Source organism: Pseudomonas sp. yb_2, assembly GCF_043103905.1.
In the GTDB taxonomy this organism is placed as follows: domain Bacteria; phylum Pseudomonadota; class Gammaproteobacteria; order Pseudomonadales; family Pseudomonadaceae; genus Aquipseudomonas; species Aquipseudomonas alloputida.
The window spans coordinates 1-112,153 of the sequence record NZ_JBICKH010000017.1 but is presented as its reverse complement, the minus strand read 5'-3'; the positions used below and the strand labels follow the sequence as shown (position 1 = coordinate 112,153).

The 112,153-nt window shown below is 62.6% G+C and carries 104 protein-coding genes, 1 tRNA gene and 1 pseudogene (1 of these 106 cut by a window edge); 53 read left to right on the top strand and 53 right to left on the bottom strand.

All coding sequences use genetic code 11. The features are described from left to right. Both ACF8FB_RS04055 and ACF8FB_RS04050 read left to right on the top strand, forming a co-directional pair. On the top strand, positions 1–194 hold the 3' portion of the coding sequence (locus tag ACF8FB_RS04055) for a putative quinol monooxygenase (RefSeq protein ID WP_010952504.1). The gene continues 100 nt to the left of window position 1, outside the view; 194 of the gene's 294 nt are visible here — the last part of the coding sequence; its start codon lies beyond the left edge, outside the window; its stop codon occupies positions 192–194. 16 nt (positions 195–210) lie between these two features. Beyond that, positions 211–477 (top strand): hypothetical protein, encoded by a 267-nt coding sequence (locus ACF8FB_RS04050; RefSeq protein ID WP_010952505.1) that lies wholly within the window; start codon positions 211–213, stop codon positions 475–477. Here ACF8FB_RS04050 and ACF8FB_RS04045 read toward each other — a convergent pair whose 3' ends face one another. The 6 genes from ACF8FB_RS04045 to bglX all read right to left on the bottom strand — a co-directional run bounded on the left by ACF8FB_RS04045 (position 478) and on the right by bglX (position 8,988). Further along, positions 478–1,083, bottom strand: coding sequence for a flavin reductase family protein (locus ACF8FB_RS04045; RefSeq protein WP_010952506.1), 606 nt, complete (start codon positions 1,081–1,083; stop codon positions 478–480). Positions 1,084–1,202: 119 nt separating this feature from the next. Next, positions 1,203–1,607, bottom strand: a complete 405-nt coding sequence (locus ACF8FB_RS04040) for a hypothetical protein (protein ID WP_049587354.1) — start codon at positions 1,605–1,607, stop codon at positions 1,203–1,205. A 300-nt stretch (positions 1,608–1,907) separates the two neighbouring features. After that, positions 1,908–3,227 (bottom strand): MFS transporter, encoded by a 1,320-nt coding sequence (locus ACF8FB_RS04035; RefSeq protein WP_003251986.1) that lies wholly within the window; start codon positions 3,225–3,227, stop codon positions 1,908–1,910. A 253-nt stretch (positions 3,228–3,480) separates the two neighbouring features. Continuing rightward, entirely contained in the window at positions 3,481–4,815 is a 1,335-nt protein-coding gene (locus ACF8FB_RS04030; RefSeq protein WP_392509400.1) for a sigma-54-dependent transcriptional regulator, read from the bottom strand. Next, positions 4,809–6,566: an ATP-binding protein gene (locus ACF8FB_RS04025; RefSeq protein ID WP_064491128.1), complete on the bottom strand. Its 1,758-nt coding sequence runs from the start codon at positions 6,564–6,566 to the stop codon at positions 4,809–4,811. The genes ACF8FB_RS04030 and ACF8FB_RS04025 overlap by 7 nt, the downstream gene beginning before the upstream one ends. 130 nt (positions 6,567–6,696) lie before the next feature. After that, positions 6,697–8,988: a beta-glucosidase BglX gene (gene bglX / locus ACF8FB_RS04020; protein WP_104962487.1), complete on the bottom strand. Its 2,292-nt coding sequence runs from the start codon at positions 8,986–8,988 to the stop codon at positions 6,697–6,699. 186 nt (positions 8,989–9,174) lie between these two features. Here bglX and ACF8FB_RS04015 point away from each other — a divergent pair, with 186 nt between their 5' ends. Both ACF8FB_RS04015 and ACF8FB_RS04010 read left to right on the top strand, forming a co-directional pair. Continuing rightward, the gene (locus ACF8FB_RS04015; RefSeq protein ID WP_010952512.1) at positions 9,175–9,792 is read left to right on the top strand and encodes a TPM domain-containing protein; all 618 of its coding nucleotides are present in this window, start codon (positions 9,175–9,177) and stop codon (positions 9,790–9,792) included. Between the two features lie 166 nt (positions 9,793–9,958). After that, positions 9,959–11,173, top strand: coding sequence for an SAM-dependent methyltransferase (locus ACF8FB_RS04010; protein WP_190870017.1), 1,215 nt, complete (start codon positions 9,959–9,961; stop codon positions 11,171–11,173). A gap of 32 nt (positions 11,174–11,205) precedes the next feature. Here ACF8FB_RS04010 and ACF8FB_RS04005 read toward each other — a convergent pair whose 3' ends face one another. The 7 genes from ACF8FB_RS04005 to ACF8FB_RS03975 form a co-directional block, all read right to left on the bottom strand. Continuing rightward, positions 11,206–12,216: a DUF4917 family protein gene (locus tag ACF8FB_RS04005; protein ID WP_392511053.1), complete on the bottom strand. Its 1,011-nt coding sequence runs from the start codon at positions 12,214–12,216 to the stop codon at positions 11,206–11,208. Positions 12,217–12,420: 204 nt separating this feature from the next. Then, on the bottom strand, positions 12,421–14,127 hold the full coding sequence (locus tag ACF8FB_RS04000; protein WP_392511052.1) for a SulP family inorganic anion transporter: 1,707 nt from the start codon (positions 14,125–14,127) through the stop codon (positions 12,421–12,423). A 210-nt stretch (positions 14,128–14,337) separates the two neighbouring features. Beyond that, positions 14,338–14,411: transfer RNA gene (locus ACF8FB_RS03995), tRNA-Gly, on the bottom strand. Between the two features lie 111 nt (positions 14,412–14,522). Next, entirely contained in the window at positions 14,523–15,410 is an 888-nt protein-coding gene (gene phaG / locus ACF8FB_RS03990; protein WP_392511051.1) for a (R)-3-hydroxydecanoyl-ACP:CoA transacylase, read from the bottom strand. Between the two features lie 343 nt (positions 15,411–15,753). Further along, positions 15,754–16,446 carry a pseudouridine synthase gene (locus ACF8FB_RS03985; RefSeq protein ID WP_350298628.1) on the bottom strand — a complete coding sequence of 231 codons (693 nt, stop codon included), beginning with the start codon at positions 16,444–16,446 and terminating at the stop codon, positions 15,754–15,756. Positions 16,447–16,454: 8 nt separating this feature from the next. Then, positions 16,455–16,667: a cysteine-rich CWC family protein gene (locus ACF8FB_RS03980; RefSeq protein ID WP_049587360.1), complete on the bottom strand. Its 213-nt coding sequence runs from the start codon at positions 16,665–16,667 to the stop codon at positions 16,455–16,457. Continuing rightward, entirely contained in the window at positions 16,660–18,141 is a 1,482-nt protein-coding gene (locus ACF8FB_RS03975) for a diguanylate cyclase (RefSeq protein WP_392511050.1), read from the bottom strand. Before ACF8FB_RS03975 ends, ACF8FB_RS03980 begins: the two co-directional genes overlap by 8 nt. Positions 18,142–18,353: 212 nt before the next feature. Between ACF8FB_RS03975 and ACF8FB_RS03970 the strand changes: the two genes are divergently transcribed. Beyond that, positions 18,354–18,803: a hypothetical protein gene (locus ACF8FB_RS03970; protein WP_392511049.1), complete on the top strand. Its 450-nt coding sequence runs from the start codon at positions 18,354–18,356 to the stop codon at positions 18,801–18,803. Positions 18,804–18,847: 44 nt separating this feature from the next. Here ACF8FB_RS03970 and ACF8FB_RS03965 read toward each other — a convergent pair whose 3' ends face one another. Beyond that, entirely contained in the window at positions 18,848–19,954 is a 1,107-nt protein-coding gene (locus ACF8FB_RS03965) for an enoyl-CoA hydratase/isomerase family protein (protein ID WP_274141189.1), read from the bottom strand. A 126-nt stretch (positions 19,955–20,080) separates the two neighbouring features. Here ACF8FB_RS03965 and ung point away from each other — a divergent pair, with 126 nt between their 5' ends. Further along, positions 20,081–20,773, top strand: coding sequence for a uracil-DNA glycosylase (gene ung / locus ACF8FB_RS03960; RefSeq protein ID WP_010952520.1), 693 nt, complete (start codon positions 20,081–20,083; stop codon positions 20,771–20,773). Positions 20,774–20,799: 26 nt separating this feature from the next. Here ung and ACF8FB_RS03955 read toward each other — a convergent pair whose 3' ends face one another. The 6 genes from ACF8FB_RS03955 to ACF8FB_RS03930 form a co-directional block, all read right to left on the bottom strand. Then, positions 20,800–22,482: a bifunctional metallophosphatase/5'-nucleotidase gene (locus ACF8FB_RS03955; protein WP_010952521.1), complete on the bottom strand. Its 1,683-nt coding sequence runs from the start codon at positions 22,480–22,482 to the stop codon at positions 20,800–20,802. 90 nt (positions 22,483–22,572) lie between these two features. Next, positions 22,573–23,628, bottom strand: a complete 1,056-nt coding sequence (locus ACF8FB_RS03950; RefSeq protein WP_010952522.1) for an AbrB family transcriptional regulator — start codon at positions 23,626–23,628, stop codon at positions 22,573–22,575. Next, entirely contained in the window at positions 23,621–25,135 is a 1,515-nt protein-coding gene (locus tag ACF8FB_RS03945) for a tripartite tricarboxylate transporter permease (protein WP_010952523.1), read from the bottom strand. The genes ACF8FB_RS03950 and ACF8FB_RS03945 overlap by 8 nt, the downstream gene beginning before the upstream one ends. A gap of 1 nt (position 25,136) precedes the next feature. Then, on the bottom strand, positions 25,137–25,595 hold the full coding sequence (locus ACF8FB_RS03940) for a tripartite tricarboxylate transporter TctB family protein (protein WP_049587364.1): 459 nt from the start codon (positions 25,593–25,595) through the stop codon (positions 25,137–25,139). A 199-nt stretch (positions 25,596–25,794) separates the two neighbouring features. Next, positions 25,795–26,775 carry a tripartite tricarboxylate transporter substrate binding protein gene (locus ACF8FB_RS03935; protein WP_010952525.1) on the bottom strand — a complete coding sequence of 327 codons (981 nt, stop codon included), beginning with the start codon at positions 26,773–26,775 and terminating at the stop codon, positions 25,795–25,797. Positions 26,776–26,821: 46 nt separating this feature from the next. Continuing rightward, complete coding sequence (locus tag ACF8FB_RS03930) at positions 26,822–28,111, bottom strand: OprD family porin (protein ID WP_104962478.1); 1,290 nt, start codon at positions 28,109–28,111, stop codon at positions 26,822–26,824. 200 nt (positions 28,112–28,311) lie between these two features. Between ACF8FB_RS03930 and ACF8FB_RS03925 the strand changes: the two genes are divergently transcribed. Both ACF8FB_RS03925 and ACF8FB_RS03920 read left to right on the top strand, forming a co-directional pair. After that, positions 28,312–28,983, top strand: a complete 672-nt coding sequence (locus ACF8FB_RS03925) for a response regulator (protein WP_392509394.1) — start codon at positions 28,312–28,314, stop codon at positions 28,981–28,983. Beyond that, on the top strand, positions 28,976–30,355 hold the full coding sequence (locus ACF8FB_RS03920; RefSeq protein WP_392511048.1) for a sensor histidine kinase: 1,380 nt from the start codon (positions 28,976–28,978) through the stop codon (positions 30,353–30,355). Before ACF8FB_RS03925 ends, ACF8FB_RS03920 begins: the two co-directional genes overlap by 8 nt. Before the next feature lie 64 nt (positions 30,356–30,419). Here the strand turns inward: ACF8FB_RS03920 and ACF8FB_RS03915 are convergent, their stop codons facing one another. Beyond that, positions 30,420–31,226, bottom strand: a complete 807-nt coding sequence (locus ACF8FB_RS03915) for an HDOD domain-containing protein (protein ID WP_028698136.1) — start codon at positions 31,224–31,226, stop codon at positions 30,420–30,422. A 55-nt stretch (positions 31,227–31,281) separates the two neighbouring features. Then, on the bottom strand, positions 31,282–32,223 hold the full coding sequence (locus ACF8FB_RS03910) for a YgfZ/GcvT domain-containing protein (RefSeq protein ID WP_392509392.1): 942 nt from the start codon (positions 32,221–32,223) through the stop codon (positions 31,282–31,284). 133 nt (positions 32,224–32,356) lie between these two features. Here ACF8FB_RS03910 and ACF8FB_RS03905 point away from each other — a divergent pair, with 133 nt between their 5' ends. Together ACF8FB_RS03905 and ACF8FB_RS03900 are read left to right on the top strand one after the other, a co-directional pair. Then, on the top strand, positions 32,357–32,611 hold the full coding sequence (locus ACF8FB_RS03905; protein WP_003252043.1) for a succinate dehydrogenase assembly factor 2: 255 nt from the start codon (positions 32,357–32,359) through the stop codon (positions 32,609–32,611). Continuing rightward, the gene (locus ACF8FB_RS03900; protein ID WP_392509391.1) at positions 32,595–33,053 is read left to right on the top strand and encodes a protein YgfX; all 459 of its coding nucleotides are present in this window, start codon (positions 32,595–32,597) and stop codon (positions 33,051–33,053) included. The genes ACF8FB_RS03905 and ACF8FB_RS03900 overlap by 17 nt, the downstream gene beginning before the upstream one ends. Before the next feature lie 56 nt (positions 33,054–33,109). On the opposite strand, the gene nadB is transcribed toward ACF8FB_RS03900, so the two are convergent. Continuing rightward, a complete protein-coding gene (nadB, locus tag ACF8FB_RS03895) occupies positions 33,110–34,714 on the bottom strand; it encodes an L-aspartate oxidase (RefSeq protein ID WP_010952532.1) in 1,605 nt (534 codons plus the stop codon). 434 nt (positions 34,715–35,148) lie between these two features. Here nadB and rpoE point away from each other — a divergent pair, with 434 nt between their 5' ends. The 10 genes from rpoE (at position 35,149) to pdxJ (ending at position 45,119) form a co-directional block, all read left to right on the top strand. Further along, positions 35,149–35,730 (top strand): RNA polymerase sigma factor RpoE, encoded by a 582-nt coding sequence (gene rpoE / locus ACF8FB_RS03890; RefSeq protein ID WP_003252049.1) that lies wholly within the window; start codon positions 35,149–35,151, stop codon positions 35,728–35,730. A 33-nt stretch (positions 35,731–35,763) separates the two neighbouring features. Then, positions 35,764–36,354 carry a sigma-E factor negative regulatory protein gene (locus tag ACF8FB_RS03885; RefSeq protein ID WP_003252050.1) on the top strand — a complete coding sequence of 197 codons (591 nt, stop codon included), beginning with the start codon at positions 35,764–35,766 and terminating at the stop codon, positions 36,352–36,354. Positions 36,355–36,366: 12 nt separating this feature from the next. Then, positions 36,367–37,332 (top strand): MucB/RseB C-terminal domain-containing protein, encoded by a 966-nt coding sequence (locus tag ACF8FB_RS03880; RefSeq protein WP_010952533.1) that lies wholly within the window; start codon positions 36,367–36,369, stop codon positions 37,330–37,332. 206 nt (positions 37,333–37,538) lie between these two features. Next, positions 37,539–38,942, top strand: coding sequence for a DegQ family serine endoprotease (locus tag ACF8FB_RS03875; RefSeq protein WP_370688748.1), 1,404 nt, complete (start codon positions 37,539–37,541; stop codon positions 38,940–38,942). Positions 38,943–39,122: 180 nt separating this feature from the next. Continuing rightward, complete coding sequence (gene lepA / locus ACF8FB_RS03870; RefSeq protein WP_010952535.1) at positions 39,123–40,922, top strand: translation elongation factor 4; 1,800 nt, start codon at positions 39,123–39,125, stop codon at positions 40,920–40,922. Between the two features lie 5 nt (positions 40,923–40,927). Beyond that, positions 40,928–41,782, top strand: coding sequence for a signal peptidase I (lepB, locus tag ACF8FB_RS03865; RefSeq protein WP_003252057.1), 855 nt, complete (start codon positions 40,928–40,930; stop codon positions 41,780–41,782). A 163-nt stretch (positions 41,783–41,945) separates the two neighbouring features. Then, positions 41,946–42,635, top strand: coding sequence for a ribonuclease III (gene rnc, locus ACF8FB_RS03860; protein WP_003252059.1), 690 nt, complete (start codon positions 41,946–41,948; stop codon positions 42,633–42,635). After that, positions 42,628–43,530: a GTPase Era gene (gene era / locus ACF8FB_RS03855; RefSeq protein ID WP_003252061.1), complete on the top strand. Its 903-nt coding sequence runs from the start codon at positions 42,628–42,630 to the stop codon at positions 43,528–43,530. The genes rnc and era overlap by 8 nt, the downstream gene beginning before the upstream one ends. Before the next feature lie 121 nt (positions 43,531–43,651). Beyond that, a complete protein-coding gene (recO, locus tag ACF8FB_RS03850; RefSeq protein ID WP_392509390.1) occupies positions 43,652–44,335 on the top strand; it encodes a DNA repair protein RecO in 684 nt (227 codons plus the stop codon). A 61-nt stretch (positions 44,336–44,396) separates the two neighbouring features. Beyond that, a complete protein-coding gene (gene pdxJ, locus ACF8FB_RS03845; protein WP_392509408.1) occupies positions 44,397–45,119 on the top strand; it encodes a pyridoxine 5'-phosphate synthase in 723 nt (240 codons plus the stop codon). A gap of 125 nt (positions 45,120–45,244) precedes the next feature. Here the strand turns inward: pdxJ and ACF8FB_RS03840 are convergent, their stop codons facing one another. Continuing rightward, a complete protein-coding gene (locus tag ACF8FB_RS03840) occupies positions 45,245–46,627 on the bottom strand; it encodes a heavy metal sensor histidine kinase (protein WP_012053600.1) in 1,383 nt (460 codons plus the stop codon). Continuing rightward, positions 46,624–47,298: a heavy metal response regulator transcription factor gene (locus tag ACF8FB_RS03835; protein ID WP_392509389.1), complete on the bottom strand. Its 675-nt coding sequence runs from the start codon at positions 47,296–47,298 to the stop codon at positions 46,624–46,626. Before ACF8FB_RS03835 ends, ACF8FB_RS03840 begins: the two co-directional genes overlap by 4 nt. A gap of 310 nt (positions 47,299–47,608) precedes the next feature. On the opposite strand from ACF8FB_RS03835, the gene ACF8FB_RS03830 reads away from it, so the two are divergent. Continuing rightward, entirely contained in the window at positions 47,609–47,812 is a 204-nt protein-coding gene (locus ACF8FB_RS03830) for a hypothetical protein (RefSeq protein WP_003252072.1), read from the top strand. A gap of 69 nt (positions 47,813–47,881) precedes the next feature. Here the strand turns inward: ACF8FB_RS03830 and cmoB are convergent, their stop codons facing one another. From cmoB to ACF8FB_RS03795, 7 genes are all read right to left on the bottom strand, one after another. Next, on the bottom strand, positions 47,882–48,838 hold the full coding sequence (gene cmoB, locus ACF8FB_RS03825) for a tRNA 5-methoxyuridine(34)/uridine 5-oxyacetic acid(34) synthase CmoB (protein ID WP_392511047.1): 957 nt from the start codon (positions 48,836–48,838) through the stop codon (positions 47,882–47,884). Beyond that, positions 48,835–49,578 carry a carboxy-S-adenosyl-L-methionine synthase CmoA gene (gene cmoA, locus ACF8FB_RS03820; RefSeq protein WP_004575434.1) on the bottom strand — a complete coding sequence of 248 codons (744 nt, stop codon included), beginning with the start codon at positions 49,576–49,578 and terminating at the stop codon, positions 48,835–48,837. Before cmoA ends, cmoB begins: the two co-directional genes overlap by 4 nt. A gap of 89 nt (positions 49,579–49,667) precedes the next feature. Further along, positions 49,668–50,060 (bottom strand): protease inhibitor I42 family protein, encoded by a 393-nt coding sequence (locus ACF8FB_RS03815; RefSeq protein ID WP_392511046.1) that lies wholly within the window; start codon positions 50,058–50,060, stop codon positions 49,668–49,670. Between the two features lie 151 nt (positions 50,061–50,211). Further along, positions 50,212–52,629, bottom strand: coding sequence for an endopeptidase La (lon, locus tag ACF8FB_RS03810; protein ID WP_010952543.1), 2,418 nt, complete (start codon positions 52,627–52,629; stop codon positions 50,212–50,214). A 203-nt stretch (positions 52,630–52,832) separates the two neighbouring features. Continuing rightward, the gene (locus ACF8FB_RS03805; protein WP_010952544.1) at positions 52,833–55,244 is read right to left on the bottom strand and encodes a glucose/quinate/shikimate family membrane-bound PQQ-dependent dehydrogenase; all 2,412 of its coding nucleotides are present in this window, start codon (positions 55,242–55,244) and stop codon (positions 52,833–52,835) included. 30 nt (positions 55,245–55,274) lie between these two features. Then, the gene (locus ACF8FB_RS03800; RefSeq protein WP_010952545.1) at positions 55,275–56,609 is read right to left on the bottom strand and encodes a carbohydrate porin; all 1,335 of its coding nucleotides are present in this window, start codon (positions 56,607–56,609) and stop codon (positions 55,275–55,277) included. Between the two features lie 296 nt (positions 56,610–56,905). After that, on the bottom strand, positions 56,906–58,948 hold the full coding sequence (locus ACF8FB_RS03795) for a TonB-dependent receptor (protein WP_010952546.1): 2,043 nt from the start codon (positions 58,946–58,948) through the stop codon (positions 56,906–56,908). A 163-nt stretch (positions 58,949–59,111) separates the two neighbouring features. Between ACF8FB_RS03795 and ACF8FB_RS03790 the strand changes: the two genes are divergently transcribed. Together ACF8FB_RS03790 and ACF8FB_RS03785 are read left to right on the top strand one after the other, a co-directional pair. Further along, a complete protein-coding gene (locus ACF8FB_RS03790) occupies positions 59,112–59,333 on the top strand; it encodes a VF530 family DNA-binding protein (RefSeq protein ID WP_012053596.1) in 222 nt (73 codons plus the stop codon). 1 nt (position 59,334) lies between these two features. After that, on the top strand, positions 59,335–59,970 hold the full coding sequence (locus ACF8FB_RS03785; RefSeq protein WP_010952548.1) for a Pr6Pr family membrane protein: 636 nt from the start codon (positions 59,335–59,337) through the stop codon (positions 59,968–59,970). A 160-nt stretch (positions 59,971–60,130) separates the two neighbouring features. Here ACF8FB_RS03785 and ACF8FB_RS03780 read toward each other — a convergent pair. The 4 genes and pseudogenes from ACF8FB_RS03780 to ACF8FB_RS03765 form a co-directional block, all read right to left on the bottom strand. Beyond that, positions 60,131–62,335: pseudogene (locus ACF8FB_RS03780) on the bottom strand (hemagglutinin repeat-containing protein); the annotation flags it as partial. Positions 62,336–62,597: 262 nt separating this feature from the next. After that, entirely contained in the window at positions 62,598–64,280 is a 1,683-nt protein-coding gene (locus ACF8FB_RS03775; RefSeq protein ID WP_392511045.1) for a ShlB/FhaC/HecB family hemolysin secretion/activation protein, read from the bottom strand. Positions 64,281–64,440: 160 nt separating this feature from the next. After that, entirely contained in the window at positions 64,441–64,995 is a 555-nt protein-coding gene (locus ACF8FB_RS03770) for a murein L,D-transpeptidase family protein (protein ID WP_010952551.1), read from the bottom strand. A gap of 22 nt (positions 64,996–65,017) precedes the next feature. Next, a complete protein-coding gene (locus ACF8FB_RS03765) occupies positions 65,018–65,569 on the bottom strand; it encodes an NUDIX hydrolase (RefSeq protein ID WP_010952552.1) in 552 nt (183 codons plus the stop codon). A gap of 123 nt (positions 65,570–65,692) precedes the next feature. Here ACF8FB_RS03765 and ACF8FB_RS03760 point away from each other — a divergent pair, with 123 nt between their 5' ends. The 5 genes from ACF8FB_RS03760 to purT all read left to right on the top strand — a co-directional run bounded on the left by ACF8FB_RS03760 (position 65,693) and on the right by purT (position 68,975). After that, a complete protein-coding gene (locus tag ACF8FB_RS03760) occupies positions 65,693–66,292 on the top strand; it encodes a CoA pyrophosphatase (protein WP_010952553.1) in 600 nt (199 codons plus the stop codon). 43 nt (positions 66,293–66,335) lie between these two features. Beyond that, on the top strand, positions 66,336–66,860 hold the full coding sequence (locus ACF8FB_RS03755) for a gamma carbonic anhydrase family protein (protein ID WP_010952554.1): 525 nt from the start codon (positions 66,336–66,338) through the stop codon (positions 66,858–66,860). Between the two features lies 1 nt (position 66,861). Then, on the top strand, positions 66,862–67,053 hold the full coding sequence (locus ACF8FB_RS03750; RefSeq protein ID WP_162490565.1) for a DUF1289 domain-containing protein: 192 nt from the start codon (positions 66,862–66,864) through the stop codon (positions 67,051–67,053). A 196-nt stretch (positions 67,054–67,249) separates the two neighbouring features. Beyond that, on the top strand, positions 67,250–67,717 hold the full coding sequence (locus ACF8FB_RS03745) for a VUT family protein (protein ID WP_010952556.1): 468 nt from the start codon (positions 67,250–67,252) through the stop codon (positions 67,715–67,717). A 76-nt stretch (positions 67,718–67,793) separates the two neighbouring features. Then, positions 67,794–68,975: a formate-dependent phosphoribosylglycinamide formyltransferase gene (gene purT, locus ACF8FB_RS03740; RefSeq protein ID WP_010952557.1), complete on the top strand. Its 1,182-nt coding sequence runs from the start codon at positions 67,794–67,796 to the stop codon at positions 68,973–68,975. A 37-nt stretch (positions 68,976–69,012) separates the two neighbouring features. On the opposite strand, the gene ACF8FB_RS03735 is transcribed toward purT, so the two are convergent. From ACF8FB_RS03735 to ACF8FB_RS03725, 3 genes are all read right to left on the bottom strand, one after another. After that, the gene (locus tag ACF8FB_RS03735) at positions 69,013–70,311 is read right to left on the bottom strand and encodes an MFS transporter (protein ID WP_010952558.1); all 1,299 of its coding nucleotides are present in this window, start codon (positions 70,309–70,311) and stop codon (positions 69,013–69,015) included. Between the two features lie 271 nt (positions 70,312–70,582). Continuing rightward, complete coding sequence (locus ACF8FB_RS03730; RefSeq protein WP_010952559.1) at positions 70,583–71,788, bottom strand: transporter associated domain-containing protein; 1,206 nt, start codon at positions 71,786–71,788, stop codon at positions 70,583–70,585. Between the two features lie 9 nt (positions 71,789–71,797). Continuing rightward, complete coding sequence (locus ACF8FB_RS03725) at positions 71,798–72,607, bottom strand: inner membrane protein YpjD (RefSeq protein WP_064490840.1); 810 nt, start codon at positions 72,605–72,607, stop codon at positions 71,798–71,800. 312 nt (positions 72,608–72,919) lie between these two features. Between ACF8FB_RS03725 and ffh the strand changes: the two genes are divergently transcribed. The 6 genes from ffh to ACF8FB_RS03695 all read left to right on the top strand — a co-directional run bounded on the left by ffh (position 72,920) and on the right by ACF8FB_RS03695 (position 77,000). Continuing rightward, on the top strand, positions 72,920–74,296 hold the full coding sequence (ffh, locus tag ACF8FB_RS03720) for a signal recognition particle protein (RefSeq protein WP_003252139.1): 1,377 nt from the start codon (positions 72,920–72,922) through the stop codon (positions 74,294–74,296). Between the two features lie 259 nt (positions 74,297–74,555). Continuing rightward, on the top strand, positions 74,556–74,807 hold the full coding sequence (gene rpsP / locus ACF8FB_RS03715) for a 30S ribosomal protein S16 (protein ID WP_003252142.1): 252 nt from the start codon (positions 74,556–74,558) through the stop codon (positions 74,805–74,807). A gap of 5 nt (positions 74,808–74,812) precedes the next feature. Then, the gene (rimM, locus tag ACF8FB_RS03710) at positions 74,813–75,349 is read left to right on the top strand and encodes a ribosome maturation factor RimM (protein ID WP_003252144.1); all 537 of its coding nucleotides are present in this window, start codon (positions 74,813–74,815) and stop codon (positions 75,347–75,349) included. A gap of 3 nt (positions 75,350–75,352) precedes the next feature. Next, positions 75,353–76,105 carry a tRNA (guanosine(37)-N1)-methyltransferase TrmD gene (gene trmD, locus ACF8FB_RS03705; RefSeq protein WP_003252146.1) on the top strand — a complete coding sequence of 251 codons (753 nt, stop codon included), beginning with the start codon at positions 75,353–75,355 and terminating at the stop codon, positions 76,103–76,105. Between the two features lie 42 nt (positions 76,106–76,147). After that, positions 76,148–76,498, top strand: a complete 351-nt coding sequence (gene rplS / locus ACF8FB_RS03700; RefSeq protein WP_003252148.1) for a 50S ribosomal protein L19 — start codon at positions 76,148–76,150, stop codon at positions 76,496–76,498. Between the two features lie 94 nt (positions 76,499–76,592). Further along, positions 76,593–77,000, top strand: coding sequence for an acyl-CoA thioesterase (locus tag ACF8FB_RS03695; protein WP_004575447.1), 408 nt, complete (start codon positions 76,593–76,595; stop codon positions 76,998–77,000). Positions 77,001–77,003: 3 nt separating this feature from the next. On the opposite strand, the gene ACF8FB_RS03690 is transcribed toward ACF8FB_RS03695, so the two are convergent. Then, positions 77,004–78,809, bottom strand: a complete 1,806-nt coding sequence (locus ACF8FB_RS03690; protein WP_392511044.1) for a cation:proton antiporter — start codon at positions 78,807–78,809, stop codon at positions 77,004–77,006. A 68-nt stretch (positions 78,810–78,877) separates the two neighbouring features. On the opposite strand from ACF8FB_RS03690, the gene xerD reads away from it, so the two are divergent. The 6 genes from xerD (at position 78,878) to ACF8FB_RS03660 (ending at position 84,439) form a co-directional block, all read left to right on the top strand. Next, the gene (xerD, locus tag ACF8FB_RS03685; RefSeq protein WP_003252154.1) at positions 78,878–79,774 is read left to right on the top strand and encodes a site-specific tyrosine recombinase XerD; all 897 of its coding nucleotides are present in this window, start codon (positions 78,878–78,880) and stop codon (positions 79,772–79,774) included. Between the two features lie 153 nt (positions 79,775–79,927). Continuing rightward, positions 79,928–80,671, top strand: a complete 744-nt coding sequence (locus ACF8FB_RS03680; RefSeq protein ID WP_049587384.1) for a thioredoxin fold domain-containing protein — start codon at positions 79,928–79,930, stop codon at positions 80,669–80,671. A gap of 83 nt (positions 80,672–80,754) precedes the next feature. After that, positions 80,755–82,059 (top strand): homoserine dehydrogenase, encoded by a 1,305-nt coding sequence (locus ACF8FB_RS03675; RefSeq protein WP_003252157.1) that lies wholly within the window; start codon positions 80,755–80,757, stop codon positions 82,057–82,059. 59 nt (positions 82,060–82,118) lie between these two features. Then, positions 82,119–83,528: a threonine synthase gene (gene thrC / locus ACF8FB_RS03670; RefSeq protein ID WP_392509381.1), complete on the top strand. Its 1,410-nt coding sequence runs from the start codon at positions 82,119–82,121 to the stop codon at positions 83,526–83,528. A 130-nt stretch (positions 83,529–83,658) separates the two neighbouring features. Next, positions 83,659–84,078 carry a response regulator gene (locus ACF8FB_RS03665; protein ID WP_049587386.1) on the top strand — a complete coding sequence of 140 codons (420 nt, stop codon included), beginning with the start codon at positions 83,659–83,661 and terminating at the stop codon, positions 84,076–84,078. Positions 84,079–84,157: 79 nt separating this feature from the next. After that, the gene (locus tag ACF8FB_RS03660) at positions 84,158–84,439 is read left to right on the top strand and encodes a DUF3509 domain-containing protein (protein WP_061405586.1); all 282 of its coding nucleotides are present in this window, start codon (positions 84,158–84,160) and stop codon (positions 84,437–84,439) included. Between the two features lie 186 nt (positions 84,440–84,625). Here the strand turns inward: ACF8FB_RS03660 and ACF8FB_RS03655 are convergent, their stop codons facing one another. Continuing rightward, entirely contained in the window at positions 84,626–85,501 is an 876-nt protein-coding gene (locus tag ACF8FB_RS03655; RefSeq protein WP_010952568.1) for a TIGR02285 family protein, read from the bottom strand. A gap of 20 nt (positions 85,502–85,521) precedes the next feature. Continuing rightward, positions 85,522–86,721, bottom strand: a complete 1,200-nt coding sequence (locus tag ACF8FB_RS03650; RefSeq protein WP_010952569.1) for a CaiB/BaiF CoA-transferase family protein — start codon at positions 86,719–86,721, stop codon at positions 85,522–85,524. Positions 86,722–86,851: 130 nt separating this feature from the next. Here ACF8FB_RS03650 and ACF8FB_RS03645 point away from each other — a divergent pair, with 130 nt between their 5' ends. Continuing rightward, positions 86,852–87,394: a YaeQ family protein gene (locus tag ACF8FB_RS03645; protein WP_003252169.1), complete on the top strand. Its 543-nt coding sequence runs from the start codon at positions 86,852–86,854 to the stop codon at positions 87,392–87,394. Between the two features lie 8 nt (positions 87,395–87,402). Next, positions 87,403–89,112 (top strand): single-stranded-DNA-specific exonuclease RecJ, encoded by a 1,710-nt coding sequence (recJ, locus tag ACF8FB_RS03640; RefSeq protein WP_010952570.1) that lies wholly within the window; start codon positions 87,403–87,405, stop codon positions 89,110–89,112. Between the two features lie 92 nt (positions 89,113–89,204). On the opposite strand, the gene ACF8FB_RS03635 is transcribed toward recJ, so the two are convergent. The 4 genes from ACF8FB_RS03635 to ACF8FB_RS03620 all read right to left on the bottom strand — a co-directional run bounded on the left by ACF8FB_RS03635 (position 89,205) and on the right by ACF8FB_RS03620 (position 91,873). Continuing rightward, positions 89,205–89,747, bottom strand: coding sequence for a hypothetical protein (locus tag ACF8FB_RS03635; RefSeq protein ID WP_350298643.1), 543 nt, complete (start codon positions 89,745–89,747; stop codon positions 89,205–89,207). 37 nt (positions 89,748–89,784) lie between these two features. Beyond that, positions 89,785–90,708 carry a hypothetical protein gene (locus ACF8FB_RS03630; protein WP_392509378.1) on the bottom strand — a complete coding sequence of 308 codons (924 nt, stop codon included), beginning with the start codon at positions 90,706–90,708 and terminating at the stop codon, positions 89,785–89,787. Beyond that, on the bottom strand, positions 90,705–91,298 hold the full coding sequence (locus tag ACF8FB_RS03625; RefSeq protein WP_252459449.1) for a 2OG-Fe(II) oxygenase: 594 nt from the start codon (positions 91,296–91,298) through the stop codon (positions 90,705–90,707). The genes ACF8FB_RS03630 and ACF8FB_RS03625 overlap by 4 nt, the downstream gene beginning before the upstream one ends. A 296-nt stretch (positions 91,299–91,594) precedes the next feature. Further along, positions 91,595–91,873, bottom strand: coding sequence for a DUF3077 domain-containing protein (locus tag ACF8FB_RS03620; protein WP_252459448.1), 279 nt, complete (start codon positions 91,871–91,873; stop codon positions 91,595–91,597). 349 nt (positions 91,874–92,222) lie between these two features. Here ACF8FB_RS03620 and ACF8FB_RS03615 point away from each other — a divergent pair, with 349 nt between their 5' ends. Beyond that, entirely contained in the window at positions 92,223–93,329 is a 1,107-nt protein-coding gene (locus tag ACF8FB_RS03615; RefSeq protein WP_350298645.1) for an NADH:flavin oxidoreductase/NADH oxidase, read from the top strand. A gap of 68 nt (positions 93,330–93,397) precedes the next feature. Here ACF8FB_RS03615 and ACF8FB_RS03610 read toward each other — a convergent pair whose 3' ends face one another. The 7 genes from ACF8FB_RS03610 to ydcS form a co-directional block, all read right to left on the bottom strand. Beyond that, a complete protein-coding gene (locus tag ACF8FB_RS03610; RefSeq protein WP_350298646.1) occupies positions 93,398–93,730 on the bottom strand; it encodes a type II toxin-antitoxin system HicB family antitoxin in 333 nt (110 codons plus the stop codon). Continuing rightward, on the bottom strand, positions 93,727–93,981 hold the full coding sequence (locus ACF8FB_RS03605; RefSeq protein WP_350298647.1) for a type II toxin-antitoxin system HicA family toxin: 255 nt from the start codon (positions 93,979–93,981) through the stop codon (positions 93,727–93,729). The genes ACF8FB_RS03610 and ACF8FB_RS03605 overlap by 4 nt, the downstream gene beginning before the upstream one ends. Before the next feature lie 128 nt (positions 93,982–94,109). Beyond that, positions 94,110–95,534 (bottom strand): gamma-aminobutyraldehyde dehydrogenase, encoded by a 1,425-nt coding sequence (locus ACF8FB_RS03600; protein WP_010952574.1) that lies wholly within the window; start codon positions 95,532–95,534, stop codon positions 94,110–94,112. Positions 95,535–95,551: 17 nt separating this feature from the next. After that, on the bottom strand, positions 95,552–96,358 hold the full coding sequence (locus ACF8FB_RS03595) for an ABC transporter permease (protein ID WP_010952575.1): 807 nt from the start codon (positions 96,356–96,358) through the stop codon (positions 95,552–95,554). After that, positions 96,348–97,259 carry an ABC transporter permease gene (locus tag ACF8FB_RS03590; protein ID WP_010952576.1) on the bottom strand — a complete coding sequence of 304 codons (912 nt, stop codon included), beginning with the start codon at positions 97,257–97,259 and terminating at the stop codon, positions 96,348–96,350. Before ACF8FB_RS03590 ends, ACF8FB_RS03595 begins: the two co-directional genes overlap by 11 nt. Position 97,260: 1 nt before the next feature. After that, on the bottom strand, positions 97,261–98,292 hold the full coding sequence (locus ACF8FB_RS03585) for an ABC transporter ATP-binding protein (RefSeq protein ID WP_010952577.1): 1,032 nt from the start codon (positions 98,290–98,292) through the stop codon (positions 97,261–97,263). 148 nt (positions 98,293–98,440) lie between these two features. Then, complete coding sequence (gene ydcS / locus ACF8FB_RS03580) at positions 98,441–99,592, bottom strand: putative ABC transporter substrate-binding protein YdcS (RefSeq protein ID WP_392511043.1); 1,152 nt, start codon at positions 99,590–99,592, stop codon at positions 98,441–98,443. Between the two features lie 216 nt (positions 99,593–99,808). On the opposite strand from ydcS, the gene ACF8FB_RS03575 reads away from it, so the two are divergent. From ACF8FB_RS03575 to lysS, 10 genes are all read left to right on the top strand, one after another. Next, positions 99,809–100,489 (top strand): tellurite resistance TerB family protein, encoded by a 681-nt coding sequence (locus ACF8FB_RS03575; protein WP_392511042.1) that lies wholly within the window; start codon positions 99,809–99,811, stop codon positions 100,487–100,489. Between the two features lie 359 nt (positions 100,490–100,848). Next, positions 100,849–102,471 (top strand): methyl-accepting chemotaxis protein, encoded by a 1,623-nt coding sequence (locus ACF8FB_RS03570; RefSeq protein WP_392509375.1) that lies wholly within the window; start codon positions 100,849–100,851, stop codon positions 102,469–102,471. Positions 102,472–102,476: 5 nt separating this feature from the next. Then, entirely contained in the window at positions 102,477–102,983 is a 507-nt protein-coding gene (locus tag ACF8FB_RS03565; RefSeq protein WP_010952582.1) for a chemotaxis protein CheW, read from the top strand. Then, complete coding sequence (locus tag ACF8FB_RS03560; protein WP_392509374.1) at positions 102,980–104,254, top strand: CheR family methyltransferase; 1,275 nt, start codon at positions 102,980–102,982, stop codon at positions 104,252–104,254. Before ACF8FB_RS03565 ends, ACF8FB_RS03560 begins: the two co-directional genes overlap by 4 nt. Beyond that, entirely contained in the window at positions 104,251–104,916 is a 666-nt protein-coding gene (locus tag ACF8FB_RS03555) for a chemotaxis protein CheW (RefSeq protein ID WP_392509373.1), read from the top strand. Before ACF8FB_RS03560 ends, ACF8FB_RS03555 begins: the two co-directional genes overlap by 4 nt. Then, entirely contained in the window at positions 104,913–107,201 is a 2,289-nt protein-coding gene (locus ACF8FB_RS03550) for a hybrid sensor histidine kinase/response regulator (RefSeq protein ID WP_350298651.1), read from the top strand. The genes ACF8FB_RS03555 and ACF8FB_RS03550 overlap by 4 nt, the downstream gene beginning before the upstream one ends. Beyond that, a complete protein-coding gene (gene wspF, locus ACF8FB_RS03545) occupies positions 107,198–108,211 on the top strand; it encodes a Wsp signal transduction system protein-glutamate methylesterase WspF (RefSeq protein ID WP_010952586.1) in 1,014 nt (337 codons plus the stop codon). The genes ACF8FB_RS03550 and wspF overlap by 4 nt, the downstream gene beginning before the upstream one ends. 51 nt (positions 108,212–108,262) lie before the next feature. Continuing rightward, positions 108,263–109,267: a Wsp signal transduction system regulator diguanylate cyclase WspR gene (wspR, locus tag ACF8FB_RS03540; protein WP_029615556.1), complete on the top strand. Its 1,005-nt coding sequence runs from the start codon at positions 108,263–108,265 to the stop codon at positions 109,265–109,267. 137 nt (positions 109,268–109,404) lie between these two features. Then, positions 109,405–110,500, top strand: a protein-coding gene (prfB, locus tag ACF8FB_RS03535) for a peptide chain release factor 2 (protein ID WP_061405587.1) whose coding sequence is annotated in 2 segments (ribosomal slippage) — positions 109,405–109,476 and positions 109,478–110,500 — 1,095 coding nt in all. Because the reading frame shifts where the segments join, the coding sequence is not laid out codon by codon here. A gap of 93 nt (positions 110,501–110,593) precedes the next feature. Continuing rightward, positions 110,594–112,096: a lysine--tRNA ligase gene (gene lysS / locus ACF8FB_RS03530; protein WP_010952588.1), complete on the top strand. Its 1,503-nt coding sequence runs from the start codon at positions 110,594–110,596 to the stop codon at positions 112,094–112,096. Positions 112,097–112,153 lie beyond the last annotated feature (57 nt).

Here is a 112,153-nt window from a genome sequence, read left to right as displayed (position 1 = left end):
CGCTGCGTACACCGGGTTGCCTGAGTTTTACCGTGCAGCGTTCTCAGGCTGATGCTGACCTGTGGTTGCTCAGCGGAAGCTGGCAGGACCAGCAGGCGATGAGTGGTTACTTTGCTTCGCCGACACTGGAGGTGTTCGGTGAGCTGGTGCAGGCTCAGGTGGTCAGCAGCCTGGACTTGCATACCTTCGACTGAGCGTGGATGAGGTAAAGTGACGCTCTTGTTCAACAACCCGGACAGCAACATGGCACGTAGGGAATTCACTCATTTCGAAGCGGTATCGGCGATGGTGCCGGTGGAAGGTGGCGGCTATCACGCGGCCATCGCGGTCAAAGCCTTGGGCATGGGCGGCGCGCCGCGCTTTCACAAGGTTCTCGACGGGCAGGTGTTCAAGGGCGCCGTGGCCGCCGACGAGGCGGCCACCGCCGAGCTGCAACGCCTGCAGGGCGTCAGCGAAGAGGGTGAGCTGGTCTGGTGATCAGGCCGGCGGCCGGGCCATCTTGAACAGGTTGCCCAGCTCGAAATAATCCGCCGGGCCACCCCCACGCAGGATCGGCTCGGCGGCAGCGGTATCGTAGATGCCGTTGTTCAACAGGTGCTCGGCAATGTGCACCGCCACCACTTCTCCAAGGATCAGCCAGCTGGGCACCTGTTCCTGGTCGGCCCGCTTGAGCTGGACGATCTGGCTGACCTTGCACTCGAAGGCTACCGGCGTTTCACCCACGCGCGGCACCTTGACGATGCTAGACGGTGCGGCAGTGAGGCCGCTCAATTCGAATTCGTTCACTTCGGCAGCGACCGGTGCGCAGCTCAGGTTCATTTGCTCGGCCAGTGGGCGGGTGGCCAGGTTCCAGACGAACTCACCGGTCTGCTCGATGTTGTTCAGGCTGTCTTTGCGCCCGACGCTGCAGAAACCGATGATCGGCGGGATGTAGTTGAACGCATTGAAGAAGCTGTAAGGCGCCAGGTTCAGGCGGCCTTCGCGGTCCTGAGAGGAGATCCAGCCGATCGGGCGGGGACCGACGATGGCATTGAACGGGTCGTGCGGCAGGCCGTGGCCTTTGGCGGGTTCGTAGTAATACATCTGTGCTGGGCTTGTTGGCCCTACCTCCTGGTGGACAAGGTGCCTAGTGTGCCAAGCCTGAGCTCGCCTGCAAATGATCAAGCCCGGCCGAAGCCGGGCTGGGTGCTCGCAATCAGGTATCAGCTGATGCGGTGCGCGTTGGTGCGGTCGAAGCCGTCTTCAGCGAAGCGTTGGCCACCGGTGCGGTCGAAGCCGTCTTCAGCGAAGCGTTGGCCACCGGTGCGGTCGAAGCCGTCTTCAGCGAAGCGTTGGCCACCGGTGCGGTCGAAGCCGTCTTCGGCGAAGCGCTGGCCGCCGGTGCGGTCGAAGCCGTCTTCAGCGAAGCGTTGGCCACCGGTGCGGTCGAAGCCGTCTTCGGCGAAGCGTTGGCCGCCGGTGCGGTCGAAGCCGTCTTCAGCGTAGCGGGGCGACTGGGTTTGAACTGCGGCAAAGGTGTGAGCGTCGGTCCGGTCGAAGCCATCTTCGGCGAAGGCGCCAGCTGCGAAAACCGAGAGGGCCAGGGTAAGGATCAGTTTGTTTTTCATGGTCGTTGCTCCAGGGGTTTGTGAGTTGTTTGTTTCTATGGGTTTAATCCTACGCCGAATAATTTGATTAAAAAGCGCAAAAAATAGTGCTAAATAATCCATTTATTCGATGTATTTGGGCGCGTATGTCGTGCTTCAGGCCGCAAGGCTGGCTTGGGAGCGTTCGCGCGGGCGCCAACGTTCTGCCAGCCATTGCAGCTTGATAAGGTGGAATTAATAGGGCGTTAAGAAGGAAAAGTCTGAATAGAAAAGGGGCGCTCCATGCAATGGAGCGCCCCTTTTAGTACTGCCAGGCCAGCGTTACTCAGTGGTAATCCGCGAGTGCTGCTTGGTGTCTTTCATGGTCGCGTAAACCAGCAGCGAGCAGGCGATACAGGCGGTGACGTACCAGTAGAAGCCGCTCTCCATCCCGGCGCTCTTGAACCACAGGGCCACGTATTCGGCGGTGCCCCCGAAGATCGACACCGTCAGGGCATACGGCAGGCCAACGCCCAGGGCGCGAATCTCGGTAGGGAACAGCTCGGCTTTGACCACGGCGTTGATCGAGGTATAGCCGCTTACGATGATCAGTGCGGCCATGATCAGGAAGAACGCACCCCACCAGGTCTGGATGGTGTGCAGGGTGCTGAGGATGGGGACGGTGAACAGGGTGCCGAGCACACCGAAAGCGATCAGGATCGGACGGCGGCCAATCTTGTCGGACAGACCACCGATCACCGGCTGCAGGCACATGAACAGGAACAGCGTGGCGGCCGAGATGGTGGTCGAGTCACTGATGCTCATGCCCACGGTGTTGACCAGGTATTTCTGCATGTAGGTGGTGTAGGTGTAGAAGGCCAGGGTGCCGCCCATGGTCAGACCGACGACGGTCATCAGCTCCTTGGGGTGACGCAGCAGGGTGCGCATCAGGCTTTCCTTGGCCTTTTCCTTCTTGGTGAACGAGGCGGTTTCTTCCATGCCGCGACGCAGGTACAGGGCCACCACGGCGCACAGCGCACCGATCACGAACGGCACGCGCCAGCCCCAGGCGTACAGCTGCTCGGTGGTCAGGGTCTGTTGCAGGACGATCAGTACCGCCAGGGCGATGAGCTGGCCGGAGATCAGGGTCACGTACTGGAAGCTGGAGAAGAAACCACGGCGCTCCTTGCTGGCCATTTCGCTGAGGTAGGTGGCCGAGGTGCCGTATTCACCACCCACCGACAGGCCCTGCAGCAGGCGCGCGATGACCAGCAGGACAGGTGCGGCGACGCCGATGGTTTCGTAACCCGGGGTCAGGGCGATGACCAGCGAGCCTGCGCACATGAGCAGGACCGACGCCATCAGCGCGGCCTTGCGGCCCTTGCGGTCGGCGTACAGGCCCATCAGCCAGCCACCGATCGGGCGCATCAGGAAGCCCACGGCGAAGATCGCGGCGGTATTGAGCAGTTGTGCGGTGGAGTCGCCGGCGGGGAAGAAGGCCTTGGCGAAGTACAGCGAGAATGCGGCGTAGACGTACCAGTCGTACCATTCGACCATGTTGCCGATGGACCCGCTGAAAATCGACTTCAGGCGGCTGGCGGTGGTTTTTTCTGCGGCAGGCGCGGTGGCCGCCCCGGCAGGCAGGGAGGTGGCGTTATCCATCAGGGATACCTTCTCGTTGTTTTTGTGGAGCGCGCCGTGGCGCAGCTTGCCAAGGCAATTGCAGAAGGTGTGCCAAATGGGTGCGGGCTGATTCATTTGAGGGCATCAAATAGCCCGAGCCGGCACAGCGGTGGGTGTTGCGCCGCCCTTTGCAGGAGCGGTCCTGACCGCGAAGGGCTGCAAAGCAGTCCAAAACCTTGAGGTTATGAGCGGTTTTTTGCCTATCAGGTGCAGATCATAAGCGGATTTCCGCTCATGGCTGCCCAATAAAATCCTCGCGCACCAGCCCATGCCGTTGCATCTTCTCGTTAAGCGTGCGCCGCGGCAGTTGCAAGGCCTCCATCACCGACTTGATCTCGCCCCCATGCTGACGCAAGGCCGCACGCAGGCATTGCGCCTCGAATGCTTCCATCTGCTCGCCCAGCGACTGCCCGGCAGGTGCCACCTCGATATTTGGCGAACCCAGCCCCAACGCATGCCGCTCCGCCGCATTGGCCAGTTCACGCACGTTGCCAGGCCAGTCATGTGACAGCAGCTGCGCCAGCTGTGCACCCGATAGCGGCGGGGCCGCGCGACCAAGCTTTTCACCGGCAGCACGGGCAAAGTGCTCAAACAGCAGCAGAATGTCCTCCCGCCGCTCGCGCAGCGGTGCCAGGCGCAATTCGGCGACGTTCAGGCGGTAGGCCAGGTCTTCGCGGAAGCGCCCGGCACGAGCCTCCTCGAGCAGGTCAGGCTTGGTCGCAGCAATGATGCGCAGGTCGACGCTGATGCTCTGGTTTGCCCCCAGGCGCTCCAACTTCTGCTCCTGTATCACCCGCAACAGCTTGGCCTGTTGGGCCAGGGGCATGCTCTCGATTTCGTCGAGGAACACGGTGCCACCGTTGGCATACTCCAGCTTGCCGATGCGTTTACCCTGGGCGCCCGTGAAGGCGCCACTCTCATGGCCGAACAGTTCGGCCTCGAACAGCGACTCGGGGATGGCCGCGCAGTTAAGGGCTACAAAGGGCTTGGCGGCACGGGGGCCGAAGTCGTGCAGGCAGCGGGCCACCCGCTCCTTGCCACTGCCGGTTTCACCGCGGATCAACACGTTCACCGGCAGGCCGGCCAGGTCCAGCACTTGCCGGCGCAGCTGTTGCAGGCCCTGGGACATGCCCAGCAGCGTGCCTTCCAGGCGTGACTTGAGGTCGGCCTGCTCGTGGAGCCGGCGGTTCTCAAGCACCAGCTGGCGTTTTTCAAGGGCGCGGCGCAGGCTGCCCAGCAAATCTTGCGGCGTGAAGGGTTTTTCCAGGAAGTCATAGGCCCCGCTGCGCATGGCTTCTACCGCCATCGGTACATCACCGTGACCGGTCAGCAGAATTACGGGCAGGTCGGGGTCGTTCGCCTGCAGGCGTTCGAGCAATTGCAGGCCATCCATGCCCGGCATGCGCACATCGCTGATGATCACCCCAGGGAAGTGCTGCGGCAGGTGTGCCAGGCACGCTTCGGCGCGAGCGAACAACTCCACGCTGAAGCCAGACAGGCTCAGCCATTGCTCGACAGCAGTGCGGATACTGGCTTCATCATCGACGACGATCACCGAATTCAACATACAGGCTCCAGGTCACGGGGCAGGGTAAGGCTCAGGCGCGCGCCGCCAGGCAGGTTTTCGGCCCGCAGCTGGCCGCCGGCCTCGTGGACGATGCCGTAGGAAATGGCCAGGCCCAGCCCTAGCCCTTCCCCCACCGGTTTGGTGGTGAAGAACGGGTCGAAGACCTTGGCCAGGTCGGCTTCGGCAATGCCGCCACCCGAGTCGAGCACACTCAGGCGCCATAGGTCCCCGTCGGGTTCGATGCGGATCTCCAGGCGTTTGTAACGCTTGTCGAGCATGGCGTCGAGTGCATTGTGCAGGAGGTTTATCAGCACCTGCTCCAGGCGGATGGCATCGCCGCGTACCCAGGCCGGGCGTGCCAGGTACAGAGCCACTTCCACTTCCTCGTTGCGAAGGCGCGCTTCCAGCAGATGCAAGGCCTGGTCGACCACGGTTGCCAGGTCAAGGCGTTCGCGCAGGCCCATCGGGCTGTTGCGGGCAAAGGTTTTCAGGTGGCTGGTAAGTGCTGCCATGCGCGTGAGCATCTGTTCCAGTGGCTCCAGCGCTTGCCGCGCTTCGTCATGGCGACCATGGTCAAGCAGCAGGCGCAGGGTTTCCAGCTGCATACGTTGGGTGGTCAGCGGTTGGTTGATTTCGTGGGCCATGGCCGCCGACATCTGCCCGAGTGCGGCCAGCTTGGCTGATTGCACCAGGCCTTCCTGGGCAGTGCGCAGCTCGCGGGTGCGCTCCTCGACCTGGCGTTCGAGTTCTTGCCGGCTGCGCTGGCGCAGGCGTGCCAGGCGCAGGCGTTGGCTGACGAAAAGGGCGGCGAACACCAGACTCAGCCAGACGGCGGCGGCGCCAAGCGCGGCATTACGGCCGTCGGCAGCGACCTGCGGTTTGCGCAGCAGGTGCAAGGTCCAGTTTTCGCCTTCCAACGGCAGGCTTTCCCACAGGTACTCGGTACTACCCTCGGGGCCTTGCACGCGGCTAAGGGTGCTGTAGGGGGCAAACCGCGTCAGCACCTGATGGTGTAGCGGCACCAGCGGTTGCTTGTCGTACTGGCGGGTTTCGGCCAGCTCGGCACGGTCGGCGCCACTGAGCGGCTGAAGTTCGCGGTAGCGCCAGCCATCCTGGTTTGCGATGAAAGTGATGCCGCGGGCGTCGCTGACCAACAGGATATCGTTGCCCTGTCGCCATTCGCGTTCCAGCTCGGGGAACTCCAGCTTCACCACCATGGCGCCAAGGAATCGGCCGTGCTCGTCGTTCACCGCGCTGGCGAGGAAGTAGCCCGGCACGCCACTGGTCACGCCCACGGCATAGAAGCGGCCACTGCCCTGGCTGCGGGTTTGCTTGAAGTAGGGGCGGAAACCGTAGTTGGAGCCGACGTAGCTGCTGGGCAGCCGCCAATTGCTGGCGGCAATGGCCAGCCCGGTGCGGTCGAGCAGCTCGAGGGTGGAGGAATTGGCGGCGCCATTGATGCGTTCGAGCTTGAGGTTCAGGGCGTTCTGAACCTTTTCGTCGACCGGGCCGCGCAAGGCTGCGATCAGCTCCGGGTCCAGCGCCAGCACGGCGGGGAGGGCACGGTAGCGATCGATCAGGGTGTGCAGTGCGTTGGCGTACAGGCCCAGTTGCTGGCTGGCACGTTTGGCGTCGTCCTCCATGGCCTGGCGCTTGGCCTGGTGCATGGCCCAGCCGGCGCTGAGTGCGGTACCCAGCACGATCAGCAGGGTGATCAGCCCCAGACGCAGGGCGCGAAAGGAAAAGGGCATCGGGGGCGGATCCGGTGGTGGGATGTCGGGGCCTGCCTCTTCGCTGGTAAACCCGCGCCTACAGGTACTCTGCAGCACCTGTAGGCGCGGTTTTACCCGCGAAAAGGCCGGAACAGGCGGCCTTTTTCAGTCAAAGCAATTCAAAGCTCTGCTGCTGCACCGCCTGGGAATCCAGCCCTACCTGGACATTGAACTCCCCTGGTTCGGCAACCCGCTGCAACTGGCCATTGTAGAACTTCAGGTCGTCCTCGCTGATGCGGAAGGTCAACGTGCGGGTTTCACCCGGTTCAAGCATCAGCTTCTGGAAGTTTTTCAGCTCTTTCACTGGGCGGCTCATCGACGCCGACACATCCTGCAGGTACAGCTGCACCACCGTCTCGCCTGCAACCTTGCCGGTGTTCTTGACCGTTACCTTGGCATCCAGCGTATCGCCGCGCTTGAGATCCTTGCTCGACAGGTTCAGGCCTGACAGCTCGAAGCTGCTGTAGCTCAAGCCATAGCCGAACGGGTAAAGCGGCCCGTTGGGTTCTTCGAAGTATTGCGAGGTGTAGTTGCCCGGCTTGCCCGGCGTGAACGGCCGGCCGATGCGGGTGTGGTTGTAGTACATCGGGATCTGCCCCACCGACCGTGGGAAGGTAATGGCCAGCTTGCCGGAGGGGTTGTAGTCGCCAAACAGCACGTCGGCGATGGCATTGCCGCCTTCGGTGCCGGCGAACCAGGTTTCCAGGATGGCGTCGGCCTGCTCGCGCTCCCAGCTGATCGACAGCGGCCGGCCGTTCATCAGCACCAGCACCAGCGGTTTGCCGGTGGCCTTGAGCGCCTTGATCAGCTCGCGCTGGCTGGCCGGGATCTCCAGGGTGGTGCGGCTCGACGACTCGTGGGACATGCCGCGGGACTCGCCGACCACTGCGACCACGACGTCGGATTGCTTCGCTGCCTTGACTGCTTCATCGATCAGCACCGCAGGCGGGCGTGGGTCGTCGACGATTTCCGGGGCATCGAAGTTGAGGAAGTTCAGGTAATCGAAGATCGCCTTGTCGCCCGTGACGTTGGAGCCTTTGGCGTAGACCAGCTTGGCCTTGCCTTCCACGGCGCGGCGCAAGCCTTCGCGCACGGTCACCGAGTGGACGGGTTTACCGTCGGCGGCCCAGCTGCCCATCATGTCGATCGGAGCATCGGCCAGCGGGCCGACCAAGGCAATGGTGCCGGCCTTTTTCAGCGGCAGGGTCTGGTTGCGGTTTTCCAGCAGCACCAGGCTGCGGCGTGCCACGTCACGCGCAGCTTCGCGGTGCAGGCGGTCGTTGCCGTAGTAGTCCTTCAGATCGGTTTCGGCCTTGCCGATGCGCACGTACGGGTCCTTGAACAGGCCCATGTCGTACTTGGCACCCAGCACTTCACGCACCGCCTGGTCCAGCTCGCGCTGGGTCACCTCGCCGGACTTCAGCAGGCCCGGCAGCTCTTCGCCGTACAGGGTATCGTTCATGCTCATGTCGATGCCGGCCTTGATCGCCAGCTTGGCGGCTTCACGGCCGTCACGGGCGACGCCGTGGCGAATCAGCTCCTGGATGGCACCGTGGTCGCTGATGGTCACGCCCTTGAAGCCCCACTCCTTGCGCAGCAGGTCGTTCATCAGCCAGGTGTTGGAGGTGGCCGGTACGCCGTTGATCGAGTTCAGCGCCACCATCACGCCACCGGCACCCGCATCGAGCGCGGCGCGATAGGGTGGCAGGTAGTCGTTGTACATTTTCGGCAGGCTCATATCGACCGTGTTGTAGTCGCGCCCGCCTTCCACGGCGCCATACAAGGCGAAATGCTTGACGATGGCCATGATGCTGTCGGGGTTGGCCGGGCTGCTGCCCTGGAACGAGCGCACCATTACCTGGCCGATTCTCGAGGTCAGGTAGGTGTCTTCGCCGAAACCTTCGCTGGTGCGGCCCCAGCGCGGGTCACGGGCGATATCCACCATTGGCGCGAACGTCATGTCCAGGGCGTCGGCCGAGGCTTCGATCGCGGCGGTGCGGCCGACCTTGGCGACGGCCTCCATGTCCCAGGTCGCGGCCATGCCCAGGCCGATCGGGAAGATGGTGCGCTCGCCGTGGACGGTGTCGTAGGCGAAGAACATCGGGATCTTCAGGCGGCTGCGCATGGCCGCGTCCTGCATCGGCCGGTTTTCGGGGGCTGTGCGTGAGTTGAAGGTGCCACCGATACGGCCGGCGGCGATTTCCTCGCGGATCTTGTCGCGGGGCATTTCCGGGCCGATGCTGATCAGGCGCAACTGGCCGATTTTTTCGGCTTCGGTCATCTGGCTGATCAGATGCTCGATAAAGGCCTGCTTGTCCTGCAGGGGCGGGGCGGTGGGGGCGGCGAGGGCCGCCTGACTGGCAAGGCCCATGGCCAGGCCCAGCAAAGACAGTTTCATCATCAATTCCGTTTTGGGGCCTCTGCCGTATCCTCGGTGATACGTGCGCGACCGAAGTTTTCAGGCGGCTATTGTTGTACGATTTGCAGGCAATTCTTCCAGCGGCGGATTATGCCTGAATATGTCGCCTGCGGATGAAGCCCCGAATGCCGGGATAACAACTATAAGAACGCTCAAGAGACCGACGGCATGACCCCCTTCGACGAATACCATCAGCGGCAGATTGCCGAAGCCATTGCCCGTGCCGAACGGCATACCGATGCCGAACTGGTGACGGTGCTTGCCCGTCGTGCCGACGATTATGCGTATTGGCCGTTGTTGTGTGCCGCCGTGCTGGCACTGACCGTGCCCGGTCTGTTGCACTGGCTGGCGGCTTGGCCCAGCGTGCGTGGCGTGCTGATGGGCAACGTGCTGCTGTTCGTCGTTTTGTGCCTGCTGCTGCGCAACCCACGCCTGGCCGACTGGCTGATCCCCCGTGCCTTGCGCCGCTGGCGTGCCTCGCGCCTGGCTCAGCAGCAGTTTCGCGAGCAGAACCTGCAGCGCACAGCAGGCGCCACGGGCGTGCTGATTTTCGTCAGCGAGGCGGAGCGGCATGTGGAGATCCTGGTCGATCGGGGTATCGAGCACTGCCTGGATGCCGAAGCCCGCGCGGCCATCGGTGCCCGCTTGGCCGAGCAGGTGCGCCAGGGCCGTACCTTGCAGGGCTTTGTCGAGTGCATCGAAGCGTGTGGCGAGCTGCTTAGCCAGCACGTGCCGCCAACCCATGCACGCAACGAGTTGCCCAACCGCTTGGTGATTCTCGACTGAAGGAGCGTCCAGCCTTGCTGGATTTTCTGTGGGCACAGGCTTGCCTTGGAAACAGGCGACAGGGTGTCTGGCACCGGCTTTGCCGGTGTTCGCGGGCAAGCCCGCTCCCACAGGGTGCTTGGGGCACGTTAGAATAGGTGTTCCGCTTCCCAAGGCCCCCTTTTTCATGTCCGCCAGTACTTCTGCCTCTTGCGCGCCGGATGCGCGCGCTCAGTTTCTCGACCTGCTGAACGCCGCCCTGCACGGCGAAACCCTGGTCAAGCTGGTGCTGGCGCGCCATGTCGGTGCCGACCAGACCTTGCAACGGATCATTGCCAAGCCGCTGCAGGTCAAGGGCCAGCCGTGCCTGTCGCTGGTCTACCGCCACCAGACCCGCGACATCACCCGCAACCTGCCGCTGGACCAGGCCCAGGTGCTGGTTGCCGAACTGCTACCGGACAGCTTCCGCAATGCTCACCTGTTCGATGCTGACGGCGAAGTGCAGTTGACCTTCAGCAAGAAGGGCAAACCGATGCTCCAGCGCCACGGTGCCCAGGCACCGCGCGTGGCCGATGCGGGCAGCGGGCATGACCGCGAGAAGAAGCGTTATCTGGAGCTGTCGCGGCCGTTTCTGCGCGACCTCGGTGTGACCGACGCACAAGGCGCACTGATCCCGTCCATGTCGCGCAAGTGGAAGCAGATCAACAAGTTCATCGAGGTTTTCGACCACGCCCTGGCCAATGCACCGGTGTCGACGGAACAGGCGCTGCGGGTGGCCGACTTCGGTTCGGGCAAGGGCTACCTGACTTTTGCCATGCATGACTACCTGCGCAACAGTTTGGGCCGCGACGCACAGGTCACCGGCGTGGAGCTGCGCCAGGACATGGTCGACCTGTGCAACGCCGCGGCCGCACGCCTCGACCACCCAGGCCTGGAGTTCCAGTGTGGTGATGTGCGCAGCGTGGTGCCTGAGGCTATCGAGGTGATGATCGCCTTGCATGCCTGTGACATCGCTACCGACTACGCAATCCACACCGGCATCCGCTGCAACGCCGCGATCATCATGTGCTCGCCGTGCTGCCACAAGCAGATCCGCCCGCAATTGCACAGCCCAGGGTTGCTGCAACCCATGCTGCAGTATGGCCTGCACCTGGGCCAGCAGGCCGAAATGCTGACCGACAGCCTGCGCGCGCTGTACCTGGAAGCCTGTGGCTATGAAACCAAGGTGTTCGAGTTCATCTCGCTGGAGCACACCAACAAGAACAAGATGATTCTTGCGGTGAAGCGGCGGCAGGCGGGAGATAACGGGGCGTTGCTGGAGAAGATTGCCCAGCTCAAGGCGTTCTATGGGGTGCAGGAGCATTGCCTGGAATCGTTGTTGCGCGCGGATGGGTTGCTCTGACGCCACCCACCGGCACGCCTCCGGGGACGCTGTCAGCGCCGAGCAGAGGGCACTTCGATAGCCAATGCTGCCTGCCCCAACGGGTGGGTGCTGGCATCGAAGAAATGCAGAGCCGTCCCCGGCAAATCCCCGAAACGATCTGCAAAATGCTGCTTCTGATTGATCACCGAAGCCTCGCCCAGCGGCCGAATGGCAATGGATAGCTGTTGCGGACGGGCTTGGCGCACAGCGTCGAGCAGGTGCCGGTCACTGCTGTCCAGATGCTGACCGAACAGGCATATCCCGTGGTTTTCCTGCGCCAGCTGCCCCAGGCACCAGCTCAGGTAGTCCGAGTTGCGGATAGCGCGCAGTTTTTCGTCGCTGCGGTCTTCGTTGACGAAAAGCGGTACTTCACCCGGGATGTTCACGGCAAACCCATCGAGCAGTTCGGCACTTTCAGCGCTGCGCTGGCGGGTGGTGCCGTCGGGCAGCTTGAGCAGGTGCAAGCCGCCATGCAGGTGCAGCACCCGGGTGCCTTCGCTGCTGGTGCGTCGCACGTCGAAATAGCCTTGGTCGTCGAACAGTTCGGCGAAGCCACTCGGGGCGTGCTGCACGGCCCATGGCAGCAGCAGGTCGTAGTTGCTGGTGTAGACGCTTCGATAGCCGCGCAGCGCCTGATTGAGGGTTGCCAGTGTGGCCTTCGGCATCAGCGGCCAGGGCAGATGCACCGTGCGCACGGCGTGAATCAACGCTTCCTTGATCGAGTAGTAGCGGTTCAGCGGCGCGGTGGAGTTGATGGCCAGGGCGGCATTGGTACGCACGGTGGTGTTGAGGGCGCTGAGCACCGGCTCGAACAGTTCCGTGGCCAAGGACTTGAACAGTGCCTGGTCGCTGACCGCCAGGCCTTTCTTGCGGCCTGCGCGTTGCGCTTGCTCGAACAGCGAGAAGTAGCCGAACGGCTTCCATACTGCGCGGCTGGCGCCGTTGCCCAGCAGCAGGGCGTCGCAGGGGTGGCGGGCGGCGAGTTCTGGCCAGGGGGTGAGGGTGGCATCGAGAGCGGGCATGCGGGGTCCGTTGGGTGGTGCGGGGAACGGGGCGACTTTAGCATGTCATGCGAGGTGTGCGAGGGTTGGTGTCAAGGCGATGGTTTTGTGCTGCCTGTGCTGGCCCTTTCGCGGGTAAACCCGCCCCTACAAGTCCATGTAGGAGCGGGTTCACCCGCGAAAGGGCCAGCACAGGCGCAGCACGTTGAACAGGATGAAAGCCGCTCAACCCTGTTCGGTCACTTGCACACTGTGGTTTCGGTTGCGCCACACGCGGTACGCACGAATCCCTGCGCGTACCGAGCCGAATAGCAGTTTTTCTTCCATGTCCCGCGCCATCCCCGAGCGCACCAGCATGCGCAGGAAAGTGCCACGGGCGCGGGCGATGGCGAAGAGGATGCCTTGAGCCGCCAGGGTGTCACGCACTTCGCGCAGGGCGGCGATGCCGCTGACATCGATGCTGGTTACCGCTTCGGCATCGAATAGCACGGCTTTAGGCTGGTCCTGGCTTTGCACGGCTTCTAGCAGGCGCATCTTGAAGTAGTCGGCATTGAAGAACAGGATGGCGTCGTCGAAGCGGTACACCACCAGGCCAGGTACGGTGCGGGCGTCTTTGAACTTGCGGATGTCCACCTGGCCTTCGGTGCCCGGCAGCCAGCCCAGTACGGCATCGGTGGGTTGGTAGATGCTGTAAAGCAGGCGCAGGATCGCCAGGGTCACGGCAAACACGATGCCGGGCAGCACGCCCAGGCTCAGTACGCCCGCCGTGGTCAGCAGGCACAGCCAGAACTCGAAGCGGCTTAGACGCCGGATATGCCCCAGCGATTTGATGTCGATCAGCCCCCAGCCCGCCATCAGCAGCACGGCGCCCAGCGCAGCCTGCGGGATCCAGGCCATGGGCGCGGTGAAGAACAGCAGGATCAGGGCAATCACCAGTGCCGCGATGATGCCTACCAGCTGGCTTTTGCCACCGACCATGTCGTTGACTGCAGTGCGCGAGTCGGCACCGCTGATGGCAAAGCCCTGGGAAACCCCGGCCGCCAGGTTGCTCACGCCCAGGGCGACGAATTCGTGGTTGGCGTTGATCGCATAGCCATGCCGGGCGGCAAAGCTGCGTGCGGTAAGCATGGCGCTGCAGAAGCTGACGGTGGCGATACCCAGGGCGTCGCGCAGCAGGCTCTTCATTTCCGCCAGGTTGCTGTGTGGCCAGGCCAGTTGCGGGATGCCTGCAGGTACCGGCCCAAGGACGGCGACGCCGAAGCGGTCAAGGCCGAACAGGCCAACCAGCAGCATGAACAACGCCACTACCGTGAGGGCTGCGGGCAGGCGCGGGTAGCGCCGTGGCAGCCAGATGAGCAGGCCCAGGGCGGCCAGGCCGATGATCAATGTGACCCAGTGAATTTCCCCCAGGCGCTGGAAGAAGTTGATCAGGCTGAGGATGAAACCGTCGCCCTCGATCTTGAAGCCCACCACCTTGGACAGCTGCCCGGCGATCAGGCTCAGGCCGATACCGTTGAGGTAGCCGATCAGGATCGGCCGCGAGAAGAAGCTGGCGATGAACCCGGCCCGCGCCAGGCCCGCGGCAATCAGCATCACGCCGACCAGCACGGTGACGATCACCGACAGTTCGACGATGCGCTGCGGGTCACCCATGGCCAGCGGTGCCACGGCACCGGCGATCATCGCGCAGGTGGCGGCGTCGGGGCCGACCATCAGCTGGCGCGAGCTACCGATCAGCGCGTAGACCATCATCGGTAGCACACAGGCGTACAGGCCATATTGCGGCGGCAGCCCGACGATCTGCGCATAGGCAATGGCAATGGGAATCTGGATCGCGGCTACCGACAGGCCCGCTTGCAGATCGGCGTGGAACCATTCACGGCGGTAGTGCAGCAGGTTGGCAAGGCCCGGTAGCCAGCGGGAGAGAAACATGCGTTGTCCTTTCGAATGGTTTCACGAATCCAGTGAGCATATCCGCCACAAGCCGTTTCGCTTGCGCACGCAAAGGCCCGATGCGCATTGAAGCGGATCGGTGGGTAAATGGCCATGGGCCAGGTCAAGGCAGGATGAAAAACGAAAAAAGGAGCCAAGGCTCCTTTTGACTGCGATGACGTTGCTGGAACGCCATGCGGGACTGCGATGTGGAGCGGGTAGAGGGAATCGAACCCTCAACTAAAGCTTGGGAAGCTTTCGTTTTGCCACTAAACTATACCCGCATCTGAGCTCGACTTTTTACCAGAACCTTCAGCGAATTAGAAGCCCAAGTTATAAAAAAGCTTGTCGGCGCCCCGTGGCCTGCGGGTATTGGCTACAAGGCGCCGAGCCGCTCAGATGGCAAATGCATGCTGCCCCTGTTGCACGGGTTGGTAACGTTGGCGGGGTTCACGCACGGTTGGCTTGAGGAAGCCCAGCATGACATCGCGGGTGTTCTCGCAGGCGGTCTTGTTCTCCATGTCCAGGAAGTGGCCCGCATCGCGGATCACGCTGAACTGGCTTCTGCCCACATGCTTGCTGAACTGCCGCGCATCCTCGACTGTGGTGTACTCGTCGCGCTCGCCGTTGATGAACAGCACCGGGATGTTGATATTGCGCGCGCCTTGCAGCGCACGTTCCAGGTCGTGCTCCAGCACCTGGTTGATGTGGAAGTGCATCTGTGCGTACTCGTGGCTGTCCAGGCTGCTCACATGGCGGTAGTTGAAGCGTTTGAACAGCGACGGCAAGTGCTTGCCGATGGTGTCATTGACCAGGTTGCCGACCTGATAACGGTCGCAGGCGGCCAGGTACTGGCAGCCACGGTCCAGATAGTCGCGCATCGGCTCGTTGATCACTGGCGAGAACGAACTCACCACTGCCTTCTTCACGTACCGCGGCTGGTGCGCCAGCGCCAGCAGCGTGCTTGCGCCACCCCACGAAAAAGACATCACGTGGTCTGCCTGGAAGTGCTCGATCAGCTCAAGGAGGATATGCGCCTCGGTCTCCTTGCTGATCAGCCGTTCCTGACGGTTGTGCGGCTTGGACTTGCCTGAATACGGCTGGTCGAACAGAACCACGTTGAACTGTGGGTGCAGGTTACGTACCGTCTGGGCGAACGAGGCCGTGGTGGCCAGCGAGCCGTTGATCAGGATGATCGTGTTTTCGGCCGCATCCGCGCGATAGAACTCCGTGTAAACCCGATACTGACCTTGGATATCAAGTACAGCGATTTCTGGCCTCATGTCATCGACTCCTGGCGCAAAAAGGGTATTCGCGTCACCTAGGGTGCACGTTCTTTATGACAGGTAGGCATTTGCCTGAAGATAATCCGGGGGCCCTGTGTCGATCCTTGGCACTTGCGTCGACGGTATTGTTTTTGGCGGGCAATTTGCCGTGCCCCAAGGCATCTAGGCTTTGGGTGGCCGGCAAAAAGTGTCATCGGCTGCAGGTGTGACTTGGTAGTCACATGCAGACTGACGATTTGGATTCAAGCAGTGGGTTGGGGATCGCGCAAGTGCCGTTCGGTAAGTAATGTGACTTTTGTCGCTGAGCGGTCGTATGACGACACGGGCTGTCTGTCACGGCCTAGACAGTGGCTATCTCATTGGCCGTCAGTTCACGATACTCCCCCGGCGCCAACCCCGGATCCAGCCGGATCTCCCCCATGCTCTCCCGATGCAGCCCGATCACCTTGTTGTTGAAATGCCCGAACATGCGCTTGACCTGGTGGTAACGCCCCTCGACGATCGCCAGCCGGGCTCGGTGGGGGCCGAGGATGTCCAGCTGGGCAGGTTGGGTGGTGAGGTCTTCGAAGGCAAAATAGAAACCCTCGCGAAACTTGGCCACATAGTGCTCGCCAATCTCGTCCTCGGTGTCCACCAGATAATGCTTGGGCAGCTTGGTGGCAGGCTGGGTCAGGCGCCGTGACCACTGGCCATCGTTGGTCAGGATCATCAGGCCGGTGGTGTTGAAATCCAGGCGCCCGGCTATGTGCAGGTCATCTCGCAATGCCGCTGGCAGCAGGTCGAGAACGGTACGGTGTTGCGGATCGTGGGTGGCGCTTACGCAGCCAGTGGGCTTGTACAGCATCAGGTAGCGGGCCGGGCGGCCGGCCTGCAGCAGTTGCTCGTCCAGCTCTACGCGGCTGAATTCACGCACGTCGGTCAGCGGGTCGCTGACTACCTGGCCATCCACTCGCACGCGGCGTTGCGCCAGCATCAGGCGAACGTTCTGGCGGTTGTAGCTGGGCAGGTTGGCGAGGAAACGGTCAAGGCGCATGGCAACGATCAGTGGGCAGCGGATGGACGGAGCTGTTCTTCAACGGCGGCGCAGCGCGGGCACAGACAGGCCTTGTTGCGCAGCTCGTCGGGCAAGGCCTGGAGCACGGCCGGGTCGATGGTCACGCTGTAGCACCAACACGCCTGGGTGGCACGGCGTGGGTCGGCCAGGCTGCAATGGTTGAGGGCACCGCAAGCGGGGCAGTGTTGCTTGTCATTCATGGCGGGTTTCACTGCAGACACGGTTGCGGCCAGCCTGCTTGGCACGATAAAGCGCGCGGTCGGCGCGGGTCAGCAGGGCGTGCAGGGTATCCCCCGGTTGCAGGCTGCTCAGGCCGATGCTGGTGGTCAGCCGCAGCGGCTGGTTGTCGTAACTGAAGGTCAGCTGCTCGGTGCGTCGGCGGATTTTTTCTGCCACCTCGATGGCCTGGCGGCCTTCAGCTTCGCGCAGCAGCACGATGAATTCCTCACCGCCCCACCGGCACAGTATATCTGACTGACGCAGGCTGCCTTGCAGCACATTGGCGAATTGGCGTAGCACTTCGTCACCTGCCAGGTGGCCGTGGTTGTCGTTCAGCGCCTTGAAGTGGTCCAGATCGATCAGCAAGGCCACCAGTGGGCTACTGTCGCGCCTGGCTTCTCGCAGCGCCTGGGCGGCGAGCAGGTCGAAGCTGCGCCGGTTGTACAAGCCGGTGAGGCTGTCGAGCGTGGCCAAGGCTTCGGTGCTGGCCTGGTGGCGGCGGACCATGGCATGCACCAGTGCCAGCACCACCAGGGTGATCATCGTACAGATCGCCAGGTTCAGGTACAGCGCGTGGCGAATGCGGTCGAGGACGCCGGTTTCGCGTTTGTCCACCAACAGGTACCAGTCCAGTTCGGGCAGGTGGCGAACGTTGAGAAAGTGGCTGTGGTTTTCGCTGTCATGGTACTCGTGGCTGCCTTCGCCCGGCACCAACTGCTCGGCCAGCATGGCCTTCAGCTCAGGGTTGTCCTTAAGTGACTGGCCGACTTGCAAGCCATGCGGGCCACCCTCGGAGCCGGTCAACAGCACCTTGCCCTTGGCATCCGTGAAGAGCACCGCGCGCTGGTAGCGGCGTTGGTACTGATCGATCAGCTTGACCACCGACGATACGCTCAGCCCTACGCCTGCCGCGCCGATGAAGCGCTGCTGGTAGTCGTGCACCTGGTAGTTGATGAACACGGTCAGGCTGTCCTGGTTGGCCATGTCCAGGTCGACGTTGATCTCATAAGGGGCCTTGAGTTCACGCAGACGGAAATACCAGGCATCACGCCAGGTGCCCGGTTGGACGTGCTTGAGCACGCCTTTGGCCTGGTAGTAGGTCCGCGTGCGATCGGACACGAAAAAGGACGTGAAGATGTCCTGTTTGCCCATGACCTCGCTCAGGTAGCGGGTCATGCGTTCGGTATGCTGCTCGCCGGACAGCACCCAGTCGCGCAGGAAGGTGTCCTGGGCCATCATCGAGGCGATCAGCACCGGGCGGATCAGGTCTTTCTGGATTTCCGAGTAGACAGTGTCGGAGGTCAGCGGCAATTCGGTATTGATGATGCCGTCGCGGATGGCGCTGCGCGAGGAGAAGTAGCTGAGCAGCGAGGTGGCCAGGAAGCCGCAGGCCAGTAACACGAGCAGGGTAACGATCAGCGAGCGTTGCGAGAACAGAGCGGAACGTAAGGGCATGATCTTCCCGTGATGTGTGCCGAGCCGCTTATTCTAGTGAGATGGCCAGCAAATGACTGCAAGTTTTTCAGGGTTATTTCAGCTGTATCAAGTTATTGCAGAAATGGCACTGCACCTGCGCGCCGCTGTCTTAGTCAATGTCGATTGACGCATCTCGTATCGACGCTCGCCAGCGCCGCTGTTCGGGCACTCCAGCGGTCCAGGAGGCCGCCATGTCCTATCGAATCCTGTTGATCGCCCTGCTGGGGCTGATGACTTCGGCCTGCGCCCCGTACTATGAACGCGGGGGCTACTACCGTTCGGACTACTACTCCACCGACCGCTATGTGGCGCCGGGGTATTACCGCTATGACCGGTACTATGTAGCGCCTGCGCCGCGCTACTACTATCAGCCTGCTCCCCGTTACTACAATCGGTCGGCCCCTTTGCCCCATTACCGGCCCTATCCGCAGCCGAGGATGAACCAGTGGCATGGCAACCCGCGCTATGACTACGGCAATCGCCAGCGGCAAGACTACCGGCAGGACCGGGATCGCCATGACTATCGCAATGACAGCCAGCGTTACCGGCAGGGCGACCGGCACTCCAATCGGCAGGTTGACCACCGCGGGCGCTGGGACGTGCGGGGCGGGCAGGGGCGAGGAGGAAACTGGCAGCGCTAGCTGAGCGGAGGCGGGGGCTGAAAAGCAGCCCCCGGACCAGCAGGCTAACCCACATCCGCCAACGGGTGCCGCCCTTCCCACGCCTTGGCAAAATGCGCCTCGACTACCGCCGCCGGCACTTGCGCCACATCAGGCCAGTGCCAGCGCGGCTGGTTGTCTTTGTCCAGCAGGCGAGCGCGCACGCCTTCACTGAATTCAGGGTGGCGGCAACAGTTCAGGCTCATGCTGTATTCCATCTGGAACACCTGCGCCAACGACAGGTACCGCGCCCGGCGAATCTGCTCCCAGACCAGATGCGCCGTCAGCGGGCAACCCTCATGCAGACGGTGGCCGGCATCTGCCAGCAATGGGTCGTCATGCTGCTTGAGCCTTTCCAGCGCGCGCCAGGCTGAAGCCGCATCCGCCACGTCGAGTAACTGATCGATCTCATGCCGTCGTGGCAGCCACTGGGCATCAGGCAGCTCGGCGCAGGCACGATGCTGCTCGGCCTTGAGCAGGCTGTTCAGTTGTATGGCGGTCTGCTCCTGCCAGTTCAGTTGCAGCAACTCCTCGATCAAGGCCTCTTGCTGGTGCTCGCCCAGAAAACGGTCAGCCAGGCCCAGGTCAAGGGCATCGCGGGCATTGATCGGCGCACCTGTCAGGCCGAAGAACAAACCGAGCTTGCCCGGCAGTCGGGCCAGGAACCAACTGGCGCCTACGTCAGGGTACAGGCCGATGCTGATTTCCGGCATGGCCAGCCGGCTGCTGGGGGTGACGATACGTACATTGGCGCCTTGCAGCAGCCCCATGCCACCACCCAGCACATGCCCATGGCCCCAGCACAACAACGGTTTGGGGTAGGTGTGCAGGGCAAAGTCCAGGCGGTATTCGGCGGCGAAGAAGGAGGCCGCCAGCGGTGGGACACTGCCGGGGTGGTCGCGGCAGGCTTGCGCCAGCGCACGGACATCGCCGCCTGCGCAAAAGGCTTTTGCCCCGTTGCCGCGCAGCAGCACGCAGACGATACCCGGGTCGCGGGCCCAGGCATGCAGTTGTTCGCCCAGCACCTCGATCATCGGCAGGTTCAGGGCATTGAGCGCCTTGGGCGCATCCAGGGTGGCGATGCCGATGCGGGCGCCATCGACGCCGGTGAGTACCTCGCAGTGAATGGTCATGGACTACCTCTCGCAAGTCATCGCTCAAGTATGGCTTGCCTGGCCGATCATGCCGGTCGTCGGTCGGATCGTTTGACAAGCGCGAAGGGCTTACCTAGTGTCGCGCCATTGTTTATGGAAGGCCCCATGACTGACGACGATCGCATCAAACTCGAACCCAGCTGGAAGGCCGCATTGCGCGGTGAATTCGACCAGCCTTACATGCACCAGCTGCGCGAGTTCCTGCGTGGCGAGTACGCTGCCGGCAAGGAGATCTACCCGCCAGGGCCGCTGATCTTCAATGCGCTCAATTCGACACCGCTGGACCAGGTGAAGGTGGTCATCCTCGGTCAGGACCCGTACCACGGGCCGGGCCAGGCACATGGATTGTGCTTCTCGGTGCAACCGGGCGTGGCCACGCCACCGTCGCTGGTCAATATCTACAAGGAGCTGCAGCGCGACCTGAACATCCCGATCCCCAGCCACGGCTACCTCCAGAGCTGGGCGGAACAAGGCGTTCTGTTGCTCAACACGACCATGACCGTCGAGCGCGCCAATGCCGCGTCGCATGCCAAGAAAGGCTGGGAATTGTTTACCGACAGGATTATCCAGGTGGTCAGTGAGCAATGCCCGAACGTGGTGTTCCTGCTATGGGGGGCGCATGCACAGAGCAAGCAGAAGCTGATCGACGGTACCAAGCATCTGGTTTTGAAGTCGGTTCATCCTTCGCCGCTGTCGGCGTATCGCGGGTTCATCGGTTGCGGGCATTTCAGCCGTGCCAACAGCTTCCTCGAGCAGCGGGGGCTCGGGCCCATCGACTGGGCACTGCCCCCGCTGTGAGAAACCGCGGTGGGGTACGCAATCGCTCAGGGCGTCATGCTCATGCGCGGCTCGCTGCGCTGGCCAATGGCAATCCCCCGCTCATGGTTCTGGCGCACGTACTCCACCAAGGCTTCAAGGTCGGTGATGCCGGTGTCCTGGCGTCGCCTTCCTTCTTTGAAAGTGGCCAAGCCACCGCCACCATCGGCCAGGAAAAGGTTGCTGACGACGCGATAATGGGTCAACGGCTCAACGGGTTTGCCGTGAAGACGCACACTCCCCTCGACGACACGGCTGCCGACAGGCCGTGAACCATCCCACTCATAATGAAAACCCTTCGATACTTGCAGCGGATTGAAACTGCCCCTGTTCCATTGAAGGTTGAGCAGTTCGGTAATCTGCTTGCCTGTCAGTTCCTGAACCACCAGTGGGTTATTGAACGGTTGTACGGCGAATAATTGTTCGTAGGTCAGGTCGCTATCGGCAGGCTGGATAAGATCACTGCGCAGCCCTCCCAGGTTGAGAAAGGCAACCTGGGTATTGAACGCCTGGGTCATGGCCAATTGTGCATCCGTGACCAGATTCCCCAAGGTTGTTTCACCGGCGGCATTTTCTTTGCGGTCAAGTTCTGCCGTCGAGATGCGTCCTATGGGTTCGAGCAATTTTTCCCCGGACCGCTGACGCACTTCCTCTAGCAAACCCGCCAACTGGGCATTGGGCAGGTAGTTCTGTGGGTCAGCAGGAATATTGCGGGCGGTGATGTTCGTGACGTGATGGGTGCCTGGCGTTACCTGCAACTTCAACTGAGTCAGGAAGTGGCCGTACTTGCCAGCCTGAGTGATGCTCAAGTCACCCACCTTGCATTGATAGCTGGCATGCGAGTGGCCGCTGATGACGGCATCTACCGCAGGATCCAGCCGCTTCGCCACGTCGACGATCGTGCCACTTAGCTGGCTGCAATCCTGCGTGTCGAACGGCTCGGCGGTATCCCCTCCCTGGTGCATGACCGCAATGATTGCATTCACACCCTTGGCCTTGAGCTCCGGAATCACGTCATTGATGGCTTGCGCTTCATCCGTGGCCTTGAGCCCTGCGAATGCTCTGGCCGAGACCACTTTTTCCATGTTGCGCGGCACTGCACCGACGAACGCTATCTTCACCCCTTTTACCTGCTCAATGTGATAGGCCGGTAGCAAGCGCTTGCCCGTAGTGGTATCGATCAGGTTGGACGCTATGTAAGGGAAGCCACTTCCTGGATAGTTGCCGCGAAACTTGCAAGCCTTTTCAGGGCGCGTCGACTCGCATCCTCCGTGGATCTGACGAAGAAACTCGGCCTTGCCTGCATCCAGTTCGTGGTTCCCGGATGCGCTGACGACCATGCCCATCGCGTTCAAGGCCTCAAGCACAGGCTCGTCAGCCCACAGCGCAGAAATGGCGGGGCTGCCCCCTATCAAGTCGCCAGCCCCGATGAACAGCAGATCGGGGTCCTGCGTTCGCAGTTCATCGAGCATGGCACCGAGTGTGGCGATGCCGCCGTAGGTCAGGCGGGTAGCGCCTTGCGCGCCAGCGTAGTCCTGGGGGTTGGGTTCCAGGTAGCCGTGGAGATCATTGATAGCCACGACGTTGATCTGGACGGGGGCAGGTGACTCTGCGGCAAGGCTGCCTGCGCTGATGGCAAGGCATGCCCAGGCAATAGCCGAGCGATAGTTGCAAGAAAGACGAACTTTCATCATTACCTCTTGAATGCCGGGAAGTGTGGGTTTGCTGGCGATCAGGGCAGCAATCCGACTCTATTCACCCGGGCATTGGGCAAGTGGTAACTATCTATCTTCAGGGTACTTGCAGCTCGAATGCCTGTTGTCCCACAACCGGAAGAGCGGTTCTGCAAGAAACAACACCAGGATCAGGCGCATCACCTGCAGCGCCGTCACCAGCGGCACTGACAATTGCAGCGTTTCGGCCGTGAGGCTCATTTCGGCGATCCCGCCAGGCATCATCCCCAGTGTCAGCGAACGCAAGTCCAGTGCAGTCATCATGCTCAGCAGCCACGCGGCACTGGCGGCAATCGCCATGCACAACGCCGTGGCCATCAAGGTGCGCCCCAGGAACGACGGTGCGCGGCGGAAGAACGCGCGGTTGAAGTGACAGGCCAGGCCGCTGCCGATGAGCCACTGGCCGATCTGGCTGGCGCCATTGGGCAGGGCGATCTGCAGGTTGCCGGCCAGGCTGACCGTAGCCGCTACCAGCAATGGCCCGAACAGCCAGGGGTTGGGCTGGCGCAAGCGCTGCCAGAGCAAGGCAACGGCAACACCCAAGGGCGCAATCAATGCCAGCCAGCCCCAGCTCACGCTACCGGTGTGGTTCAGTGGTACCCCGTCACCCAGCAGAAACTTGAACAGCGCCGGCACGCAAAGCACCACTGCCAGCACACGCAAGCTCTGCGCTGCCGCCACCTGGCTGAGCACCGCGCCATTGCGCGCCCCAAGGTTGACCATCTCTCCCGAACCGCCTGGCATGCTGGCAAAGAACGCGGTGGCGCGGTCTTCGCCGGTTCGCCGCAGCAGCCATACGCTGATCACGCTGGACAGGGTGGTGAACAACGCACCGAAGAAAATCAGCGCGAAATGGCTGGCCACCTGCTCGATCACCGCGGGGGTGAAGTGCAGGCCAATACCGATGCCGATGATCCACTGCCCGCACTTGCGGCCGTTGGGGATTTCCGAAAGCTGCCAACGCGTCAGGCAGCGCACCAGGATGATCGCCAGCAATGAACCGACCATCCATGGCAAAGGCCAGCCGACCTTGCTGGCGGCAAAACCGCCAGCAAGGCCGACCAGCCCGGTCGCGACGAACAATGGCAACGACCGATCAGGCATCGGCCAGGGCCCGGCGCTGCAGGCTGCGTTTGCGCCAGATGCGCAGCAGCGGCAGGGCGAGCATTACCACTACCAGCGCCCAGATGCCCATGCTGATCGGGCTCGACCAGAGGATGCCCAGTTCGCCGTTGGAGATCGACAGCGCCCGACGCAGGTTCTGCTCCATCAGCCCGCCGAGGATGAAGCCCAGCAGAATCGGCGACAGTGGGAAGTCCAGCTTGCGCATGATGTAGCCCATGATGCCGATGCCGACCATCAGGAACAGGTCGAAGGTAGTGGCATGCACGGCGTAAACGCCGATCGCGGTGATGATGGCGATCACCGGCACCAGCGCCCAGTTTGGCACGGCGAGGATGCGGGTGAAGATGCGGATCATCGGGATGTTGAGGATTACCAACATGATGTTGGCGACGAACAGCGAGGCGATCAGGCCCCAGACGATATCTGGCTGCTGTTCGAACAGCAGTGGGCCAGGGGTGATGTTGTACAGGGTCAGGGCGCCGATCATCACGGCCGTGGTGCCAGAGCCCGGGACACCCAGGGTCAGCATCGGCACCAGGGCGCCACAGCAGGACGCACCAATGGCAGTTTCCGGGGCTGCCAGGCCACGGGCATCGCCTTTGCCGAACTTGCCGCTTTCCCCGGCCATGCGTTTCTCGGTCATGTAGGCCACGGCGCTGGCCAGCGTTGCGCCGGCGCCGGGTAGAACACCCATGATGAAACCAAGCAGGCCGCAACGGATGTTGACCAGGAACACCGAGGCCGCTTCCTTGAAGTTGAACAGCATACGGCCGGTAGCCTTGACCGCCTGGTGGCCATGGTGGGTCTTTTCCAGCAGCAGGAGGATTTCGCTGATGGAGAACAGGCCCAGCACGAGGACCACGAACTGAATGCCGTCGGCCAGGTGCACGCTGTCACCGGTGAAGCGGTACACGCCGCTGTTGGCGTCGATGCCGACCGCCGAGAGGAACAGGCCGATGAGAGCGGCAATGAAGGTTTTCAGTGGTTTGTCACCGGCCATGCCACCCAACGCGACGATGGCGAACACCATCAGCACAAAGTACTCCGCCGGGCCGAAGGCGATGGCCCATTTCGCCAGCAGCGGGGCGAACAGCACCATGCCGCAGGTGGCGATGAAGGCGCCGATGAACGAACTCCAGGCCGACAGCGACAGGGCAACACCGGCCAGGCCCTGGCGGGCCATCGGGTAACCATCGAGGGTGGTCATGACGGTCGAGGCTTCGCCCGGGATGTTCAGCAGGATCGAGCTGATACGCCCGCCATATTCGCAGCCCAGGTACACTGCGGCCAGCAGGATCAGCGCCGATTCCGGCGGCAGGCCGAGGGCAAAGGCGATGGGGATCAGCAGGGCCACGCCGTTGATCGGGCCCAGGCCCGGCAGCAGGCCGACCACGGTGCCGATCAAGGTGCCGGAGAGGGCGGTGACCAGGTTGTAAGGGGACAGGGCAATGCCGAAGCCCTGGCCCAGGTAGCTCAAGGTATCCATGTCAGTTCTCCAGTACGCTCAGCAGGCCAAGGGGCAGGGGCACGTCCATCACGCGGTCGAACAGCCAGTAGAGGAAAATGCTCATGCCGGCCACCACAATGGCGCTTTGCAGCCAGCGGCCACCGTACAGCCGAGCCATGGGCAGGCCGACCAGGATGGCGCTGAGGATGAAGCCGAGCGCTTCGAAAGTGGCGGCGAAGACGATCAGCAGGCCGACACAGGCGGTGATCTTGATCAGGGTCTCGCGGTCCAGTTCCGGTTCGTCATCCTTGCGCACGATGGGCGTTGGGCGGAACACCAGGTACAGCAGGCCCAGCCCCATCAGGCCGAGCACCAGCAGCGGGTAAGCGCGCGGGCCCACCGGTTCATAGGAGAATGCAGCCTGATAGGGCCAGGCCATCACGGCCAGGGCGGCACACATCGCCAGCAGGGCCAAGGCGAAAATGCGTTGAAGGATCATTGGGGAATCCTCGTTGGGATTGCTCAAGTGAAATGCAAATCCTGTGGGAGCGGCCTTGCGTCGCGATCGGGCGCGAAGCGGCCGCTAAACCTGCCGATGCGATCTGTACGAAGCATCGTATCGGCTGTGCCAGGGGCCGCTTCGCGCCCGATCCCGACACAAGGCCGCTCCCACAGGAGTGGTGGTGAGTCCGACAGGCTTACTGGATCAGGCCGAATTCCTTGGCCAGCGCCTTGTAGTCAGCCACTTGCTTCTTCACATAGCCGTCCAGCTCTTCGCCGGTCATGGCGAACGGGAACAGCTCGCGCTGGTCTCGCAGCTTGGCGAAGTCCTCGGAGGCCAGCATCTTGTCGAACGAGGCCTTCCACCAGGCGTAGTCCTCGTCGCTCACTTTTGGCCCCAGGTAGAAGCCGCGCACCACCGGCCAGACGATGTCGTAGCCCTGCTCCTTGGCAGTAGGGATGTCTTTCATTTCCGGCTCGTTCAGCCGGTTTTCAGAGAACACCGCGAGGATGCGCATGTTGCCGCTCTGGATGTGCGGCATGGAGTCGGAAATGTCGGTAGAGCCGACCTGGATGTGGCCGCCCAGCAATGCCGTGGCGATTTCGCCGCCGCCCTCCAGGGCCACGTAGCGCAGGTCGCGCGGGTTGATGCCAGCGGCCTTGGCGATCAACGCGGTCTGCATCCAGTCCTGGCTGCCGACGGTGCCGCCGGAACCGATCACTACCTTGCTCGGGTCTTTCTTCAGCGCTGCGACCAGGTCATCAAGTGTCTTGTAGGGCGAGTCGCTCTTCACTGCGATGGCACCGTAGCTGGTGCCGACGGCAGCCAGCCATTTCACCGCGTTTTCGTCGAAACGGCCGAACTTGCCCTGGGCCAGGTTAAGCAGCGAGCCGCTGGACCAGGCCACCAGCGTGCCGGCGTCTGCCGGGCGCTGGGCGACCACGGCGTTGTAGGCGACCGCGCCGACCCCGCCGGGCATGTAGGTGACGCGCATCGGCTTGCTGAGGATCTTTTCTTGTACCAGTGCGCTTTGCACCAGCTTGCAGGTCAGGTCGAAGCCACCGCCGGGTGAGGCGGGAGCGATGCATTCGGGGCGTTTCGGTTCTGCAGCGAGGGCGTTGCCGGCCAACAGCAGGCAGCCGGTAGCGAGGACGAGGCGGCGCAGTGAAAAGGTCATCGTCGATCTCCGTGAGTGTTGTTGTTATCGGATTACCGCTATGGGGTTACCACAGCGCCACGCTGTAGCTGACCAACAGCCTCACTTCATCCGCGTCACGGGCGAAGTTGGAGCGGAAGGTGGCGTTGCGCAGACGCACGGCGACGTTCTTCAACGGGCCGCTTTGTACCACGTACTTCAGTTCGGTGTTGCGTTCCCACTCTTTGCCTTCGCCACCGGCAGCACGGCTGACGTTGTCACCGCTGATGTAACGGGTCATGAAGGTCAGGCCCGGCACGCCGAGCGCGGCGAAGTTGTAGTCGTAGCGCGCCTGCCAGGAGCGTTCGTCGGCCCCGGCGAAGTCATTGATCTGGACGAAGTTGACCAGGTACGGGTCGGCGCCATCCACATACGGGAAGGCACTTTCGCCAGACAACTGCTGCCAGGCGGCGCTGACCTTGTGCCCGCCCAGGGCATAGCTGAGCATGCCGTTGACGGTGGTGTTGTCGATGTTGCCGGCCTTGGCTGCACCGGCGTCGTCGCTCATGGCAAGGCGCAGGTCGGCACCCAGGGTGCCCGGGCCCCAGGGTTGGGTGGCGACCATGCCGATGAAGTGCTGGCGGTAGATATCGTCGAGCTGGGCGAAGTGGTAGCTGCCGGTGATGCGGTCGGTGAACTGGTAGTCGAGCCCCGCCAGGGCCAGGTTGTCAGCGCTGAAGGTGCCACCGAAGCGGCCGTTCTTGTTGTTCAGCGCCAGGTCTTCCCAGTTGGTGTCGTTGCGGTCCTTGGCTTTGTCTATGCGGCCACCAGTGAAGGTCAGGCCCTTGATCTCCTTGGAGGTGAGCAGGCCACCTTCGAAGGTTTGCGGCAGGATACGCCCATCGTTGGGCTGCAGGGTCGGCAGTTCGGGGATCAGGGTGCCGATCTTGAGTTCAGTCTGGGAGATCTTCACCTTGCCGGTCAGGCCCAGCTTGGAGTACTCGTCGGCAGCCTTGCCGTCATCGTGGGTCGGCAGCAGGCCGCTGTTGGCACGGTCCGGGCTGGAGTCGAGCTTGATGCCGAGCATGCCCAACGCGTCCAGGCCAAAGCCCACGGTGCCATCGGTGTAGCCAGACTCGAAATTGAGGATGAAGCCCTGGGCCCATTCATCGCGCTTGGATTGCTGCGCGCTGGTGCCGTCGCGGAAGTCGCGGTTGAAGTACATGTTGCGGGTTTCGAAGGTGGCCGTGCTGTCTTCGAAGAAGGCGGCCTGGCTCATCGGGGCGACACCGGCAAGCGCGAGGGCGCTGGCGATGGCCGAGGGGCGAGCGATAAAGGAACGGGTAGGCGCGAACGCCTGCGGCTGCGATGACAGCATCGTCGATGACTCCGTTTATTGTTCTTATTCGTTGCACCTTGCTGGTGCTTTTTTCGGCGCGAAGGGCGACCGTGGTGCGATGCTAGGCAACGAACCTTTCGCTAACCTTTCAGCGTGAAAGGTTTGTCACGAGGGGCTTCACAGGCGTGGTGACAGCGGTACACTCCGCGCCACCGTCCCACCCGAGCAGGGAGAATCCGATGCGTGTGCTACTGGTCGAAGACCACCTGCAACTGGCCGAAAGCGTGGCCCTGGCCTTGAAAAGCCATGGCCTGACCGTGGATGTGCTGCATGACGGCGTGGCTGCCGACCTGGCGCTGGCCAGTGAGGAATACGCCGTGGCCGTGCTGGATGTCGGCCTGCCGCGCATGGACGGCTTTGAGGTATTGGCGCGCTTGCGAGGTCGTGGCAAGACCTTGCCGGTGCTGATGCTGACTGCGCGCAGTGACGTCAAGGACCGGGTCCATGGCCTGAACCTGGGCGCCGACGATTATCTGGCCAAGCCGTTTGAGCTGACCGAGCTGGAGGCGCGGGTCAAGGCCTTGCTGCGCCGCAGTGTGCTCGGTGGCGAGCGCCAGCAACGCTGTGGGCCGCTGGTGTATGACCTGGACACCCGTCGCTTCACCCTCGGTGACGACAACCTGACGCTGACCTCGCGCGAGCAGAGCGTGCTGGAAGCGCTGATCGCTCGCCCGGGCCGGGTGATGAGCAAGGAGCAGCTGGCTGCCCAGGTGTTTGGCCTGGACGAAGAGGCCAGCCCTGACGCCATCGAAATCTACATTCACCGGCTGCGCAAGAAGCTCGACGGGCACGCTGTGGCCATCGTCACTTTCCGCGGTCTGGGCTATTTGCTTGAGCACCGCGATGCGTGACAACGGCAGCCTGCGCGGGCGCTTGCTGGGTAATTTGGCGCTGTTGCTGGTGGTGCTGATGCTGGCCAGCGGCCTTAGCGCCTACTGGAATGGCCGCGAGGCCGCCGACACTGCCTACGACCGCACCCTGCTGGCTTCGGCGAGAACCATCGCCGCGGGCCTGTCGCAGCGCGATGGTTCGTTGAGCGCGGATGTGCCTTACGTGGCGCTGGACACGTTCGCCTATGACAGTGCGGGGCGCATTTACTATCAGGTGCTGGATATCAAGCAAAGGCTGATTTCTGGCTACGAGAACCTGCCGCCACCGCCGCCGGGTACGCCGCGCACCGATGACTATCCGGCATTGGCACGGTTCTACAACGCCACTTACCTGGGCCAGGACGTTCGTGTGGTCAGCCTGCTGAAGCCGGTCAGCGAGCCGAACATGAACGGCATGGCAGAGATTCGCGTAGCCGAAACCGAGGAAGCGCGGGTGCGCATGGCCCGAGGGTTGATGGCCGATACCCTGCTGCGCCTGGGCATGCTGGCACTGGGGGCGTTGGTGATGGTGTGGTTTGCCGTGAGTGCCGCGTTGCGGCCGTTGGAGCGCCTGCGCACAGCGGTGGAAGAACGCCAGCCGGACGACTTGCGAGCGTTGCCGGTGGTGCAGGTACAGCGCGAGCTGGGCCCGCTGGTGCGCGCCTTGAACCACTTTACCGAGCGCTTGCGTGGCCAGTTCGAGCGCCAGGCGCAGTTCATTGCCGACGCGGCCCACGAACTGCGAACGCCGCTGGCGGCGTTGAAGGCACGGGTCGAGCTGGGCTTGCGCTCGGCCGAGCCGCAGGAGTGGCGGCAGACCTTGGAGTCGGCAGCCCAGGGCACCGACAGGCTGACCCACCTGGCCAACCAGCTGTTGTCCCTGGCGCGGGTCGAGAATGGCGCACGGGCGATTGCCGAAGGCGGTGCGCAGCGTCTGGACTTGAGTCAGTTGGCCCGCGAGCTGGGCATGGCCATGGCGCCTTTGGCGCACAAGCGCGGGGTGGCGCTGGCGCTGGAGGCCGAGGCGCCGGTGTGGCTGAAGGGGGAGCCGACATTGCTCAACGAGTTGTTGAGCAACCTGGTGGACAATGCCTTGGCGCATACGCCAGCGGGTGGCAATGTGATTTTGCGGGTAATGGCGCCGGCAGTGCTGGAAGTGGAAGACGACGGGCCAGGTATTCCCGTGGCCGAGCGCGAACGGGTGTTCGAGCGGTTCTACCGGCGAAGTGCGCAGGGCAGTGGGTTAGGGCTGGCGATCGTTGGCGAGATCTGTCGGGCGCACCTGGCGCAAGTGAGCCTGCATGATGGCGAGAAGGGCGGGTTGCGGGTGCGGGTGAGCTTTATCGCGGATTGATGGTTTGCCTGTGTCGCCCTTTCACGGGCTCACCCGCGAAAGGGGCGACACAGGCTGCTACAGCTCAGCGCAACATGCTCCGCGCCTCCAGCAGTTCATCGACCTCAAGCTCGGTGCCAAACGGCAACCCCAGATGGCGGTATGCCGGCAGCGCAGCCAATGGCCGGTGACGCCCGCGCTGACTGATGCAGCGGGCGATCTGCACGATGTCGATGTAATCGATCTTGTCAGTCTGGCGGTCCAGGTCATGAACCTGGCTCGGCAGGTGGACCAATTGCTCCGGAAACTCCCAGGCCTTGAGGATCTTGTCCCCCAGCACCGGCTGGAGTTGCTCGATCACGTAATGCAGGCAAACCGGGTCGGACAACAGTTCGTTGTGCTCTTCGGCATAGATGAGTACCGGCAGCGCGCCAATCTGGTTGACCAGCCCACCCAAAGTGGCCTGGTCGGGCTTGAGAGGTGTGAAGCGGCGGCAGATTTCGTAGCTGATGCCCGCCACTTCCAGGCTACTGGCCCAGATATCGCGCAGTTTCTGCTCCACTGCCGGCGAGCGGGCATGGAAAATCTGCTCGATCACCAAGCCGATGGCCAGGTTGCAGCTGTAGTTGATGCCTAGCCGCGTGATGGCGGTATGCAGGTCGGTCACCTCGACCGCAGCACGCAGCAATGGGCTGTTGACGACCTTGATCAGGCGCGCTGACAGGGCCGCGTCGCGGCCGATCACCTTGCTCAGGGCCGCTACGCTGATCTCGCTGTCTTCCGCTGCCTCGCGGATGCTCAAGGCAACCTCGGGCAGGGTTGGCAGGACCAGGTCATCCTTTTCGATGGCGTCGAGCAATTGTGCTTGAACCAACTCGGCCAGCTTGTTCATGGGCATGTCTACCGCAGTGGTGGTGCGGCCCCGCCACAGGGGTGGGGCAGGCTGGTCAGCGCTGGATTTCCCGGTCGCGGTCCAGTTCGTAAGGCAGGGTCAGCACCTGCAGGCGCGGGCCTTCGAGGCTGCCCAGGTGCAGGTTGCCGTCTTCCACCGCCTCGGCGCTGAGCACCGCGAGCAGTTCGCAGCCCGTGCCGTTGCCGGCAGCAATGACCACTTCACCGACCGACGACCCATGGGTGGGCGAGAAAATCTCGGCGCCCGGGGCCGGAATGGCCTGCTGGTCCAGGGCCAGGCGGTACTGGCGGCGCTTGAGTTTGCCCAGGTACTGCATGCGGGCGACGATTTCCTGGCCGGTGTAGCAGCCTTTCTTGAAGCTGACGCCGTCGACGGCCTGCAGGTTGATCATCTGCGGGATGAACAGCTCACGGGTTGGGCCCATGACCTGGCCGATACCTGCGCGAATCTGGCCCAGCAGCCAGTCGTTTAGCGTGCCTTCGGGCAGCGCTGCGGCAAGGGCTTGGCGTACAGGCTCGGCGTCAGCCGCCGGCACCCACAACTCGACCCGGCCGGCGGACACGGCGATCGCGATCAGCCCGTCATGGCGCACGGTGCTACCGGCGGCGGCGGGCACGACAAGCCCCAGCCCCTGCAGTGCAGCGTCGCCACCTTGCAGGCCGAAGCGTGCCCATGCGCTGCTTTCGTCGGTCAGCGTGGCCTTGGAGAACACAGCGTACTTTTTCAGGTCGGCCAGTTGCGCGTCGAGCAGTTCACTGGCCATGGCCAGCAAGTAGCCGTTGCCTTCGGGCACTATGCGGAAGCTCGACTGCATGCGCCCCTTGACCATGCAGCGGGCGCCGAGGCTTGCGTATTCCTGGCTGAGGTAGTTGATGTTGCAGGTCAGCTGGCCTTGCAGGAACTTGCCTGCATCGGAGCCGCGGACGGCGAGGATGCCCTCGTGGGACAGGGGGCAGAAGAAAGCGGAATCGGCCATGGGTCATCGCGGTGGCTAAAGACTGGCGGCCATCATAGAACGCCGGTAACAAAATAGGTAGGTGACTAGACCAACGCCCGGTGTCGCTTCGCGCGCCTGGCTGTATACTGGCGGCCCATTCGAGGAGGGCCCCATGGTCGAACAAACTGAACTCAACCGGCTTTTCTGGCACAGCCGCCGCGGCATGCTGGAACTGGACGTACTGCTGGTGCCTTTCACCCAGGAAGTCTACCCCACCCTCAATGAGACCGACCGTGAACTGTACGTGCGTCTCTTGAGCTGCGAGGATCAGGACATGTTCGGCTGGTTCATGGAGCGCACCGAGTCCGAAGACCCGGAACTGCAGCGCATGGTCCGCATCATTCTGGACCGTGTCCAGCCCAAGTGAGTGCTTCGAGTGCCGTTGGCAAGGCTCGCGCCTGCTGCTGACGGCCTACCTCGCTTGTCAGGTTCTGGCGTGGCTTGCCGTGTGGGCGAGCTCGCTGCCCGGGTGGTTGGCCTTTTCGGTTGTCGCCGCCTGCACGGCCCACGCTGGCTGGGCCATTCCCCGACGTATCCTGTTGACCCATGAGCATGCTGTTGTCGGCCTGCGCCGTGATGTGCGGGGCTGGCAGGTGTTCAGTCGTGCCTGTGGGTGGCAGCGGGTTCGGTTGTGCCGGGACAGTGTGGCGTTGCCACGGCTGGTGGTTTTGCGCTTTGAGCGGGTGGGGCGTTGGCTGGGGGAAAGCCAGTGTATACCTCAGGATGCGCTAGGGGCTGACGAGCATCGGCGCTTGCGGGTGCGGTTGAAGTTCAGCCGGCGGCGCTGGGCTGCGGTGAGCCGGGCATAGATCGAGACCGGGTTAGCTTCTTCGCGGGCGAGCCCGCGAAGGCCACGACGCCGATATCAGAGCGGGTTAAGGATGGTGTCCTTGGCCTCGTCCAGCATCCCTGGATAATCCAGTGTGTAATGCAACCCTCGGCTTTCCTTGCGCTGCATGGCTGACAGGATCATCAGCTCGGCCACTTGCGCCAGGTTGCGCAGCTCGATCAGGTCACGGCTGACCTTGTAGTTGCTGTAGAACTCGTCGATTTCATCCAGCAGCAGGCGAATGCGGTGCTGGGCCCGCTGCAGGCGCTTGCTGGTGCGCACGATGCCGACGTAGTCCCACATGAAGCGCCGCAGTTCGTCCCAGTTGTGCGCAATGATCACGTCCTCGTCCGAGTCGGTCACCTGGCTGGCGTCCCAGCCGGGCAAGGCCTTGGGCATGGCCACTTGCTCCAGGTGCGCCTGGATGTCGGCAGCGGCGGCGCGACCGTACACAAAACATTCCAGCAGCGAGTTGCTGGCCATGCGGTTGGCGCCGTGCAGGCCGGTGAAACTGGTTTCGCCGATGGCATACAGGCCAGGCACATCGGTGTGGCCGCAGTCGTCGACCATCACCCCGCCGCAGGTGTAATGCGCCGCCGGCACCACCGGGATCGGCTGGCGGGTGATATCGATGCCAAAGGCCAGGCAGCGCTCGTACACGGTGGGGAAGTGGCTCTTGATGAAATCTGCAGGCTTGTGAGTGATGTCCAGGTATACGCAGTCCACGCCCAGGCGCTTCATCTCGTGGTCGATGGCGCGGGCCACGATGTCCCGTGGGGCCAGCTCTTCGCGTGGGTCGAAGCGTGGCATGAAACGTTCGCCGTTGGGCAGGCGCAGCAGGGCGCCCTCGCCGCGCAGGGCTTCGGTGATCAGGAAGCTCTTGGCCTGTGGGTGATACAGGCAGGTCGGGTGGAACTGGTTGAATTCCAGGTTCGCCACTCGGCAGCCGGCCCGCCAGGCCATGGCGATACCGTCGCCGCAGGCACCATCGGGGTTGCTGGTGTAGAGATAGACCTTGGCCGCACCGCCCGTGGCCAGCACGGTGAAGCGCGCGCCGAAGGTGTCCACCTCGCCGGTGTTGCGGTCGAGCACGTAGGCGCCCAGGCAGCGTTCGCCGGGCAGGCCCAGGCGGCGTTCAGTGATCAGGTCGACCGCCACCCGCTGCTCCAGCAGCTGGATGTTCGGGCGCTGGCGAGCCTGTTCCAGCAGCGTGGTGAAGATTGCCGCGCCGGTAGCGTCGGCGGCGTGGATGATGCGCCGGTGGCTATGGCCCCCTTCACGGGTGAGGTGGAACTCGAAGCCGCCATCGTCGACGCTGTAGTGCTCATCGCGGGTGAAGGGCACGCCTTGCTCGATCAGCCATTGGATCGCTTCGCGGCTGTGCTCGACGGTAAAGCGCACTGCGTCTTCATGGCACAGCCCGCCGCCGGCATTGAGGGTGTCCTCGACATGCGACTGCACAGTATCGGTGTTGTCCAGCACTGCAGCGACGCCGCCCTGGGCCCAGAAGGTCGAGCCGTTGGACAGGTCGCCCTTGCTCAATACGGCAACGCGAAGGTGGCTGGGGAGGTTAAGTGCCAGGCTGAGACCGGCGGCACCGCTGCCGATCACCAGGACATCATGTTGGAATTGTTGGCTCATGTCGGGACACTAGTAATCTTTGGGAGGGGCACGGCACAATGGTCACGCGCGGATGGCATTGTGAAACTATCGTTAAACGTGTCGGGATGCCTTTATAGCAGCCCCGGGTGGCCAATTTCCATGCTACCTGCCAGGTTGCGACAACCTTTGTGGGAACTTTCCGACATGGCCGGAAATCCTATGAAGGCTGCCCGTACGCCACAATTTGCCGCGGCGACGCAGGGCGGCAGGCCTTTCCAGGCTTACCCCTGTGTATTTGAAACCTGATTATCGACGTAGCCGGCCGTGACCGCGCCGCGTCTTCCGTGCAAGCCGACCAAGGGCTGCAGGAAACTTGCTTGGAGGGGAGAACTTTTGCGCAAAGCCCGAGTCTATGGTTGCAAGCCTGAACGATGGCTGATGCAACGCTCCTTCGAGTTCACTGAGGAGTGTTCATGCTAACCCAGGAAGAGGATCAGCAGCTTGTCGAGCGCGTTCAGCGCGGCGACAGGCGAGCTTTCGATCTGTTGGTGCTGAAGTATCAGCACAAGATTCTCGGGTTGATCGTGCGGTTTGTCCACGATACCCACGAGGCCCAGGATGTAGCACAGGAAGCCTTCATCAAGGCCTACCGTGCGCTTGGCAACTTCCGCGGCGACAGTGCGTTCTATACGTGGCTGTACCGCATCGCCATCAACACGGCGAAGAACTACCTGGTGTCCCGTGGAAGACGGCCGCCAGACAGTGATGTGAGCTCCGAGGATGCGGAGTTTTACGACGGCGATCATGGTCTCAAGGATCTCGAGTCCCCAGAGCGCTCGTTGTTGCGGGATGAAATCGAAGGCACTGTCCATCGCACCATCCAGCAACTGCCCGAAGACCTGCGTACGGCATTGACGCTACGCGAGTTCGACGGGCTGAGTTACGAAGACATTGCCAGTGTCATGCAATGTCCGGTGGGTACCGTGCGCTCTCGAATCTTCCGCGCTCGGGAGGCCATAGATAAAGCCCTGCAGCCGTTGTTGCAGGAAACCTGAGACAGCGGCGACAGCGCCAAGAGAGGAACCGCCATGAGTCGTGAAGCTTTGCAGGAATCGCTGTCCGCGGTGATGGATAACGAAGCGGATGAACTGGAACTGCGTCGGGTGTTGAACGCCGTCGACGACGCCGAAACCCGTGCCACCTGGTCGCGTTACCAGGTTGCCCGTGCAGCCATGCACAAGGAACTGCTGCTGCCTAACCTGGATATCGCCTCGGCGGTGTCCGCGGCGCTGGCCGACGAAGCCGTGCCAGCCAAGGTCAAGAAAGGCCCTTGGCGCAGCATTGGCCGTCTGGCGGTAGCCGCCTCGGTTACCGTCGCGGTACTGGCCGGTGTGCGTATGTACAACCAGGACGAAATCACGGGTGCAGAGCTTGCTGCCCAGCAGCCTGTCCAACAGGGCCTGAGTGTGCCACAAGCGCAAGGCCCGGCCGTTTTGGCAGGCTATAGTGAAAGCAGTGAGCAACCGACCGGGCCAATGGCCAATGGCGTGCTGCAGAACCAGGCCGGCTGGGATCAGCGTCTGCCAGGCTACCTGCGCCAGCATGCCCAGGAATCTGCGCTCAAGGGCACTGAAACCGCATTGCCGTATGCCCGCGCCGCCAGCCTGGAAAACCGTTAAGTAAGGAGGATCATGCGCGCGCTACCTCTCTTGTCGCTGCTGATTGGCAGCTGCATGACGGTGCCAGCATTGGCGGCCAATTCTTCGCCTGAGGCGAGTGAGTGGCTGAACAAGCTGGCACAGGCCGAGCAAAAACAGAGCTATCAAGGGTCGTTCGTCTACGAACGCAACGGCAGTTTCTCCTCCCACGACATCTGGCACAGGGTCGACGACGGCAAGGTCAGCGAGCGGCTGTTGCAGCTTGATGGCGCCGCCCAGGAAATCGTGCGCGTGGATGGCAAGGTGGAATGTGTCAGCGGGGCCTTGGCCAGCGGTGTCACGGCGCCGCCGGATACCGCACCGCGTGTGCTTGATCCGCTGAAACTGATGGGTTGGTACGATTTGAGTGTGGCAGGCAAGTCACGGGTCGCCGGGCGCGATGCCGTGATCATTACGCTCACGCCACGCGACCAGCATCGCTATGCGTTCGAATTGCACCTGGACCGTCACTCGGGTTTGCCGCTGCGTTCGTTGATGCTCAACGACAAGGGGCAGTTGCTGGAACGCTTCCAGATGACCCGTCTCGATACCGATGAAATACCCAGCGACGCAGACTTGCGCCCAGGTGCTGCCTGCAAGCCAGTGCAGCATGTGGCAGCCGGCAGCAATGATGCCGTCGCGGGTTGGCGTTCGGACTGGCTGCCACCCGGTTTCGAGCTGGTCAACAGCTCGGTACGCCGTGATCCCAAGCACAACAGTTCGGTCAGCAGCCTGATGTATGACGACGGCCTGGCGCGTTTTTCGGTGTTCATCGAGCAAGTGAGCGATGATGGCGGCACCGACATGCGCACCCAGCTAGGCCCGACCTCGGCAGTCTCGCGTCGCCTGAATACACCCAAGGGCAAAGTGATGGTGACCGTGGTTGGCGAAATTCCGCTGGGTACGGCAGAACGCGTCGCCCTGTCGATGCGCCCCCAGGATGCCCAGGCGCGCCAGTAATGGCGCGCTTTTGCGTGCCGAGCCAAGGCAGGTGGGCATACGCCTGAAATGAAATTAAAGCATTGTCATTTGCAATCCATCGGCAAATTTTCTATAGGTCAGGCTTTGAAGAGCCTGGCCTTTTCTGCGTTGTGCAGGGGTCTTTCCAAACTACCGCTCGTTGTGACGGGAGTCGTATGTCAATACCACGCTTGAAATCCTACCTAATGATGTTCGCTGCTGTGCTGATGCTCGGCCAAGTAGTCGCCGCCCAGGCCGAGGAAGCCCTGCCGGACTTCACCACCCTGGTGGAGCAGGCTTCGCCGGCGGTGGTCAACATCAGTACCAAGCAGAAGCTGCCTGACCGCCGGATCGCCGCAAACCAGATGCCGGATCTGGAAGGCCTGCCGCCGATGTTCCGCGAGTTCTTCGAGCGCAACATGCCCCAGCAGCCCCGTTCGCCGCGCGGCGACCGCCAGCGCGAGGCGCAGTCGCTGGGCTCGGGCTTCATCATTTCCAGTGATGGCTACGTGCTCACCAATAACCATGTGGTGGCCGATGCCGACGAGATCATCGTCCGCCTGTCGGACCGTAGCGAGCTCCAGGCCAAGCTGGTCGGCACCGACCCGCGCACTGACGTGGCGCTGCTGAAGGTCGATGGCAAGAATTTGCCAACGGTGAAACTGGGTGACTCCGAGAAGCTCAAGGTGGGCGAGTGGGTACTGGCCATCGGTTCGCCGTTCGGCTTCGACCATTCGGTGACCAAAGGTATCGTCAGCGCCAAGGGCCGGACCCTGCCCAATGACACCTACGTACCGTTCATCCAGACCGACGTGGCCATCAACCCGGGTAACTCCGGCGGCCCGCTGTTCAACATGAAAGGCGAAGTGGTGGGGATCAACTCGCAGATCTTCACCCGTTCTGGCGGTTTCATGGGCCTGTCGTTCGCCATCCCGATTGATGTGGCGATCGATGTCTCCAACCAGCTGAAGAAAGACGGCAAGGTCAGCCGCGGCTGGCTGGGCGTGGTGATTCAGGAGGTCAACAAGGACCTGGCTGAATCGTTCGGCCTGGACAAGCCGGCGGGCGCCCTGGTGGCCCAGGTGCTGGAAAACGGCCCGGCAGCCAAAGGCGGCCTGCAGGTGGGCGACGTGATCCTCAGCATGAACGGCCAGCCAATCGTCATGTCGGCCGATCTGCCGCACCTGGTAGGCGGCCTCAAGGATGGCGAGAAGGCCAAGCTGGAAATCATCCGCAATGGCAAGCGCCAGAACCTGGACATCAGCGTCGGCGCGCTGCCGGATGACGACGTTGACATTGGCGCTGGCACCGAAGGCAGCGCCGAGCGCAGCAGCAACCGCCTGGGTGTATCGGTCGCCGACCTGACCGCCGAGCAGAAAAAATCCCTGGAGCTCAAAGGTGGCGTGGTCATCAAGGAAGTGCAGGATGGCCCGGCAGCCATGATCGGCTTGCGCCCTGGTGATGTCATCAGCCATCTGAACAACCAGGCCATCGGTTCGGCCAAGGAATTCACCGAAATCGCCAAGGAACTGCCGAAGAATCGTTCCGTGTCGATGCGCGTACTGCGTCAGGGCCGTGCCAGCTTCATCACTTTCAAGCTTGCTGAATAAGCAGTTTCGCAAGGCGAAAGGGCAGCTTCGGCTGCCCTTTTTCATGAATCTTCACAATTGCCGGAATGATTGCTGTGTACAGTCGGACAGAGGAATCTCCCATAACCCAGCAGCTTAAGGTACAATTCCCGGCTATTTTTCGGCGGGCGTCCGGCTCGCAGCCTTTTCGAGTGTTGACCCGTGAGTGATTTGAGTCATATCCGCAATTTCTCCATCATCGCCCACATCGACCATGGCAAGTCGACGCTGGCTGACCGTTTCATCCAGATGTGCGGTGGCCTGTCGGCGCGCGAGATGGAAGCCCAGGTGCTCGATTCCATGGACCTGGAGCGTGAGCGCGGTATCACCATCAAGGCCCACAGCGTCACGCTTCACTACAAGGCGCAGGACGGCAAGACCTACCAGCTGAACTTCATCGATACCCCCGGCCACGTCGACTTCACCTACGAAGTTTCGCGTTCGCTGGCGGCCTGTGAAGGGGCACTGCTGGTGGTTGACGCCGGTCAGGGCGTGGAGGCCCAGTCCGTAGCCAACTGCTACACCGCCATCGAGCAGGGCCTGGAGGTCATGCCGGTCCTGAACAAGATGGACCTGCCCCAGGCCGACCCGGACCGCGTCAAGGACGAGATCGAGAAGATCATCGGTATCGATGCCACCGACGCCGTGGCCTGCAGCGCCAAGAGCGGTATGGGCGTTGACGAGGTGCTCGAGCGCCTGGTGCACACCATCCCCGCGCCAGAAGGTGAGATTGATGCACCGCTGCAAGCGCTGATCATCGACTCTTGGTTCGACAATTACCTGGGTGTGGTCTCGCTGGTGCGTGTGCGCCAGGGCCGCGTCAAGAAAGGCGACAAGATCCTGGTCAAGTCCACCGGCAAGGTGCACTTGGTCGACAGCGTCGGTGTCTTCACCCCGAAGCACACCCAGACCGCTGATCTGAAAGCCGGCGAAGTAGGCTTCATCATCGCCAGCATCAAGGACATCCACGGTGCCCCGGTTGGTGACACCCTGACCCTGTCCTCGACCCCTGAGGTCGAGGTGTTGCCAGGCTTCAAGAAGATTCAGCCGCAGGTCTACGCCGGCCTGTTCCCGGTCAGCTCCGACGACTTCGAGGATTTCCGCGACGCTCTGCAGAAGCTGACCCTGAACGACTCCTCGCTGCAGTACATGCCGGAAAGCTCCGACGCGCTGGGCTTTGGCTTCCGTTGCGGTTTCCTGGGCATGTTGCACATGGAGATCATCCAGGAGCGCCTGGAGCGCGAATATGACCTGGACCTGATCACCACCGCACCCAGCGTGATCTACGAACTGGAGTTGAAAACCGGCGAAACCATCGTCGTCGACAACCCGTCCAAGCTGCCGGACGTCTCGGCTGTGGCCGACTTCCGCGAGCCGATCGTCACCGCGACCATCCTGGTTCCGCAGGAGCACCTGGGCAACGTCATCACTCTGTGCATCGAGAAGCGTGGCGTACAGCGCGACATGCAGTTCCTCGGCAGCCAGGTGCAGGTGCGTTACGACATGCCGATGAACGAAGTGGTGCTCGATTTCTTCGACCGCCTCAAATCCACCAGCCGCGGCTATGCTTCGCTGGATTATCATTTCGATCGCTACCAGTCGGCCAACCTGGTCAAGCTGGACGTGCTGATCAACGGCGACAAGGTCGATGCCCTGGCATTGATCGTGCACCGCGACAACGCGGCCTACAAAGGCCGTGCGTTGACCGAGAAGATGAAGGAACTGATCCCTCGGCAGATGTTCGACGTAGCGATCCAGGCAGCCATTGGCGGCCAGATCATTGCGCGGACAACCGTCAAGGCGCTCAGAAAGAACGTACTGGCCAAGTGCTACGGCGGTGACGTCAGCCGTAAGAAGAAGCTGCTGGAGAAGCAGAAGGCCGGTAAGAAACGCATGAAACAGGTGGGCAATGTGGAAATTCCACAAGAAGCCTTCCTCGCCGTGCTCAGGTTGGATAGCTAGGTCCTATGTCGCTAAATTTCCCGCTGTTGCTGGTCATCGCCGTCTTCATCTGCGGTCTGCTGGGCTTGATCGACCTGCTGTTCCTGGCCCCGCGCCGGCGTGCGGCAATCGCCAACTATCAGGGCAGCGTCAGCCAGCCTGAGATGGCGGTGGTCGAACGGCTGAACAAGGAGCCGTTGCTGGTCGAGTACGGTAAGTCGTTCTTCCCGGTGCTGTTCATTGTGCTGGTGCTGCGTTCATTCCTGGTCGAGCCGTTCCAGATCCCTTCGGGATCGATGAAACCGACCCTGGAAGTGGGCGACTTCATCCTGGTGAACAAATTCTCGTACGGCATTCGCCTGCCGGTGATCGACAAGAAGGTCATCGAGGTCGGTGACCCGCAACGCGGGGATGTAATGGTGTTCCGCTACCCGAGTGACCCGAATGTCAACTACATCAAGCGTGTGGTTGGCCTGCCGGGCGACGTGGTCCGCTACACCAACGACAAGCGGCTGTTTGTCAACGGCCAGCCCGTTGCCGAACAACTGGTGGGCAGCGAGCCGGGTACCCTCGGCAGTGCTCAGCTGTACAAGGAAAAACTCGGCGCGGCCGAACACCTGATCCGCAAGGAAATGAGCCGTTATCGCATGCCGCCGGACCAGCAGTGGACCGTACCTGCGGGCCATTACTTCATGATGGGCGACAACCGCGACAACTCCAACGATAGCCGTTTCTGGGATGACCCGAACATTCCCAAGGAACTGCACGGCATGGTTCCGGACCGGAACATTGTCGGCAAGGCCTTCGCGGTGTGGATGAGCTGGCCAGAGCCCAAACTCAGCCACTTGCCCAACCTGTCGCGGGTTGGCCTGATCCATTGATACCCATCGGCGCTGTCCAGCAGACAGCGCCGAATGCATTTCTGACATAGGCTGTGTTCTCAGGGATCGGGAGATTCGCCGCAAATCGATCGGCGGACCACAGCCAAACAGTCTTTCAGGATGTTGATTTGAACAACGCGTTGAACAACGATCGGGTGGCCGCATGAGTGCTTCCCTTGCCGGTCTGGAGCGAAAGCTCGGTTACACCTTCAAGAACCAGGACCAGATGCTCCTGGCACTGACCCATCGCAGTTACGCCGGGCGCAACAATGAGCGCCTGGAGTTCCTCGGTGACGCCATTCTCAACTTCGTTGCCGGCGAAGCGCTGTTCGAGCGTTTTCCGCAGGCTCGCGAAGGCCAGTTGTCGCGGCTGCGTGCGCGGTTGGTCAAGGGTGAGACCCTGGCCCGTCTGGCCCGTGGTTTTGACCTTGGCGATTACCTGCGCCTGGGTTCCGGAGAACTCAAGAGCGGCGGCTTTCGCCGCGAGTCGATCCTGGCCGACGCCCTGGAGGCACTGATTGGTGCCATCTATCTGGACGCCGACATGGACACCGCCCGGGAGCGCATCCTGGCCTGGCTGGCCGATGAGTTCGAAGGCCTGACACTGGTCGACACCAATAAAGATCCGAAAACCCGCCTGCAAGAGTTCCTGCAGTCGCGCAGCTGTGAGCTGCCGCGTTACGAAGTCGTGGATATCCAGGGTGAACCACACTGCCGGACCTTCTTCGTCGAATGCGAAGTGGTACTGCTGAACAACAAGAGCCGTGGTCAAGGCGTTAGCCGGCGTATTGCCGAGCAAGTCGCCGCCGCGTCTGCACTGATCGCCCTGGGCGTGGAGAATGGCAATGACTGATAGCAACCCGACCCGCTGCGGCTACGTAGCCATTGTCGGCCGTCCCAACGTCGGCAAGTCGACCCTGCTCAACCACATCCTGGGCCAGAAGCTGGCGATTACCTCGCGCAAGCCGCAGACCACCCGCCACAACATGCTCGGCATCAAGACCGAAGGTGATGTGCAGGCCATCTACGTCGATACCCCCGGTATGCACAAGGCCAACGACAAGGCCCTGAACCGTTACATGAACCGCAATGCCTCGGCGGCCCTCAAGGACGTCGACGTGGTTATCTTCGTGGTTGACCGTACCAAGTGGACCGACGAGGACCAACTGGTTCTGGAGCGCGTGCAGTATGTCACCGGCCCGCTGATCATCGCGGTCAACAAGACCGACCGCATGGAAGAGAAAGCCGAGCTGATCCCGCACCTGCAGTGGCTGCAAGAGCAGCTGCCGAACGCCGAGGTGATGCCGATTTCCGCACAGCAGGGGCACAATCTCGAGGCGCTGGAAGCACAGATCGCCAAGCACCTGCCCGAGAACGATCATTTCTTCCCCGAAGACCAGATCACCGACCGTAGCAGCCGCTTCCTGGCCGCCGAACTGGTGCGCGAGAAGATCATGCGCCAGCTGGGTGCGGAGTTGCCGTACCAGATCACCGTGGAGATCGAGGAATTCAAGCAACAGGGCCATGTGCTGCACATTCACGCGTTGATCCTGGTTGAACGCGATGGCCAGAAGAAAATCATCATTGGTGATAAGGGCGAGCGCATCAAGCGCATCGGTTCCGAGGCGCGCAAGGACATGGAAGTGCTGTTCGATTCCAAGGTCATGCTCAACCTGTGGGTCAAGGTAAAGGGCGGCTGGTCCGACGACGAGCGCGCCCTGCGTTCGCTGGGCTACGGCGACCTGTAATTACCTGACCGGTCGGTTATTCCTGTGGGAGCGGGCGTGCCCGCGAATGCGATAGTGGGTTCACTGACGCTTTCGCGGGCACGCCCGCTCCCACACGTACATCAGGCCCCAGAGATAGTGCATGGACCAACCCACCCCCCAGCCAGCCTATGTACTGCACAGCCGTGCCTATAAGGAAACCAGCGCGCTGGTAGACTTCTTCACCCCGCAGGGCTGCATGCGAGCCGTGTTGCGCCGCGCGCGGGGTAAGGGCGGCAGCCTGGTGCGACCATTCGTGTCGCTGGAGGTGGAGCTGCGTGGGCGCGGCGAGCTGAAGAATGTCGGCCGCATGGACAGCACCGGCATCGCCGCCTGGCTACACGGCGATGCCCTGTTCAGCGGGTTGTACCTCAATGAACTGCTGATGCGCCTGCTGCCTGCCGAAGCGCCGTTCCCGGCGCTGTTCGAGCACTACACCTTGACCTTGCAGGCACTGAGTGCCGGGCGCCCGCTGGAGCCCCTGCTGCGCTCGTTCGAATGGCGGCTGCTGGACGAACTCGGTTATGCGTTTTCCTTGCACCATGACGTCAATGAGCAGCCCATTGCCACCGATGGCCTGTACCGCTTGCGCGTTGACGCCGGCCTGGAGCGGGTAGAGCTGGCGCAGCCCGGCCTGTTCCGTGGCACCGAACTGCTGGCTATGGCCCATACCGATTGGGACGCCCCCGGCGCCTTGCTTGCCGCGAAGCGGCTGATGCGCCAGGCACTGGCAGTTCACCTGGGGGCAAAACCGCTGGTAAGCCGGGAACTGTTTCGCAAGCGCTGATCAGGACGTATGCTGTTGGGCTCAATCTTCAGGAGAGCCTTTCGTGACTCACAGCAACCGCATGCTTCTTGGCGTCAACATCGACCACGTGGCGACCCTGCGCCAGGCCCGTGGCACGCGCTACCCTGACCCGGTCAAGGCTGCCCTGGACGCCGAGGAAGCAGGCGCCGATGGTATCACCGTGCACCTGCGTGAAGACCGCCGGCACATCCAGGAGCGTGACGTTGTGCTGCTCAAGGATGTGCTGCAGACCCGCATGAACTTCGAGATGGGCGTCACCGAAGAGATGATGGCCTTTGCCGAAAAGATTCGGCCGGCGCACATCTGCCTGGTACCCGAAACCCGTCAGGAGCTGACCACCGAAGGTGGCCTGGACGTGGCAGGGCAGGAAGCGCGGATCAAGGCTGCAGTGGAACGGCTGGCGCGTACCGGTGCCGAGGTGTCGCTGTTCATCGACGCCGACGAACGGCAGATCGAGGCCTCGCGTCGGGTTGGCGCACCGGCCATCGAGCTTCACACCGGCCGTTATGCCGATGCCGAAACCCCCACCGAAGTGGCTGAAGAGCTCAAGCGGATCGTCGAGGGTGTGGCGTTTGGCGTGGGGCAGGGGCTGATCGTCAATGCGGGTCACGGGCTGCACTACCACAACGTCGAGGCGGTGGCGGCGATCAAGGGTATCAATGAGCTGAACATTGGCCATGCGCTGGTGGCGCATGCCCTGTTTGTCGGCTTCAAGGCTGCTGTGGCCGAGATGAAGGCGCTGATCGTGGCGGCTTCGCGCTGATTGTTGGCCGCCTGTACCGGTCTCTTCGCGGGCTTGCCCGCTCCCACAGGTACCCACAAGCCTTGAGGCTGTGCAGCCCCTGTGGGAGCGGGCAAGCCCGCGAAGAGGCCAGCACAGGCGGCCGATCACTCGGCAGGAAACACCAGGGTAAACCGGGTAGGCCCCAGGGGGCAGCTGCTGACCTCGACCCGCCCGCCATGCAACTGCATGATCGACTTCACGATCGCCAACCCCAACCCGGTCCCGCCCTCCAGCCGCGAACGCCCCGAACCTACCCGGTAAAACCGCTCGAACAAGCGCGACTGGTGCTCTGCAGGCACACCCGGCCCCTGGTTCTCCACGGATAGCCTGACTTCGCTGCCCGAGCGTTCGATGCGCAGCGCCACGGGTTTACCCTCGGGACTGTGCCGTATGGCGTTGCTCAACAGGTTCGACAGTGCCCGCTGAAACATCAGCCGGTCTCCCAGCGCTGTCCCCCAGCCCTGAACACGTAGCTCAATTTCTTTCAGCTCGGCACTGTAGGCAAACAGCTCGACAACCCGCGCTGCCTCGTCGGACAGCGCCAAGGGTTTCAACGCAACCTGCGTATGCGGCTGGCTGACCTGGGCAAGAAACAGCATGTCGTTGATGATGCGGTTGAGCCGGGTCAGCTCTTCGATGCTGTCTTCAAGCACTTCCCGATAGTTGGCGTTGTCCCGCTCACGGGCCAGTGTCACCTGCGCCTTGCCCATCAGGTTGCTCAACGGTGTGCGCAGTTCATGGGCCAGGTCGTCAGAGAACTGCGACAGCTGCCTGACACCTTGGTCGAGTCGATCGAGCATCACGTTGATACTGCCGGCCAGGTCTGCCAGTTCCTGCGGCAGGGAGGTAGCGGGCAGGCGATGCTGCAGGTCCTGGGCCGACACCTGCCCGGCAATGCGCCGGAAGTGCCGCAATGGTTTCAGGCCGCGCTGCATCAGCCACCATGCCCCCGCACCAATCAAAACCAGTAGCAGTGGCAAGGCGAGCAACGTCGAGTGCAGGTAGGCTTGCAGCAGGGCGTTGTCGTCGGCGCGGTTGAGCGACATCATCACCTTGACAGGGGTGTTGTCGCGCAGGCGCATCAGCCGGGTAACGGTGAGGATCTGGTTACCGCCGCTGTCACGCCAGGCGTGAAAGGCCAGGCGCGCATCGGTGTGCAGTTCACCGACCCGCGATTCCAGGGCCGGGCCGAGGCTGAGCAGGTGGGGGTGGCGGCCGTCGAGAGCCAGCACACTGAGGCTTAGGTTGTCATGCCCCATCACCAGGTCCAGCAGTGGATGGGCGCGGCTGCCCAGGTCCTCGCTGCGCAGGTCGACACGCAGGTTGTGCTCGACCTGAAGCATCTTGCGCGCCAAATCCTTGCGCGCGCGGCTGTCCAGTTCGTGATCCAGGGCAAACACGGCCAGGCAGGCCAGCAGCAGCACCAGTGCGGCGCCCATCAATGTCACGCTCAGGCCCAGGCGTAACGACAGGCTGGCGTTTTTCAAAGGCGAGCCTCAAGTACGTAGCCCACACCACGCAGGGTATGGATCAGCTTGTTGTCGAACGGGTCGTCGATCTTCGCCCGCAGGCGCCGGATCGAGACCTCGACCACGTTGGTGTCGCAGTCGAAGTTCATGTCCCACACCAGCGAGATGATCTGCGTGCGCGACAACACTTCGCCAGTCTGGCGCATTAGCAGGTGCAGCAGGGCGAACTCCTTGGCGGTCAGGTCGATGCGCTGCCCGGCGCGGTAGGCGCGGTGGCGGCCGGGGTCCAGTTCCAGGTCAGCGACGCGCAGGGTGCTGGGCTGCAGTTGCTGGTCGTTGCGGCGTAGCAGGCTGCGGATGCGCGCCAGTAGCTCAGGGAACTCAAAGGGCTTGAGCAGGTAGTCATCCGCGCCCAGGTCCAGGCCTTTTACCCGGTCGGCCAAGCGACCGTGGGCGGTCAGCATCATGATGCGTGTGGCCGATTCGGTACGTAGCCGCTGCAGCACGGTCCAGCCATCGATTTCGGGCAGGTTGACGTCGAGGATGACCAGGTCATACGCCTGTTGGCGTGCCAGGTGCAGGCCGTCGGTGCCTGTGTGGGCGCAGTCGACCACGTAACCGTTCTCGCGAAGGCCCTGTTGCAGGTAGTCGGCGGTACGCAGCTCGTCCTCGATGATCAGTAGGCGCATGGGGGGCTCGGTATGTTGAAAGGGGACGATTCTTGACCCTGTAGTGACATCAGGGTCAAGCGCCCCAATGTTACGGCATGAAAAAAGGCCTGCGGTGCAGATAACGGATTTGTAATTCTGCTGTTATCTGGCTGTCTGTTCGGGCCTCTTCGCGAGTAAACCCGCGCCTGTAGGAACGGGTTTACCCGCGAAGAGGCCCGAACAGTCCACACAAGGCCACATTGCAGGACTGTAATCCCCGCCTCACCTTGCCGTTAGCCAGCCCTCGCTAGGATGGCCGTGTCTGATCGGTTATTACGAGGCAAACACGATGAACCTGACCAAATACCTGCTGTTGGCCACCCTTGCCCTGGGCAGCGCCAGTGTTTATGCCGAGGGCGGTGCGGAGCGCTCGAAGCAGTTCTGGCAAGCCTTCCGCGAAGACCAGCAGCGTCTGCATGGCGACAAGCAACAGGCTGTTGCCGAGCGCGAGCGCAAGGCGCAAGAGAAGGCGCGTGAGGTGGCCAAGGATTGAGGTAACGACACCTGCGCCGCGACGGCTCCTCGCCGCAGGTGTATTCAGGCGCCCCTGCGGGCGCCTTTTTTATTTGCGCGCCAGCAGGGTGGCGCGGCGTGGGGCAGGCAGGCCTTCGACGGTCTTGCTGTGGTCGTTCGGGTCGAGGAAGTCGCTCAGCGACTGGTAGCGCATCCAATCGGTGCTGCGCTGCTCCTCGACGCTGGTCACGCTCACGTCGACGCAGCGCACATCGCTGAAGCCGGCACGGCGCAACCAGCGGGCCAACGCCGGTACCGACGGCAGGTACCAGACGTTGCGCATCTGTGCGTAGCGGTCCTCAGGCACCAGCACCTGGTTTTCGTCGCCCTCGATAACCAGCGTTTCCAGCACCAGCTCGCCACCTTTGACCAGGCAGTCCTTGAGCGCCAACAGGTGCTCGATGGGCGAGCGGCGGTGATAGAACACGCCCATGGAAAACACGGTATCGAAACCTTCAAGGTTGGCGGGCAGGTCTTCCAGGGCGAACGGCAGGTGCCAGGCCGGTAACGCCGGCAGGTATTGCTGCACGGCCTGGAACTGGCAGAAGAACAGCCAGTTGGGGTCGACCCCAACCACCATGTCTGCGCCGGCGCCGAGCATGCGCCATTGGTAGTAGCCATTGCCACAGCCCACGTCGAGTACGCGTTTGCCTTTGAGGTCCAGGTGCGGGCCGACCCGCGACCACTTCCAGTCCGAACGCCATTCGGTGTCAACGTGCACGCCAAACAGGTCGAATGGCCCCTTGCGCCAGGGCGACAGGCCCATCAGTGCCTGGCGCATCTGCGCGCGGGTGGCGTCGTCGCAGTCGCAATCCAGACGCAACCCGTTGACCAGGTCGACTTCACTGGGTTGCAGGGCGGGCAGGGCTTCCAGCGCCCCGCGCCAGCGGTCGAGGTCACCGTGACCCTTTTCCAGCTTGGCGTCCAGTTGCGCTTGCAGGCCTTGCGACCAGGAAGCCAGGGGCGTGCCCGCCAGGCGGCGGACGAGGGGAGACAGATCGATCATGGCAGGGCTATCAACGAGGCGAAGTTAAGGCATTGGAACCAAGGCACCACTTTCGAGAAGCCGGCTGCGCGCAGGCGTTCCTGGTGGGTTTCGAGTGTATCGGGCTTCATCACGTTTTCGATGGCACTGCGCTTCTGGGCGATCTCCAGTTCGCTGTAGCCATTGGCCCGTTTGAAATCCAGGTGCAGTTCATTGAGCAGGTCCTGCGCTTGTTCATCGGCGAAGCGCAGCTTCTCCGACAGAATCAGCGCGCCGCCGGGCAGCAGCGCCTGGCGGATTCGCCCGAGCAGTTCAAGGCGCTGGTCAGGGGCAATGAACTGCAGGGTGAAATTCATCGCCACTACCGAGGCCGGCTCGAAGGGCAGGGCCAGGATATCGGCCTCCAGCACGTGCACCGGCAGCAACTCCTGGAACATCGAATCTTGTGCAGTGAGGTACTGCCGGCAGCGCTCGACCATGGCAGCGGAGTTATCCACCGCAATTACCCTGCAGCCGTCGCTGCGCACATGGCGACGCAGCGACTGGGTAACGGCGCCCAGCGATGCGCCCAGATCGTACAGTGCGGTGCCTGGCTGGGCGAACCGGGCGGCCAGAACCCCGAGGTTCTCGACAATGGTTGGGTAACCGGGCACCGAGCGCTTGATCATGTCCGGGAACACACGTACGACGTCTTCGTTGAAGACGAAGTCGGGCACCTGCTCCAGGGGTTGGGAGAAAAGGCGGTCGGGTTGTTTGCTCACGGCGAATCCAGGCGGCTGGTGATAGGCAGGGGGCGCATTCTAGCCAAACCGCAGCCGGGATGCATGGTTGGCTGACCAGCGCTGTGCGTTCAATTGACCCGAATGGCGCAATCGAAGGTCTGCACCGGGCGCACTTCCGGGGCCCAGGGTTGCTGGTAGACCAACACCAGGTTCCCTTGGCCCGTAGCGCGGGCCTGGAAGCGCCAGGTCGATAGGCCCGAGCTGCCGACGATACCGGTGTCTTCAGGCGCGCTGTAAACCTCGGGGCCAAGGCTTTGCAATACGTTGGGTGCCGGGTTCTGTACCAGCCAGCGGTAGCCGGTGGTGGGGTTGCTGGGCAGGGTAAGCGTGAGGATCTGGCCGACCTGCAGGCGCTTGGGGCATTCGCTTTCGGCGTCCAGGTCAACGGGCTGCGAGGATTGTTGCGCGCAAGCAGAAAGCAGGGCGAAGCTCAGGGGAACGAGCAGACGAGGAGAGGTCATGGTGGCTCCGAAGGCTGGCGATGGCCTGAGGATACCCGATGATCGAGGAAATTTGTGCTGCCTGTGCCGGCCCTTTCGCGAGTAAGCCCGCGCCTGCAGGGGTAGCGTACCCTTGTAGGCGCGGGCTTGCCCGCGAAGAGGCCGGTGCAGGCTAGAACAGCACTTTCGCCACGTCGGCAAAGCGCTTGGCGAAATGCACTGTCAGGCCTTCGCGCAGGTAGTCCGGCAGTTCTTCGAAGTCGCCGCGGTTGGGCTCCGGCAGGATCAGTTCGAAAATCTTCTGCCGCCGCGCCGCAATCACCTTCTCGCGCACGCCGCCAATCGGCAGTACCTGGCCGGTGAGGGTCAGCTCGCCCGTCATGGCGACACCTTTTTTGGCAGACTGGTCGCGGGCCAGTGAAAGCAAAGCGCTGGCCATTGTGATGCCGGCACTGGGGCCGTCTTTGGGCGTGGCGCCTTCGGGTACGTGCAGGTGGATGAACGCTTCGTTGAAGAAACCTGGATCCCCGCCAAATTGCTTGAGGTTGGAGCTGATGTAGCTGTAGGCAATTTCGGCAGACTCCTTCATCACGTCACCCAGCTTGCCGGTCAGCTTGAAGCCGCGGTTGTGGGTGTGGATGCGGGTCGCCTCGATCGGCAGCGTGGCGCCGCCCATGCTGGTCCAGGCCAGGCCGGTGATGACGCCTTTGCCAGCCAGTACCTGCTCGCTGCGGAACACCGGTATGCCGAGTGCGGTCTCCAGGTCCTTGGTGCCGATCTTAAGCTTGGCGTCGGGGTTTTCCAGCAGCTTGACCACGGCCTTGCGCACCAGTTTGCCCAGTTGCTTCTCCAGCTGGCGCACGCCGGCCTCGCGGGCATAACCGTCGATCACCAGGCGCAGTGCACTGTCGCTGATGCTGAGGCTGGTCTTGGATACGCCGGCCTTCTCCAGCTGCTTGGGCCACAGGTGGCGCTTGGCGATGGTCATTTTTTCTTCGGTGATATAGCCGGACAGGCGGATCACTTCCATGCGGTCGAGCAACGGCCCGGGTATTGAATCGAGGGTGTTGGCAGTGCACACGAACAGCACCTTGGACAAGTCCAGGCGCAGGTCGAGGTAGTGGTCGAGGAAGTCGACGTTCTGCTCGGGGTCGAGGGTTTCCAGCAACGCTGAGGCCGGGTCGCCCTGGTAGCTCTGGCCCATCTTGTCGATTTCGTCGAGCATGATCACCGGGTTCATCACTTCGACGTCTTTCAGGGCCTGCACCAGCTTGCCGGGCTGGGCGCCGATATAGGTGCGGCGGTGGCCCTTGATCTCGGCTTCATCACGCATGCCGCCGACGCTGAAGCGATAGAAGGGCCGGCCGAGCGATTCGGCGATGGACTTGCCAATGCTGGTCTTGCCCACCCCGGGCGGGCCCACCAACAGCACGATCGAGCCGCTGATCTCGCCTTTCCAGGCGCCCACGGCGAGGAACTCGAGGATGCGCTCCTTGATGTCGTCGAGGCCGGAGTGGTACTGGTCGAGGACTTTGCGCGCGTGCTTGAGGTCGAGCTTGTCTTTGCCGTACACGCCCCACGGCAGGGCGGTGGCCCATTCCAGATAGTTGCGGGTGACGGCGTATTCGGGTGAGCCGGTTTCCAGGATGGCCAGTTTGCCCATCTCTTCGTCGATGCGCTTGCGTGCCTGCGGTGGCAGGGTCTTGCCTTCCAGGCGCTGTTCGAACTGTTCAAGGTCGGCGCTGCGGTCGTCCTTGGTCAGCCCCAGCTCTTGCTGGATGACCTTGAGTTGTTCCTTGAGGAAGAACTCGCGCTGGTGTTCGCCGATCTGCCGGTTGACCTCGGCCGAGATCTCGTTCTGCAAGCGCGCGACTTCCACCTCTTTGCGCAGCATTGGCAGTACCTTTTCCATGCGTTTGAGCATGGGCACGCAGTCGAGCACTTCCTGCAACTGATTGCCGGTGGCCGAGGTGAGCGCGGCGGCGAAGTCGGTGAGCGGCGAAGGGTCGTTGGGGCTGAAGCGGTTGAGGTAGTTCTTCAGCTCTTCGCTGTACAGCGGGTTGAGCGGCAGTAGCTCTTTGATCGCGTTGATCAGCGCCATGCCGTAGGCTTTGACCTCGTCGGTCGGCTCGGCGGGCTGGCGCGGGTATTCGACTTCGACCAGGTAGGGCGGGCGGTGGTGCTTGAGCCAGTTGCGGATGCGCACCCGGGACAGGCCCTGGGCGACGAACTGCAATTTGCCGTTTTCGCGGCTGGCATGGTGCACCTTGACCAGCGTGCCGTACTGCGGCAGTGCCGAGGTGTCGAAGTGGCGGTGGTCTTCTGGCGGGGTGTCCATGAAGAACAGCGCCAGGCAGTGGTCCGGTGACTTGGCTACCAGGTCGAGCGTTTCGGCCCAGGGCTCTTCATTGACGATCACCGGCAGTACCTGGGCCGGGAAGAACGGGCGGTTGTGGATCGGGATGACGTAGACCTTGTCCGGCAGCTGTTGACCGGGCAGGGCGAGGGCGTGGCTGACTTCGGCCTGGAGGGTGTGTTCGACTTCGCTGTGTTCGTCAGGGTGTTCGGGGAAATCCTGCTGGTCGCTCATGGGGCACCTGCGTGAATGACTATGGTGCTTAGATGGGGCGGGGAGGGATGGGTTTCAATGGTTCGGGAGCAGCCTTGTGTTGCGATTGGGCTGCGCAGCAGCCCCAGAATCCATCCAGCATTCTAGATCGTTGGGGCCGCTGCGCGACCGAAACGCGACACAAGGCCGCTCCCTCAGGGTTGAGCCTGCGGGAGCGGTGTCGCTTACTCGGCTAATTTGTAAGCAATGATGTAATCGCCCATCTTGGTGCCCAGCGAGCCATGGCCGCCGGCAGTCACCAGCACGTACTGCTTGCCGTCCTTGCCGGTGTAGCTCATCGGCGTAGCCTGGCCACCCGCTGGCAGGCGTGCTTTCCACAACTCCTTGCCGTTGTTCACGTCATAGGCGCGCAGGTACTGGTCGAGCGTGCCGCTGAGGAAGCCGACGCCACCGGCGGTGACGATCGAGCCACCCATGCTCGGCACGCCAACCGGCAGGCCGATCGGTAGCGGGGTGCTGTCGCGGGTGGTGCCGTTCTTGTGTTTCCACACCACCTTGTTGGTGAACAGGTCGATGGCGGCGACGTAGCCCCAGGCGGGTGCCTGGCACGGTACACCGAGCGGCGACATGAACGGGTGCATGATCACTGCATACGGTGCGCCGGTGTTCGGCTGCACGCCGCTGGTCTCGCTTTCGCGCTTGCTGCCTTCGGCAACCTGCTCACGCGGGACCATCTTCGACACGAACGCCATGTAGTTGGGCGAAGTGAACAGCAGCTGGCGCACCGGGTCGACCGACACGCTGCCCCAGTTGAATACACCGACGTTGCCGGGGTAGACCAACGAACCTTGTTCGGATGGCGGGGTGTACTGGCCTTCGTAGCGCAGTTCGCGGAACTGGATGCGGCACAGCATCTGGTCGAAAGGCGTGGCGCCCCACATGGCCTGTTCGGTCAGCTCTGGGCCGAGCAGGTTGAGGTCGGAGCGAGCCTGGGTGGGCGAGGTGTGGTCGCCTTCCACTGCGCCTTGTGGGGTGGGGATCTCGCGGATCGGCACGATTGGCGTACCGTCGCGGCGGTCGAGCACGTACAGGCTGCCTTGCTTGGTCGGTACGATGATCGCCGGTTTCACACCATCGTCGGTTTTCAGGTGTACCAGGGTCGGCTGGCTGCCGACGTCCATGTCCCACAGGTCGTGGTGGGTGAACTGATAGTTCCAGCGTGCCTTGCCGGTGGCCAGGTCAAGGGCGACCACGCCGGCGCTGTACTTCTCGGCGCCCGGGGTGCGGTCGGCGCCCCACTGGTCCGGGGTCTGGTTGCCCAGCGGCAGGTAGATCATGCCAAGGTCTTCGTCGACGCTGGCGATCGACCACATGTTGGCCGAGTTGCGGCTGTACATTTTGCCGGCAGCCAATGGCTTGGTGTCGTCCGGGTTGTTACTGTCCCAGTTCCACACCAGGTGGCCGTCGTGCACGTCGTAGGCGCGGATCACCCCGGACGGCTCATTGGTCGACTCGTTGTCGGTGACGTGGCCACCGATGATCACCAGGTCACGGGTAATCGCAGCAGGCGAGGTGGAGTAATAGCCGCCGGCGGTGAATGGGCCAATGCCGGTGGTGAGGTCGATCACGCCCTGGTTGGCGAAGCCTTCGCAGACCTTGCCGTTGTCGGCGTTGATGGCGATCAGGCGGGCATCCGCGGTAGGCAGATAGAGGCGACGCGGGCAGGCTTGGGCCACGGCCTGGCCTGCATCGGTAATTTTCGGCGCCGGGCTGCCGTCGCGGCTGACGTAGCGGTTTTCGTCATAGTACGAGACGCCACGGCAGGTCATGTGGGCAAAGCCCTTGAAGGTGCCGGTCGGGCTCTTGACCTGCGGGTCGTAGCGCCAGATTTCTGCGCCAGTGTCCGGGTCCAGCGCCAGCAGGCGACTGTGCGCGGTGCAGGCGTAAAGCATGCCGTTGACCTTCAGCGGGGTGTTCTGGTTGGTCAGCTCCACCGGGTCGTTTTCGGTTGGCAGATCACCGGTGCGAATGCGCCAGGCTTCTTCCAGACGGTAGGCGTTCTGCGGGGTGATCTGGCGCAGCGGCGAGTAGCGGTCGCCATGCTCGGTACGGCCGTAGGCCTGCCATTCGCCGTCGGGCATGGCCGGGGCGGCGCTGGCCATTTCGCTGCTGTCGCGGCCCAGTTCGCCGAACACTTCACCGGGATGGGTGAACTGGCTGGCCAGCGCGCAAGCGCCCGAAGCGACCACTGCCACGCCGAGCAGTGCAGTGTTGGCTTTGCTGGCTGGGCCGATCAGCGGGCGACGTGCCCACGGCAGCAGCAACACCACGCCGATGGCGAACCAGATAGCCAGCCGTGGCACCAGTTGCCACCAGTCCAGGCCTACTTCGAACAGGGCCCACACGGTGCTGCCCAGCAGCACCAGGCCATACAGGCCCAGGGCGATCTGGCGTTGGGCCAGCAGCAGGACGCCCGAAAGGGCAAAGCCAATACCGGCGATCAGGTAGTACAGCGATCCGCCCAGCTGGCTCAGCTTGATACCGCCGGCCAGCAGGGCCAGGCCCATCAGCAACAGCAGCGCGCCAATCAGGCGCGGTAGCCAGCGGCTTCCTTGGTTCGCACCTTCAGTGCTCATCGTAGGTTCTCCGTCAGGTCAAAAAAGGGGTTAGAAACTGCTCTGGATCTTCAGGCCGCCGATCAGGGCGCCATCGACCTGCGACACCCCGCCCGGGTGGCGGATGTACTGCAGGTTGGGGCGTACCGTGAGCCAGTCGGCCAGATGAATGCCGTAGTACAGCTCGGCGCTGTACTCGGTGTCCTGCACTGGCAGGAAGCCCGGGTTGTCGTAGTCATAGAGGCCGGCGGCCTGGTTGACCAGGCGGGCGTTCTTGCGATAGGCAGGGTTGACGTGCACGCGGGCCAGGGCGAAACCGATGTCGTCCTTGGCGCGGGCATCGAAAGGCCCTTTGAATACCAGTCCTGCCTGCACATAGTTGTCGATGGCATTGGTCTTTTTGTCATGCACCGTGGCGTTGGCGAACACGCTCAAGCCGCGCGACTGGTCGGACGCCAGCGAGGTGACCTGCTGCTGGGCGCCAATCCACAAGCCGTGCTTGCTCGAACTGCTGCGGTAGGCGGCGCCGCTGAGGGCGGCCGGCTGACCGTTGCTGTCCTTGAGAACATCTTGTGCCTTGGCATTACTGTAGTAGTAGCCGGCACGATATTCCCCTTTCAAGCCTTGGATACGTGGGGTCCATACCAGTTCGAACGGCATTACCGCACCTTGGGTGCCGCTGCCGCTGAGCTTGAAACCATTGCCGGATTCGAGGTTGGAAGGGTTCTGCTCGAAGACGCCGACCTGGGCGTACAGCTCGGGGGTAAGGTTGTAGCGCACGCGCAGGGCCCACTGGCTGACTGGCCAGTTGTACCAGATGCCACCCACCCAGTTGCCCACCTGCGAGCCGCAGAAAGCCAGGTTCTGGAAGTCGCAAGGGAAGCTGTTGAAGTCCTCGCCTTCACCGAAGCGGCCGAATTTCACATCCAGCGCACCGTCGAAGTACTTCTGCTTGATCCACATCTGCGTCAGCCGCCAGGTTTCGCCGCGGCCCCAGACTTCCTGGGCGGAGGTGAAGCCGCCGACACGCGGGTCGTTGATGCGGTCGTTGCTGATGTTGTCGCCGTGACGCTCGGTGACGGTCAGCTGGAATTCGGTGTCATGCCAGCCGAGGATCTTCTCCAGGTCCAGGTGGCTGCCGAAGGTGAACTGGTCGCTGTAGCGCGCGGTGCGGTCGTGGTCGTAGCCGCCGTGCAGGTTGCTGCCCATCTCGCCGGTGTAGCCAAGGGTGAAGTCGTAGCCCTTTTCCAGCAGTTCGCTGCGGGTTCCACCCCAGTCGCCGAGCATCCAAGGGGAGTCGCTGGCGAACATTTCGCTGGCGCCGGCGGGGGTTGCCAAGGCACTGAGGGCCAGGCCGATGTAGCAGGTTTTAGGCAGTTGGAACATGAGATAGCGCTATCTTTTGATTATTGAAAAAAACGGCAAGCGCATCGAAGGGCGGGCCCCTCAATGGATATGGCGACAAGATTGTTCGATGAAGCGTTTCAGCTTGCGGCGGGGAGGATATAGGGGAAGTTATAAGAAAAAAAGACAAATTGTCGCAGAGGATTGTTGTTGAACGGGCAACAGTCGTCATTAATCGAGGCAGGTGTAGGAGCGGGTTCACCCGCGAATGCGCCGGTTGCCCTACCATCGTATTCGCGGGTGAACACGTTCCTACACCGATCTTCGTCGCTTGTGGTTCAGAAGGTGGTACGCAACCCGACTTCCACGCTACGCCCCGGCGCCGGTGCGATATCGCGCAGGATCGAACTGGCATAGCGCACGGTCTGGTCGGTCAGGTTTTCGCCGCGCACAAACGCCAGCCACTGGCTCTGGCCAATGTCGAAGCGGTAGCCAACGCTCGCGCCCAAGGTGGTGTAGCCATCGGTGCTGGTTTCGTTGGCGGGTTTGCGGTGCTGCGACGCAGCGTGCTGCACGTCTACCCGCGCCTGCCAGCGGTCCAGCTCCCAGACCAGGCCGCTGTTCAGGCGCAGCGGGGCGATGCGGGGCAGTGGCTCGCCACTGTCGAGGTTCTTGGCTCGGGTATAGTCACCGGACAACTCCAGCGCGAAGCTGCCGTAACGGTTCTCGGCCAACTGCCAGCGGTCCTGGGCCTCGATGCCGTAGAAGCGCGCCCGCACGCCTTGGTACTGGTATTCCGGGAAGCCCTCATGATCATGATCATGATCGTGATCCTCCTCCTCATGGTCATGCTCGCCTTCGCGGGTGTTGCCGGTGCCAATCAGGCCGATGTAGTTGCGAAAGTGGCTGTAGAACAACCCAACACTGCCCTTGTGGGTGCCGTTGTCGAAGCGCAACGCCAGGTCGGCGGAAATGGCCTTTTCCTTGTTCAGGCTGGCGTCACCGACTTCAAACGCGCCGGTGGCTACGTGCGCGCCATTGGCGTACAGCTCGTAAAAGGTAGGGGCGCGCTCGGTGTAGCCGAGGTTGGCGGCCAGCGACCAGATTGGGTCGAGCTGGTACACAGCCCCCGACGACAGGCTGAAGGCGTTGAAGCTGCTGGCGCTGTCGGCGTCGACGAAGTTCTCGTTGCCTTTGGCGTCCGGGTCTACGCGGGTGTGCTCCATGCGCGCGCCCAGGCTCAGGTTCAGGCGTTCGGTGGCTTGCCACTGCTCCAGCATGAACAGCGCCAGGCTGTCGGTATCGGTGTGCGGGACGAAGGCTTCCTCGCCCAGGGCGGAGAATTCGTTGCGGCTGACCTGGGCACCGATCACCCCTTCAATCGGCCCTAGCGGCTGGTGACGGGCTTCGATGCGGGCTTCGTAGCCCTTGTTCTTGAAGGTGGTATGGACCTCGCCTTCCTCGATTTCGCTGTGTTCGTAGTCGGTGTAACCAGCATCTACCTTGACCGAGCTGAACGGGCCGTCGAGATCGCGCAGTTCGGAGGCGAAGGCGTAGTGATCCTGTTTCATGTCCAGGCGCACGCCGGACTCGGCCACCGAGCCGTAGTTGCTGTCGTAGCGGCTGTACGACAGGCCGGCGTAGCCGTGGTCCCAGTGGTAGGCACCACCGATTGCGCCGCCGTCCTGGCGACCGTCGCTGTTTTCCAGGCGGTGTTTGCTGCCGGGCTCGTCGGCATCGCGCACCTTGGCGCTGCGTGCATAGCCCGGGATGCGCAGGTCGTTGAACTGGCGGCTGTTGGCATCCAGGTGCAGGGCGAAGGCGCCGTCGCCGGCCTCCAGCTTGCCGGCGCTGCTGCGAGTGGTGTCGGCGCCGCCGTAACGCAGTTCACCGGCACCGTGGATGCCCTCGATCGGCGAGTCCGGGATGCGGTTGTCGAAGGTGTTGACCACCCCGCCAATGGCGTTGCCGCCGTAAAGCAGGGCGGCCGGGCCACGGACGATTTCGACGCGCTCGACGGTTACCGGGTCCAGCGGCACGGCATGATCGTAGGACAGCGACGAGGCATCCAGGGCACCGACGCCATTGCGCAGGATACGAATGCGGTCGCCATCCAGGCCGCGGATCACCGGGCGGCTGGCGCCAGGGCCGAACCAGGTAGAGGCGACACCGGGCTGCTTGTTAAGGGTTTCACCCAGGCTGCCGTGCTGCTGTTGCAGCAGGTTGTCGCCTTCGAGCACGGTGCTGGGGGCGGCCAGTTGGCGGTTACCCAGCGGGTTGGCGGTGATGACCTGCGGCTCAAGTTCTACGGCCTGGCTGGGGGATGCAGCCAGCCAGAGTGCGACGGCAAGGGGGGAAAGGCGAAGCGGTGTGTACAGCATGGGGATGGGGCGTTCCTTGGCAGATGCTTTTTAGTGTTACAACATAACATAACTATTCCATCACAGAGGTTTTGCCTCTGACCAGCGATTTTTCTGTCGACTCGACGGATCCCTCCCACCACTACACTCGTGTAAGGTGCGCATCTTTCCTACGGAGCACAGCATGAGCACGGCCCAACACAACGCGCTGCACGGCAAGACCCTTGAACAGATCCTCACCGAGCTGGTGGCGCATTACCAATGGCATGGCCTGGCCGAGCGCATCGATGTGCGCTGCTTCAAGAGCAACCCGACCATCAAGTCGAGCCTGACGTTCCTGCGCAAAACACCGTGGGCGCGGGAGAAGGTCGAGCAGCTGTACGTGAAGCTGCAGCGTCAGGCCTGACATGTCGCGTCGCCCTTGGCTGACCGGCATGGCGGTGCTGGGCTGGTTCGGCCTGGCCGTGCAGGTGAACCTGGTACTGCTGGCGCGTTGGCAGGAACAGGCCAGCCTGATTGGTGGCCTGATCAATGTGTTCGGCTACTTCACCGTGCTGACCAATACCCTGGTGGCGACGGTGCTCAGCTATGCCGCATTCGGTAGGGAAGGCCGTGGCAAACGCTTTTTCCTGTCGCCCTCGGTAAGCTCTGCAGTGGCCGCCAGTATCGTGCTGGTGGCGCTGGCCTACAGCGTGCTGCTGCGTCATTTGTGGCAACCACAGGGTTGGCAATGGCTGGCGGACGAGTTGCTGCACGACGTGATGCCGGTGCTGTATGCCTTGTACTGGTGGAGCGAGGTGCCCAAGGGCAGTTTGCGGCTATGGCATTTGCTGGTGTGGGCGGTGTACCCGGCGGTCTACTTTGGTTATGCGTTGTGGCGGGGGAGTGAGATTGGCGTCTATGCCTACCCGTTCATCGATGTGGCCAGCCTGGGGTATGGGCAGGTGATGCTCAACGCCCTTGGGGTGCTGGCGGGTTTCTGGGGGATAGGGCTGGTGTTGCTTGGGCTGGATCGGTGGCGGGGGCTGCACAGGCTGGCTTGACCTGTAGCGGCCTCTTCGCGGGCAAGCCCGCCCCCGCAGAGAAATCACAAGCCCAAGGGCTGTGGTATTCGCTGTGGAAGCGGGAGGCACGCGGCCCGGGTGTCAGCAGCAGGGCACAAGATTGCTGATATCCCCAAATGGCCAGGGCCGCGATGGCGTCTTAGTGCTTCTTCCCTTGCATGCTCGAAACCCATTGCTCGCTGCGACTATGCCCACTGGTTCTCAACACGCCCAGGTCCAGCGCATTTTCCCCATCCGCCGCCATTTTGCTTTTGGCTATCTCGGCGATTGCCGTGCCCAGATCCACCGGTGAGTTGGACGCATCCAACGACAGGTCTCGGCGATAGTCATTGCCGCTCAGCGTTTCCTGGGTGACCGAGTTGGCGTCGAGCCTCACGTCGCCTTTGGCCGACTGTAAGCGTGCCCCCACCAGATGAGCGTTGCCACCGACCTGCAGGTCGATGCCGTCGCTGCTTTTAAGCGTGGTCTGACGCGCCACATTGTCACGCTGTGCATGCAACACGTCGAGGCTGACGGTCGGCGAGAACCCTGGGTCTGCCTTGCTCAGGGCCGAACCAGCCTTTTTCTCGACCTTGCCTCCCAGCGGCCCTGCCACCGATTTGGCCGCATTGACATAGCCCTGCGGGTTTTTCTCCTGGCTCAGCCTGACATCGCCTTTCACGCTCAGGGTGTTGACGTTGTCCTTGAGGCTGGCGATGCGCAGGTCACCGTCGATTGTGCCGCCAATATGCCCTGCATCCAGGGTGGCACTCTCAATGCGGGTATCGCCGCGGCTTTGCAGGTCGATGCGCTCGGCGCGCAGGTCACTGGTATTCCAGGTGAGGTTGTCGCGCTTGTCGAGCTCTACCTTGAGCCGGCCATGCAGGCCGCGGGTGTCCAAGGCGCCCTTGGCCATGTTGAAACCGGCGCCGGCCGAGATGTCGAGGTTGTCGCGTCGCTCCTGGCTGGAAGAGGCTTCAACCAGCATGCCGCCATTCGAGGCGTCGAGGGTGATCTGTTCGGCCGAGGCCTGCAGGCCTTGCAGGTGCAGGGCGATGTCCTCGCGGGCGCTGCTGGTCAGGGTCAGTGTGCCGTTGCTGGCAAACTGGGCATCGACCGCCTGACGTGCATGTTCGTCCTGCTTGCCGTGGCTGAAGTGGCCGCCTATGGCTCCCCCCTGGGTCTGGCCAGCCTTGGCCGCCAGCTCCATGCCGCCACCCAGGTTGCTGCCTGCGGCTTGCTGGGTGTTGCTGGCCGCCTTGACCTGCAACTGGCCGCCACTTTGCACCTGTATGTCGCCGGCCTTGGCCTCGCGGCTACCAATGCGCGTGCCTTCGAGCAACAGGTCGCCTGTGCTGGTCAGCTTTACCTCGCCCTTGGCGTCGATTTGTGCCACTTGTGCCTTGCCCTGCGTGCTCAGCTTTTGGCCATGGTCCAGATACCCCCGGCCATCGACACCGGTGCTGCCCGGGCGGTTGCCGACTTTGGCCCAGGCATTGCCATCGAGCTGGCGTGACTGTTGTTCGGCCTGGTCGGTCGCCTGGGGTAAGGCCAGCGACCCGGCACTGTGCATGACCACGCTGCCTTCACCGCCATCGATGCGGGCCCCTTCGTAGCGGCCATCGCTGCCCAGCTGTACCTGGATACCCTGTTGCCCGTAAAGGCTGCCGGGCACGGCGGTGCTGGCGGTATCCTTTTTATCCAGCGACCCCCCTTTGCCGGCGGCGCGTACATTCAAGTCCTCGCCGGTGCTGGTGTCCAGGCGCGCATCGCCACCATAGGCCAGGCGTTGAACGGTGGTTTCCTGGGTATTTTCGGCGGCGCTCACCTGATGCTGCTGCGCCTCGATTTTCAGCGAGCCGGCATTGGCCCGCCAGGCTGTGCCCTGGTCGGCCAGTGTGTCAGCCTTGACCTCGACCTTTGCTGCGGACAACTCGCTGACCTGAGCAATTCCACGGCGCTGGTTTTCCAGGCGCTTGAGGTGTTCGACCGTCATGTCGGCCCCCACGCTGGGAGGTGCCATGGCGTCTTCAGGCGAAGCTTGCTGGAAGCGCGGGGCTTCCTCACCCAGCACCAGGCGTTCGATAGGGCGGGTCAGGTCGCGGTATTCGATACTGGCGCCCAGGCTACCCGACCAGTCGTCACGGCTTTGTTCATGTTCATGGGTATCCTGCACTGCACGGTTGTCGATGTGTTTGGCGGTCACCTGCAGGGTGTTGCCGGCCTCGACGTGCGCGGCCTCGGTGAGCAGTGCATCACTGCGCAATTTCAGATCGCCGCTGGCCTGCAACTCGCTGCGCTGCACCTTGCTTTCGCGTTCGGCTTGCACCTCGCGGTTGTGATGGCCTTCGAACAAACTGCCCAGGGGTGGCAACGTTGTAGTCGATGAACTGGTTGTGTGACAGCCCCGTGGCGTTGGGCGGTACGATGTCGATCACCGGCACCCCATGGCCATTGTGGATGACCGGGGTCCCCCCGGGGCCGCTGGCTGCTTCAAGTCCTGTCTGAGCCAGTGCGGCGCTGGGCCCGAGCACGGCGAGGAAGATTGCCCAGCGCAAGGTATCCGGGCGAACAGGCGGTAACTGCGAGAGTGTTTGCATTTTCTCGTTCTCTTTGTTGTGGGTGAATCAGATGCTCAGGGTCCAGTCCAGCACCCAGAAGCCGGGCTCCAGCCGCGGGCGGGGCAGGTCGCTGGTGTACAAGGCGCGTTGGTAGTCCAGGCGCAGGCGGCTGCCGGGCAGGCTCAGTTCCAACCCTGCGGCGGCCCCGGCCAGGCGCTGTGGCGGTTTGCCTTCGGCGGTGCGAACCCAGCCCAGGTCCAGGCCGATGTAGGGGCGTATCTCGAAAGGTGGGGCCCAGGTCCGTGGCAGCGCCTGGCTGAACGTATTGCGCCAGACGGCGCTGCTGGCACCGGAGTAAGTGTGCAGACGAAAGCCGCGGACAGCCGAATCGTCGCTGACCAGCAGCTGTTCGACGGCAGGCAGCGGGTCACGGCTGTACTGCATGGCCAGCTCGCTCTGCCAGCGCCAAGGGCTGGGTGCCGGGCCTTGACGCAGGTGCAGCAGGTTGGCGCGGTACTTGCGAAAGTCCGGGCGCAGGCGTTGAGCACCCAGGGGCGAGCGGTCGGCACCCAATGCGTCAATGCCTTGGGCAACGCCGAAGTAACCGTTCCACAGGCCACTTTCGAGCCACAGCAGGTTGATGCCGGCCTCTACCGTGGCCAGCGTCGGGCTCTGCTGGACGATAACCGCGCCAGCGCTGCGGTTGATCAGCTGCTTGCGGTCCAGACGGGCGCTGGCGCTGAGCATGCCTTGCTGGTTGCGCCACAATACCCGCTCGACACTCAGGCCCTGATAGCTGCTGCTGCCGTCGGCAGCCTTGTCGCTGTAGGGGAGGGGGGCTTGATAGCTTAGCTGGCTGGCGCTGAGGGCAAAGGTCCAGGCGCCGTAGGGGATGCTGTAGTACAACGATATCCCTTGGCTTTGGCCGGGCGTATCGAGCACCGTGCGGGTCAACGACAGGCGCAGCTCATCATTGAGGCCAAGCGGGCTGTCCAGGCCAATGCCGAGGTTGACGCGGTGGCGGCCGGTCAGCTCGCTGCCCCGGTTGTCGAAGCGGCTGTCCAGGTGCCAGCGTGAAGCAACCTTGCCCGGCTGCACGACCACGCGGGTGCCGCCCTGCAGTTCGCCGGGCAGCAAGGTGGCGCCCAGTTCATAGGCGCGAAGGCGGTTGAGTTGGTCCAGGCCTTGCTCAAGGTCGGGCAGGTACAGTGGCTGCCCAAGCAGGCCTGGGAAGGCACTGGAGAGAGACAGGGGCAGGTCGGGGCCAGCCAGTTCGATGGTTTCGACAAAGCCTTCGACAATGACGATGTCCAACGGCATGCCCTCTGCTGGGGGCTGGCGCAGGTAGGGGCGGCTGGTTGGGTAGCCGGCTTGTACATAACGTTGGGTGATGGCTTTGAGCAGCCGGTTGATGTCGGCGATGCCCATGCAGGCAGGCGTGAGGGCACGGATGGTGGGCGCCAGTGCCGAGTTCGAAAGCCGGTGCATGCCCGCCACGCGCACGCCATCGACTGCCCAGCAGCGATCATCGTGCGGGCGGTGGGAAGTGCTGTTGGTCGGTTCAGCCGGGACGGGTACACGCTGCCAGCGTTCCAGCCGCTGCTGTTGCTCCAGTTGCCGCAGCCCATGCTGTTGATCGCGCAACTGCTGGCTGGCAGGGTCGTCGGCCAGCACCTGGGGAATGGACAGCAAGCCAGAAAGGCAACCGGCCGACAGCCAATGGGCGATGCGGTGAATCAGGCACGGCATTGAAGCACCCCGCAAATGATGTACGGTTTTCGTACTCGTCTGCGTGGATGCTAGAAATTAAGCCACTCGTATGGATGCAGTACCCTGCCTAAGCACCTGTCAGGCAAGTTCGCGCTAAATGGTGAGAAGGTTCCTACAACTTTTGCCGGAAGGCTCTATATCAAGGGCGGATCTCGATCAGCGTTCCATCCCGAACCAGGTCCCACACTTCCTGCATGTCGCGGTTGCGCATGGCAATGCAACCATCCGTCCAGTCCAGGGTATGGAAGTACCATTCCGGGTATTCATCGTTGATCGGCGTGCCGTGAATCATGATCATGCTGCCGGCATTCACCCCTGCCCGGGTCGCGCGGGCGGCATCGCTGATGTTCGGGTAATTGATGTGCATGGCCAGGTTGAAGCGGTCGCTCTGCTTGCGCCAGTCCAGCCAGTACAAGCCCTCGGGGGTTTTCTTGTCGCCTTCGCGTTCCTTGGCGCCCTTGGGCTGCTTGCCCAGCGAGATGCGGTAGGTTTTCAGCGGCTCGCCGCGGCTGATCAACTGCAGGCGGCGCTCCGACTTGATCACCAGCACCTTGTCGATCAACGGTTGCATGGCTTGCTGCGAAGGCGAGGGAGTTTGCGCTGCCGGCGCGGGCTTGCGGATGATGGTTTCGGTGAAGGCCGCCTGGGACACCGAGGTAACGCAAAGGCAGAAAAGGGCAAGCAACCAGCGCATGTAACAGTATCCCTGAAGGCGTTTAGGTGTGTGGCGAAACGTTCATCGGCGGCAGGTATTCATGGCCTATGGGGTAGTGCTGGCCGATGCGGTCGCGATAGTAGCATTCTAGTGTGCGAGTGACGGTGCGGAAAGCCAGCTCGTCCCACGGTATCTCATGTTCTTCGAACAGCCGCACCTCCAGGCTTTCGACACCGACGGCAAAGTCCAGGTCCGCCAACTCGGCGCGGAAGAACACATGCACCTGGCTGATGTGCGGCAGATCGAACAGCTGGTACAGGGACGTCGGCCCGACCCGGGCGCAGGCTTCCTCGACGGTTTCGCGACGCGCGGCCTGGTCGAGGGTTTCGCCGTTTTCCATGAAACCGGCGGGCAGGGTCCAGAAACCCCGGCGCGGCTCAATGGCGCGGCGACACAGCAACACCTGGCTGCCCCAGGTCGGCAATACGCCGGCCACGATGTTGGGGTTCTGGTAGTGGATGGTCTGGCAAGAGCCACAGACGTACCGCAGGCGGCTGTCGCCCTCGGGGATCCGCTGACTGACCGGTTGGCCGCATGCGCTGCAGAATTTCATGTGTGGTTCCTTATGCTCAAGGCTATCTTGGCTCGGCCACCGTGCCGCCGCAAGCGCTGGGGCTTGGGTGCTTCGCGGCTTTGGTGCATCATGCAACACAGGACCTGGATACGAGCGTGCGCAATGCTGGACGAGCTACTTCGCCGAATGAGCAACCACCAACCCGCGTCATTGGAAACCGACAGGCGGTTCCCCGAAGCGGCGGTCCTCTTGCCCATTACCCGCAGCGAAGCGCCCGAACTGGTCTTGACCCTGCGCGCCAAGGGCCTGTCTACCCACGGTGGCGAAGTAGCCTTTCCCGGTGGCCGCCGCGACCCGGAAGACCCGGACCTGGTCTTTACTGCCCTGCGCGAGGCTGAAGAAGAAATCGGCCTGCCCCCTGGCCTGGTGGAGGTGATTGGTCCGCTCAGCCCGCTGATTTCGCTACATGGCCTGAAAGTGACGCCATTCGTCGGGCTTATCCCGGACTTCGTCGAATATCGCGCCAATGATGCCGAGATCGCGGCAGTATTCACCGTGCCGCTGGAATTCTTCCGGCAGGACCCGCGCGATCATACCCACCGTATCGATTACCAGGGGCGTAGCTGGTATGTGCCCAGTTACCGCTATGGTGAATACAAGATCTGGGGGTTGTCGGCGATCATGATCGTCGAGTTGGTCAACCTGCTGTTCGATGCCGGTATCAGCCTGCATCACCCCCCTGAGCGTCACATCGAAAATTGAGCGGGCCTACCCCGCCGTCTGCGTCGCAGCCTGAGGAACAAGCATGAAATATCGCCTGGGCGACCTGCGGGTCGAGAGCCACCCCACCAGTTGGGCCGCCCCCAACGCCACGCTCATTGGCAACGTGCGCCTGCAAGCCCATTCCAGTGTGTGGTTTGGCGCGGTGTTGCGCGGTGATAACGAGCTGATCGACATCGGTGAAGGCAGCAACGTGCAGGATGGCACGGTGATGCACACCGACATGGGCTCGCCACTGACGTTGGGCAAGGGCGTGACCGTTGGCCACAATGCCATGTTGCATGGCTGCACGGTGGGCGACTTCAGCCTGGTCGGTATCAACGCAGTGATCCTCAATGGCGCGCGCATTGGCAAGCACTGCATTATCGGCGCCAATGCACTGATCGCCGAGGGCAAGGAAATTCCGGACGGTTCGCTGGTGATGGGCTCGCCGGGCAAGGTGGTACGCGAACTGACCGAGCAGCAGAAGCGCATGCTTGAAGCGAGTGCCGCACATTACGTGCACAATGCCCAGCGTTATGCGCGGGATCTGGTGGTTGATGATGAGTGAAGTGGTCGAGCGGCCGGTGGCTTCGCCGTGCGTGAGTATTTGTGCGCTGGACGAGCAGGATATCTGCACCGGCTGCCAGCGTACCGTGGCCGAGATTGGTCGCTGGGGGCGGATGGACAACGACGAGCGTCGGGCGGTGCTCAAGCGTTGCCATGAACGGGCATTAGAAGCCGGCCTCATCATGCAGGCCTGACGCGAACCCTGTAGGAGCGGGTTTACCCGCGAATACCGGCGAAGCCGGTGCCATGCACCGCAGTGGCAGCTTCGCGGGCACGCCCGCTCCCACAGGTACAGCGTCAGCCTTGAGGGCTGCACAACATCTGTGGCGGCGGGTTTACCCGCGAACGGCCCAGCGGTAATCTGTACGGCTTGCCCACAGACAGCCCGCCATGTTCTATCTGATTGCCTACATCAGCAGCGTAGTGCTGATCAACTACGCCTTCTCCAGTGCCCCGCATCTGGACATCATCTGGTCTGCCTGGGGCGGCCTGGTGTTCATCCTGCGCGACATGGTGCAGACCCGTTTTGGTCATGGCGCCCTGGTCGCCATGCTGGTGGCACTGGTGCTGTCCTATGTCACCTCGGAGCCGGCCATCGCCCTGGCCAGCGCCACTGCGTTCTTCATTTCCGAGCTGATCGACTGGCTGGTGTTCAGCATCACCCGTCGGCCGCTGCGCGACCGCCTGTGGCTCAGTTCGGCGCTGAGCATCCCGGTGGATACCTTCATTTTCTTCGGCATGATCGGCGCGCTGACCCCGGCAGTGATCGGCACCGCGATGGCCTCGAAATTCGCCGGTGTAACCGCGGTGTGGCTGGCCATGGCATTTCGCGCCCGGCGGGCCGCCGTGGCCGGTTGATGGTGTAGAATAGCGGTCCTTTTTCAGCGGGTGGCGCCTAGCCTGGCGCGGCCCCGGATGCCTTCGAGGACCTGAAATGACCCGTATCGGAACCCCATTGTCGCCCACCGCGACCCGTGTACTGCTCTGCGGCTGTGGCGAGCTGGGCAAGGAAGTGGTAATCGAGCTGCAGCGCCTGGGCGTCGAAGTAATCGCCGTCGACCGCTACGCCAATGCTCCGGCAATGCAGGTGGCGCACCGCAGCCATGTGGTCAACATGCTCGATGGCGTTGCCCTGCGCGCGGTGATCGAAGCCGAGAAGCCGCACTACATCGTGCCGGAAATCGAAGCCATCGCCACCGCCACCCTGGTCGAGCTGGAAAACGAAGGCTTCACCGTGGTGCCCACCGCCCGCGCCACCCAGTTGACCATGAACCGCGAAGGCATCCGCCGCCTGGCTGCCGAAGAGCTGGACCTGCCAACCTCGCCGTACCACTTCGCCGACACCTATGAAGACTACGCCAAGGCCGTAGCCGACCTGGGTTACCCGTGCGTGGTCAAGCCGGTGATGAGCTCGTCGGGCAAGGGCCAGAGCCTGCTGCGCAGTGATGCTGACCTGCAGAAGTCGTGGGATTATGCCCAGGAGGGCGGCCGCGCTGGCAAGGGCCGGGTGATCGTCGAAGGTTTCATTGACTTCGAATATGAGATCACCCTGCTGACCGTGCGCCACGTGGGCGGTACCACCTTCCTTGAACCTGTCGGCCACCGTCAGGAGAAGGGCGATTACCAGGAGTCCTGGCAGCCACAGGCCATGAGCCCGAAAGCGCTGGCTGAATCGCAGCGCGTGGCCAAGGCGGTCACCGATGCCCTCGGCGGTCGTGGCCTGTTTGGTGTGGAGCTGTTCGTGAAGGGCGACCAGGTGTGGTTCAGCGAAGTGTCGCCGCGCCCGCATGACACCGGTCTGGTCACCCTGATTTCCCAGGACCTGTCGCAATTCGCCCTGCATGCTCGCGCCATTCTCGGCCTGCCGATTCCGGTGGTGCGTCAGTTCGGCCCGTCGGCTTCGGCAGTGATCTTGCCCGAAGGCCAGTCCCAACAGACCAGCTTCGCCAACCTGGGCGCAGCGCTGAGCGAGCCGGATACCGCCATTCGCCTGTTCGGCAAGCCGGAAATCAATGGCACCCGCCGCATGGGTGTGTGCCTGGCGCGTGACGAATCGGTCGAACTGGCGCGGGCCAAGGCGACCCGCGCTTCGCAGGCGGTCAAGGTCGAGTTCTGATCCGAGAGTGCTGGGGCCGCAAAGCGGCCCCAGTGGCTTACAGCGTGGTATTGCGCGTCTCTTTCAGGCACAGCACGGCAATCAGGCTGATCACCGCCGCCACCGACACATAACCCCCCACCCAGCTCAAACCCCCCATGCTCACCAGCTTCTGGGCAAAGAACGGTGCTGCCGAGGCGCCGACGATACCGCCCAGGTTATACGCCGCCGAGGCACCGGTATAACGCACGTGGGTCGGGAACAGCTCTGGCAGCAGTGCACCCATCGGCGCGAAGGTCACGCCCATCAGGAACAGCTCGATGGCCAGGAACAGCGCCACGCCTGCAGTCGATCCCGAGGTCAGCAGTGGCTCCATGGTAAAGCCCGAAGCTATCGCCAGCAGGCCGCCGACGATCAGTACCGGCTTGCGCCCGTAACGGTCACTGAGCCAGGCCGACAACGGTGTGGCCAGTGCCATGAACACCACCGCGAAACACAGCAGGCCAAGGAACGTTTCGCGGCTGTAGCCCAGTGTGGTTACGCCGTAGCTCAGCGAGAACACCGTGGAAATGTAGAACAGCGCATAGCACACCACCATGGCCGCAGCGCCCAGCAGGGTTGGCAGCCAGTATTTGGAGAACAGGTCGACCACCGGCATTTTCACCCGCTCGTGGCGGGCAACGGCCTTGGCGAACACCGGGCTCTCTTCGAGCTTCAGGCGCACGTACAGGCCTACCAGTACCAGTGCGGCGCTGAGCAGGAACGGAATGCGCCAGCCCCACTCGCGGAACTGCTCGTCGCTGAGTACCAGGGCCAGGGTCAGAAACAGGCCGTTGGCCGCCAGGAAGCCGATTGACGGGCCCAACTGCGGGAACATGCCGAACCAGGCCCGCTTGCCTTCCGGGGCGTTTTCGGTAGCCAGCAGGGCCGCGCCACCCCATTCGCCGCCCAGGCCCAGGCCTTGGCCAAAACGCAGCAGGCAGAGAATGATCGGCGCCCACACGCCAATGCTGTCATAGCCTGGCAGCACGCCAATGGCGGTGGTGGATACGCCCATCAGCAGCAGCGAGGCGACCAGCGTGGATTTGCGACCGATACGGTCGCCAAAATGGCCGAACAATGCCGAGCCCAGTGGCCGGGCGAGGAAGGCGATACCGAAGGTGAGGAAGGCGGCCAGCATTTGCGCGGTGCCCGACCCGGACGGGAAGAACACCGGGCCGATCACCAAGGCTGCGGCGGTGGCGTAGACGTAGAAATCATAGAACTCGATGGCGGTGCCGATGAAGCTGGCAGTGGCTACCCGCGCAGGCGAGTTGACTGGCGCGGCAGGCGCTTGGGCATAAGTGCTGCTTGTCATTGAGGAGGTCCCTGACAGTCTGGTCCGGCTCCATGGGCTTGGCCCGCGACGGCATGCCCTGCAAAAGGGCGGGTACGGTTAAGCGGGCGCCGGAGCGTTTTATTGTGTGCGCCCGACTGACAATAGCCCAAGGGGGTAGGGGCGGGGCGGGTACTGTTCGGGGTGTTGACGCAGGACCGCAGGGCGTATCAGTGGAGCGGACTGGCCGTGGAGCGCCGGGTGCGGGTAGCGGGCGTGACGGCGGGGCTGGGTAAGCGTGACCCGAGTATAGCTATCGGGTCACGGTCCACACCAGTACCTTGCTGGCGCAATTGTCCTCTGTTTCAAGGATTTCCAGGCGATAGCGGCCTATTTTCAGGCAAACAGCGCTTTCCGGGATGCTTTCCAGCGCTTCGGTAACCAGCCCGTTGAGGGTTTTCGGCCCGCCGTCGCAGGGCAGGTGCCAGCTCAGGGTGCGGTTGATTTCGCGTAACGAAGCGGTGCCATCGATGACGAAGGTACCGTCGGGTTGCGGGTGCACATGCGGGTTTTCCAGGCTTTGCTCGTCCTCGAACTCGCCGACGATCTCTTCGAGAATGTCTTCCAGGGTGACGATACCCAGTACTTCGCCGTACTCGTCCACCACCACGCCCAAGCGGCGTTGCTGCTTGTGGAAGTTCAACAACTGCATTTGCAGGGGCGTGCTTTCTGGTACGAAATAAGGTTCGTAGCAGGCGCTGTGCAGCGCTTCCAGGGTCAGCTCGGCCTTGGGCAGCAGGTGGCTGATCAGCTTGGTGTTGAGGATCGCTTCGACCTGGTTGATGTCGTTGTGGTAGACCGGCAGGCGGGTGTGGCGGCTGACGATCAGCTGCTCGACGATGCGTTCGATCGGCTCGTCGAGGTTGATGCCATCCACTTCGTTGCGCGGCACCAGGATGTCGTTGACGGTGATCTTGTCCAGCGACTGCAGGCCGTCGAGCAGACCCTGGCGAGGCGCTTCGTGCTGTTCATCCTCATCGAAGTCGTCGGCCTCCTGCGTGTGCAGGGCCACCGCTGTGGGCTGTGCCCGGAACGGGCGCAGAATCAGCTTGGCGGCGCCGTCCAGCAGGCAGGCCAGTGGCTGCAGCAGTGCGAGAGGCACTTTCAGCAGGCTGGCACCAAGGCTCACGAACGCCTGCGGGTTACGCCGGGCCAGGCGCCGCGGCAGATACTCGGCAAACACCAGCAAGGTGAGGGTCGCGGCCAGGCCTGCCAGCCAGAAGCCGTGCTCGCCACTTTGGCGCTGGCCCACCAGGCAGGCCAGCCCCAGCACCAGCAGCTTGCCCAGGCTGGCGCACAGCACCAAGGCCTGGGCTGGCAGCACGGGATGGCCGTCTTCGCCGGCGCGCAGTGTGCCATTGAGCTGCAGGCGGGCAGCCTCCACGGCAGTGAACAGTGCTGACCACAAAAGGGCCAGTGCCAGAGTGCCGAATAGCGGTGCGTACGGCAGGGTGTCCATGGTCGGCCGTCAGATATGCAAGATGAATTCGCGAACCAGCTTGCTGCCGAAATAGGCCAGCATCAGCAGGCAGAAACCGCTCAGCGTCCAGCGGATGGCCATGTGGCCCCGCCAACCCAGGCGGGTGCGGCCCCACAGCAGCACGCTGAACACCACCCAGGCGACACAGGCCAGCAAGGTCTTGTGCGCCAGGTGCTGGGCGAACAGGTTGTCGAGGAACAGCCAGCCGGAGATCAGCGACAGCGACAGCAGGCACCAGCCGGCCCAGAGGAAGCCGAACAGCAGGCTTTCCATGGTTTGCAGTGGCGGGAAGTTGCGGATCAGCCCGGACGGGTGCTTGTTCTTCAGCTGGCGGTCCTGCAGCAGCAACAGCAGCGACTGGAACACCGCGATGGTGAACAACCCGTAGGCCAGGATCGACAACAGGATGTGCGCAAGGATGCCGGGTTCTTCGTTGATCAGCGGTACCGTGCCGGGGGGGGCGAACTGGGCCAGCAGCGCGGTCACCGCACCCAGCGGGAACAGCAGCACCAGCAGGTTTTCCACGGGTATGCGCAGGCAGGCCAGCAGGGTCAGGGAGATGACCGCCACGGCGATCAGGCTGGCGGCGCTGAAGAAGTCCAGGCTCAGGCCCAGCGGGGTGATCAGCTGGAAGAACAGTGCACCGGCCTGGGCCAGGACCGCGATGGCACCCAGCAGGCCAAGCAGGCGCTTTTCGGCCTTGCGGCCCTGGGACAGGTATGAGCCCTGGTAGATGGCCGCCGCTATATATAGGCCGGCTGCGATCAGGTTGGGGATGAGGCTGGGTGAGGAGACCATAAGTCCTGGTTGGCGAGCCTTTAAAGAGACGGAGTTTGGCATAGATTCCGCTGATCAAGGAAGACTGAAGGCTTGTGTCGGGGCATTCGCGGGCACGCCCGCTCCCACAGGTATGGCGCAGGCCTGCAAGCAGTGAGGATCCTGTGGGAACGGGCGCGCCCGCGAAGAGGCCAGCACAGCCACCGAATATCTACCAAGGTGTGCGTCGCCGCTGCACTTCGCTATAATCGCCGCCTTGCTGTGCCCGGCGGGTGTGTATTTCCCCCCTGGCACCTGACAAACCTCGGCTTTACTGGGCCTGAAAGGATCACCATGTTCGAAAACCTGACCGACCGCCTGTCACAGACGCTGCGCCATGTCACCGGCAAGGCCAAGCTGACCGAAGACAACATCAAGGACACGCTGCGCGAAGTGCGCATGGCGCTGCTCGAGGCCGACGTTGCCCTGCCGGTAGTCAAGGATTTCGTCAACAGCGTCAAGGATCGTGCGGTCGGGACCGAGGTGTCGCGCAGCCTGACTCCGGGCCAGGCCTTCGTGAAGATCGTCCAGGCCGAGCTGGAAAGCCTGATGGGCGCGGCCAACGAAGACCTCGCACTGAACGCCGCCCCGCCTGCCGTCGTGCTAATGGCGGGCCTGCAAGGCGCCGGTAAGACCACCACCGCCGGCAAGCTGGCGCGCTTTCTTAAAGAGCGCAAGAAAAAGAGCGTGATGGTGGTGTCTGCCGACGTTTATCGTCCGGCGGCGATCAAGCAGTTGGAAACACTGGCCAACGATATCGGCGTCACCTTCTTCCCGTCCGATATCAGCCAGAAGCCGGTGGCCATCGCCGAAGCCGCCATCCGTGAAGCCAAGCTGAAGTTCATCGACGTGGTCATCGTCGACACCGCCGGCCGTCTGCACATCGACGCCGACATGATGGACGAGATCAAGGCGCTGCACGCTGCCGTCAAACCGATCGAGACGCTGTTCGTGGTCGACGCCATGACCGGCCAGGACGCTGCCAACACCGCCAAGGCCTTTGGCGAGGCGCTGCCGCTGACCGGTGTGGTGCTGACCAAGGTTGACGGTGATGCCCGAGGCGGTGCTGCGCTGTCGGTACGTGCAATCACCGGCAAACCGATCAAGTTCATCGGTATGGGTGAGAAGACCGAGGCCCTCGAGCCGTTCCACCCCGACCGCGTCGCTTCGCGCATCCTCGGCATGGGCGACGTGCTGAGCCTGATCGAGCAGGCCGAGCAGACCATCGACAAGGCCAAGGCCGACAAGCTGGCCAAGAAGCTGAAGAAGGGCAAGGGCTTCGACCTCGAAGACTTCCGCGACCAGCTGCAGCAAATGAAGAACATGGGCGGCCTCGGCGGCCTGATGGACAAGCTGCCGAGCATCGGCGGGGTCAACCTGTCGCAAATGGGCAACGCCCAGGGCGCGGCCGAAAAGCAGTTCAAGCAGATGGAAGCGATCATCAACTCCATGACCCCGGCCGAGCGCCGCGACCCTGACCTGATCAGCGGTTCGCGCAAGCGCCGTATTGCGTTGGGTTCCGGTACCCAGGTGCAGGACATCGGCCGGCTGATCAAGCAGCACAAGCAGATGCAGAAGATGATGAAGAAGTTCTCTGCCAAAGGCGGCATGGCCAAGATGATGCGCGGCCTCGGCGGGATGCTGCCAGGTGGCGGCATGCCAAAGCTGTAACCCCTGATCCGGGTGCCTGCCTTTTGTCGGGCAGGCGCCCAGAACCCCCGCTGTAGCGGGGCAACAGCCGCGAATTTCGCGGCGCAACCGGCAAATCTGGACGGCAGGGCGAGGCCTTGCCGAAAAAGTCATTTGCAAATGTCCGTGTATTCCCCGAGAATATGCGGCCTTTTGGGCACCCGTGTGCCTATTTGGCATTCAGATTTGCAGTACCAGCTGCTGTATCAACTGCAGCACCGACTATAGGAACGATGTTCACATGGTAACCATTCGTCTGGCCCGTGGCGGCTCGAAAAAGCGCCCATTCTACCACCTGACCGTGACCAACTCGCGTAACGCCCGTGACGGCCGTTTCGTTGAGCGCGTAGGTTTCTTCAACCCAATCGCTGCTGGCGCCGAAGTTAAGCTGTCGGTCAACCAAGAGCGCGTCACCTACTGGCTGAGCCAGGGTGCACAGCCGTCTGAGCGTGTTGCTCAGCTGCTGAAGGAAGCTGCCAAGGCCGCTGCCTGAATAGTATGAACGCGACGCCAGAAAAGGCTGACGACCTCATCGTCGTTGGCAAGATTTTTTCGGTTCACGGCGTTCGCGGCGAGGTGAAGGTGTATTCCTTTACCGATCCGATTGAAAACCTGTTGGATTATCCACGCTGGACGCTTCGGCACGAAGGCAAGGTAAAGCAGGTCGAGCTGGTCAGCGGTCGTGGCTCCCAAAAGGGCCTGGTCGTGAAGCTGAAAGGTCTCGACGATCGCGATGAAGCCCGTCTTCTGAGCGGTTACGAAATCTGCATCCCGCGGAGCCTTTTGCCCAACCTGGCTGCCGACGAGTACTACTGGTACCAGTTGGTAGGTCTGAAGGTCATCAACCAGGACGAACAACTGTTCGGCAAGGTCGATCACCTGTTGGAGACCGGTGCGAACGATGTAATGGTGGTCAAGCCCTGCGCAGGCAGCCTGGATGATCGCGAGCGTCTGTTGCCCTATACGGAGCAATGTGTGCTGGCAATCGACCTCGAAGCAGGCGTGATGCGGGTCGAATGGGACGCGGACTTCTAAACGATGGGTAACCTTCGCGTAGACGTCATCACGTTGTTCCCCGAGATGTTCTCGGCCATCACGGAGTACGGCATTACCAGCCGCGCGGTGAAACAAGGGTTGCTTCAGGTGACTTGCTGGAACCCGCGGGACTACACCACAGATCGTCACCACACGGTAGATGATCGGCCGTTTGGCGGTGGTCCGGGCATGGTGATGAAAATCAAGCCTCTGGAAGACGCCTTGGTTAGCGCCAGGCAGGCGACCGGAGCAGCGGCGAAGGTGATCTACCTTTCGCCACAAGGCCGCAAGCTGACTCAGCAGGCGGTCAAAGGCCTGGCCGAACAGGAATCGTTGATCCTGATCGCCGGTCGTTATGAAGGCATCGACGAGCGCTTTATCGAGGCTCATGTCGATGAGGAGTGGTCGATTGGCGACTATGTGCTTTCCGGTGGCGAGCTGCCGGCCATGGTACTGATCGATGCGGTTACGCGACTGCTGCCCGGAGCTTTAGGGCATGTGGACTCGGCGGAAGAAGATTCCTTCACCGACGGTCTGCTCGATTGCCCGCACTACACCCGGCCTGAGGTGTATGCGGATCAGCGTGTTCCCGACGTGTTGCTAAGTGGCAACCATGCACATATCCGGCGTTGGAGGATGAAGCAGTCCCTTGGTAGGACCTTCGAACGACGCGCCGATCTTCTGGAAAGTCGCTCGCTTTCTGGAGAAGAGAAGAAGCTGCTCGAGGAATATCTCCGCGAGCGGGACGATAGTTAAACGTATCGATGGTGGATCGCGTATCCATCTTAGGAGCACAGCATGACCAACAAGATCATCCAGCAGCTCGAAGCCGAGCAGATGAGCAAGGAAATCCCGACCTTCGCACCAGGCGACACCGTTGTCGTTCAGGTTAAAGTGAAGGAAGGTGAGCGTTCCCGTCTGCAGGCGTTCGAAGGCGTCGTTATCGCCAAGCGTAACCGCGGTCTGAACAGCGCCTTCACCGTGCGCAAGATCTCCAGCGGCGTTGGCGTAGAGCGTACCTTCCAGACCTACAGCCCGCAAATCGACAGCCTGGCCGTGAAACGTCGTGGTGACGTGCGTAAAGCCAAGCTGTACTACCTGCGCGACCTGTCCGGCAAAGCCGCTCGCATCAAGGAAAAACTGTCCTGAGTGCAGTTTGCCCGGTGGCCGAGGCCGCCTAGCGAGAAAAAAGCAGCCTTCGGGCTGCTTTTTTGCGTTTTGAAACCCCGAAAATGTGATTGCCATGACGACCCGAGACCAGGAAATCCAGCGCCGCACCGAACTGTCGGTGACCCGCGTTACCAAGGCGGTGTTCCCCAATACCACCAACCACCACAACACCCTGTTCGGCGGCACCGCCCTGGCCTGGATGGACGAAGTGTCGTTCATCGCTGCCACGCGTTTCTGCCGCCTGCCGTTGGTGACCGTGTCTACCGACCGCATCGATTTCAAGCACCCGATTCCGGCGGGCTCGATCGTCGAGCTGGTGGGGACGGTGATCAAGGTTGGCAATACCAGCCTGCAGGTGCAGGTGGATGTGTTTGTCGAGAACATGTACCTGGATGGCCGTGAACGGGCGATCCATGGGGTGTTCAGCTTCGTCGCCATCGACGAGGACAAGCGCCCGGTGCCCGTGCTGCCAGGCACCTGAGCATTACGGTTGCGCTGCTGGCTCGATCAATGCCACCAAGGTCCAGCCCGGCTGCGGCTGCAACGGGTTATCAGGGCTGGCTACATGGACCCAGCCCTGGCCATCGCGGGCGAACAGCAAGTGTGCCCGCTCGCCATGCAGCGCCTGGTAGGCATCCCAGCCAAAGCCTTCGGTCAGGTTGGTGCTATACAGCTCGGCGCCCTGATGCATGCGGTTGGCCAGCTGCAGATAGGTCATCGGTTTGGCCCCCAATAGATGCCCGCGGTGCTCTTCGGCCGCCCGGTGCTTGTCGCTACGTTGTTTCTCCAGACCACTGGCTAGCACGAACAGCCGGCTGTGGCCGAAATCATGACGGAACCTGGCGCAGGCCAGGGCATTGATTTCGCCGGCGGGAGAGAGGCCCAGCAAGTGCCCGAGGCCGACCAGGTCAAGATGGGCGTCGGCATGCTGCGAGGCCGGGTTGCCAAAGTAGGTCGTGAGCCCGTCCATGCGTGCGGCGCGGATGTTTTCCCAGCTGGAGTCCGTCAGCAAAACCCGGCAGCCCAGGTGTTGAAGGGCTTTGGCAATGGCCCGGGCCGGTTCGTTGGCACCGACGACGAGAAACCCGCTGGGTGCCGGTTCGGCGACCTTGAGCAAGCGTGCCAGCGGCCTGGCCGTGGCGCTTTGCAGTACCACCGTGCCGATGATGACCGCGAAGGTCAGCGGTACCAGCAGCAAGGCATCCTGGTGGCCGGCCTGGTGCAGGCGGATGGCAAAAATGGCTGAAACGGCCGCCGCGACGATGCCGCGTGGCGCAATCCAGGCCAGCAGCGCGCGCTCCCGCCAGTTGAGTGTCGAGCCCAGTGTGGCCAGCCAGACGTTGAGCGGGCGTGCCAGCAGCTGGATCACCAGCAACAATGCCAGCACAGCAGGGCCAAGGCCTAGCAGGGCATGCAGGTCAAGGCGTGCAGCCAGCAGGATGAACAGGCCGGAAATCAGCAGCACACTGAGGTTTTCCTTGAAGTGCAGGATTTGCCGCACATCAACCCCGCGCATGTTGGCCAGCCACATGCCCATCACGGTCACTGCCAGCAGCCCGGACTCGTGCACGATCTGATTGGCGGCGATGAAAATGCCCAGTACCGCCGCCAAAGACGCGAGATTGTGCAGATATTCTGGTAGCCACTGTTCGCGCATGATTTGCCCCAGTACCCAGCCCCCTGCCGCGCCCAGGGCGGTACCGCAGAAGATCACACCGGCAAAAGTGATAAGGCTCTGGCTCAGGCCGTTACCCTCGGCGCTGGCGATGATGAAGCTGTAGACCACCACGGCGAGCAGCGCGCCGATGGGGTCGATCATGATCCCTTCCCAGCGCAGGATGTTCGCGATCGCAGACTTTGGCCGCACCACACGCAACATCGGCACGATCACCGTGGGGCCGGTCACCAGCGTCAGGGTGCCGAAAAGAATCGCCAGCGGCCAGTCGAACCCGAGCAGCCAGTGGGTTGCCAGTGCAATCACCAGCCAGGTGACCAGTGCGCCCACCGTGACCAGGCGATGCACCACGCTGCCGATCTCGCGCCACTGCGACAGGTGCAGGGTCAGGCTGCCTTCGAACAGAATCAGCGCCACCGACAGCGACACCAGCGGCATCAGCAATGGGCCGAACAGCGCCTCGGGGTCGAGCCATCCCAGCGCTGGGCCGGCAAGGATCCCGGCCAACAACAGAAACAGAATTGCCGGCAACTTCAGGCGCCAGGCCAGCCACTGGCAGGCGAGCGCCGCGGCGCCGATGCCGCCCACACTCAGAAGGATCTGCTGTTCGCTCATGCGGGCTCCCTATGCCGGCGTTGTTATGAAAGACTAAGCGCCATTTCGTCGTTTGCCACCGAGATTTCATGCCCGCCCTCGACCACCCCCTGATCGACCAGTTCCTTGACGCCCTATGGCTGGAAAAAGGCCTGTCCGACAACACCCGCGTGTCCTATCGCAGCGACCTGGCCCTGTTCAATGGCTGGTTGCAGGAGCATTCGGTATCGCTGCCGGACGCCGGTCGCGACCTGATCCTCGATCACTTGGCCTGGCGCCTGGATCAGGGCTACAAGCCACGTTCCACGGCGCGTTTCCTCTCCGGCCTGCGCGGCTTCTTCCGTTACCTGCTGCGGGAAAAGCTGGTGGCCATCGACCCGACCCTGCAGGTCGACATGCCGCAATTGGGCAAGCCGCTACCCAAGTCGCTGTCCGAAGCCGACGTCGAAGCCCTGTTGCAGGCTCCGGACCTGGGCGAAGCCATTGGCCAGCGCGACCGTGCCATGCTCGAAGTGCTCTACGCGTGCGGCCTTCGGGTTACCGAACTGGTCAGCCTGACCCTCGACCAGGTCAACCTGCGCCAGGGTGTGCTGCGGGTGATGGGCAAGGGCAGCAAGGAGCGTCTGGTGCCCATGGGTGAAGAGGCGGTGGTGTGGTTGGAGCGCTACCAGCGCGATGGCCGCGCCGAACTGCTCAATGGCCGGCCCAGCGACGTGCTGTTCCCCAGTCAGCGCGGCGAGCAGATGACGCGCCAGACCTTCTGGCACCGTATCAAACACCACGCACGGGTTGCCGGCATCGACAAGCCGCTGTCGCCGCACACCCTGCGGCATGCCTTCGCCACCCACCTGCTCAACCACGGTGCCGACTTGCGGGTGGTACAGATGCTGCTGGGCCACAGTGACCTGTCGACCACGCAGATCTATACCCACGTCGCCAAGGCGCGCCTGCAGCAGTTGCACGCCCAGCACCACCCGCGTGGATGAATGTTTTTCATGTTCCTCCGACCGGTCCTTGCGACCCCCTTCACTGGCGGCGTGATGTGGTAGGCTTGGGCGGTTTGCACCAAGGGCCGCACGGTCACCGCGTATTTTCCGCAGGTGGCGCCCTCCGGCCCCTGTCCGCCTTCAGGAGTTCCCATGCGCGTGACCCAGTTTTTCGCCGCCGCCGCGTTGGCGCTGGCCAGTACCTTTGCCGTTGCCGCGGCAACCGATAGCAACGCCGGTGCCGAGCAGGCCATCCGTAAATCGTTGCAGAACCTCGAACTGGAAGTGCCTGTGGAAAGCGTGGCCAGCAGCCCGCTCAACGGCCTCTATGAAGTCAAGCTGCAGGGCGGCCGCGTGCTGTACGCCAGCGCTGACGGACAGTTCGTGATGCAGGGCTATCTGTTCCAGATCCAGGACGGCAAGCCGGTCAACCTCACCGAAAAAACCGAACGCCAAGGTATCGCCAAGCTCATCAACGGCATTCCAGCCGGCGAGATGGTGGTTTATCCTGCCAAAGGCGAGACCAAGTCGCACATCACCGTGTTCACCGACACTACCTGCCCGTACTGCCACAAGCTGCACGCCGAAGTGCCCGAGTTGAACCGTCGCGGTATCGAAGTGCGCTATGTCGCCTTCCCGCGCCAGGGCCTCGGTTCGTCGGGTGACCAGCAGTTGCAGGCGGTGTGGTGCTCCAGCGACCGCCGCGGGGCGATGGACAAAATGGTCGAAGGTGAAGAAATCAAGGCCGCCAAGTGCAGCAACCCGGTCAGCAAGCAGTTCCAGCTGGGGCAGTCGATCGGGGTCAACGGCACGCCGGCCATTGTTCTTGAAAGCGGCCAGGTCATTCCGGGCTACCAGCCGGCACCGCAGGTCGCCAAGCTGGCACTTGCCAAGTAATCCAGTTCAGTACGCCGTCGTCATGGGGTGACGGCAAGTTTCACGGTCGGCAAACGTGTCGGCCGTTCAATGGGGAGTTCACAGTGAAACCGGTCAAAGTAGGCATCTGTGGGTTGGGGACCGTCGGTGGCGGAACCTTCAATGTACTTCAGCGCAACGCCGAGGAGATTGCCCGCCGTGCCGGGCGCGGTATTGAAGTGGCACAGATCGCCATGCGCTCGCAGAACCCGAACTGCCAGATTACCGGTACCCCCATTACCGCTGACGTGTTCGAAGTTGCAAGCAACCCGGAGATCGACATTGTCATCGAGCTGATCGGTGGCTATACCATCGCCCGCGACCTGGTGCTGAAGGCCATCGAAAACGGCAAGCACGTGGTCACCGCCAACAAGGCGCTGATTGCCGTGCATGGCAACGAAATCTTCGCCAAAGCCCGCGAGAAAGGCGTGATTGTTGCGTTCGAGGCGGCCGTAGCCGGTGGCATCCCGGTGATCAAGGCCATCCGCGAAGGCCTGTCGGCCAACCGCATCAACTGGCTGGCCGGCATCATCAACGGCACCGGCAACTTCATCCTCACCGAAATGCGTGAGAAGGGCCGTGCCTTCCCGGACGTGCTGGCTGAAGCCCAGGCGCTGGGCTACGCCGAAGCCGACCCGACCTTCGACGTGGAAGGCATCGACGCTGCGCACAAGCTGACGATTCTGGCGTCCATCGCGTTCGGTATCCCGCTGCAGTTCGACAAGGCCTACACCGAAGGTATCACCCAGCTGACAACGGCAGACGTGAACTACGCCGAAGCCTTGGGCTACCGCATCAAGCACCTGGGCGTGGCGCGTCGCACCGCCGAAGGTATCGAGTTGCGCGTGCACCCGACGCTGATCCCGGCCGACCGTCTGATCGCCAACGTCAACGGCGTGATGAACGCTGTCATGGTCAACGGTGATGCTGCCGGCTCCACCCTGTACTACGGTGCTGGCGCGGGTATGGAGCCTACCGCTTCGTCAGTGGTCGGCGACCTGGTCGACGTGGTCCGTGCCATGACCTCCGACCCGGAAAACCGTGTGCCGCACCTGGCCTTCCAGCCAGACTCGCTGTCGGCCCACCCGATCCTGCCGATCGAAGCCTGCGAAAGCGCCTACTACCTGCGCATCCAGGCCAAGGATCACCCGGGCGTACTGGCCCAGGTCGCCAGCATCCTCTCGGAGCGCGGTATCAACATTGAGTCGATCATGCAGAAGGAAGCCGAGGAACAGGACGGCCTGGTGCCAATGATCCTGGTGACCCATGGCGTGGTCGAGCAGCGTATCAATGACGCCATCGTCGCCCTGGAAGCCCTGCAGGACGTGGTCGGCAAGGTTGTGCGCATTCGCGTCGAGCAGCTCAACTAACAAATATTGCCGACGGGCCGCCCGCGCGGCCCCGGCCCCAGCATCGAAGGTTTGCACCCATGCGCTATATCAGTACCCGCGGCCAGGCACCGGCCCTGAATTTCGAAGACGTGCTGCTGGCTGGCCTGGCCAGCGACGGCGGCCTCTACGTGCCGGAAAACCTGCCACGCTTCACCCAGGAAGAAATCGCCTCTTGGGCCGGCTTGCCCTACCACGAGCTGGCCTTCCGCGTGATGCGTCCGTTCGTCGAGGGCAGCATCGCCGACGCCGATTTCAAGAAGATCCTCGAAGAAACCTACGGCGAGTTCGCCCACGCTGCGGTCGCCCCGTTGCGTCAGCTGAACAGCAACGAGTGGGTGCTGGAGCTGTTCCACGGCCCGACCCTGGCGTTCAAGGACTTTGCCCTGCAGTTGCTCGGTCGCTTGCTTGACCATGTGCTGGCCAAGCGCAACGAGCGCGTGGTCATCATCGGTGCCACCAGCGGTGATACCGGTTCCGCCGCGATCGAAGGCTGCCGCCGTTGCGACAACGTCGACATCTTCATCCTGCACCCGCACCAGCGTGTATCGGAAGTGCAGCGCCGTCAGATGACTACCATCTTTGGCGACAACATCCACAACATCGCCATCGAAGGCAACTTCGACGACTGCCAGGAAATGGTCAAGGCCAGTTTCGCCGACCAGTCGTTCCTCAAGGGCACCCGCCTGGTCGCCGTCAACTCGATCAACTGGGCGCGGATCATGGCCCAGATCGTCTACTACTTCCATGCAGCCCTGCAGCTGGGTGGCCCGGCGCGCTCGGTGGCGTTCTCGGTACCAACCGGCAACTTCGGCGACATCTTCGCCGGCTACCTGGCGCGCAACATGGGCCTGCCGGTCAGCCAATTGATCGTCGCCACCAACCGCAACGACATCCTGCACCGCTTCATGAGCGGCAACCAGTACGTCAAGGAAACCCTGCACGCGACCCTGTCGCCGTCGATGGACATCATGGTCTCGTCCAACTTCGAGCGCCTGTTGTTCGACCTGCATGGCCGCAACGGTGGTGCGATTGCCGAGCTGATGGCCAACTTCAAGCAAGGTGGCGGCTTCAGCGTCGAGCAAGACCGCTGGACCGAAGCCCGCAAACTGTTCGACTCGCTGGCCGTCAGCGACGAGCAAACCTGCGAGACCATCGCAGAAGTGTTCGCCGCCACCGGTGAAGTGCTCGACCCGCATACCGCAATCGGCGTCAAGGCTGCCCGCGAGTGCCGCCGCAGTCTGGACACGCCAATGGTGGTGCTGAGTACCGCGCACCCGGTCAAGTTCCCGGAAGCGGTGGAGAAGGCCGGTGTGGGCAAGGCGCTGGAGCTACCCGCGCACCTCAGCGACCTGTTCAGCCGTGAAGAGCGTTGCACGGTCCTGGCCAACGACCTGAAGGCTGTACAGGGCTTTGTCAGCCAGCACGGCAACCGCGGCAAGCCGCTGTAATTGCATGGCGTTTGGGGCTGCAGCGCAGCCCCAACGTCTCAGCCTTTTCCCTCCTGTCTATCAGAAACATCCTATTCAGCCTGCCGGGCGCCAAGCATAAATTAGCCGGTCCTCCCATCAGGAGCGGCTCATGCACCAGCCCTATGTGTTGATTCACCAGGCTCGCCCATCCCACCAGATCCTCTTGCACCAGGCCCTCAACGGCCAGGGCGTCTTCAACGTGCGCATCAGCGAGAGCATGGCTGACCTCGACGCCTGCCTCTGCGCTGAGCGTCGCCCCGACCTGCTGATCCTCGACCACGCCATGCCAGCCCGGGCCGGCCTTGCCCTGTTCGCCCAGCAGCAGCGAGCGCGCGCATTGCTGTTCGTCGGCCAGCCTGCCCCAACGCGTCAAAACCTTGCTCAAGAAGCCAGGAAGCGCGGCATGTGGGTGCTCGACGAGTTGCCCTGGCCGCTGTCGATGCCACGCCTGCAGCATGCCTTGCAAACACTGCAGGTGCGCCCAGGGAGGCGTATTCAAACTGTCATGCCAGCCCCGCATGCTCACTGAAGCGGGCGCGGTTTGACGAACTTTCTGCGGCGCCTGCTGGTCAGTTACTTTAGGTCCCACCACGCAGCGAGTGATCCGGATGGAAAGAATCTGCAGCCTGCTCAACGAAGCCCTGACGCCCTATCAGACCCACCTCGGCACCGCCGATCCCAGTGGTAATCGCCAACTGACCGTTCACGACCCTCTCTCAGGTATTACCTTGCGGCGCACGGTCAGCGAGCGCCAATTGCAGGAGCAACGCCTGCTGATCGACCTCGTGGACGGCCTGCACCGAGACCTGCAGATAGCTGAGGGGCGGTTGCAGCCGTGTGTCATCGCAGCATTGCAGCATCGCCAGCAACCGCAGGGAACCTTTGCCTGAGTGGTTCATCAGACAGTGTAAGGGCAGCCAGCCAGTGCTTTGCTCCGGCGCTGGCAAGGCTGTCACGGGAAGTCCTCAAGGGCTTTCGCTTGGCCCCGGGCGTCTTCCCCAGCGCCCGGGGTTTCTTTTTTCGGCAGGCACGTATCCCCCGTCTGCTTCTGCAACGACCGTGCATACGGGTTGGGCTTATTTGTCCTCAAAGAAACGCCGGCTTTCCTGTAGATAGTCTTCTCGCAATGCCAGGTCCAGCCAGCGGGCATACAACCCTGGCAACACATCCCGGCGCAGTGTAGGCAGCAACTGGTCGATGTGGGCAACTGCCGCACGCCCCAGTTCGCTGTTTGAGCACCCCACATGCAGAAACTGGTAGCGATTCACGCCCTGCACAGTATGAAACTGGTAGTCAGCCAGTGCCCCGCCTTGTTGTTGGATCAGGTAGCGCACTTCAGGCCAGTAGCCGAGCACCAGGCGCAGGCGCCCCAGTTGCTGCATCTGTAACAGGTTGGCGGTGGCCTCGTTGCCGTAGTGGCGGCTGAGCGCGCTGTCGGGCAACTGGCGCAGGATGCTGTCAATCTGCGTGCCGTAGCTGCGCTCGGCGACAATCCCCAGCTTTAGCGGGGCCTTGCTCAGCAGGCCATGCAGGTCCACCTGATGGCCGTCGAGGTAGGGTGCCACCAGCGCCTGGTTTTCCTTGCGCAACACCAGGCCGCCGCTGAGCACGCCCAGCGCTGGAACGGAAAAATGCACATATTTGGCCCGTTCCGGTGTCCACAGCAGGGTTGGGTCGCAGGTGAAGGTGTCACGGTCTTGCAGCATTTGGAGGCTGCGGGCGCGGTTGACCCGCACGATGCTGTGTTCGTACTCGGGCATCTGCCTTATCAGCAGCGGTAACAACTGGTCGATGACCCCCCGGCCTTCTTCCGGGCCATCAAAAATGGTGAACGGTGGCAGGTCGCGTACCAGCCAGAAGAGGTGCTCCTTGGCATTTGCGGGCTGCAACAGCAACGCAGGCAACAGCCCGCAGAGCAGGAGCAGATGGCGTAGGCAGCGGGGCGCGCACATGGAGCCGGTCAGCGCCAGGATCAGACCGTGCCCGCTGCGCGCAGGCTGGCGATGGCCGCTGCGTCGTAGCCCAGGCTGCCGAGCAGCGCCTCGGTATGCTCGCCCAAGGCCGGGCCGACCCATTCGCTAGAGCCGGGAGTCTCCGACAGCTTGGGCACGATGCCGGGCATGTGGAATGGCTTGCCATCCGGCAGCTTGGCCTGCAGGAACATCTCGCGTGCCAGGTACTGGGGGTCGTTGAACATGTCCTCGGCCGAATAGATACGGCTGGCCGGCACTTCGGCAGTGGTCAGCACCTGCATCAGTTGCTCCAGTGGCAGGCTGTTGGCCCAGCGGTCGATCACCCCATACAGCTCGTCACGACGCAGGTCGCGGCCGTCGTTGCTGGCCAGGGTCGGGTCGTTGGCGAGGTCATCGCGACCGATGGCCTGCATGAAGCGCTTGAAGATGGCATCACCGTTGGCGCCGATCTGCACATGCTTGCCGTCGGCGCTTGTGTGGATGGAGGAGGGCGTGATGCCCGGCATGATGTTGCCGGTGCGTTCGCGGATGAAACCGAACACATCGAATTCCGGCACCATGCTCTCCATCATGGCAAAGATCGCCTCGTACAGGGCCACGTCCACCACCTGGCCCTGGCCGCCATTGACTTCCCGGTGGCGCAGCGCCATCAGCGCGCCGATCACCCCCCACAGGGCGGCAATCGAGTCACCGATGGAAATCCCCGTGCGCACTGGCGGGCGGTCATCGAAACCGGTGATGTAGCGCAGGCCGCCCATCGACTCGCCTACGGCACCGAAGCCTGGCTGGTCTTTCATCGGCCCGGTCTGGCCAAAGCCCGACAGGCGCACCATCACCAGGCGCGGGTTCAGCGCATGCAGCACATCCCACCCCAAACCAAGTTTTTCCAGCACGCCCGGGCGAAAGTTTTCGATCAGGATGTCGGCCTCGGCCAGCAGGCGCTTGAGGATATCGCGGCCCTCGGGGTGCTTGAGGTTGAGGGTGAGCGACTGCTTGTTGCGGGCCTGCACGAACCACCACAGCGAGGTGCCCTCGTACAGCTTGCGCCACTTGCGCAGCGGGTCGCCGCCATCGGGCGATTCGACCTTGACCACTTCGGCGCCGAATTCGGCACAGATACGCGAGGCGAACGGCCCGGCGATCAGGGTACCGAGTTCGACAACTTTAAGGCCGGCGAGGGGTTTGCTGGGCGTCGACATGGGGTGTCCGTGGCAGTTGGGCAGAGCCGTGGTTTTATCACACGTCGGTTTCGCCGGGTACTGCTGCGGGGCATGGAAGGTGCGGATGGGGTAGACTGTGCCACTTTCTTTTGCACGAAGCCCGTCGACCATGGCCCAGCCGTCCACCACCTACAAGTTCGAATTGAATCTCACCGACCTTGATCGCAACGTCTACGAAAGCGTCAAACAGACGATCGCTCGGCACCCTTCGGAAACCGAAGAGCGCATGGCCGTTCGTTTGTTGGCGTACGCGCTCTGGTACAACGAGAACTTGTCGTTTGGCCGCGGCCTGTCGGATGTCGATGAGCCGGCGCTGTGGGAAAAGAGCCTGGACGATCGCGTGCTGCACTGGATTGAAGTTGGCCAGCCCGATGCCGATCGCCTGACCTGGTGCTCGCGCCGTACCGAACGCACCAGCTTGCTGGCTTACGGCAGCTTGCGAGTGTGGGAGGGTAAAGTGGTGAGCGCGGTCAAGAACCTGAAAAACCTGAGCATTGCCGCTGTGCCGCAAGAAGTGCTGGAAACCCTGGCGACCGACATGCCGCGTAGCATCAAGTGGGACGTGATGATCAGTGAAGGTACGGTATTCGTGACTGACGACCGTGGCCAGCATGAAGTACAACTGCAGTGGCTGCTCGGTGAGCGTGGTTGAAGCAACCCATGCGTATCGAACCTCGCCCGCTGCCGCCGACCCTGCCATTTCTGGGTAACCTGCCACCCTTGCTGACCCGCCTTTACGCCGCGCGCGGCGTGCAGAGCGAGGCCGAGCTGGACAAGAGCCTGGCACGTCTGCTGCCCTACCAGCAGCTCAAGGGCATCGAGGCCGGTGTGGACCTGCTGGTCGAAGCCATCGACCAGCGCCAGCGCATCCTCATCGTCGGCGACTTCGATGCCGACGGTGCCACCGCCAGCACCGTCGGGGTGCTGGGCCTGCGCCTGCTGGGTGCGGCCCATGTCGATTACCTGGTGCCCAACCGCTTCGAGTATGGCTACGGCCTGACCCCGGAAATCGTCGAGGTGGCGCTGCAGCGCCAGCCGCAGTTGCTGATTACCGTGGACAACGGCATTTCCAGTGTCGACGGGGTGGCGGCCGCCAAGGCCGCCGGGCTCAAGGTGCTGGTCACCGACCACCACCTGCCGGGCGAGCAGTTGCCCGATGCCGATGCCATCATCAACCCCAACCAGCCGGGCTGCAGCTTTCCGAGCAAGTCACTGGCCGGGGTGGGGGTGATCTTCTATGTGTTGATGGCCCTGCGCGCTCGCTTGCGCAGCCTTGGGCGCTACGAGGCGCAGCCACAGCCGAACATTGGCGAACTGCTCGATCTGGTGGCGCTGGGCAGTGTTGCTGACGTGGTGCCGCTGGATGCCAACAACCGCATCCTGGTGCACCAAGGCCTTGAGCGCATCCGCGCCGGCCGCGCCCGGCCCGGCCTCAAGGCCATCCTTGAGGTGGCGCGGCGCGATCACCGGCGCATCACTTCGACTGACCTTGGTTTCATCCTCGGCCCACGGTTGAATGCCGCCGGGCGCCTGGACGACATGAGCCTGGGCATCGAATGCCTGCTGTGCGAGGACGCGGCGCTGGCCCAGGACATGGCCCAGCAGTTGGATGACCTGAACCAGGACCGCAAGTCCATCGAGCAGGGCATGCAGCGCGAAGCCCTGGCCCAACTCAAGGACCTGCCGGTCGAGTCGATGCCGTATGGGTTGTGCCTGTTCGATGCCGACTGGCACCAGGGCGTGATCGGTATTCTGGCTTCGCGCTTGAAGGAGCGTTACCACCGGCCGACCATCGCCTTCGCCGATGCTGGTGATGGCATGCTCAAAGGCTCGGCGCGTTCGGTGCCGGGCTTTCATATTCGCGATGCGCTGGATGCCGTGGCCGCGCGCCACCCGCAGCTGATCAGCAAGTTCGGCGGCCACGCCATGGCTGCCGGGTTGTCGTTGCCAGAGGCTAATTTCTCGGCGTTTGCCGAGGCGTTCGACGAAGAGGTGCGGCGTCAGCTGCGCGAAGAAGACCTGACTGGCCGCCTGTTGTCCGACGGCAGCCTGGCGGTAGAGGAGTTCCACCTCGACCTGGCCAAGGCCCTGCGCCATGCCGGCCCATGGGGCCAGCACTTCCCTGAGCCGCTGTTCCATGGCGTGTTCCAGTTGGTGGAGCAGCGTGTGGTTGGCGAACGGCACCTGAAAGTGGTGCTCAAGAGCGAATGTGGCTCGGTGCGGCTGGATGGCATTGCCTTCGGCATTGACCGCGAAGTGTGGCCAAACCCGACGGTGCGCTGGGTGGAGTTGGCGTACAAGCTGGATGTGAACGAGTTTCGCGGTAATGAGAGTGTGCAGTTGATGATTGCGCATATGGAGCCGCGCTGAGTTTAGCGTCAGGTGCCTGCCTTGGATCTTGCGCTGGGGCACAAATCGAGCGCCGCCCGCGCGGCGCTCGATCTCCCAGGTGCTGCTCAGGTTCAGTTGCACTCCTTTCTGGGGCGGTAGTAGATCGCCGCTGCCGCAATCAAGGTGCTGATGCCGCTAAATGAGAAAATGATAACTGCTAGTGTGGTCTCCCGGTTTCTTACATTGGTGACATGTGCCGCCATTGCAGGATCATAAAGAAACATTCCATTAGGAGCGATTAAGCGCTGAGCCGTTGCAGCGCTTTTAGAGGTTGCTATGTCAACAAAAAGTGGCGTATTTAGGTCCAGGCTCGCTGCATCATAGTATATTTTGTCTGCATAAAGATGAGCGTTGTGCTGCTTTCCATTTGAAGTTTTAAACTTGATGCTGAACGTATAAAGAGATTTGTCGCTATCCCAGGTTTCAGGCTTGGAGGTGAGAAAGGCTGGAACTCGCGACCATAACTCTTCATTGGTGTTTTTGTGTTCGCGCCACATGAATGTGAAGCTGGTGCCTAGGGTGAGATTTATAAGTCCGCCTATTAATAGCGCTTTGGCTTGTTTGTGAGGCGGGAGTTCACGTATGAGCTTTAGCGATTGCTGCCAGATATTCATATCGGCTCGTTACGGCGTGGAGGGTTTTGCAGGTTGGCTAGAAGTACTGATCCTGCTGCGCGCTGCTACAGCATATGTAGTTATCTTGATTGTCCTGGTTGTCGTCAATAGGTACGGTAATTGATGGTGCTTGGTCGGGTGACTTTATACCATCTATACTTTCTATGCTTATAGTCAGTGTTGCGTCAGGGGCAGGTATGTCAGGGGTAGATGTCACCGCTACTGAGTTGCTGCTGGAGTTTCCGCTAAGGGGAGGCGGTTGCGTTGAGTTGAAAGTCTCGCTCCCTGTTGGGGCGGTGTGAGCCTGGCTGCTATCTGGAAAACTTAGTGGTTCGGTGCCTAGGGATATTTCTGAAGAGTCAGGGTTCCAGTTAATGGTTGTGATCATTCCCTGGTGGGTGGAAAGTATCTGGTCAGGTGAAGCGAGTGTGAAGTCAGGCGCAATCCGTGGCGCGGTAAAACCAGTAAGGTCACCTTGACTCAGCAGGCTGGTAAAGAGTGGAGCCATCTTGTCGTAAGCTGCTTTAGCCAGGTCAGAATTGAAGATGCTATAGAGTGTGGCGGTTACGCCCACGACTGTGGCCCCTCCAGCAATTAAAGGTGCTCCGGCCAGAATGGCGAACGAGGCCACGATGCCTGCGACGTTGCTTGCCAAACTTATGACATCTCCGCTCTTAATTTCCGCGCCCTCTTTGAGGTCTGCCGCGACTTTCAGGAAGGTCACGGTCCCAGAAAGGGTATTGGTAACAATGTTAATGAAGGGTACAGCACCTATCGGGAGGTGAGTGACGGAGACTACTGAGGCTATCGCCGTAGTTGTCTGTGCTGTTTGGATGACTAGTGAAAATCCAGTTTTATCTGTGTTGAATTGGTCGTGGATTGCTGCTGCTCCCCCAGTTTGATTGATGGGTTTTGCCGTTTTATCTATTACTGCTACTATCAGTTCGGCGCGTGTGCTCATTGTTTAATATCCTTATTCATGGTCTTGAAAGCGATAGTGATTCGCAATTTGTCGCAGTCAACGGTGGGCGCTCTGGCTCTGTGCGGTATGTGTCCGTCGAAAATCGCTATGCGTCCCGGCTTTGGTTGTATGGCAGCGATGGTGTCATTCTTCTGCTGGTCGAATAGAATCAGTTCGCCGCCCCATGTGGTTTCCCACTGGGCATTGCAGAAGAGGACTGCGGTTTTTCCTGGTTCAATTGATTTGTTATCTCTATGAATAGGACTGTCTTGGCCGAAAGTCTGGCCGTTTGCGTAAACACCCAGCAGCAAACAGTCACGCATGTGAGCAAGCTGCGTGCGCCTCCAAATATCAAGTAGAAAGCCCCAATGGCTGTCGCTGGCCAGTTCATGCTCGCAGCACTCCAGTGAGGTACGTTTGCTACCGGCTATGAAGATGTGCCAGCAAGGACGTGCGAGGGGAATTGTATTAATGGGCCAACCATATCTCCATATTGCACCCGAAAATGAATTTGTGAGTAAATTTTGCTCGTGTTCAGTAATGAACTTATCTAATATTTTCGGTTTTTCTGTAAAGGGGATATCCGTCATTGACTCAACTCGCGAGCGTGGAGGTCGGGTTTGTGCGAACTGCGTGATTGGCTTCATTGGTCGCCGTGACGTGATGGACAATAGTATTTGAGAGGCAGAACAGCGATAGGAGGAGGGAGATGTTGCTTGAGAAGAATTTCCCAAGAGAACGTAGAACTTTAAGTAATAGGCTGTAGGATTTTTCTAAGATGCCCGGTAGGCCGGGTGGAAAGGGTTGTCGTGGGTGGTACTACCCTAGCGCTTAAAGGGCGGTCGACTTTTGCTGATTACAGTCAGACCGCGGAATGAAGGAGGTCTCAGTCACCCAACGGTTTATGCGTCATGCCCAGCTCGGCATCATCCATCAGTGCCTTGGCCATGGCACTCAGGTAATGGGATGCCCAGATCATCATCGGTTTTTCATCCATCAGACCGATGATGGTCAGCTCTCTTACATAGCCCATCAACTCCGATGCCTGCTCGTGGGCATCCCGGCAGGGAATGCCTGGCTCGATGCGGAACAGGGGATGGGTCTGGTGTTCGCCTTGGAAGAAGGTGGTTTTGCCGACAGTGAATTGGGTGTCGTCTGTGGTCATCGATTCCTCTCCTGAGGCCACCGCTGTTCGCCTTGTTTGTTCCCTTCGATATCGAGGTGGGCACCACTGCTTTTCATCGGTCTTCAGCCATGCATCAAGGCGGTCCCTGTTGGCGGCACAGGAGTGATTGGCCCGAAACAGATGTAGGAGCGGATTTATCCGCGATGCGCCGCCCGCGCGGCGCTCGATCTCACAGGCGCTGCAAACCTTTCGGCGAACCCCTCGCCATCCCACAGAACCTTCCCCCCCACCAATCTGGTCTAGTCTCATTAATGACCGGCACCGGGCCAGGGATGTGCACTTGAGTGTCCGGGCCGGATCACCATTGGAGTCCTTGGGAGGTGCCCTCATGAGCCTGCTGCTCGAGCCTTACACCCTGCGTCAGCTGACCTTGCCCAACCGCATCGCCGTGTCACCAATGTGCCAGTATTCCGCCGTCGATGGCTTGGCCAACGACTGGCATCTCGTCCATTTAGGCAGCCGCGCCGTCGGTGGCGCCGGCCTGGTAATCACTGAAGCCGTGGCGGTGACCGCCGATGGCCGTATCACCGCCGAAGACCTGGGCCTGTGGGACGACGCTCAGATCGCGCCGTTGCAGCGCATCACCCGCTTCATCAGTGCCCAGGGGGCCGTGCCTGGCATCCAGCTGGCTCACGCCGGGCGCAAAGCCAGTACCTACCGCCCGTGGCTTGGCAAACAAGGCAGCGTCAAACTGGAGGAGGGCGGCTGGCAGCCGGTGGGGCCGTCGAAGATCGCTTTCGATCCGCAGCACACACCGCCACGCGAGTTGAGCCAGGACGAGATCCAGGAGGTGATCGCCGCCTTCGTCGCCTCGACCGAGCGCGCCTTGAAGGCTGGATTCAAGGTGGTGGAAATCCATGCTGCCCATGGCTACCTGCTGCACCAGTTCCTGTCACCGCTAAGCAATCAGCGCCGTGACCACTATGGCAGTTGCTTCGAAAACCGTATCCGCCTGACCCTGGAGGTGGTCGAGGCCGTGCGCAAGGCCTGGCCTGCCGAATTGCCGCTGTTCGTGCGGGTATCGGCTACCGATTGGGTGGAGGATGGCTGGAATCCGGATGAAACCGTCGAACTGGCACGCCGCCTGCGGGGTTTGGGCGTGGATTTGATCGATGTCTCTTCTGGCGGCACCTCGGTCAACGCCGAGATCCCCACCGGCCCCGGCTACCAGACCCGCTTTGCCGAGCGCGTGCGCAAGGAATCGGAAATCGCCACCGGCACCGTGGGCATGATCACCGAACCGGCCCAGGCCGAGCACATCCTGCGCACCGGCCAGGCCGATATCATCTTCCTCGCCCGCGAACTGTTGCGCGACCCGTACTGGCCACTGCATGCCGACGACGACCTGGGCGGCAACAAGGCCACCTGGCCTGCGCAATACCAGCGAGCGACCAGCCGCGCCAACCCGATTCACGAGTCGGATTTGCGCGACTGACCCATGCCCTGCGCGGCCCCTGCAGGAGCGGCCGTGTCTCGGGAAAGGGCCGCAAAGCGGCCCTGGGTTCAGCTATAGGCAGCCTTGCTGAGAATATCGCTTACCCATTGGTTGATGCTCTTTTCGGCCAGCTCCGCCTTGGCCGCCACACTGGCGTGAAGGGTAGGCTCAAGGCGTAGGCTGAGCTTGCCGGAATAAGTTTTGTGCGGTTCCCGCCCAAGGCGTTCGCAAGTCTCAAGATAATCGTCAACGGCTTCTTCAAATGCCTGGCGCAACTCACTGATCGATTCGCCATGAAAACCTATCACGTCGCGAATACCGGCGACATGGCCGATCAGCAACTGGTCTTCGTCGCTGTATTCGATACGAGCGGCGTATCCGCGGTAAGTCATTACATTCATGGTAATACTCCTGCCTGCTCAATGAACTGGCGGGCGTCTCTTAGTTGATAGGGCTTGGCGTGCCTTTCCGGATGAGGGCGGTGGAAGGTTGCCACTGCTCCATTGAGTTCAAAGCGAACCCGTGATCCTCTTCCTTCTACGACCCTGGCACCCAGGGATACCAGCAGAGACTCCACCCGCGCCCACTCCAGTGTTCTGGGAACCGGCCTTTTAAGTAATGCTTCAAGTGTGGCTTGCTGATGATTATTCATGGTATCAGATTATGATACCAGTCAAGAGAGCTCAATGAACGTGCGGTAGGAGGGAGTAGATCACGGTTGAAGGAAAATTCTGAGACGTTGACCGAGGGGCATTCAAGCCCCTCGGTCAACGCGAGCACTTAGTGCTTGATCATCACATGCCGCACACAGGTGTAGTCCTCCAGCCCATACATCGACATGTCCTTGCCATACCCCGAATGCTTCTGCCCGCCATGGGGCATTTCGCTGACCAGCATGAAGTGGGTGTTCACCCAGGTGCAGCCGTACTGCAAGCGCGCCGCCAGGCGGTGGGCGCGGCCGGTGTCGCGGGTCCATACCGATGAGGCCAGGCCGTAGTTGGAGTCGTTGGCCCATTCCAGCGCCTGCGCTTCGTCTGTGAAGCGGGTGACCGATACCACCGGGCCGAACACTTCGTTGCGTACGATCTCGTCGTCCTGCAGGGCGTCGGCCAGCACGGTAGGCTCGAAGAAAAAGCCATCGCCCGCTATTGGCTTGCCACCGGTTACCAGACGAATGTGCGGCTGGGCGATGGCCCGCTGCACCAACCCGGCGACCTTGTCGCGGTGCTGGGCGCTGATCAGTGGCCCCAGTTCGGTTTCTTCAGACTCCTGCAGGCCCGGCTTGAGGCTGGCTACGGCTTTACCCAGGCGTTCGACAAAGCGCTCGTAGATCCCGTCCTGCACATACAGGCGGCAGGCTGCGGTGCAGTCCTGGCCGGCGTTGTAGAAGCCGAAGGTGCGGATGCCGTCGATGGCGGCATCGATGTCAGCGTCATCGAACACCAGCACCGGCGCCTTGCCGCCCAGCTCCATGTGCATGCGTTTCACGCTGTCGGCGGTGGCGCTGATGATGTGCGCGCCGGTGGGGATCGAGCCGGTCAGCGACACCATGCGCACCTTGGGGTGGGTTATCAACGGGTTGCCGACCGTCTGGCCGCGGCCGAAGAGAATGTTCAGCACCCCCGGCGGCAGCAAGTCCTGGGCCAGCTCGCCCAGGCGCAGGGCCGTCAGCGGCGTCAGCTCGGACGGCTTTATCACCACGGTGTTGCCGGCAGCCAGGGCTGGGGCGATCTTCCAGGCCAGCATCATCAGCGGGTAGTTCCACGGCGCGATGGACGCCACCACACCCAACGGGTCGCGGCGGATCATCGAGGTGTGGCCCGGCAGGTACTCGCCTGCCGCCGAGCCGCCCAGGCAGCGCGCCGCACCGGCAAAGAAACGGAACACGTCGGCAATCGCCGGGATCTCGTCGTTGAGTGCAGCGCTCAGGGGCTTGCCGCAGTTCTGTGATTCCAGCCGGGCCAGTTCATCGCCATGGGCTTCGATGGCATCGGCCAGCGCCAGCAAGGCCTGCGAACGTTCTTTAGGGCTGGTTTGCGACCAGCTGTCGAAGGCCTGGTCGGCAGCGCGCACGGCACTGTCCACCTGCGCCTCGGTGGCTTCGTTGATCTGCGCCAGGGCAGTGCCCAGCGCCGGGTTGAGCACGGTCCAGGCCGGGCCTTGGCCAGCGACCAGCTGGCCATTGATCAGCATCTGCGTTTGCATCGGGGGCTCCTCCAGGGTCATTTTCCACCGCCCGCGACGCTGTCGCCGCCACGGGTCAGGTAATAGGCGCCAAGAATCGGCAGCATGGTCACCAGCATCACCAGCATGGCGACAACGTTGGTCACGGGCACGTCGCGCGGGCGGCTGAGCTGGTTGAGCAGCCAGATCGGCAGGGTGCGCTCGTGGCCGGCGGTGAACGTGGTGACGATGATTTCATCGAACGACAAGGCAAAGGCCAGCATGCCGCCCGCCAGCAGCGCCGAGCCGAGGTTGGGCAGGACGATGTAGCGGAAGGTCTGCCAACCGTCGGCACCAAGGTCCATCGAGGCTTCGATCAGGCTTTGCGAGGTACGCCGCAGGCGGGCGATCACATTGTTGTAGACGATCACCACGCAGAACGTGGCGTGGCCGACTACGATGGTGAACACCCCGGGCTCTATCCCCAGCGTCTTGAACGCCGAGAGCAGGGCGATGCCGGTGATGATGCCTGGCAGGGCGATGGGCAGAATCAGCACCAGCGAAATGCTCTCCTTGCCGAAGAAGCTGCGCCGATAGAGCGCCGCCGAGGCCAGCGTACCGAGCACCAGTGCGATCAAGGTGGCCAGGCAAGCCACCTGCAGCGACAGCTTGATTGCCTCGAGCACATCGGGCCGGGTGAAGGCCACGTCGATCCACTTCAGGGTAAAGCCCTTGGGCGGAAAGCTGAACGCCGCGTCTTCGGTGTTGAAGGCGTACAGGAAGATGATCAGGATCGGGAAGTGCAGGAACAGCAACCCGCCCCAGGCCGCCAGGCGCAGCCCTGCAGACGCTTTTTCAGAGTGCATCGAAAGCCCCCAGGCGCTTGACGATGGCCAGGTATACCGCGATCAGCACGATTGGCACCAAGGTGAACGCGGCGGCCATCGGCATGTTGCCGATCGCCCCTTGCTGGGCATAGACCATGCTGCCGATGAAGTAGCCGGGCGGGCCGACCAGCTGCGGCACGATGAAGTCGCCCAGGGTGAGCGAGAAGGTGAAGATCGAGCCGGCGGCGATGCCGGGGATCGACAGCGGCAGGATCACCTGCACGAAGGTTTGCCCTGGCCGGGCGCCCAGGTCGGCCGAAGCCTGCAGCAGCGACGGTGGCAAGCGCTCCAGCGAGGCCTGGATCGGCAGGATCATGAATGGCAGCCAGATGTACACGAACACCAGGAAGCGCCCCAGGTGTGAAGTCGACAGCGTGCTGCCGCCCACGCCCGGCACGGCCAGCACCGCCTGCAGCAGGCCATCCAGGTGCAACTGCTGGACGAACCACTGGGCCACGCCGCCCTTGGCCAGCAGCAGGGTCCAGGCATAGGTCTTGACGATGTAGCTGGCCCACATCGGCATCATCACCGCGATGTAGAAAAACGCCTTGGTCTTGCCGCTGGTGTAGCGCGCCATGTAATAGGCGATGGGGAAGGCCAGTACCGCGCTGGCCAGCGACACTGCCACCGCCATGCCCAGGGTGCGCAGGATGATGTCGAAGTTCGACGGGTTGAACAGCGCGGCGAAGTTGCCCAGGGTCAGGTCCGGGGTCACCGCCATGGTGAAGTCGTCGAAGGTATAGAAGCCCTGCCACAGCAGGTTCAGCAGCGAGCCCAGGTAAATCGCGCCGAACCAGGTCAGCGGCGGGATCAACAGCAGTGCCAGGTACAGGTTGGGGCGCCGGTACAGCAGGTTGGACAGGGTGCGCAGTGTGCTCATGTCAGCGGCCCTCGGTTTCCTGCAGCACCGTCATGGCCTCGCGGGGCCAGTGCGCCTGCAGGCGTTGCCCGAGCTGCCAGGCCTGCATCTGCTTCTGCCAGCGGTCATTGGCCTGGCTTACTGCCAGCAGTTGACCGTTGTCCAGCTGCAGTTCGTAGCGGGTGGCGCTGCCTTGGTACTGGACATCGTGCAGCACGCCGCTGACCTGTACCTCATGGCTGGTCACTACCGGGTCGCCCAGGCGAATGAGCTCGGGACGGATGGAAAAGGGCGCCGGGCTGCCGTTGATCTGCATGGCCAGCTCGCCCCGCACCACGTTGGACGTGCCGACAAATTCAGCGACGAAGGTTGTGCTGGGCTTCATGTACAGGTTGCGCGGGGTGTCGACCTGTTCGATACGGCCGCGGTTGAACACCGCGACCCGGTCGGACATCGACAGCGCCTCGGTCTGGTCGTGGGTGACGAAGATGAAGGTGATGCCCAGTTGGCGTTGCAGCTTTTTCAGCTCGCCTTGCATCTGTTCGCGCAATTTCAGGTCCAGCGCGCCCAGTGGCTCATCCAGCAGCAGCACCCGCGGCCGGTTGACCAACGCCCGGGCCAGGGCCACGCGCTGACGCTGGCCGCCAGACAGCTGTGCCGGCTTGCGCGCGCCATAGCCGGCCAGGGCCACCATGGCCAGGGCTTCTTCGGCGCGGCTGTGGCGTTCGGCCTTGCCCACGCCTTTTACCTTCAGGCCATAGGCGATGTTCTCCAGCACGTTCATGTGCGGGAACAGCGCATAGTCCTGGAACACAGTGTTGACGTCACGTTGGTAGGGCGGCAGGCCAGCGGCCTCGACCCCTTGGATGCGGATCGAACCGCTGGAGGGTTGCTCGAAGCCTGCGATCAGGCGCAGGCAGGTGGTCTTGCCCGAGCCGGAAGGGCCGAGCATGGAAAAGAACTCGCCATCGATGATGTCGATGCTGACCTGGTCGACGGCCTTGACCTCGCCGAAGGTGCGGGAAACCTGGGTGAACTGGACGGCTAGGGGCATGCGTGGACTCCGGACAACAAGGGTTCTCCTGTGCCGGCCTCTTCGCGGGTGAACCCGCTCCTACAGGGCGCGCCACCCTTGCAGGCGGTGAAGAACCTGGGGGAGCGGGCTTGCCCGGGAAAAGGCCGGTACAGGCATTCAGGCAACCTCAGCGACCACCCATGATCGCAATGTAGTCCTGGGTCCAGCGGCTGTAAGGCACGAACTTGCCCCCTTGGGCCTGCGGTGTTTTCCAGAAGGCAATCTTGTCGAAGTTGTCGAAGCCGTTGGTCTTGCAGCCCTCGGCCCCCAGCAGCTCGCTGCCGGTGCACGCCGCCGGCACAGCCGGCAACGAGCCGAACCAGGCCGCCACATCGCCTTGCACCTTAGGTTGCAACGACCAGTCCATCCACTTGTAGGCGCAATTGGGGTGCTTGGCTTCGGCGTGCAGCATGGTGGTGTCGGCCCAGCCGGTCGCGCCCTCCTTGGGAATGGTCGAGGCCACTGGCTGGTTCTCGGCCTTGAGGCCATTGACCATGTAGCCCCAGGAGCTGGAGGCAACCACGCCTTCGTTTTTTACATCGCTCATCTGGACCGTGGCGTCATGCCAATAGCGGTGGATCAGCGGTTGCTGCTGGCGCAGCAGTTCCAGCACGGCCTTGTATTGTGCCTCGTTCAGTTCGTACGGGTCCTTGATGCCCAGTTCAGGCCTGGCCGACTTCAGGTACAGCGCTGCATCGGCGATGTAGATCGGCCCGTCGTAGGCTTGCACGCGGCCCTTGTTCGGCTTGCCGTCGGGCAGGTTCTGCGGCTCGAAGACCACGCTCCAGCTGGTGGGTGCCTGCTTGAAGGTGTCGGTGTTGTACAGCAGCACGTTTGGCCCCCACTGGTACGGCGTGCCGTACACCTGCTTGTCGACCACATACCAGCTACCGTTCTGCAGGCGCGGGTCGATGGTCTTCCAGTTGGGGATCAAGGCGGTGTTGATCGGCTGTACGCGCTTGCCTGCAATCAGCCGCAGCGATGCATCGCCCGAGGCGGTGACCAGGTCATAGCCGCCCTTGGTCATCAGACTGACCATCTCGTCCGAGGTGGCGGCCGTTTTCACGCTGACCTTGCAGCCGGTTTCCTTTTCGAAACCGGTCACCCAGTCGTAGGCCTTGTCGCTTTCACCGCGTTCGATGTAGCCGGGCCAGGCGACGATGTCCAGGCGCCCCTCGCCGGCCCCCAGGGCCTTGGGCGCTTCGGCGGCCTGCAGGCTGGCGCCGGCCAGCATGGCGCAGGTGGTGGCGCCGAGCAATGCGGTCTTGTGCACTGACATGGTGTTCCCTCTTCTTGGCGATCTTGTTCGGGCAGTCATGAGGCAAGCAGTGAAACAATCGTTATAAGCGTAGTGCGTGAGTGCGAGGTATTGGCGATATCGAGTCTAGTTGGCTTTTTGCCAGCTAACGCAACATCCTGAAGCAAATCCCTGCATGGCGTGTGCTCGGCCAAGCCTTACTCTGGCGTTTGAATCTTCTTACGTGGAGACACGCGAATGAATACCCGGGGCTTGCTTGATCAACTCCTTAAATCCGGCCAGCAACTGCTCGAAAAGCAGGGGGGCGCCACCAAGCCTGGCAGCCCTTCGGGCGGGTTGGGCGGGTTGTTGTCCGGGGCAGGGGGCGGCCTGCTGGGTGGGGGCGCTCTGGGCCTGTTGCTGGGTAGCAAGAAGGCCCGCAAGTACGGTGGCAAGGCCCTGACTTACGGCGGCCTCGCCGCGCTGGGGGTACTGGCCTATAAAGCTTACGGCAACTGGCAGGCAAACCAGCGGGGGGCCGCAGCCGAGCCTCAAACCATCGACCGCCTGCCGCCGGCCCAGGCCGAGCAGCACAGCCAGGCGGTACTGCGCGCCCTGGTGGCGGCGGCCAAGTCCGATGGCCATATCGACGAGCGCGAGCGGGCGCTGATCGAGGGCGAATTCACGCGCCTGGACAGCGACCGCGAATTGCAGCACTGGCTGCATGCCGAGCTGAACAAGCCGCTGGACCCGGCCGAAGTGGCCCGCGCTGCGCAAACGCCGGAGATGGCTGCCGAGATGTACCTGGCCAGCGTGATGATGGTCGATCAGGAAAACTTCATGGAGCGTGCCTACCTGGACGAGCTGGCACGTCAGCTGCAACTGGACCCGGGCTTGCGCCAGGAGCTGGAAAGCCAGGTGCGGTTGGCTGCTGCGTAGTGGCAGTGCTTGCCACGCCGTATTCAGCGCCTGTGAGACCGAGCGCCGCCCGCGCGGCGCATCGCGAGCAAGCTCGCTCCTACATCTGTTTCGGGCCAGTTATTCCTGAGGCAGAGGTGCGCGGCCCCTTGGTGCCCACCTCGATATTGTGTGGAACAAACAAGGCGGTCTCGCGCGTGGGTGCAGGCAATACTGGCCTGAAACAGATGTAGGAGCGAGCTTGCTCGCGATGCGCCGCGCGGGCGGCGCTCGGTCTCACAGGCGCAAAATTCCTAACGCCAAGCACATCAAAACCCTAAGCCCTCTGGGCTATACTTCGGCGATTTTTCCCGCTCGTTGTGAATTCCTGAGGGCTGAATGTGAAGAACTGGACCTTGCGCCAACGGATCCTGGCAAGTTTCGCCGTGATCATCGCCATCATGCTGCTGATGATCGTGGCCGCCTACTCGCGGTTGGTGACTATCGAAACCGCCGAAGAGGCGGTGGGGACCGACAGCATTCCCGGCGTCTACTACAGCTCGATGATTCGCAGCGCCTGGGTTGACAGCTACGTCACCAGCCAGCAACTGGTGGGCCTGTCCAACCATCGTGAAATCACTCCGGCCGACCTGGAACTGTTCAGAAGCTTCGATAACCGGCTGAAGCAATACATGGCCAGCTACCAGGCCACCATCCAGGACAAAGACGACCAGGCCCGATTTGACAGCTTCGTGCAACTGGAAGAAAGCTACCTCAAGATCGTCAACCAGGTGCTCGATGCGTACGGTCAGCGCAACTACGACGAGGCCCAGCGGCTGATCACCGAGGTCCTCACTCCGGCCTGGAAGGATGGGCGCGAGCACCTGAATGAAGTGATCGAGAATAATCGGGCCTCTGCCGATGCCGCCACCAACGATATCGTCAACGCAGTCAACACGGCAAAGGGCAGCATGGTGGTCTCACTGCTGCTGGCAATCGTCGCTGCCGGCATCTGCGGCCTGTTGCTGCTGCGCGCTATCACAGCGCCCATGCAGCGTATCGTGCATGCCCTCGACAAGCTGCGTTCCGGTGACCTGAGCATGCGCCTGAGCCTGGATCGCAAGGACGAATTCGGTGCCATCGAAAGCGGCTTCAACGAAATGGCCGAGGCACTGGCCAACCTGGTGGCCCAGGCCCAACGCTCGTCGGTGCAGGTGACCACTTCGGTCACCGAAATTGCCGCCACCTCCAAGCAGCAGCAGGCCACCGCCACCGAGACGGCCGCCACCACCACCGAAATCGGCGCCACCTCGCGGGAAATCGCCGCGACTTCGCGGGACCTGGTGCGCACCATGACCGAAGTGACGACGGCTGCTGATCAGGCATCCAGTCTGGCAGGCTCCGGGCAGCAGGGCCTGGCACGCATGGAAGAGACCATGCACCAGGTGATGGGCGCTGCCGACCTGGTCAATGCCAAGCTCGGTATCCTCAACGAGAAGGCCAGCAACATCACCCAGATGGTGGTAACCATCGTCAAGGTTGCCGACCAGACCAATCTGCTGTCGCTCAACGCCGCCATCGAAGCGGAAAAGGCCGGTGAATATGGCCGCGGCTTTGCCGTGGTCGCGACCGAAGTGCGCCGCCTGGCCGACCAGACCGCCGTGGCCACCTACGACATCGAGCAAATGGTGCGCGAGATCCAGTCGGCAGTGTCGGCCGGTGTCATGGGGATGGACAAGTTCTCCGAAGAAGTGCGCCGCGGCATGTTCGAGGTGCAACAGGTGGGCGAGCAACTGAGCCAGATCATTCACCAGGTGCAGGCCTTGGCGCCGCGCGTATTGATGGTCAACGAAGGCATGCAGGCCCAGGCCACCGGTGCCGAGCAGATCAACCAGGCGCTGGCCCAGCTCAGCGATGCCAGCACCCAGACTGTCGAGTCGCTGCGCCAGGCCAGCTATGCCATCGACGAGCTGAGCCAGGTGGCCGCGGGCCTGCGTGGCGGCGTGTCGCGCTTCAAAGTCTGACCGCGATGAACGACTTGCAACTGCGCACCGCGCGGGCGGCGAACACCGAGGGGGCGTTGTACCTGCAGTTTCGCATCAGAGCGCAGCGTTTTGCCCTGAGCGTGCACGAGGTGATCGAAGTGTTGCCGCGTCAGCCGCTCAAGCCGATCGCCCAGGCACCTGCCTGGGTCGCGGGCATTCTCGCCCATCGTGGTCAGCTGGTTCCGGTCATCGACCTTGCCGCCTTGAGCTTTGGCCAGCCGGCGGTGCAACGCACCAGCACCCGCCTGGTGCTGGTGCACTACCGAGGCGGCCTGCAGCTTGGCCTGATCCTGGAGCAGGCCACCGAAACCCTGCGTTGCCAACCGGACGAGTTCCAGCCCTATGGGGTGGACACAGGCGATGCGCCTTATCTGGGCCCGGTGCGCCAGGATGCCCAAGGCCTGCTGCAGCGCATCGAAGTCAATGACCTGCTGCCCGACACCGTGCACGCATTGCTGTACACGCAAGACCCGACAGGGATGCCTACATGAACGAACAGCGTTTCTTCCGCTTCTTGCGCGAGCGTATTGGCCTGGACGTGGAGTCGGTGGGCGCGCCCATGGTCGAACGCGCGCTGCGCCAACGTTGCGTGGCTGCGGGCGCAATGGACCTGGACGATTACTGGCTGCGCCTGCAGCAATCGGCAGATGAGCAACAGGCGCTGATCGAAGCGGTGATCGTCCCGGAAACCTGGTTTTTCCGTTACCCCGAATCCTTCACTGCGCTGGCCAGCCTGGCCCATAAACGGCTGGCTCAACTGGCTGGCGCGCGCCCGCTGCGATTGCTCAGCCTGCCGTGCTCTACCGGCGAGGAGCCCTATTCGCTGGCCATGGCCTTGTTTGACGCCGGCATGGCGCCTGGGGCATTCCTTGTCGATGGAATGGACATCAGCCCAAGTTCGGTAGCCAAGGCCGGGCAGGCGGTATATGGGCGCAATGCGTTCCGGGGTAGCGAACTGGGCTTTCGCGAGCGCTACTTCGATGCTCTGGACGAAGGCCACCGCCTGCATGAGCGGGTACGCCAGCAAGTCAGCCTGCGGGTGGGCAATGTGCTTGACCCGGCGCTGGCCAGCCGCGACGGCCTGTATGACTTCGTGTTCTGTCGCAACCTGTTGATCTATTTCGACGTACCGACCCAACAGCGTGTGTTCGAAGTGCTCAAGCGCTTGCTGCATCCGCAGGGTGTGCTGTTCATCGGCCCGGCCGAAGGCAGCTTGCTGGCACGCATGGGCATGCGTCCATTGGGGATCGCCCAGTCGTTTGCCTATGTGCGTCACGAAGGCGACAGCGCTCCCTTGGCGGCGGCACCCGCCCAAACTGCCAAGCGTGCGTTCACGACGTTGCCCGCACCGGTTTATCCGCAGCCCAGTGTGCCGTTGCCTCGTTCGCTGCGTGTGCTGCCGGTGGCGGCCAGGCCAGCGCGAGCCCGCGAGCACAGCCACGAGGGGGCCAGCGAGTTGCTGGCCGGCATTGCCCGGCTGGCCAATGCCGGTGCCAGCGAGCAGGCCCGTAGCGAATGCCAACGCTACCTGAGCCAGTACCCGCCGTCGGCACAGGTGTACTACTGGCTGGGTTTGCTCAGTGATACCGAAGGCGATGCGCAGCAGGCGCTGAGCCACTATCGCAAGGCCCTGTACCTGGAACCACAGCACCCCGAGGCGCTGGTGCACCTGGCCGCCTTGCTGGCGGCCCAGGGTGACCTGGCCGGCGCTCGGCGCCTTCAGGAGCGCGCGGCGCGGGCTGGCCGGGAGTCTGAACGATGAACAGTGAATCCGCGATGCAATTGCTCGCCGAGGATGACGCGCACATCGACGACTGCTGGAACCGCATTGGCGTGCGCGGCGACAAGCATTGCCCACTGCTGGAGCGGCATGTTCATTGCCGCAATTGCGAGGTGTATGCCGCTGCGGCCACGCGTTTGCTCGACCGCTATGCGCTGGTGCAGGAGCACCAGGCTGCAGCGGTGCAGCCGGATGCGGAAAACACCGGTCGTTCGATGCTGCTGTTCCGTCTGGGCGAAGAGTGGCTGGCGCTGGCTACCGCCTGCCTGGCCGAAATCGCCCCGTTGCAGGCGGTGCATTCATTGCCGCACCAGCGCTCGCGGCTGCTGCACGGGGTTGCCAATGTACGCGGTGCGTTGGTGCCGTGCCTGTCCCTGGCTGACTTGCTCGGGGTGCAGGCCGGCTCCACCGAGCAACGCAGCGCACGGGCGATGCCACGTATGCTGATTCTGGCCGCCGAAGGCGGGCCGGTGGTGATGGCTGTCGAGGAAATCGACGGTATTCACCGGCTCGACCCGCAGTTGCTGGGCAGTGGCCGGGACGCCACACGCTTCACCGCCGCAGTCCTGCAGTGGCGCGGCCGCAGCGTGCGGGTTCTGGACGATCAACACTTACTGTCTGCCGTGCAGCGGAGCCTGTCATGACCCCAGAGCAAATGCGCGACGCATCGTTGCTCGAACTGTTCAGCCTGGAGGCCGAGGCGCAGACCCAAGTGCTCAATGCCGGCCTGATGGCACTGGAGCGCAACCCTACCCAGGCCGACCAGCTCGAGGCCTGCATGCGCGCTGCCCACTCGCTCAAGGGGGCTGCGCGCATTGTCGGGGTGGATGCTGGCGTCAGTGTCGCCCACGTGATGGAAGACTGCCTTGTGGCGGCCCAGGAAGGCCGACTGCGGCTGACCGCCGAGCATATTGACGCGCTGTTGCAAGGTACCGACCTGCTGATGCGTATTGCCACACCCGGTGATGCCGGGGCGCAGGCGACCTTGCCGGTGTTTCTTGCGCAAATGGCCAGCCTGCTCGACCCGGGCGCCTCTGCCATGCCTGTCGTGCCACCGGCGGCATCCGTGCCGCCGCTGGCAACCCTGCCGCCTGCCCCCATGGTAATGCCAGCCGAACCACCGGAACCAGAGCCCGAACCCGCCCTGCGGCGCAAGGCTGGCAAGCGCGCTGGCGAAGGTGCCGAGCGGGTACTGCGTGTCACCGCCGACCGCCTCAATAGCCTGCTTGACCTGTCCAGCAAGTCGCTGGTGGAAACCCAGCGGCTCAAGCCATATCTGGCTACCCTGCAGCGCCTAAAGCGCATGCACGGCCAGGGTATGCAGGCGCTTGACGGCTTGCGCATGCAGCTGGAAGACACGGGGCAGGGCAACGAGGTGCTCGAGGCCTTGGCACAGACCCAGCGCCTGCTGGCAGAGACCCAGCAGATTCTGCAGCAGCAGGCGGCCGACCTGGATGAGTTCGGCTGGCAGGCCAGCCAGCGTGCGCAGTTGTTGTATGACACTGCCCTGGCCTGCCGGATGCGGCCGTTTGCCGACGTGCTGACCGGGCAAAGCCGCATGGTCCGCGACCTGGGCCGTTCGCTGGGCAAGCCGGTGCGGCTGGTGGTGGAAGGGGAGAAGACCCAGGTCGACCGCGATGTGCTGGAAAAGCTCGAAGCACCGCTGACCCACCTGTTGCGCAATGCCGTCGACCACGGCATCGAATTGCCCGAGCGGCGCCTGCTGGCGGGCAAGCCGGACGAGGGGGTGATCCGCCTGCGGGCTTCGCACCAGGCGGGCATGCTCAGCCTGGAGCTGATCGACGATGGCGCCGGTATCGACCTGGAACGCCTGCGCAGCAGCATCGTCGAGCGTGCCCTGTCGCCCGCTGACACGGTGGCGCGGATGAGTGAAGCGGAGCTGCTGACGTTCCTGTTCCTGCCCGGTTTCAGCCTGCGTGACAAGGTTACCGAAGTGTCCGGGCGCGGTGTGGGGCTGGATGCGGTGCAGCACTTGATCCGCGAGTTGCGCGGCTCGATCGAGTTGACCCAGGTGGCAGGGCAGGGCTGTCGCTTCCATCTTCAGGTGCCGCTGACCCTGTCGGTCGTTCGCAGCCTGGTGGTCGAGGTGGGCGGTGAGGCTTACGCCTTCCCGCTGGCGCATATCGAACGCACGCTGGAAGTGACCGCCGAACAGATCGTGCAGATCGAAGGGCGCCAGCATTTCTGGCACGAAGGCCGGCATATTGGCCTGGTGGCGGCCAGCCAGTTGCTCAATCGCCCGGCTGGGCAAAGCGATGAAGCCAGCCTGCGGGTAGTGGTGATTCGTGAGCGCGAGCAGTTGTATGGCGTGGCCGTGGAGCGGCTGGTGGGGGAGCGGGTGCTGGTCGTGATGCCACTCGACCCACGCCTGGGGAAGGTGCAGGACATTTCCTCCGGCGCCTTGCTCGATGATGGCTCGGTGGTCCTGATCGTCGATGTCGAAGACTTGCTACGCTCGCTGGAAAAACTGCTCAGCACGGGCAGCCTGGAGCGCATCGAGCGCGGCAGCAGCGGAGCCCGTGGCGTAGTCCGCAAACGCATCCTGGTGGTCGACGACTCGCTGACCGTACGCGAACTGCAGCGCAAGCTGCTGGGCAACCGTGGCTACGACGTGGCGGTGGCGGTGGATGGCATGGACGGCTGGAACGCCCTGCGCAGTGAGGACTTCGACCTGTTGATCACCGACATCGACATGCCGCGCATGGACGGTATCGAGCTGGTTACCCTGGTGCGTCGCGACCAGCGCCTGCAGTCATTGCCGGTGATGGTGGTGTCCTATAAAGACCGTGAGGAAGACCGACGGCGTGGCCTGGACGCCGGCGCCGACTACTATTTGGCAAAGGCCAGTTTCCACGACGATGCGTTGCTGGATGCTGTTGTGGAACTGATCGGAGTTGCTCAGGGATGAAGATCGCCATCGTCAATGACATGCCCCTGGCCGTCGAAGCGTTGCGCCGGGCGGTCGCCCTGGAGCCCGCACACCAGGTCGTGTGGGTGGCCAGCAACGGTGCCGAGGCGGTGCAGCGTTGCACCGAGCAGTTACCGGACCTGATCCTCATGGACCTGATCATGCCGGTGATGGACGGTGTCGAGGCAACCCGGCGGATCATGGCCGAAACCCCGTGCGCCATTGTCATCGTCACGGTCGACCGTAAACAGAACGTCCACCGGGTATTCGAGGCCATGGGCCATGGCGCCCTCGATGTGGTCGACACCCCAGCGCTGGGTGCCGGCGATGCCCGCGAAGCGGCGGCGCCGTTGCTGCGCAAGATCCTCAATATCGGCTGGCTGGTCGGCCAGCAGCGTGCACCTGCCGCAAGGTCGGTGGCTGCACCGCTGCGCGAGGCTTCCCAGCGCCGCGGGTTGGTGGCAATCGGGTCTTCGGCGGGTGGCCCGGCAGCACTCGAAGTGCTGCTCAAGGGTTTGCCGGCAGCGTTTCCGGCGGCCATCGTGCTGGTCCAGCATGTGGACCAGGTGTTTGCCGCAGGCATGGCCGAATGGCTCAGCAGCGCAGCAGGCCTGCCGGTGCGCCTGGCCCGTGAAGGCGAACCGCCGCAGCCAGGGCAGGTACTCCTGGCCGGTACCAACCACCACATTCGCCTGCTACAGAATGGCCAACTGGCCTACACTGCCGAACCTGTGAATGAAATCTACCGGCCCTCGATCGATGTGTTCTTCGAGAGCGTGGCACGTTACTGGAATGGTGATGCAGTGGGCGTGCTGCTCACCGGCATGGGCCGCGACGGTGCCCAGGGCCTGAAGCTGATGCGTCAGCAGGGCTTTCTGACCATTGCCCAGGACCAGGCCAGCAGCGCGGTGTACGGCATGCCCAAGGCTGCTGCGGCTATTGATGCCGCCGTGGAAATCCGCCCGCTGGAACGCATTGCCGGGCGCTTGACTGAATTTTTCGCAAAATGACGAAATGTATTGAATCACGCCGCCAGGCCGGTAGTGATCGGGTGAACAATGATGAATGATTTACCGATCGAAGGTTTCGCGACCACCAACGAAAACTCGGCGATGGTGCTGCTGGTCGACGATCAGGCCATGATCGGCGAAGCGGTGCGGCGTGGCTTGGCCAATGAAGACAACATCGACTTCCACTTCTGTGCCGACCCGCACCAGGCGGTGGCCCAGGCCATGCGCATCAAGCCCACGGTCATTCTTCAAGACCTGATCATGCCTGGGCTGGACGGCTTGACCCTGGTGCGCGAGTACCGCAACAACCCGGTGACCCAGGACATCCCGATCATCGTCCTGTCGACCAAGGAAGACCCGCTGGTGAAGAGTGCGGCATTTGCCGCCGGGGCCAACGATTACCTGGTCAAGCTGCCTGACACCATCGAACTGGTGGCACGCATCCGTTATCACTCGCGCTCCTACCTGACCCTGCTGCAGCGCGACGAGGCCTACCGTGCCCTGCGCGTCAGCCAGCAGCAGCTGCTTGATTCCAACCTGATGCTGCAGCGGCTGATGAACTCCGATGGCCTGACCGGGCTGTCCAACCGTCGCCACTTTGACGAGTACCTGGAGCTGGAGTGGCGCCGGGCCATGCGTGAACAGCAGCAGTTGTCGTTGCTGATGATCGACGTGGATTACTTCAAAGTCTACAACGATAGCTTTGGCCATCTGGCCGGTGACGAGGCCTTGCGCCAGGTGGCCGAAGCCATCCGTAGCTCGTGCTCGCGGCCGACCGACCTGCCGGCGCGCTATGGCGGCGAAGAGTTTGCCCTGGTGCTGCCCAACACCTCGCCAGGCGGGGCGCGGCTGGTGGCCGAAAAACTGCGCCAGACCGTGCTGGGCCTTGGCATCCCGCATACTGCGCCGACGGCTGATACGTTCTTGACCGTGAGCATTGGCCTGGCCACCCAGACTCCGGCTATCGGCAGCCATTGCCGGCAGCTGATTTCGGCGGCCGATAAAGGTCTGTACCTGGCCAAGAACGGTGGGCGTAACCAAGTCGGCATCGCCTGAGCTCCTGGAGACGGCGCGGCCTGGGTGGGAGCGCAGGTTGCCCTATCGACATACGACCGCCCGGCGGGTCTGCCGCCATGCTGCGGACTCGGTTATACTCGCGGGCTTTTCACCGAATTCGCACGAGTAGCCCGCCCATGGAAATCCAACCGATCCTGAACACCATCAAGGACCTCACCGAGCGTTCCCAGTCAATTCGGGGGTATCTTTGACTACGATCACAAGCATGACCGCCTGATCGAAGTCAACCGCGAGCTGGAAGACCCCAACGTCTGGAACAAACCTGAGTACGCCCAGGCACTGGGCCGCGAGCGTGCCATGCTGGCCCAGGTCGTCGAGACCCTGGACAAGCTGTCCAACGGCCTGGGTGACTGCCAGGACCTGCTCGACATGGCCGTCGAAGAGAATGACGAAGGCGCTGTCGGCGACGTCGTGACCGAGCTGGAAAGCCTGGAAGAAAACCTGGCCCAGCTTGAGTTCCGTCGCATGTTCAGCGGCGAGATGGACATGAACAACGCCTACCTGGACATCCAGGCCGGTTCCGGTGGTACCGAAGCGCAGGACTGGGCCAACATCCTGCTGCGCATGTACCTGCGCTGGGCCGACAAGCGTGGTTTCGATGCCACCATCATCGAGCTTTCCGAAGGTGAAGTGGCCGGTATCAAAGGTGCAACCGTGCACATCAAGGGTGAATACGCCTTCGGCTGGCTGCGCACCGAAATCGGCGTGCACCGCCTGGTGCGCAAGAGCCCGTTCGACTCCGGTGCCCGTCGCCACACGTCGTTCTCGGCGGTGTTCGTATCGCCCGAGATCGACGACAAGGTCGAAATCGAGATCAACCCGTCCGACCTGCGCATCGACACCTACCGCTCCTCCGGTGCCGGTGGTCAGCACGTGAACACCACCGACTCGGCGGTCCGTATCACCCACGTACCGACCAATACCGTGGTGGCTTGCCAGAACGAACGTTCCCAGCACGCCAACAAGGACACCGCCATGAAAATGCTGCGGGCCAAGTTGTACGAACTGGAAATGCAGAAGCGCAATGCCGCCTCGCAGGCGCTGGAAGACAGCAAGTCGGACATCGGCTGGGGCCACCAGATCCGCTCTTACGTACTGGATGACTCGCGTATCAAGGACTTGCGTACCGGCGTCGAGCGTAGCGACTGCCAGAAAGTCCTGGACGGCGACCTTGACCAGTACCTGGAAGCGAGCCTCAAGCAGGGCCTGTAATTCGCACCCCCATGCCGCGCTACCTGGCCAGCCGCCGGTAGCGCGTGCCCTGCCCGGAACGGGCAACGAATACCTGATGGAAAGAATGACGACATGAGCGACCTCAAGACCGAATCGCAAGACCTGCAACAGGAAGAAAACGCCCTGATCGCCCTGCGCAAGGAAAAACTTGCCGCCGAGCGTGCCAAGGGCAATGCCTTCCCCAACGACTTCCGTCGCGACAGCTACTGCAACGACCTGCAGAAGCAATACGCGGACAAGACCAAGGAAGAGCTGGAAGCAGCCGCGATCCCGGTCAAGGTCGCCGGCCGCATCATGCTCAACCGTGGTTCGTTCATGGTTATCCAGGACATGACTGGCCGTATTCAGGTCTACGTCAACCGCAAGACCCTGCCGGAAGAAACCCTGGCCGCGGTCAAGACCTGGGACCTGGGCGACATCATCAGCGCCGAAGGCACCCTGGCCCGTTCCGGCAAGGGCGACCTGTACGTCGAAATGACCAACGTGCGCCTGCTGACCAAGTCGCTGCGCCCGCTGCCCGACAAGCACCACGGCCTGACCGACACCGAGCAGCGCTACCGCCAGCGCTACGTCGACCTGATGGTCAACGAAGAAACCCGCCACACCTTCCGTGTGCGTTCGCAGGTGATCTCGCACATCCGCAAGTTCCTCATCGAGCGTGACTTCCTCGAAGTCGAGACGCCGATGCTGCAGACCATCCCGGGCGGCGCCGCTGCCAAGCCGTTCGAAACCCACCACAATGCCCTGGACATGGCCATGTTCCTGCGTATCGCGCCGGAGCTGTACCTCAAGCGTCTGGTGGTTGGTGGTTTTGAGAAAGTGTTCGAGATCAACCGTAACTTCCGTAACGAAGGCGTTTCGACTCGTCACAACCCTGAATTCACCATGCTCGAGTTCTACCAGGCCTACGCCGACTACCGCGACAACATGGACCTCACCGAGGAACTGTTCCGCGAGCTGGCGCAACTGGTACTGGGCTCCACTGACGTACCGTACGGCGACAAGGTCTTCCACTTCGGCGAGCCGTTCGTGCGCCTGTCGGTGTTCGACTCGATCCTCAAGTACAACCCAGAGCTGACCGCCGCCGACCTGCAGGACGTCGACCGCGCCCGCGAGATTGCCAGGAAGGCCGGCGCCAAGGTGCTGGGCCATGAAGGCCTGGGCAAGCTGCAGGTGATGATTTTCGAAGAGCTGGTCGAGCACAAGCTGGAACAGCCGCACTTCATTACCGAGTACCCGTTCGAAGTGTCGCCGTTGGCCCGTCGCAACGACGACAACCCGGCCGTTACCGACCGTTTCGAGCTGTTCATCGGTGGCCGCGAAATCGCCAACGCCTACTCCGAGCTCAACGATGCCGAAGATCAGGCCGAGCGCTTCCTGGCCCAGGTGGCCGAGAAGGACGCGGGTGACGATGAAGCCATGCACTATGACGCCGACTTCGTTCGTGCGCTGGAGTACGGCATGCCGCCGACCGCCGGTGAAGGCATCGGCATCGACCGCCTGGTGATGCTGCTGACCAACTCGCCGTCGATCCGCGACGTCATCCTGTTCCCGCACATGCGTCCGCAGGCCTGAGTGAGCTGAACGAGCCGCCTTTCGAGGCGGCTTTTTCTTGCCTGAAGCTTTATGTTG

Coding starts and splice junctions, on each gene's coding strand:
- ACF8FB_RS03665 (WP_049587386.1), top strand. CDS start 83,659: ATGCACCAGCCCTATGTGTTGATTCACCAGGCTCGCCCATCCCACCAG.
- ACF8FB_RS04010 (WP_190870017.1), top strand. CDS start 9,959: ATGTCCGCCAGTACTTCTGCCTCTTGCGCGCCGGATGCGCGCGCTCAG.
- ACF8FB_RS03940 (WP_049587364.1), bottom strand. CDS start 25,595: ATGATCCTTCAACGCATTTTCGCCTTGGCCCTGCTGGCGATGTGTGCC.
- lysS (WP_010952588.1), top strand. CDS start 110,594: ATGAGCGACCTCAAGACCGAATCGCAAGACCTGCAACAGGAAGAAAAC.
- ACF8FB_RS03805 (WP_010952544.1), bottom strand. CDS start 55,244: ATGAGCACTGAAGGTGCGAACCAAGGAAGCCGCTGGCTACCGCGCCTG.
- ACF8FB_RS03610 (WP_350298646.1), bottom strand. CDS start 93,730: ATGAATGTAATGACTTACCGCGGATACGCCGCTCGTATCGAATACAGC.
- ffh (WP_003252139.1), top strand. CDS start 72,920: ATGTTCGAAAACCTGACCGACCGCCTGTCACAGACGCTGCGCCATGTC.
- ACF8FB_RS03905 (WP_003252043.1), top strand. CDS start 32,357: ATGGTCGAACAAACTGAACTCAACCGGCTTTTCTGGCACAGCCGCCGC.
- wspR (WP_029615556.1), top strand. CDS start 108,263: ATGAATGATTTACCGATCGAAGGTTTCGCGACCACCAACGAAAACTCG.
- nadB (WP_010952532.1), bottom strand. CDS start 34,714: ATGAGCCAACAATTCCAACATGATGTCCTGGTGATCGGCAGCGGTGCC.
- ACF8FB_RS03595 (WP_010952575.1), bottom strand. CDS start 96,358: ATGCACTCTGAAAAAGCGTCTGCAGGGCTGCGCCTGGCGGCCTGGGGC.
- ACF8FB_RS03655 (WP_010952568.1), bottom strand. CDS start 85,501: ATGTGCGCGCCCCGCTGCCTACGCCATCTGCTCCTGCTCTGCGGGCTG.
- ACF8FB_RS03795 (WP_010952546.1), bottom strand. CDS start 58,948: ATGCTGTACACACCGCTTCGCCTTTCCCCCCTTGCCGTCGCACTCTGG.
- thrC (WP_392509381.1), top strand. CDS start 82,119: ATGCGCTATATCAGTACCCGCGGCCAGGCACCGGCCCTGAATTTCGAA.
- ACF8FB_RS03565 (WP_010952582.1), top strand. CDS start 102,477: ATGAACGACTTGCAACTGCGCACCGCGCGGGCGGCGAACACCGAGGGG.
- ACF8FB_RS03835 (WP_392509389.1), bottom strand. CDS start 47,298: ATGCGCCTACTGATCATCGAGGACGAGCTGCGTACCGCCGACTACCTG.
- ACF8FB_RS03575 (WP_392511042.1), top strand. CDS start 99,809: ATGAATACCCGGGGCTTGCTTGATCAACTCCTTAAATCCGGCCAGCAA.
- ACF8FB_RS03925 (WP_392509394.1), top strand. CDS start 28,312: ATGCGTGTGCTACTGGTCGAAGACCACCTGCAACTGGCCGAAAGCGTG.
- ACF8FB_RS03980 (WP_049587360.1), bottom strand. CDS start 16,667: ATGAATGACAAGCAACACTGCCCCGCTTGCGGTGCCCTCAACCATTGC.
- ACF8FB_RS03970 (WP_392511049.1), top strand. CDS start 18,354: ATGTCCTATCGAATCCTGTTGATCGCCCTGCTGGGGCTGATGACTTCG.
- pdxJ (WP_392509408.1), top strand. CDS start 44,397: ATGCTTCTTGGCGTCAACATCGACCACGTGGCGACCCTGCGCCAGGCC.
- purT (WP_010952557.1), top strand. CDS start 67,794: ATGACCCGTATCGGAACCCCATTGTCGCCCACCGCGACCCGTGTACTG.
- ACF8FB_RS03885 (WP_003252050.1), top strand. CDS start 35,764: ATGAGTCGTGAAGCTTTGCAGGAATCGCTGTCCGCGGTGATGGATAAC.
- era (WP_003252061.1), top strand. CDS start 42,628: ATGACTGATAGCAACCCGACCCGCTGCGGCTACGTAGCCATTGTCGGC.
- rpoE (WP_003252049.1), top strand. CDS start 35,149: ATGCTAACCCAGGAAGAGGATCAGCAGCTTGTCGAGCGCGTTCAGCGC.
- cmoB (WP_392511047.1), bottom strand. CDS start 48,838: ATGATCGATCTGTCTCCCCTCGTCCGCCGCCTGGCGGGCACGCCCCTG.
- rplS (WP_003252148.1), top strand. CDS start 76,148: ATGACCAACAAGATCATCCAGCAGCTCGAAGCCGAGCAGATGAGCAAG.
- ACF8FB_RS03760 (WP_010952553.1), top strand. CDS start 65,693: ATGCTGGACGAGCTACTTCGCCGAATGAGCAACCACCAACCCGCGTCA.
- ACF8FB_RS03560 (WP_392509374.1), top strand. CDS start 102,980: ATGAACGAACAGCGTTTCTTCCGCTTCTTGCGCGAGCGTATTGGCCTG.
- recJ (WP_010952570.1), top strand. CDS start 87,403: ATGCGTATCGAACCTCGCCCGCTGCCGCCGACCCTGCCATTTCTGGGT.
- ACF8FB_RS03775 (WP_392511045.1), bottom strand. CDS start 64,280: ATGCCGTGCCTGATTCACCGCATCGCCCATTGGCTGTCGGCCGGTTGC.
- ACF8FB_RS03555 (WP_392509373.1), top strand. CDS start 104,251: ATGAACAGTGAATCCGCGATGCAATTGCTCGCCGAGGATGACGCGCAC.
- ACF8FB_RS03945 (WP_010952523.1), bottom strand. CDS start 25,135: ATGGATACCTTGAGCTACCTGGGCCAGGGCTTCGGCATTGCCCTGTCC.
- lepB (WP_003252057.1), top strand. CDS start 40,928: ATGTCGCTAAATTTCCCGCTGTTGCTGGTCATCGCCGTCTTCATCTGC.
- bglX (WP_104962487.1), bottom strand. CDS start 8,988: ATGATGAAACTGTCTTTGCTGGGCCTGGCCATGGGCCTTGCCAGTCAG.
- ACF8FB_RS03615 (WP_350298645.1), top strand. CDS start 92,223: ATGAGCCTGCTGCTCGAGCCTTACACCCTGCGTCAGCTGACCTTGCCC.
- ACF8FB_RS03985 (WP_350298628.1), bottom strand. CDS start 16,446: ATGCGCCTTGACCGTTTCCTCGCCAACCTGCCCAGCTACAACCGCCAG.
- ACF8FB_RS03735 (WP_010952558.1), bottom strand. CDS start 70,311: ATGACAAGCAGCACTTATGCCCAAGCGCCTGCCGCGCCAGTCAACTCG.
- ACF8FB_RS04000 (WP_392511052.1), bottom strand. CDS start 14,127: ATGTTTCTCTCCCGCTGGCTACCGGGCCTTGCCAACCTGCTGCACTAC.
- ACF8FB_RS03950 (WP_010952522.1), bottom strand. CDS start 23,628: ATGCCTGATCGGTCGTTGCCATTGTTCGTCGCGACCGGGCTGGTCGGC.
- ACF8FB_RS03730 (WP_010952559.1), bottom strand. CDS start 71,788: ATGGACACCCTGCCGTACGCACCGCTATTCGGCACTCTGGCACTGGCC.
- ydcS (WP_392511043.1), bottom strand. CDS start 99,592: ATGTCAGTGCACAAGACCGCATTGCTCGGCGCCACCACCTGCGCCATG.
- ACF8FB_RS03800 (WP_010952545.1), bottom strand. CDS start 56,609: ATGTTCCAACTGCCTAAAACCTGCTACATCGGCCTGGCCCTCAGTGCC.
- ACF8FB_RS03650 (WP_010952569.1), bottom strand. CDS start 86,721: ATGTCGACGCCCAGCAAACCCCTCGCCGGCCTTAAAGTTGTCGAACTC.
- ACF8FB_RS03785 (WP_010952548.1), top strand. CDS start 59,335: ATGTCGCGTCGCCCTTGGCTGACCGGCATGGCGGTGCTGGGCTGGTTC.
- ACF8FB_RS03605 (WP_350298647.1), bottom strand. CDS start 93,981: ATGAATAATCATCAGCAAGCCACACTTGAAGCATTACTTAAAAGGCCG.
- ACF8FB_RS03910 (WP_392509392.1), bottom strand. CDS start 32,223: ATGGCCGATTCCGCTTTCTTCTGCCCCCTGTCCCACGAGGGCATCCTC.
- ACF8FB_RS03765 (WP_010952552.1), bottom strand. CDS start 65,569: ATGAAATTCTGCAGCGCATGCGGCCAACCGGTCAGTCAGCGGATCCCC.
- wspF (WP_010952586.1), top strand. CDS start 107,198: ATGAAGATCGCCATCGTCAATGACATGCCCCTGGCCGTCGAAGCGTTG.
- ACF8FB_RS03875 (WP_370688748.1), top strand. CDS start 37,539: ATGATGTTCGCTGCTGTGCTGATGCTCGGCCAAGTAGTCGCCGCCCAG.
- ACF8FB_RS03645 (WP_003252169.1), top strand. CDS start 86,852: ATGGCCCAGCCGTCCACCACCTACAAGTTCGAATTGAATCTCACCGAC.
- ACF8FB_RS03745 (WP_010952556.1), top strand. CDS start 67,250: ATGTTCTATCTGATTGCCTACATCAGCAGCGTAGTGCTGATCAACTAC.
- rpsP (WP_003252142.1), top strand. CDS start 74,556: ATGGTAACCATTCGTCTGGCCCGTGGCGGCTCGAAAAAGCGCCCATTC.
- ACF8FB_RS03625 (WP_252459449.1), bottom strand. CDS start 91,298: ATGACGGATATCCCCTTTACAGAAAAACCGAAAATATTAGATAAGTTC.
- ACF8FB_RS03815 (WP_392511046.1), bottom strand. CDS start 50,060: ATGACCTCTCCTCGTCTGCTCGTTCCCCTGAGCTTCGCCCTGCTTTCT.
- ACF8FB_RS03550 (WP_350298651.1), top strand. CDS start 104,913: ATGACCCCAGAGCAAATGCGCGACGCATCGTTGCTCGAACTGTTCAGC.
- xerD (WP_003252154.1), top strand. CDS start 78,878: ATGCCCGCCCTCGACCACCCCCTGATCGACCAGTTCCTTGACGCCCTA.
- ACF8FB_RS03930 (WP_104962478.1), bottom strand. CDS start 28,111: ATGCTGTCATCGCAGCCGCAGGCGTTCGCGCCTACCCGTTCCTTTATC.
- ACF8FB_RS03695 (WP_004575447.1), top strand. CDS start 76,593: ATGACGACCCGAGACCAGGAAATCCAGCGCCGCACCGAACTGTCGGTG.
- ACF8FB_RS04005 (WP_392511053.1), bottom strand. CDS start 12,216: ATGCCCGCTCTCGATGCCACCCTCACCCCCTGGCCAGAACTCGCCGCC.
- lon (WP_010952543.1), bottom strand. CDS start 52,629: ATGAGCGACCAGCAGGATTTCCCCGAACACCCTGACGAACACAGCGAA.
- phaG (WP_392511051.1), bottom strand. CDS start 15,410: ATGAGGCCAGAAATCGCTGTACTTGATATCCAAGGTCAGTATCGGGTT.
- ACF8FB_RS04015 (WP_010952512.1), top strand. CDS start 9,175: ATGACCCCCTTCGACGAATACCATCAGCGGCAGATTGCCGAAGCCATT.
- ACF8FB_RS04025 (WP_064491128.1), bottom strand. CDS start 6,566: ATGCCCTTTTCCTTTCGCGCCCTGCGTCTGGGGCTGATCACCCTGCTG.
- ACF8FB_RS03770 (WP_010952551.1), bottom strand. CDS start 64,995: ATGCGCTGGTTGCTTGCCCTTTTCTGCCTTTGCGTTACCTCGGTGTCC.
- ACF8FB_RS03585 (WP_010952577.1), bottom strand. CDS start 98,292: ATGCCCCTAGCCGTCCAGTTCACCCAGGTTTCCCGCACCTTCGGCGAG.
- ACF8FB_RS03690 (WP_392511044.1), bottom strand. CDS start 78,809: ATGAGCGAACAGCAGATCCTTCTGAGTGTGGGCGGCATCGGCGCCGCG.
- rimM (WP_003252144.1), top strand. CDS start 74,813: ATGAACGCGACGCCAGAAAAGGCTGACGACCTCATCGTCGTTGGCAAG.
- ACF8FB_RS03680 (WP_049587384.1), top strand. CDS start 79,928: ATGCGCGTGACCCAGTTTTTCGCCGCCGCCGCGTTGGCGCTGGCCAGT.
- ACF8FB_RS03660 (WP_061405586.1), top strand. CDS start 84,158: ATGGAAAGAATCTGCAGCCTGCTCAACGAAGCCCTGACGCCCTATCAG.
- recO (WP_392509390.1), top strand. CDS start 43,652: ATGGACCAACCCACCCCCCAGCCAGCCTATGTACTGCACAGCCGTGCC.
- ACF8FB_RS04040 (WP_049587354.1), bottom strand. CDS start 1,607: ATGAAAAACAAACTGATCCTTACCCTGGCCCTCTCGGTTTTCGCAGCT.
- ACF8FB_RS03935 (WP_010952525.1), bottom strand. CDS start 26,775: ATGACCTTTTCACTGCGCCGCCTCGTCCTCGCTACCGGCTGCCTGCTG.
- ACF8FB_RS03630 (WP_392509378.1), bottom strand. CDS start 90,708: ATGAGCACACGCGCCGAACTGATAGTAGCAGTAATAGATAAAACGGCA.
- ACF8FB_RS04030 (WP_392509400.1), bottom strand. CDS start 4,815: ATGTTGAATTCGGTGATCGTCGTCGATGATGAAGCCAGTATCCGCACT.
- ACF8FB_RS03635 (WP_350298643.1), bottom strand. CDS start 89,747: ATGAATATCTGGCAGCAATCGCTAAAGCTCATACGTGAACTCCCGCCT.
- ung (WP_010952520.1), top strand. CDS start 20,081: ATGACTGACGACGATCGCATCAAACTCGAACCCAGCTGGAAGGCCGCA.
- ACF8FB_RS03915 (WP_028698136.1), bottom strand. CDS start 31,226: ATGAACAAGCTGGCCGAGTTGGTTCAAGCACAATTGCTCGACGCCATC.
- ACF8FB_RS03590 (WP_010952576.1), bottom strand. CDS start 97,259: ATGAGCACACTGCGCACCCTGTCCAACCTGCTGTACCGGCGCCCCAAC.
- ACF8FB_RS03600 (WP_010952574.1), bottom strand. CDS start 95,534: ATGCAAACGCAGATGCTGATCAATGGCCAGCTGGTCGCTGGCCAAGGC.
- ACF8FB_RS03755 (WP_010952554.1), top strand. CDS start 66,336: ATGAAATATCGCCTGGGCGACCTGCGGGTCGAGAGCCACCCCACCAGT.
- rnc (WP_003252059.1), top strand. CDS start 41,946: ATGAGTGCTTCCCTTGCCGGTCTGGAGCGAAAGCTCGGTTACACCTTC.
- ACF8FB_RS04035 (WP_003251986.1), bottom strand. CDS start 3,227: ATGGATAACGCCACCTCCCTGCCTGCCGGGGCGGCCACCGCGCCTGCC.
- ACF8FB_RS03725 (WP_064490840.1), bottom strand. CDS start 72,607: ATGGTCTCCTCACCCAGCCTCATCCCCAACCTGATCGCAGCCGGCCTA.
- ACF8FB_RS03830 (WP_003252072.1), top strand. CDS start 47,609: ATGAACCTGACCAAATACCTGCTGTTGGCCACCCTTGCCCTGGGCAGC.
- ACF8FB_RS03920 (WP_392511048.1), top strand. CDS start 28,976: ATGCGTGACAACGGCAGCCTGCGCGGGCGCTTGCTGGGTAATTTGGCG.
- ACF8FB_RS04045 (WP_010952506.1), bottom strand. CDS start 1,083: ATGTATTACTACGAACCCGCCAAAGGCCACGGCCTGCCGCACGACCCG.
- trmD (WP_003252146.1), top strand. CDS start 75,353: ATGGGTAACCTTCGCGTAGACGTCATCACGTTGTTCCCCGAGATGTTC.
- ACF8FB_RS03880 (WP_010952533.1), top strand. CDS start 36,367: ATGCGCGCGCTACCTCTCTTGTCGCTGCTGATTGGCAGCTGCATGACG.
- ACF8FB_RS03975 (WP_392511050.1), bottom strand. CDS start 18,141: ATGCCCTTACGTTCCGCTCTGTTCTCGCAACGCTCGCTGATCGTTACC.
- ACF8FB_RS03620 (WP_252459448.1), bottom strand. CDS start 91,873: ATGACCACAGACGACACCCAATTCACTGTCGGCAAAACCACCTTCTTC.
- ACF8FB_RS03965 (WP_274141189.1), bottom strand. CDS start 19,954: ATGACCATTCACTGCGAGGTACTCACCGGCGTCGATGGCGCCCGCATC.
- ACF8FB_RS03790 (WP_012053596.1), top strand. CDS start 59,112: ATGAGCACGGCCCAACACAACGCGCTGCACGGCAAGACCCTTGAACAG.
- ACF8FB_RS03955 (WP_010952521.1), bottom strand. CDS start 22,482: ATGAAAGTTCGTCTTTCTTGCAACTATCGCTCGGCTATTGCCTGGGCA.